This is a genomic window from Streptomyces sp. NBC_00203, assembly GCF_045206325.1.
Taxonomy (GTDB): Bacteria; Actinomycetota; Actinomycetes; order Streptomycetales; family Streptomycetaceae; genus Streptomyces; species Streptomyces lutosisoli.
Map to the genome: position 1 here is coordinate 9102267 of NZ_CP108126.1, position 115343 is coordinate 9217609.

Annotated in this window: 92 protein-coding genes and 1 pseudogene (2 of these 93 cut by a window edge); 52 read left to right on the forward strand and 41 right to left on the reverse strand. The window is 70.4% G+C overall.

From position 1 onward, the window contains the following. Positions 1–1362, forward strand: the 3' portion of a protein-coding gene (locus tag OG975_RS40390) for a VWA domain-containing protein (RefSeq protein WP_406334535.1). 9 nt of this gene lie to the left of the window's left edge; 1362 of the gene's 1371 nt are visible here — the last part of the coding sequence; its start codon lies off the left edge, out of view; its stop codon occupies positions 1360–1362. A 187-nt stretch (positions 1363–1549) separates the two neighbouring features. Continuing rightward, complete coding sequence (locus OG975_RS40395) at positions 1550–2959, forward strand: DEAD/DEAH box helicase (RefSeq protein ID WP_406334536.1); 1410 nt, start codon at positions 1550–1552, stop codon at positions 2957–2959. 84 nt (positions 2960–3043) lie between these two features. Here the strand turns inward: OG975_RS40395 and OG975_RS40400 are convergent, their stop codons facing one another. Then, positions 3044–3967: a helix-turn-helix transcriptional regulator gene (locus OG975_RS40400; protein WP_406334537.1), complete on the reverse strand. Its 924-nt coding sequence runs from the start codon at positions 3965–3967 to the stop codon at positions 3044–3046. 159 nt (positions 3968–4126) lie between these two features. On the opposite strand from OG975_RS40400, the gene OG975_RS40405 reads away from it, so the two are divergent. From OG975_RS40405 to OG975_RS40435, 7 genes are all read left to right on the forward strand, one after another. Next, positions 4127–5104, forward strand: coding sequence for an aldo/keto reductase (locus tag OG975_RS40405; protein ID WP_406334538.1), 978 nt, complete (start codon positions 4127–4129; stop codon positions 5102–5104). Between the two features lie 84 nt (positions 5105–5188). Next, on the forward strand, positions 5189–6040 hold the full coding sequence (locus OG975_RS40410; protein WP_406334539.1) for an aldo/keto reductase: 852 nt from the start codon (positions 5189–5191) through the stop codon (positions 6038–6040). Positions 6041–6155: 115 nt separating this feature from the next. Further along, complete coding sequence (locus OG975_RS40415; RefSeq protein ID WP_406334540.1) at positions 6156–6539, forward strand: DoxX family protein; 384 nt, start codon at positions 6156–6158, stop codon at positions 6537–6539. A gap of 166 nt (positions 6540–6705) precedes the next feature. Then, a complete protein-coding gene (locus OG975_RS40420) occupies positions 6706–7629 on the forward strand; it encodes an RNA polymerase sigma-70 factor (protein ID WP_406334541.1) in 924 nt (307 codons plus the stop codon). A 137-nt stretch (positions 7630–7766) separates the two neighbouring features. Beyond that, positions 7767–8996, forward strand: coding sequence for a formyl-CoA transferase (gene frc, locus OG975_RS40425; RefSeq protein ID WP_406334542.1), 1230 nt, complete (start codon positions 7767–7769; stop codon positions 8994–8996). A gap of 234 nt (positions 8997–9230) precedes the next feature. Next, entirely contained in the window at positions 9231–11522 is a 2292-nt protein-coding gene (locus OG975_RS40430) for an FdhF/YdeP family oxidoreductase (protein ID WP_406336688.1), read from the forward strand. A 230-nt stretch (positions 11523–11752) separates the two neighbouring features. After that, positions 11753–12304, forward strand: coding sequence for a beta-class carbonic anhydrase (locus OG975_RS40435; protein WP_406334543.1), 552 nt, complete (start codon positions 11753–11755; stop codon positions 12302–12304). A 7-nt stretch (positions 12305–12311) separates the two neighbouring features. On the opposite strand, the gene OG975_RS40440 is transcribed toward OG975_RS40435, so the two are convergent. After that, on the reverse strand, positions 12312–13007 hold the full coding sequence (locus OG975_RS40440; protein ID WP_406334544.1) for a GntR family transcriptional regulator: 696 nt from the start codon (positions 13005–13007) through the stop codon (positions 12312–12314). 220 nt (positions 13008–13227) lie between these two features. Between OG975_RS40440 and OG975_RS40445 the strand changes: the two genes are divergently transcribed. Continuing rightward, positions 13228–14031: an acyl-CoA dehydrogenase family protein gene (locus tag OG975_RS40445; protein ID WP_406334545.1), complete on the forward strand. Its 804-nt coding sequence runs from the start codon at positions 13228–13230 to the stop codon at positions 14029–14031. Between the two features lie 50 nt (positions 14032–14081). Here the strand turns inward: OG975_RS40445 and OG975_RS40450 are convergent, their stop codons facing one another. Continuing rightward, positions 14082–14771, reverse strand: a complete 690-nt coding sequence (locus tag OG975_RS40450) for a GntR family transcriptional regulator (protein ID WP_330308723.1) — start codon at positions 14769–14771, stop codon at positions 14082–14084. 329 nt (positions 14772–15100) lie between these two features. Between OG975_RS40450 and OG975_RS40455 the strand changes: the two genes are divergently transcribed. From OG975_RS40455 to OG975_RS40475, 5 genes are all read left to right on the forward strand, one after another. After that, the gene (locus tag OG975_RS40455) at positions 15101–15580 is read left to right on the forward strand and encodes a formate dehydrogenase subunit gamma (RefSeq protein ID WP_406334546.1); all 480 of its coding nucleotides are present in this window, start codon (positions 15101–15103) and stop codon (positions 15578–15580) included. Continuing rightward, positions 15577–17190: a formate dehydrogenase beta subunit gene (locus OG975_RS40460; RefSeq protein ID WP_406334547.1), complete on the forward strand. Its 1614-nt coding sequence runs from the start codon at positions 15577–15579 to the stop codon at positions 17188–17190. Before OG975_RS40455 ends, OG975_RS40460 begins: the two co-directional genes overlap by 4 nt. Next, positions 17187–20006 carry a formate dehydrogenase subunit alpha gene (gene fdhF, locus OG975_RS40465; protein WP_406334548.1) on the forward strand — a complete coding sequence of 940 codons (2820 nt, stop codon included), beginning with the start codon at positions 17187–17189 and terminating at the stop codon, positions 20004–20006. Before OG975_RS40460 ends, fdhF begins: the two co-directional genes overlap by 4 nt. Positions 20007–20037: 31 nt before the next feature. Further along, positions 20038–20220 carry a formate dehydrogenase subunit delta gene (locus OG975_RS40470; RefSeq protein WP_406334549.1) on the forward strand — a complete coding sequence of 61 codons (183 nt, stop codon included), beginning with the start codon at positions 20038–20040 and terminating at the stop codon, positions 20218–20220. Between the two features lie 107 nt (positions 20221–20327). Continuing rightward, complete coding sequence (locus tag OG975_RS40475) at positions 20328–21260, forward strand: LysR family transcriptional regulator (protein ID WP_330308727.1); 933 nt, start codon at positions 20328–20330, stop codon at positions 21258–21260. Between the two features lie 16 nt (positions 21261–21276). Here the strand turns inward: OG975_RS40475 and OG975_RS40480 are convergent, their stop codons facing one another. After that, positions 21277–22872 (reverse strand): FadD7 family fatty acid--CoA ligase, encoded by a 1596-nt coding sequence (locus tag OG975_RS40480; RefSeq protein WP_406334550.1) that lies wholly within the window; start codon positions 22870–22872, stop codon positions 21277–21279. 256 nt (positions 22873–23128) lie between these two features. On the opposite strand from OG975_RS40480, the gene oxc reads away from it, so the two are divergent. Both oxc and frc (OG975_RS40490) read left to right on the forward strand, forming a co-directional pair. Further along, positions 23129–24880, forward strand: coding sequence for an oxalyl-CoA decarboxylase (gene oxc, locus OG975_RS40485; protein ID WP_406334551.1), 1752 nt, complete (start codon positions 23129–23131; stop codon positions 24878–24880). Between the two features lie 57 nt (positions 24881–24937). Further along, positions 24938–26209 (forward strand): formyl-CoA transferase, encoded by a 1272-nt coding sequence (gene frc / locus OG975_RS40490; RefSeq protein WP_406334553.1) that lies wholly within the window; start codon positions 24938–24940, stop codon positions 26207–26209. 96 nt (positions 26210–26305) lie between these two features. Here the strand turns inward: frc (OG975_RS40490) and OG975_RS40495 are convergent, their stop codons facing one another. Beyond that, positions 26306–26746, reverse strand: coding sequence for a PAS domain S-box protein (locus tag OG975_RS40495; RefSeq protein ID WP_406334554.1), 441 nt, complete (start codon positions 26744–26746; stop codon positions 26306–26308). Positions 26747–26925: 179 nt separating this feature from the next. Between OG975_RS40495 and OG975_RS40500 the strand changes: the two genes are divergently transcribed. Then, positions 26926–27750, forward strand: coding sequence for an intradiol ring-cleavage dioxygenase (locus OG975_RS40500; protein WP_406334555.1), 825 nt, complete (start codon positions 26926–26928; stop codon positions 27748–27750). A 143-nt stretch (positions 27751–27893) separates the two neighbouring features. Then, positions 27894–30404 carry an ATP-binding protein gene (locus OG975_RS40505; protein ID WP_406334556.1) on the forward strand — a complete coding sequence of 837 codons (2511 nt, stop codon included), beginning with the start codon at positions 27894–27896 and terminating at the stop codon, positions 30402–30404. Positions 30405–30429: 25 nt separating this feature from the next. Here the strand turns inward: OG975_RS40505 and OG975_RS40510 are convergent, their stop codons facing one another. From OG975_RS40510 to OG975_RS40525, 4 genes are read right to left on the reverse strand one after another with little or no spacing between them, the layout of a single operon-like run. Beyond that, entirely contained in the window at positions 30430–31551 is a 1122-nt protein-coding gene (locus OG975_RS40510; RefSeq protein WP_406334557.1) for an ABC transporter ATP-binding protein, read from the reverse strand. 3 nt (positions 31552–31554) lie between these two features. Continuing rightward, the gene (locus OG975_RS40515; RefSeq protein WP_406334559.1) at positions 31555–32361 is read right to left on the reverse strand and encodes an ABC transporter permease; all 807 of its coding nucleotides are present in this window, start codon (positions 32359–32361) and stop codon (positions 31555–31557) included. 10 nt (positions 32362–32371) lie between these two features. Continuing rightward, positions 32372–33259, reverse strand: coding sequence for an ABC transporter permease (locus tag OG975_RS40520; RefSeq protein ID WP_406334560.1), 888 nt, complete (start codon positions 33257–33259; stop codon positions 32372–32374). Continuing rightward, the gene (locus OG975_RS40525; RefSeq protein ID WP_406334561.1) at positions 33259–34344 is read right to left on the reverse strand and encodes an extracellular solute-binding protein; all 1086 of its coding nucleotides are present in this window, start codon (positions 34342–34344) and stop codon (positions 33259–33261) included. Before OG975_RS40525 ends, OG975_RS40520 begins: the two co-directional genes overlap by 1 nt. Positions 34345–35128: 784 nt before the next feature. On the opposite strand from OG975_RS40525, the gene OG975_RS40530 reads away from it, so the two are divergent. Further along, on the forward strand, positions 35129–36568 hold the full coding sequence (locus OG975_RS40530) for a gamma-aminobutyraldehyde dehydrogenase (RefSeq protein WP_406336689.1): 1440 nt from the start codon (positions 35129–35131) through the stop codon (positions 36566–36568). Between the two features lie 83 nt (positions 36569–36651). On the opposite strand, the gene OG975_RS40535 is transcribed toward OG975_RS40530, so the two are convergent. Both OG975_RS40535 and OG975_RS40540 read right to left on the reverse strand, forming a co-directional pair. Next, entirely contained in the window at positions 36652–37875 is a 1224-nt protein-coding gene (locus OG975_RS40535) for a carbohydrate-binding protein (protein ID WP_406334562.1), read from the reverse strand. Positions 37876–37985: 110 nt separating this feature from the next. After that, complete coding sequence (locus tag OG975_RS40540) at positions 37986–38594, reverse strand: TetR/AcrR family transcriptional regulator (RefSeq protein ID WP_406334564.1); 609 nt, start codon at positions 38592–38594, stop codon at positions 37986–37988. A gap of 382 nt (positions 38595–38976) precedes the next feature. Here OG975_RS40540 and OG975_RS40545 point away from each other — a divergent pair, with 382 nt between their 5' ends. Beyond that, positions 38977–40428, forward strand: a complete 1452-nt coding sequence (locus OG975_RS40545) for an MFS transporter (RefSeq protein WP_406334566.1) — start codon at positions 38977–38979, stop codon at positions 40426–40428. A gap of 70 nt (positions 40429–40498) precedes the next feature. Here OG975_RS40545 and OG975_RS40550 read toward each other — a convergent pair whose 3' ends face one another. Both OG975_RS40550 and OG975_RS40555 read right to left on the reverse strand, forming a co-directional pair. After that, positions 40499–42079 carry an aromatic amino acid ammonia-lyase gene (locus tag OG975_RS40550; protein ID WP_406334568.1) on the reverse strand — a complete coding sequence of 527 codons (1581 nt, stop codon included), beginning with the start codon at positions 42077–42079 and terminating at the stop codon, positions 40499–40501. Between the two features lie 79 nt (positions 42080–42158). After that, on the reverse strand, positions 42159–43118 hold the full coding sequence (locus OG975_RS40555) for an ABC transporter substrate-binding protein (protein WP_406334569.1): 960 nt from the start codon (positions 43116–43118) through the stop codon (positions 42159–42161). A 343-nt stretch (positions 43119–43461) separates the two neighbouring features. Between OG975_RS40555 and OG975_RS40560 the strand changes: the two genes are divergently transcribed. From OG975_RS40560 to OG975_RS40575, 4 genes are all read left to right on the forward strand, one after another. Next, a complete protein-coding gene (locus tag OG975_RS40560) occupies positions 43462–46038 on the forward strand; it encodes an ATP-binding protein (protein ID WP_406334570.1) in 2577 nt (858 codons plus the stop codon). A gap of 2 nt (positions 46039–46040) precedes the next feature. Next, positions 46041–46514: a roadblock/LC7 domain-containing protein gene (locus OG975_RS40565; RefSeq protein WP_330310361.1), complete on the forward strand. Its 474-nt coding sequence runs from the start codon at positions 46041–46043 to the stop codon at positions 46512–46514. A 71-nt stretch (positions 46515–46585) separates the two neighbouring features. Beyond that, complete coding sequence (locus OG975_RS40570) at positions 46586–47017, forward strand: DUF742 domain-containing protein (RefSeq protein WP_327435295.1); 432 nt, start codon at positions 46586–46588, stop codon at positions 47015–47017. Next, positions 46968–47579 (forward strand): ATP/GTP-binding protein, encoded by a 612-nt coding sequence (locus OG975_RS40575; RefSeq protein WP_381252808.1) that lies wholly within the window; start codon positions 46968–46970, stop codon positions 47577–47579. The genes OG975_RS40570 and OG975_RS40575 overlap by 50 nt, the downstream gene beginning before the upstream one ends. Before the next feature lie 42 nt (positions 47580–47621). On the opposite strand, the gene OG975_RS40580 is transcribed toward OG975_RS40575, so the two are convergent. The 6 genes from OG975_RS40580 to OG975_RS40605 all read right to left on the reverse strand — a co-directional run bounded on the left by OG975_RS40580 (position 47622) and on the right by OG975_RS40605 (position 52171). Continuing rightward, a complete protein-coding gene (locus OG975_RS40580) occupies positions 47622–48296 on the reverse strand; it encodes an ABC transporter permease (RefSeq protein WP_406334571.1) in 675 nt (224 codons plus the stop codon). Next, entirely contained in the window at positions 48293–49009 is a 717-nt protein-coding gene (locus OG975_RS40585; RefSeq protein WP_406334572.1) for an ABC transporter permease, read from the reverse strand. The genes OG975_RS40580 and OG975_RS40585 overlap by 4 nt, the downstream gene beginning before the upstream one ends. Continuing rightward, on the reverse strand, positions 49006–50166 hold the full coding sequence (locus tag OG975_RS40590) for an ABC transporter ATP-binding protein (protein WP_406334574.1): 1161 nt from the start codon (positions 50164–50166) through the stop codon (positions 49006–49008). The genes OG975_RS40585 and OG975_RS40590 overlap by 4 nt, the downstream gene beginning before the upstream one ends. A gap of 191 nt (positions 50167–50357) precedes the next feature. Further along, on the reverse strand, positions 50358–51233 hold the full coding sequence (locus OG975_RS40595; protein ID WP_406334575.1) for a DNA-3-methyladenine glycosylase family protein: 876 nt from the start codon (positions 51231–51233) through the stop codon (positions 50358–50360). A 71-nt stretch (positions 51234–51304) separates the two neighbouring features. Further along, positions 51305–52009, reverse strand: a complete 705-nt coding sequence (locus tag OG975_RS40600; RefSeq protein ID WP_406334576.1) for a glutathione S-transferase C-terminal domain-containing protein — start codon at positions 52007–52009, stop codon at positions 51305–51307. Positions 52010–52105: 96 nt separating this feature from the next. Continuing rightward, positions 52106–52171, reverse strand: a complete 66-nt coding sequence (locus tag OG975_RS40605) for a putative leader peptide (RefSeq protein WP_369265667.1) — start codon at positions 52169–52171, stop codon at positions 52106–52108. A gap of 600 nt (positions 52172–52771) precedes the next feature. On the opposite strand from OG975_RS40605, the gene OG975_RS40610 reads away from it, so the two are divergent. From OG975_RS40610 to OG975_RS40650, 9 genes are all read left to right on the forward strand, one after another. Next, positions 52772–53752: an amino acid ABC transporter permease gene (locus OG975_RS40610; protein WP_406334577.1), complete on the forward strand. Its 981-nt coding sequence runs from the start codon at positions 52772–52774 to the stop codon at positions 53750–53752. Next, a complete protein-coding gene (locus OG975_RS40615) occupies positions 53749–54537 on the forward strand; it encodes an amino acid ABC transporter ATP-binding protein (protein WP_406334578.1) in 789 nt (262 codons plus the stop codon). Before OG975_RS40610 ends, OG975_RS40615 begins: the two co-directional genes overlap by 4 nt. 117 nt (positions 54538–54654) lie before the next feature. Beyond that, the gene (locus tag OG975_RS40620) at positions 54655–55674 is read left to right on the forward strand and encodes an ABC transporter substrate-binding protein (RefSeq protein WP_406334579.1); all 1020 of its coding nucleotides are present in this window, start codon (positions 54655–54657) and stop codon (positions 55672–55674) included. Between the two features lie 105 nt (positions 55675–55779). Then, complete coding sequence (locus tag OG975_RS40625) at positions 55780–56532, forward strand: GNAT family N-acetyltransferase (protein ID WP_406334580.1); 753 nt, start codon at positions 55780–55782, stop codon at positions 56530–56532. An 88-nt stretch (positions 56533–56620) separates the two neighbouring features. Further along, positions 56621–56728 carry a putative leader peptide gene (locus OG975_RS40630; protein ID WP_327433422.1) on the forward strand — a complete coding sequence of 36 codons (108 nt, stop codon included), beginning with the start codon at positions 56621–56623 and terminating at the stop codon, positions 56726–56728. A 77-nt stretch (positions 56729–56805) separates the two neighbouring features. Further along, a complete protein-coding gene (locus OG975_RS40635; protein WP_406334581.1) occupies positions 56806–58062 on the forward strand; it encodes an LLM class flavin-dependent oxidoreductase in 1257 nt (418 codons plus the stop codon). Between the two features lie 20 nt (positions 58063–58082). Continuing rightward, on the forward strand, positions 58083–59459 hold the full coding sequence (locus OG975_RS40640; protein ID WP_406334582.1) for an NtaA/DmoA family FMN-dependent monooxygenase: 1377 nt from the start codon (positions 58083–58085) through the stop codon (positions 59457–59459). Positions 59460–59606: 147 nt separating this feature from the next. Further along, entirely contained in the window at positions 59607–63323 is a 3717-nt protein-coding gene (locus tag OG975_RS40645) for a choice-of-anchor D domain-containing protein (protein ID WP_406334583.1), read from the forward strand. A 73-nt stretch (positions 63324–63396) separates the two neighbouring features. Further along, positions 63397–63852 carry a hypothetical protein gene (locus OG975_RS40650; protein ID WP_406334584.1) on the forward strand — a complete coding sequence of 152 codons (456 nt, stop codon included), beginning with the start codon at positions 63397–63399 and terminating at the stop codon, positions 63850–63852. Here the strand turns inward: OG975_RS40650 and OG975_RS40655 are convergent. Next, a complete protein-coding gene (locus OG975_RS40655) occupies positions 63809–64663 on the reverse strand; it encodes a CDP-alcohol phosphatidyltransferase family protein (protein WP_406334585.1) in 855 nt (284 codons plus the stop codon). The two genes, OG975_RS40650 and OG975_RS40655, sit on opposite strands and share 44 nt — an antisense overlap. A 106-nt stretch (positions 64664–64769) precedes the next feature. Here OG975_RS40655 and OG975_RS40660 point away from each other — a divergent pair, with 106 nt between their 5' ends. The 5 genes from OG975_RS40660 (at position 64770) to OG975_RS40680 (ending at position 69646) form a co-directional block, all read left to right on the forward strand. After that, complete coding sequence (locus tag OG975_RS40660; RefSeq protein WP_406334587.1) at positions 64770–65750, forward strand: dehydrogenase; 981 nt, start codon at positions 64770–64772, stop codon at positions 65748–65750. Between the two features lie 137 nt (positions 65751–65887). Then, positions 65888–66286 (forward strand): 6-pyruvoyl trahydropterin synthase family protein, encoded by a 399-nt coding sequence (locus tag OG975_RS40665; protein ID WP_406334588.1) that lies wholly within the window; start codon positions 65888–65890, stop codon positions 66284–66286. Beyond that, positions 66283–67485 (forward strand): glycosyltransferase family 4 protein, encoded by a 1203-nt coding sequence (locus OG975_RS40670; RefSeq protein ID WP_406334590.1) that lies wholly within the window; start codon positions 66283–66285, stop codon positions 67483–67485. Before OG975_RS40665 ends, OG975_RS40670 begins: the two co-directional genes overlap by 4 nt. 44 nt (positions 67486–67529) lie before the next feature. Next, entirely contained in the window at positions 67530–68435 is a 906-nt protein-coding gene (locus tag OG975_RS40675) for a class I SAM-dependent methyltransferase (RefSeq protein WP_406336690.1), read from the forward strand. Next, positions 68432–69646 carry a lysylphosphatidylglycerol synthase transmembrane domain-containing protein gene (locus tag OG975_RS40680; RefSeq protein WP_406334591.1) on the forward strand — a complete coding sequence of 405 codons (1215 nt, stop codon included), beginning with the start codon at positions 68432–68434 and terminating at the stop codon, positions 69644–69646. The genes OG975_RS40675 and OG975_RS40680 overlap by 4 nt, the downstream gene beginning before the upstream one ends. On the opposite strand, the gene OG975_RS40685 is transcribed toward OG975_RS40680, so the two are convergent. Continuing rightward, positions 69529–70278: a creatininase family protein gene (locus tag OG975_RS40685; RefSeq protein ID WP_406336691.1), complete on the reverse strand. Its 750-nt coding sequence runs from the start codon at positions 70276–70278 to the stop codon at positions 69529–69531. The genes OG975_RS40680 and OG975_RS40685 overlap by 118 nt on opposite strands. A gap of 39 nt (positions 70279–70317) precedes the next feature. Between OG975_RS40685 and ribA the strand changes: the two genes are divergently transcribed. The 3 genes from ribA to OG975_RS40700 are packed head-to-tail and all read left to right on the forward strand — an operon-like array spanning position 70318 to position 73232. Beyond that, a complete protein-coding gene (gene ribA, locus OG975_RS40690; RefSeq protein ID WP_406334592.1) occupies positions 70318–71025 on the forward strand; it encodes a GTP cyclohydrolase II in 708 nt (235 codons plus the stop codon). Continuing rightward, on the forward strand, positions 71022–72038 hold the full coding sequence (locus OG975_RS40695; protein ID WP_406334594.1) for an ornithine cyclodeaminase family protein: 1017 nt from the start codon (positions 71022–71024) through the stop codon (positions 72036–72038). Before ribA ends, OG975_RS40695 begins: the two co-directional genes overlap by 4 nt. A 48-nt stretch (positions 72039–72086) precedes the next feature. Continuing rightward, positions 72087–73232, forward strand: coding sequence for an NAD(P)/FAD-dependent oxidoreductase (locus OG975_RS40700; protein WP_406334595.1), 1146 nt, complete (start codon positions 72087–72089; stop codon positions 73230–73232). Positions 73233–73238: 6 nt separating this feature from the next. Here the strand turns inward: OG975_RS40700 and OG975_RS40705 are convergent, their stop codons facing one another. From OG975_RS40705 to OG975_RS40715, 3 genes are all read right to left on the reverse strand, one after another. Next, on the reverse strand, positions 73239–74465 hold the full coding sequence (locus tag OG975_RS40705; protein WP_406334597.1) for a serine hydrolase domain-containing protein: 1227 nt from the start codon (positions 74463–74465) through the stop codon (positions 73239–73241). 96 nt (positions 74466–74561) lie between these two features. Beyond that, positions 74562–76115 (reverse strand): MFS transporter, encoded by a 1554-nt coding sequence (locus OG975_RS40710; RefSeq protein ID WP_406334598.1) that lies wholly within the window; start codon positions 76113–76115, stop codon positions 74562–74564. Next, a complete protein-coding gene (locus OG975_RS40715; protein ID WP_406334599.1) occupies positions 76112–76690 on the reverse strand; it encodes a TetR/AcrR family transcriptional regulator in 579 nt (192 codons plus the stop codon). The genes OG975_RS40710 and OG975_RS40715 overlap by 4 nt, the downstream gene beginning before the upstream one ends. Positions 76691–76764: 74 nt before the next feature. Here OG975_RS40715 and OG975_RS40720 point away from each other — a divergent pair, with 74 nt between their 5' ends. After that, positions 76765–77202, forward strand: coding sequence for a PPOX class F420-dependent oxidoreductase (locus OG975_RS40720; RefSeq protein WP_406334600.1), 438 nt, complete (start codon positions 76765–76767; stop codon positions 77200–77202). A gap of 49 nt (positions 77203–77251) precedes the next feature. On the opposite strand, the gene OG975_RS40725 is transcribed toward OG975_RS40720, so the two are convergent. Then, positions 77252–78475, reverse strand: a complete 1224-nt coding sequence (locus OG975_RS40725) for an MFS transporter (RefSeq protein ID WP_406334601.1) — start codon at positions 78473–78475, stop codon at positions 77252–77254. Positions 78476–78628: 153 nt separating this feature from the next. Here OG975_RS40725 and OG975_RS40730 point away from each other — a divergent pair, with 153 nt between their 5' ends. Beyond that, the gene (locus OG975_RS40730; protein ID WP_406334602.1) at positions 78629–80755 is read left to right on the forward strand and encodes a tetratricopeptide repeat protein; all 2127 of its coding nucleotides are present in this window, start codon (positions 78629–78631) and stop codon (positions 80753–80755) included. A gap of 15 nt (positions 80756–80770) precedes the next feature. Here the strand turns inward: OG975_RS40730 and OG975_RS40735 are convergent, their stop codons facing one another. Then, the gene (locus OG975_RS40735) at positions 80771–82084 is read right to left on the reverse strand and encodes a hypothetical protein (protein WP_406334604.1); all 1314 of its coding nucleotides are present in this window, start codon (positions 82082–82084) and stop codon (positions 80771–80773) included. A gap of 144 nt (positions 82085–82228) precedes the next feature. On the opposite strand from OG975_RS40735, the gene OG975_RS40740 reads away from it, so the two are divergent. Further along, on the forward strand, positions 82229–82582 hold the full coding sequence (locus OG975_RS40740; protein ID WP_406334605.1) for a hypothetical protein: 354 nt from the start codon (positions 82229–82231) through the stop codon (positions 82580–82582). A 239-nt stretch (positions 82583–82821) separates the two neighbouring features. Here the strand turns inward: OG975_RS40740 and OG975_RS40745 are convergent, their stop codons facing one another. Together OG975_RS40745 and OG975_RS40750 are read right to left on the reverse strand one after the other, a co-directional pair. Continuing rightward, positions 82822–84174 (reverse strand): MFS transporter, encoded by a 1353-nt coding sequence (locus OG975_RS40745; RefSeq protein ID WP_406334606.1) that lies wholly within the window; start codon positions 84172–84174, stop codon positions 82822–82824. A 266-nt stretch (positions 84175–84440) separates the two neighbouring features. Beyond that, on the reverse strand, positions 84441–85106 hold the full coding sequence (locus OG975_RS40750; protein ID WP_330308771.1) for a TetR/AcrR family transcriptional regulator: 666 nt from the start codon (positions 85104–85106) through the stop codon (positions 84441–84443). Positions 85107–85279: 173 nt separating this feature from the next. On the opposite strand from OG975_RS40750, the gene OG975_RS40755 reads away from it, so the two are divergent. Further along, the gene (locus OG975_RS40755) at positions 85280–86152 is read left to right on the forward strand and encodes a shikimate dehydrogenase (protein WP_406334607.1); all 873 of its coding nucleotides are present in this window, start codon (positions 85280–85282) and stop codon (positions 86150–86152) included. A gap of 135 nt (positions 86153–86287) precedes the next feature. Further along, complete coding sequence (locus tag OG975_RS40760) at positions 86288–88081, forward strand: bifunctional sugar phosphate isomerase/epimerase/4-hydroxyphenylpyruvate dioxygenase family protein (protein ID WP_406334608.1); 1794 nt, start codon at positions 86288–86290, stop codon at positions 88079–88081. Positions 88082–88099: 18 nt separating this feature from the next. Here the strand turns inward: OG975_RS40760 and OG975_RS40765 are convergent. After that, a pseudogene (locus OG975_RS40765) lies at positions 88100–90250 on the reverse strand (TIM-barrel domain-containing protein); the annotation flags it as partial. A gap of 798 nt (positions 90251–91048) precedes the next feature. Here OG975_RS40765 and OG975_RS40770 point away from each other — a divergent pair. Next, positions 91049–92533, forward strand: a complete 1485-nt coding sequence (locus tag OG975_RS40770; RefSeq protein WP_406334610.1) for an APC family permease — start codon at positions 91049–91051, stop codon at positions 92531–92533. 10 nt (positions 92534–92543) lie between these two features. Further along, on the forward strand, positions 92544–93506 hold the full coding sequence (locus tag OG975_RS40775) for a hypothetical protein (protein WP_406334611.1): 963 nt from the start codon (positions 92544–92546) through the stop codon (positions 93504–93506). 7 nt (positions 93507–93513) lie between these two features. Here the strand turns inward: OG975_RS40775 and OG975_RS40780 are convergent, their stop codons facing one another. Both OG975_RS40780 and OG975_RS40785 read right to left on the reverse strand, forming a co-directional pair. Further along, a complete protein-coding gene (locus OG975_RS40780; RefSeq protein ID WP_406334612.1) occupies positions 93514–94884 on the reverse strand; it encodes a hypothetical protein in 1371 nt (456 codons plus the stop codon). Further along, entirely contained in the window at positions 94881–97748 is a 2868-nt protein-coding gene (locus OG975_RS40785; RefSeq protein WP_406334613.1) for a peroxidase family protein, read from the reverse strand. The genes OG975_RS40780 and OG975_RS40785 overlap by 4 nt, the downstream gene beginning before the upstream one ends. 375 nt (positions 97749–98123) lie before the next feature. On the opposite strand from OG975_RS40785, the gene OG975_RS40790 reads away from it, so the two are divergent. After that, on the forward strand, positions 98124–99431 hold the full coding sequence (locus OG975_RS40790; protein ID WP_406334614.1) for a lipase family protein: 1308 nt from the start codon (positions 98124–98126) through the stop codon (positions 99429–99431). Between the two features lie 32 nt (positions 99432–99463). On the opposite strand, the gene OG975_RS40795 is transcribed toward OG975_RS40790, so the two are convergent. The 7 genes from OG975_RS40795 to tkt are packed head-to-tail and all read right to left on the reverse strand — an operon-like array spanning position 99464 to position 108479. Beyond that, entirely contained in the window at positions 99464–100069 is a 606-nt protein-coding gene (locus OG975_RS40795; RefSeq protein WP_406334615.1) for a histidine phosphatase family protein, read from the reverse strand. A 5-nt stretch (positions 100070–100074) separates the two neighbouring features. Then, the gene (gene gnd / locus OG975_RS40800; RefSeq protein WP_406334617.1) at positions 100075–100953 is read right to left on the reverse strand and encodes a phosphogluconate dehydrogenase (NAD(+)-dependent, decarboxylating); all 879 of its coding nucleotides are present in this window, start codon (positions 100951–100953) and stop codon (positions 100075–100077) included. An 8-nt stretch (positions 100954–100961) separates the two neighbouring features. Continuing rightward, on the reverse strand, positions 100962–102608 hold the full coding sequence (gene pgi / locus OG975_RS40805; protein ID WP_406334618.1) for a glucose-6-phosphate isomerase: 1647 nt from the start codon (positions 102606–102608) through the stop codon (positions 100962–100964). Further along, positions 102601–103536: a glucose-6-phosphate dehydrogenase assembly protein OpcA gene (gene opcA / locus OG975_RS40810; RefSeq protein ID WP_406334619.1), complete on the reverse strand. Its 936-nt coding sequence runs from the start codon at positions 103534–103536 to the stop codon at positions 102601–102603. Before opcA ends, pgi begins: the two co-directional genes overlap by 8 nt. After that, complete coding sequence (gene zwf, locus OG975_RS40815) at positions 103533–105242, reverse strand: glucose-6-phosphate dehydrogenase (RefSeq protein ID WP_406334620.1); 1710 nt, start codon at positions 105240–105242, stop codon at positions 103533–103535. The genes opcA and zwf overlap by 4 nt, the downstream gene beginning before the upstream one ends. Then, positions 105239–106384, reverse strand: coding sequence for a transaldolase (gene tal / locus OG975_RS40820; RefSeq protein ID WP_406334621.1), 1146 nt, complete (start codon positions 106382–106384; stop codon positions 105239–105241). The genes zwf and tal overlap by 4 nt, the downstream gene beginning before the upstream one ends. Before the next feature lie 19 nt (positions 106385–106403). Further along, the gene (gene tkt / locus OG975_RS40825) at positions 106404–108479 is read right to left on the reverse strand and encodes a transketolase (RefSeq protein ID WP_406334622.1); all 2076 of its coding nucleotides are present in this window, start codon (positions 108477–108479) and stop codon (positions 106404–106406) included. A 146-nt stretch (positions 108480–108625) separates the two neighbouring features. Between tkt and OG975_RS40830 the strand changes: the two genes are divergently transcribed. After that, a complete protein-coding gene (locus tag OG975_RS40830; protein WP_406334623.1) occupies positions 108626–109537 on the forward strand; it encodes a helix-turn-helix domain-containing protein in 912 nt (303 codons plus the stop codon). A 55-nt stretch (positions 109538–109592) separates the two neighbouring features. Here OG975_RS40830 and OG975_RS40835 read toward each other — a convergent pair whose 3' ends face one another. The 3 genes from OG975_RS40835 to OG975_RS40845 form a co-directional block, all read right to left on the reverse strand. Further along, positions 109593–111119 (reverse strand): glycoside hydrolase family 64 protein, encoded by a 1527-nt coding sequence (locus OG975_RS40835; protein WP_406334624.1) that lies wholly within the window; start codon positions 111117–111119, stop codon positions 109593–109595. Positions 111120–111134: 15 nt separating this feature from the next. Then, positions 111135–112535 carry a glycoside hydrolase family 16 protein gene (locus OG975_RS40840; RefSeq protein WP_406334626.1) on the reverse strand — a complete coding sequence of 467 codons (1401 nt, stop codon included), beginning with the start codon at positions 112533–112535 and terminating at the stop codon, positions 111135–111137. A gap of 175 nt (positions 112536–112710) precedes the next feature. Continuing rightward, the gene (locus OG975_RS40845) at positions 112711–113970 is read right to left on the reverse strand and encodes an Ig-like domain-containing protein (RefSeq protein ID WP_406334627.1); all 1260 of its coding nucleotides are present in this window, start codon (positions 113968–113970) and stop codon (positions 112711–112713) included. A gap of 295 nt (positions 113971–114265) precedes the next feature. Here OG975_RS40845 and OG975_RS40850 point away from each other — a divergent pair, with 295 nt between their 5' ends. Next, a protein-coding gene (locus OG975_RS40850; RefSeq protein WP_406334629.1) for an FAD/NAD(P)-binding protein crosses the window boundary here: on the forward strand, positions 114266–115343 show its beginning. The gene runs 1613 nt beyond the window's last position; only the first 1078 of its 2691 coding nucleotides appear in the window; the start codon lies at positions 114266–114268; the stop codon falls past the right edge of the window.

Below are 115343 nucleotides of genomic sequence, written 5' to 3' on the forward strand. Positions count from 1 at the left end.
CCCGCGCCGGCGACGGGTGTCGCGGAGCGGCTGACAGGTCTTGTCGGCGCGCTGCGCTCGCACGGCGTCCGGATCGGCACCGGGGAAACCGTCGACGCCGCACAGACGTTGGAGGCGCTCGGCCTCGCGGACCGCGAGCGGCTGCGCGAAGGGCTGGCCGCCACGCTGCTGCACACCAGCGGACAGCGACGGGTGTTCGACCCGGTCTTCGACGTGTACTTTCCGCGCGGTGTCGGAGCGCCCGGTACCGAAGCACCCGCGGACCGGGAGGATCTGCGCGACCGGCTCGCCGCCGCGCTCGCCGCCAACGACCAGGCGATGCTGGCCCGGCTGGCGGTCGAGGCGGTGGACGGCTTCGGCGGGTACGGGGCATCGCCCGGATCGGACGGCTGGTCGTCGTACCAGACACTCGACCGGCTCCGCCCGCAGACGCTGATGGCCCGCGTGCGGGACACCGTCCGAGCCCGGGGCGACGGCACGGGGTTCACCGACCGGCTGCTGGAGGACGAGATCCGGCACCGTATCGAAGGCTTCCGGCGCCAGGTCGCCACGGAGGCGCGCCGCCGGGTCGCCGAGCGGCGCGGACGGGACCAGATCGCGCGGCGGGCGGTCGCCACGACCGCCGACCGGGTCGACTTCCTGTTCGCCGGACGGGAGCAGGTCGCCGAGCTGCGCAAGGTGGTTCAGCCGCTCGCACGCAAGCTGGCCACCCGGCTCGCCGCGCGCCGCCGCCGTGCCGCCCGCGGCACCATCGACCTGCGGCGGACCCTGCGCGGGTCGCTGTCCACGGGCGGGGTGCCGATGCGACCGGTGCTGCGCCGGCGCCGTCCCGTCCGGCCCGAACTGGTGCTGCTGTGCGATGTGTCGGGCTCGGTGTCGGGCTTCTCCGACTTCACGATGCTGCTGGTGCAGGCGCTGCACGACCAGTTCAGCAAGGTGCGGGTGTTCGCCTTCGTCAACCTGATCGACGAGGTGACCGGGCTGCTGGTGCACGGCGCCGCCGACGCGGACGGACTGAGCGCCCGCATCCGGGCCGAGGCGACCCTGACGGGCTGGCACGGCAGCAGCGACTACGGCGTCTCGTTCGGCGCCTTCGACGAGCGGTACGCCGACGCGGTGGGCCCGCGCACCACCGTGTTCATCCTCGGCGACGCCCGCACCAACATGAGCGACCCGAACCTGCCGGCCGTACGGCACCTGTCCGAGCGGGCCCGCCGCGTCTACTGGCTGAACCCCGAGCAGCGCTCGCAATGGGGCACGGGCGACTCCGCCGCGCCCGCCTACGCGGAACTCGTCGAGATGTACGAGTCCCGCAACGCCCAGCAGCTCAGCGGGCTGATCGCCCGGCTGCTGCCGGTCTGACGCCGGGCTTCGACGGAGCCGGCGGTCCGCACCTCCTCGATGCCGTGGCCGGCCACCCTCTGTGGTAGCGTCAAACGTTTGCACGGTCGTCACGGCCGACGGCTCTGCCCGTCCGGTTCCCGTTGTTCGTCGGCTGCTCATTCCTGCCGGGCCTTCCTCGGTACGTTCCCCCTGCGGAAGGCTCTTCATGAACCACCCGGACCGCCCCGACACCTCGCAGGGCGACCTCGCCCAGCCGAAGACCCTCCTGGCGTTGCCCGCGGTCACCTCCTTCGCCGACCTGGAACTGCCGGCCGAGGTGCTGCGAACGCTCACCGAGCTCGGTGTGCGCGAGCCCTTCCCGATCCAGGCGGCCACGCTGCCCAACGCCCTCGCGGGCCGAGACGTCCTGGGCCGCGGGCGCACCGGATCGGGCAAGACGCTCGCCTTCGGCCTGCCGCTGCTCGTACGGACGGCCGGGCGGCGCGCGGAGCCGAAGCAGCCCCTCGCTCTGATCCTGGTGCCCACCCGGGAGCTGGCTCAGCAGGTCACCGAGGCGCTCGCACCGTACGCCGACGCGCTCCGGCTGCGGATGGCCACGGTCGTCGGCGGTGTGTCGATCGGCCGGCAGGCCGCCGCGCTGCGCGACGGAGCCGAGATCGTCGTCGCCACCCCCGGCCGCCTGCACGACCTCATCGAGCGCAAGGCCTGCCGCCTGGGACGGGTACGGATCACCGTCCTCGACGAGGCCGACCAGATGTGTGACATGGGCTTCCTGCCGCAGGTCACCGAGGTGCTCGACCAGGTGCACCCCGACGGCCAGCGGATGCTGTTCTCGGCCACCCTGGACCGCGACGTCGACCACCTGGTCCGCAGCTACCTCCACGACCCCGTCGTCCACTCGGTCGACCCGTCCGCGGGCGCGGTCACGACGATGGACCACCATGTGCTGATCGTCCACGGCCCCGACCGGTACGCCGTCACCACGGAGATCGCCGCCCGCGACGGCCGCGTACTGCTGTTCCTGGACACCAAGCACGCCGTCGACCAGCTCACCAAACATCTCCGGGCCAGCGGAGTGCACGCCGCGGCCCTGCACAGCGGCAAGGCCCAGCCGCAGCGCACCCGGACCCTCGCCCAGTTCAAGAACGGCCAGATCACCGTTCTGGTGGCGACCAATGTCGCGGCCCGTGGCCTGCACATCGACGACCTCGATCTCGTGGTCAACGTCGACCCGCCCACCGACCCCAAGGACTACGTGCACCGTGCGGGCCGCACCGCCCGGGCCGGTGAGTCCGGCCGCGTCGTCACGCTGGTGCTGTCGGGCCAGCGCCGCGAGATGAGCCGGCTGATGTCCGAGGCCGGCATCGAGCCGACGGTCACCAAGGTGCGTTCGGGCGAGGCGGAACTGAGCCGGATCACCGGGGCCAAGGCTCCCTCCGGCACCCCGCTCGACGGGCCCGCCACACCCCGGCCCAAGAACACCAACGCCCCCTTCCGCGGCCTGGGCACCAGCAAGGACACCTCCCGCGGCACCGGCGGCAAGTCCCGCAAGTCCGGCGAGGCCCGCAAGCTCGCCGAGGCCCGCAAGGCGGCCATGGTCCGCCGCGGCGGCTGAGCGGCGCCCACCTGACACTCCCGTGTATCGCCGTCCTCGCGCTCGGTCTGCCGGTGGCGGTGGCGGCGCATGGCCGGACCGGGGTCAGAGCTGTTTGCGCGGCTGCTCGGGGTCCATCTCCGCCCCGCGCGAGGCCGGTTGAGGCGCGGTCATGTCCAGCAGGAGCAGGGCGTCGTGGTCGGGGGTGCCTGGTTCGGCGACGTAGACGCCGAGGCGTTGGCCCGGGGTGCCCTCCAGTTCCATGCTCTGGCCGGTGAGGGTGATCGTGCCGACGTGGGGATGGTGAAACGTCTTGCGCACGGGTTTGCGGCCGGTCACGTCGTAGCGTTCCCAGAGTCTGGCGAAGTCGGGGCTTTTGAGGAGCAGTTCACCGACGAGGTGGGTCAGGTCGGGGGCGTCGGGCGCGGTGCCGGCGATGGCACGCAGCCGGGAGACGCAGGTTCGGACCTGGTTGTCCCAGTCGGGGAACAGGGTGCGGGCGGTGGGGTGGAGGAAGAGGTACCGGGCCAGGTTGCGTTGCTTGGCGGGCCACTCGTCCAGACCCGCGTACAGGGCGAGACCACCGGGGTTCCAGGCGAGGAAGTCCATGCTTCGGCTGACGATGTAGGCCGGGTTCGGGCGCATCGACTCCAGCAGCAGCTTCAGATGGGGGCGCACCGTGCGGCTGGGCGCGGGAGGCGGCTCGGGTGCGTACCGGGCGGCGCGGGCGACCAGCTCGCGCAGATGGTGGTGCTCCTGGTCGTCGAGGTGCAGGGCGCGGGCGAGGGCGTCGAGGACTGAGGGGCTGGGGCGGGTCTCCTTGCCGCGTTCCAGTCGTACGTAGTAGTCGATGCTGATCCCGGCCAGGGTGGCCAGTTCCTCCCGGCGCAGCCCCGGGGTGCGACGCAGACCGGCACCGACGGTGAGGCCCACCTGCTCCGGAGTCGTCTGGGTGCGGCGGGCACGCAGGAACCGGCCGAGCTCCAGGCCGCCGCTTCCGCCGCCGGTGGTGGTGTGCTCAGATGCCATGGATTCAGTGTCACACCGCGCTGACCTGCTCGGCAGCGCGGTGGGGGGCCCTGTCATTACCCCCGAAGAGCGCGGCCTGCCACGCGGCGGGAAAAGGCGCGAAGGTGGTTTCCGGGCCAGAGTGGAACCCGCCGGAAGGCACTGGAGCGGAGAGAACCGATGCGCTACATCACCCTGCGTGACCTGGAGGTTTCCCGAATCGGTCTCGGTGCGATGGGGATGTCCCACGGTTACACCGACTCCGGGACCGACGAGGCGGAGTCCATCCGTACCCTCCACCGCGCCCTGGAGCTGGGCGTCACCTTCATCGACACCGCCGAGATCTACGGTCCGTACGTCAATGAGGAACTGCTGGGCCGTGCCCTGAAGGGGCGCCGCGACCAGGTCGTGCTGGCGACGAAGTTCGGCCTCGTCTCGCACGCGGGCGAGGGGGCGTGGACCCTGGACAGCAGCCCGGCCAACATCCGCACCGCCGTCGAAGGCTCGCTCACACGCCTCGGCACCGACCACATCGACCTGTACTACCAGCACCGCGTGGATCCGCGGGTGCCGATCGAGGAGACCGTCGGAGCGCTGGCCGAGCTGGTCGCCCAGGGCAAGATCCGCGCCATCGGCCTGTCCGAGGCCGGGCCCGACACCATTCGCCGCGCGCACGCCGTCCATCCGGTGACCGCGGTGCAGTCGGAGTACTCCCTGTGGACCCGCGACCCCGAAGCACGGGTGCTGCCGCTGCTGCGCGAGCTGCGCATCGGCTTCGTACCGTTCGCGCCCCTGGGACACGGCTTCCTCACCGGCACGATCCGCTCCACCGACGGTTTCCGGCAAGGCGACTTCCGGCACGGCAACCCGCGCTTCACCGGCGAGAACTTCCAGCGCAACCTGCGCCTCGCCGACGAGGTGCAGGCCGTCGCCGCCGAGGCCGGCGCCACCCCGGCCCAAGTGGCCCTGGCGTGGCTGCTGGCTCAGGGCGACGACATCGCCCCCATCCCCGGTACCAAGCGCGTCCACCGGGTCGAGGAGAACACCGCCGCCGACGGCATCCGGCTGACCGCCGCACAGCTCGACAGGCTGACCAGCCTCCCTCCGGCGGCCGGAGCCACCCACACGGAAGCGGGCCTGCGGATGCTCGAACGCTGACCACCCCGGCTCCCCGGCTCCTCCCACCCCGTCTCCCCGGCTCCTCCAACGCTCACCCCCCATCCCGCACAGAAGGACACCCTCATGCAGAACGTCACCCTGAACAACGGCGTCGAGATGCCGATCCTCGGATTCGGCGTCTACCAGATCCCGCCGGAGCAGACCGAGCAGGCCGTCTCCGACGCCCTCGCGGCCGGCTATCGCCTGCTCGACACGGCGGCCGCCTACCAGAACGAGGAAGCTGTCGGCCGCGCGATCAAGAACAGCGGCGTCCCGCGCGAGGAGCTGTTCGTCACCACCAAGCTGTGGATCCAGGACGCGCCCGCGCAGGAGAACACCCGGCGCGCCTTCGAGACGTCGCTGAACAAACTCGGCCTCGACCACCTCGACCTGTATCTGATGCACCAGCCCTACGGCGACGTGTACGGCCAGTGGCGAGCCATGGAGGACCTCCAGCGCGCGGGCCGCGTCAAGGCGATCGGCGTCGCCAACTTCTACCCCGACCGGCTCGTCGACCTCATCGCCAACAACGACGTCACGCCCGCGGTCAACCAGATCGAGACCCACCCGTTCTTCCAGCGCACCGCCGATCAGGAGCTCATGCGCGAGCACGGGGTCCAGATCCAGTCCTGGGGCGGGTTCGCCGAGGGCAAGAACAGTCTGTTCACCCACCCGCTGCTGAGCGAGATCGCAGAGAAGCACGCCAAGTCCGTGGCGCAGGTCGTGCTGCGCTGGCTGACCCAGCGCGGCGTCGTCGCGATCCCCAAGTCGGTCCGCGCCGAGCGCATGGCGGAGAACATCGACATCTTCGACTTCGAGCTCACCGACGACCAGATGACGGCCATCGCCACCCTGGACACCGGAACGTCCCTGTTCTTCGACCACCACGACCCGGAGATCGTCACCTGGCTCAGCAAGCGGCGCCTGGACAGCTGAGCCCGCGGGGCGCCTCGGCGCGCCCACAAGACTCGCCGGGTGTTCGGAGATGTCACAGGCCGGGTCGCTGTCTCGTCGTACGAGGTGCAGGCAATCCTCGATCAAGGAGCAGATGATGAACCTCGCACTGTGGATCGCTGCCGGACTGCTGGCCGCAGTAGCCCTGGCCGGCGGCGTCAGCAAGACATTCGTGCCCAGGGAGAAGCTGGCCGCGGCCCATGGCGGGGGATGGACCGAAGACGTCGGCGGCGGCTTCGTCAAGACCCTCGGCGTCCTCGAACTCCTGGCCGCGCTGGGCTTGGTCCTGCCCGCCGCGCTCGGCATCGCACCGGTTCTGGTGTCGGTGACCGCCGTCTGCTGGATCTTGCTGATGGCCGGCGCGATGATCACTCACGGCCGACTCGGCGAATCCAAGTTCGTGGCGCTGAACCTGATCTATCTCGCGCTTGCGGCATTCATCGCGTGGGGCCGATTCGGCCCCGAGTCCTTCACCGGCTGACCGGCGGCAACACACGGTTCCCGATGATCCAGTCCCGTCTCGTCTCGGGGGTTGAGAGTCGATTGTCGATCATGGAGGGTGAGGGTCACGCGAGTGTTCGTGGCAGGCAGGCAGGCAGGCAGGCAGGGGCGATGGCGCGGCGCCAGGGTTTCAAGGGGGAGCTGGTATGAGTAAGACCGAGGAGTTCCAGGAGCTGCGGCCGCTGTTGTTCTCGATCGCCTACCGGATCCTGGGCAGCGTGAGCGAGGCCGAGGACGCGGTCCAGGAGACCTGGCTGCGCTTCGAGGCCTCCGCGACACAGCCCAGGTCGACCAAGGCCTTTCTCTCGGCCGCGGTGACCCGGGTCTCGATCGATGTACTGCGCTCGGCCCGTGTCCGGCGGGAGGAGTACGTCGGGCCGTGGTTCCCCGAGCCGCTGCTCGCCGACCCTTATGAGGATCCGGCGCGGTCGGCGGAGCTGGCCGACTCGGTGTCGATGGCGGCCCTGTTGCTGCTGGAGCGGCTCAGCCCGCTGGAGCGTGCGGTCTTCGTCCTGCGGGAGGTGTTCGACTTCGGCTTTCCCGAGGTCGCGTCGGCGGTGGGGAGGTCGGAGGCTGCGTGCCGTCAGTTGGCGGTGCGGGCGCGGCGCCATATGGCAGCGGGCCGGCCTCGGTTCGACGCGGACCGCAAGGAGCGGGAGGAACTGGCGTCGCGGTTCTTCGACGCCCTCCGCGAAGGCGACGTCCTCGGCTTGCAGGACCTGCTCGCCGCCGATGTGTCGATGGTCGGCGACGGAGGCGGCAAGGCCCCGCAGCTGGCCAGGGCCGTCTTCGGTGCCTCGAACGTGGCCCGGCTGCTTGCCTCCGTCTTCCCTCTGTTGGCCCGGATCGACGTGACGTGCGAGCCGCACGAGGTGAACGGCCAGCCGGGCGCGATCTTCCGCGACCGGGACGGCAAGGTGATCCACACCCTGGTGCTCGATGTACTCGACGGGCAGATCCAGGCGATTCGCGCGGTGATCAACCCCGACAAGCTCGGGCACGTGGGCCCAGTAGCGGACGCCTGGGCAGTCCACCGCGACGTACAACAGGCACGCCGACCCACGGAGTAGCCGCGACAGCCGGCCGCACGGGCGTGGCGAAATCTTCTCGGCGCCCTCTGGACATCCCCCTCGTCTGCCGCAACCATGAAGGCAATTCCATACGGTATGCAATCTACACGCGGCGATGTACAAGTGAGGTGGCGATCATGACCAAGGCTCTCGAAGGTATCCGCGTCCTCGACATGACACACGTCCAGTCCGGTCCCTCGGCGACCCAACTCCTCGCCTGGCTCGGCGCGGACGTCATCAAGCTGGAGGCACCGGCCGGCGACATCACCCGCAAGCAGCTGCGGGACCTGCCCGGCGTCGACTCCCTCTACTTCACGATGCTCAACAGCAACAAGCGCAGCATCACCCTCAACACCAAGACCGAACGCGGCAAGGACATCCTCACCGAACTGATCCGCCGCTCGGATGTCATGGTCGAGAACTTCGGGCCCGGCGCCATCGACCGGATGGGCTTCACCTGGGACCGCATCCGCGAGATCAACCCCCGTATCGTCTACGCCTCCATCAAGGGCTTCGGGGAGGGCCCCTACACCGACTTCAAGGCGTACGAGGTCGTCGCGCAGGCCATGGGCGGGTCCATGGCCACCACCGGCTTCGCCGACGGACCGCCGCTGGCCACCGGGGCCCAGATCGGCGACTCCGGCACCGGCATCCACGCTGTCGCCGGCATCCTCGCGGCACTGTTCCAGCGCGAGAACACCGGGCGCGGTCAGCGCGTCAACGTGGCCATGCAGCACGCCGTGCTCAACCTCTGCCGGGTCAAGCTGCGCGATCAGCAGCGCCTCGCCCACGGCCCGCTCGCCGAGTACCCCAACGACGACTTCGGCGACGAGGTTCCCCGCTCCGGCAACGCCTCGGGCGGCGGTCAGCCCGGCTGGGCCGTGCGCTGCGCACCCGGCGGACCCAACGACTACGTCTACGTCATCGTCCAGCCCGTCGGCTGGAAACCGATCAGCGCCCTCATCGGACGGCCCGAACTCGCCGACGACCCCGACTGGGCCACCCCCGAAGCCCGCCTGCCCAAGCTCACCAAGATGTTCCAGCTCATCGAGGAATGGACTGCCACCCTCCCCAAGTGGCAGGTGCTGGAGCAGCTGAACGCCCACAACATCCCCTGCGGACCCATCCTCTCCACCCAGGAGATCATCGAGGACGCCTCCCTCGCCGCCAACGAGATCGTCGTCGAGGTCGAGCATCCCGAACGCGGCTCCTACGTCACCGTCGGCAACCCCCTCAAACTGTCCGACTCGCCGGCCGACATCACCACCTCGCCCCTCCTCGGCGAACACAACGAAGAGATCTACGTCGGCGAACTCGGCCTCGGAGACGAGGAACTCAGCCTCCTGAAGTCGAGCGGAGTGATCTGACCGACAGCCCTCGGCCGTAGTGGCCGGCCCCCGATGCCGGGCAGGGCCGCACCGGCCGGTGATACGTCGTCGTCGCAGGTCCTGCCCAGTTGATAGGCGGCGTTTATCACGTAGAAGTTGTTCTCTCTTTGACTACCTCTCATGGCCTGTCCGAAGCTGATCTCCGAGCGGCCACGGCGCTGGATCCGCCGTACGCGCGGCAGCGACAGCGGCAGAAAGGCACAGGCCAAGACCATGAGCACCATCGAAGACCCGACGGACGACCGGCTGGAAGTCACCGCGCCCAAGACCTGGGCGACCGGACTGCCCGCGGTGACGCACGCGATGCAGTACTCGCTGGGCCAGACGTCGGTCCGGCGGACGGCGCTGACGCTGCTGAACATCAACCAGACCAAGGGTTTCGACTGCCCCGGCTGCGCCTGGCCGGAGCCCGCGCCGGGGCACCGGGCGAAGAACGAGTACTGCGAGAACGGCGCCAAGCACATAAGCGACGAGGCGACCTCGCGCCGGGTCACGGCTGACTTCTTCCGTACGCATCCGATCTCGGAACTGGCGGAGAAGTCCGACTACTGGCTCAACCAGCAGGGCCGGCTGACCGAACCCATGGTCAAGCGGCCCGGGGCCGATCACTACGAGCCGGTCGGCTGGGACGAGGCGTTCGGTCTGCTCGCCGAGGAACTGCGCCGGCTCGACTCACCCGACGAGGCCCTCTTCTACACCTCGGGCCGGCTCAACAACGAGGCCGCGTTCCTTCTTCAGCTCTTCGTCCGGGCCTTCGGCACGAACAACCTGCCCGACTGCAGCAACATGTGCCATGAGTCCAGCGGCTCCGCACTTCAGGAGACGCTCGGGATCGGCAAGGGCAGCGTGAGCCTGGACGACATCCACCACTCCGACCTCATCCTCGTGGTGGGGCAGAATCCCGGGACGAATCATCCGCGGATGCTCTCCGCCCTGGAGGAGACCAAGCTCAACGGCGGTCACATCGTCGCCGTGAACCCGCTGCCCGAGGCCGGGCTCATCCGCTTCAAGCATCCCCAGAAGGCCCGCGGAATCGTCGGCCGCGGCACCGCCATAGCCGACCAGTTCCTGCAGATCCGACCCGGCGGCGACCTCGCGCTCTTCCAGGCGCTCAACCTGTTGCTGCTGGAGGCCGAGGACGCGAGGCCGGGTGCGGTGCTGGACCACGGGTTCATCGCGGCGCACACGACGGGCTTCGACGCGTTCGCCGAGCGGGCCCGCAAGGCCTCCTGGGACGACATCCTCGAAGCCACCGGACTGACCCGGGAGGAGATCGAGGCCGTGGGGGAGCGGGTCCTGCGGAGCGAGAGCATCATCGTCTGCTGGGCGATGGGACTGACGCAGCAGAAGCACGCCGTGCCCACCATCCGTGAAGTCGTCAACTTCCTCATGCTGCGCGGCAACATCGGCCGGCCCGGGGCGGGCGTCTGCCCGGTCCGCGGCCACAGCAACGTACAGGGCGACCGGACCATGGGCATCTGGGAACGGATGCCGCAGGCCTTCCTGGACGCGCTGGAGCGCGAGTTCGCGTTCACCCCACCCACCGAGCACGGCCTGGACTCGGTGAACGCCATCCGAGCCATGCGCGACGGCGAGGCCAAGGTGTTCCTCGGGGTCGCCGGCAACTTCGTACGGGCCACCCCCGACAGCGAGGTCACCGAGCGGGCGATGCGGCGGTGCCGGCTCACCGCGCACATCTCCACCAAGCTCAACCGCTCCCACACCGTCTGCGGCGACACCGCGCTGATCCTGCCCACGCTCGGCCGCAGCGACCGGGACATCCAGGCGGGCGGCGAGCAGTTCATCACCGTCGAGGACTCGATGAGCGAGGTGCACGCCTCCCGTGGCCGCCTGGACCCGGCCTCACCGCACCTGCTCAGCGAGGTGGCGATCATCTCGCGGCTGGCCCGGCGCACCCTGGGCGACAACCCCTCCATACCCTGGGAGAAGTTCGAGGCGGACTACGGCACGATCCGGGACCGGATCTCCCGGGTCGTCCCGGGCTTCGAGGACTTCAACGCCCGGGTGGACCGGCCGGGCGGCTTCCGGCTGCCCAATCCGGTGAACGAGGGGGTGTTCCCCACCCCGAGCGGCAAAGCCGTCTTCACCTGCAACGACTTCGAGATGCTGCACGCTCCCGAGGGGCATCTGCTGTTGCAGACCCTGCGCTCCCACGACCAGTGGAACACCGTTCCGTACGCCATGAACGACCGCTATCGGGGCATCCACAACGCCCGCCGGGTGGTGCTCGTGAACCCCGTCGACCTGGAGGCGCTGGGGCTCGCCGACCGCACTGAGGTGGACCTGGTGAGCGTGTGGCGTGACGGCGTGGAACGCCGTGCGGAGAAGTTCCGGGTGATCGCCTATCCGACCACCCCCGGTTCCGCCGCGGCGTACTACCCCGAGACCAACGTCCTGGTGCCGCTGGACAGCGTGGCCGACATCAGCAACACACCGACCTCGAAGGGCGTCGTGGTCCGGCTGGAACCCGCCGTCGCGGGGTGAGGCACACCGGGGGCGCGACCCGGGACACTCCCGGGCGCGCCTCTCGACTTCTGGCTACTCCATACCGTATACAGATTGATACTAAAATCCTTCTGATTTCCCGGGTGCCCGGCTCCTGCGCGGGCGTGGGGGCGGCCGTCGCGTGGGAATGCTGAGGGCGTCTTCAACCCCACTTGTCCGCGACGTGATCCATGGTCTTGTCGAATTCGACCGGAGTGAGGTAGCCCAGCATGTCGACGTCAGCTTCCCGATCCACCCTGCCCGCCGACGGCGTTCCCGGCAGCCGCACGGTCATCGACCGGCTCGTGGAGTCCAATCGCGCGTACGCCGCCGGATTCGCCGACCCGGGCATGGGCGCCCGTCCGGTTCTGCGCGTCGCCGTCGTGGCCTGCATGGACGCCCGGATCGACCTGCACGCCGCGCTCGGCCTGGAGCTGGGCGACTGTCACACCGTGCGCAACGCGGGCGGAGTCGTCACCGACGACACGATCCGCTCCCTGACGATCAGTCAACGTGCACTCGGCACCCGCAGCGTCATACTCATCCACCACACCGGCTGCGGCCTGCAGAGCCTGACCGAGGACTTCCGGCACGAGCTGGAGATGGAGGTCGGACAGCGGCCGGCCTGGGCCGTGGAAGCCTTCCGGGACGTCGACCAGGACGTACGGCAGTCGATGCAGCGCGTGCGTACGTCACCGTTCCTGCCGCACACCGATGATGTCCGCGGCTTCGTCTTCGACGTGTCGACCGGGCTCCTGCGGGAGATCGACCCGCGGTCCTGAGCGGTCGTCAGGCGCGCTCGGCCGCCGTCACCGCCGCGATCTGCCGGCAGTAGAAGTCGGTGGTGTTCCGGGTGTGCCGGCCCATGAGGTGCTCGGCGCGGTCGGGGTCGCCGTCGGCGACGGCCCGGATGATCTGCGCGTGCTCGCTCCACGCGTCCGTGCCGCGCGGTTTGGCGATGGGCATGTAGTACCAGCGCACACGCCGGTCGACCTGCGGGATCAGTTCGGCGAGCACCGCGTTGCGCGACAGATGGGTGATGTGACCGTGCAGCGCGGCGTTGGCCTCGACGATGGCGCGGGCGTCCCCGGCCGCGAGCGCGGTGAGGCCCGTCTGTTGCAGCTCCCACAGACGGGCGACGTCCTCGGCGGTGGCGTGTTCGGCCGCGCCCCGCGCGGAGTGGGTCTCCAGGACCCCCCGGACGCTGAGGAGTTGGGCGCACTCCTCGGCGGTGGGGGAGTGGACGAAGGCGCCCTGGGCGGGGCGCAGGTCGACCCACCCGGTGGTGTGCAGGCGCTGCAGGGCCTCCCGGATGGGCTGGCGGCTGACGCCGAGGTGTTCGGCGAGCTCGGCCTCGACCAGGTGCTGGCCGGGCTTGAGGGAGCCGTTGATGATCAGTTCGGTCAGGGTGTCGTAGACGGCCTGGCGCAGTGGGGCCGGCCGGTTGATCGGGCCGCGGGCTGCCACGGTGGGCGTGTCGGGCATGGGGCCTCCCCGTCGTCGGACTGCGAACGCCATGTCAATGGGTTCGGGATACAGATTTCAGTATGCAATAGCCCCTGTGATGTGTGCCGCCCGTGTCGCGAAGTCACGGAAACTGCCTTTCCCCCGCCTCTGGCGCTTCCGCACAGGAGACAACATACTGTATGCAATCTAACTCCCGATGCGTGCTGCCGAAAGCCGCTCCCGAGGAGGGGGTCACCCCGTGTCGTACCGCACCTCTCTCACCGATGTCCTGACCGGCGTCATCGCGCCCTCCGCCGAAGTCACCGCCAGAGAGGGCAAGTTCCCCCGCGGCGCGGTGACGGCCCTCGGCCACGCCGGGCTGCTGGGGCTCACCGTCTCCGCGGAATTCGGCGGCGGTGGCATGGATCTGCCGGATGCCGCCGAGGTGGTGGCACGGACCGCGCGTGTCTGCCGGGCGACCGCGGCCGTGCTCCAGTCCCACTACGCGGCGGTCGCCGTGATCGAGTCGTACGGCAGCCCCTGGCTGCGCGGTGAGATCGCCGCCGGACGCCATCTGAGCAGCCTCGCGCTGGCCGAGGACGGCAGCCCCGGCGAGCAGGGTGGGCAGGCCCAGTACTGGGCGTCGCACTCCGTCGCCGCCCGCTCCGGTGACGTGGTCGCGCTCCGCGCCCATAAACGCGAGGTGGTCGCCGCGGGGGAGGCCGACAGTTACGTCTGGTCCTCGCGGCCGCTCACCGCGGTGGACGGACTGACACTCTGGGTGGTCCCGGCGCACGCGCCCGATCTGTTCGTGCCCGCCCGGCCGGGCGGGGGCGGGCCGAACGGCAGCGCGACGTCCACCGTGTTCGCCGATCCGGTGCTGGTTCCCGCCGACGCGATGCTCGGAGGGGACGGCGGCGGGCTCGACATCGTGCTGCGTACGGTGCTGCCGTGGCTGCTCGAACTGCGGGCCGCCGCCGGGATCGAGGCCGCACATCCCGCGACCGCCGGCGCCTTCCCCGGGCCGGCTCGCCGCCCCACGGATTCGCTGGCGTCATCCTGAGACCGTGGGGAGCGGGCCCTGCCTGCTCGCCCGCTCGGTCACAGGCCCGGTCAGTCCTTGCTCGTGCCCGCCGCGATCTGCTTGCGGTAGAAGTCGGTGGTGCGTTCGGTGTGCTTGCGCATGACCTCGCCGGCGCGGTCCGCGTCGCCCTTGGCGATGGCCTTGATGAGCTGGGTGTGCTCGTTCCAGGCCTCCTTGCCGCGGGGCCGGGCGATGGGCGTGTAGTACCAGCGGACCTTCTGGCTCACCCCTGAGATCAGTTCGGCCAGCACGGCGTTGTCGGCCACGGCGGTGATGAAGGCGTGCAGGGCGGTGTTGGCCGTGACCAGGCGCTCGACGTCGCCCGCGGCGAGGGCGTCGACGCCTTCCCGCTGCAACTCCTGAAGGCGTTCGACGTCTTCGGGCTTCGCGTTCTGGGCGGCGAGCTGGGCCGAGTACGTCTCCAGTACCGAGCGGACGCCGAGCAGTTGGGCGGCCTCCTCCTCGGTGGGGGAGTGGACGAAGGCGCCCTGGGCGGGGCGCAGGTCGACCCAGCCGTCGGTCTGCAGTCGTTGCAGGGCTTCGCGCACCGGCTGGCGGCTGACGCCGAGGTGTTCGGCGAGCTCGGCCTCGACCAGGTGCTGGCCGGGCTTGAGGGAGCCGCTGACGATCAGTTCGGTCAGGGCGTCGTACACGGCCTGGCGCAGCGGCGCCGGGCGCGTGACGCGCCGGGACGCGGCGGCCGTGAGTGCCTCGCGCATGGTTGCCCCGTTCCGCCACCGGGCCCGCGGGGCCGACGGCTCTGCCAAGTGGTGGCCGCCGAGAGGGTCGCCGACGGCAGCGTCAGCATACAGGTTTTGGTATGCAAGATGGCGTGCGTCCTGGAGGGTGCGATGGGGGCGATGCCCTGGTGGGCGGGGAGTTCCGGCGGGGGTCGGGCTCTCGTGAACCCCTGCGCGGGGCCGGTTCCTGTGCGGGGCCGGTTCCGATTCCGTACGACTGACTTCTGTATACAGAAGCCTGTATGGGGTATCGTCTCAGTCTCCTGCAAGCATCGCCGGGAACCCGTGGGACGGAAGGCGGAGCGATCATGACGACCAGCGGGAGTGACGCGACGGTCGAGGACGTGGTCCGGAGAGTGGTGGCCGGACACCGCGATCAGCGCGGGGCGCTGCTGCCCGTACTGCACGCCGTGCAGGCCGAGTTGGGCCATGTGCCACAAGAGGCCATTCCGGTATTGGCCGACGAACTGAACCTCTCCCGGGCGGACGTCCACGGAGTGGTGACCTTCTACCACGACTTCCGGCGCGAGCCCGCCGGACGGACCACGGTGCGCATCTGCCGCGCCGAGGCGTGCCAGGCCCTTGGGGCGGACCGGCTGGTGGGCTACGCCCGCGAGGCCGGACTGTCGCTAGGCGAGACGACGGCGGACGGTTCGGTCACCGTCGAGCAGGTCTTCTGCCTCGGCAACTGCGCCCTCGGGCCCGCGGTCGAGGTCGACGGCCGGCTGTACGGACGTGTGGCCCCGGCCCGGCTGGGCTCGATCCTCAACGGGACGGTCTCCTCATGAACAACTCTTCGCACTCCGCGGCGACGGTCTATGTGCCCCGCGACTCGGCGGCCAGGTCCGTCGGCGCGGACGAGGTCGCCGACGCCCTGCAACGCGCCGCCGATCGCGGAGACTTCGCCATCGACGTCGTACGCAATGGATCGCGCGGCATGCTGTGGCTGGAGCCCTTCGTCGAGGTGGCGACCCCGCAGGGCCGCGTCGGCTACGGGCCGGTGCGCCCCGAGGACGTGGACGACCTGCTGGCCGCTGGCCTGCTCGACGGCGCGGACCATCCGCTGCGCCTGGGCGTGGTGGACGAACTGCCCTGGATGGCCGGCCAGAACCGCGTCACCTTCGCCAGGGTCGGGGTCACCGACCCGCTGTCGACCGACGACTACCTGGAGCACGGCGGACTGGTGGGGCTGCGCGCGGCGCTGGACCTCGCCCCCGCGGACGTGGTCGCGGAGGTCACCGCGTCCGGGCTGCGGGGCCGGGGCGGCGCGGGATTCCCGGCCGGCATCAAGTGGAAGACCGTGCTGGAGTGCGCCGACGCCCTGAAGTTCGTCTGCTGCAACGCCGACGAGGGCGACAGCGGGACCTTCGCCGACCGCATGGTCATGGAAGGCGACCCCTTCCTGCTCATCGAGGGCATGACGATCGCCGCGCACGCGGTCGGCGCGAGCGAGGGCTACCTCTACATCCGCTCGGAGTACCCCGACGCGGTGGCCACGATGCGCGCGGCCATCGACATCGCGCGCGGGCACGGATGGCTCGGGAAGGGCATCCTCGGCTCAACGCTCGACTTCGACCTGCACGTACGTGTCGGCGCAGGCGCGTACATCTGCGGCGAGGAGACCTCCATGCTGGAGAGCCTGGAGGGCAAACGGGGCACGGTCCGCGCGAAGCCGCCGATCCCGGCGATCGAGGGCCTGTTCGGCAAACCGACCGTCGTGAACAACGTCCTCACCCTGGCCACCGTCCCCCTCGTCCTCGCGGACGGGGCGAAGGCGTACCAGGACCTCGGCGTCGGGCGCTCCCGCGGCACCCAGGTGTTCCAGCTCGGCGGCAACATCGCGCACGGCGGCATCGTGGAGACCGCGTTCGGCATCACCCTGCGCGAACTGGTCGAGGACTACGGCGGCGGCACGTTCTCCGGGCGCCCGGTGCGCACGGTGCAGGTCGGCGGGCCGCTCGGCGCCTATCTGCCGACGTCGATGTTCGACCTGCCCATGGACTACGAGGCTTTCGCGGCCGCCGGCGCGATGGTCGGCCACGGCGGCATCGTCGTCTTCGACGACACCGTCGACATGGCCGCCCAGGCGCGCTTCGCGATGGAGTTCTGCGCCGAGGAGTCCTGCGGCAAGTGCACTCCGTGCCGGGTCGGTTCCGTACGCGGCGTCGAGGTCATCGACAAGATCGTGGCCGGCACGCACCGGGACGAGAATCTGGCCCTGCTCGAAGATCTGTGCGACCTGATGACCGATGGCTCGCTGTGCGCGATGGGCGGGCTGACACCGATGCCCGTACGCAGCGCCCTCGCTCACTTCCCCGACGACTTCCTCGGCGGCCGTCGAAGCCTGGAGATCCAACCCGTACAAGCGACTGGCGTGAGGACGGAGGGCACGGCATGACACTCCTCAAGGAACCCGACTTCGGAACCCCGGAAAGGCCCGGCCCGGCGACGGTGTCGGTGGAGGTGGACGGCCTGCCGGTGACCGTCCCGGAGGGCACGTCGGTGATGCGCGCCGCCGCGCAGGCCGGCGTCGAGATACCCAAGCTGTGCGCCACCGACAGCCTTGAGGCGTTCGGCTCGTGCCGGCTGTGCGTGGTGGAGATCGACGGCCGGCGGGGCACCCCGGCGTCCTGCACGACACCGTGCGCCGACGGGATGCGGGTGAGCACACAGACGCCGAAGGTGGAGAAGCTCCGCCAGGGCGTCATGGAGCTCTACATCTCCGACCATCCGCTGGACTGTCTCACCTGCCCCGCCAACGGCGACTGCGAGCTGCAGGACATGGCCGGGGTGGTGGGGCTGCGGCAGGTGCGGTACGGCTACGAGGGGGAGAACCACCTCGACGCCGAGAAGGACACGTCCAACCCGTACTTCGACTTCGACCCCTCCAAGTGCATCGCCTGCTCCCGCTGCGTACGGGCCTGCGGCGAGGTGCAGGGCACGTTCGCGCTGACCATCGAGGGGCGCGGCTTCGACTCCAAGGTCTCGCCCGGCGCCGGTGAGACCTTCATGGACTCCGAGTGCGTCTCCTGCGGGGCCTGCGTACAGGCCTGCCCGACCTCGACGCTCCAGGAGAAGTCGGTCGTCGAACTCGGCATGCCGACCAGGTCAGTTGTGACCACCTGCGCGTACTGCGGTGTCGGCTGCTCGTTCAAGGCCGAGCTGCGCGGCGACGAGCTGGTGCGGATGGTGCCGTACAAGGACGGCGGAGCCAACGAGGGCCACTCCTGTGTGAAGGGCCGCTTCGCCTTCGGCTACGCCTCACACCCCGACCGGGTGCTCAAGCCCATGGTCCGCGACCGGATCACCGATCCATGGCGCGAGGTCGAGTGGGACGAGGCGATCGGCACGGTCGCCACCAAGATGCGCGAACTCCAGGCGCGCTACGGATCGAGTGCGATCGGCGCCATCTCCTCCTCGCGGTGCACCAACGAAGAGGTCTACGTCGTACAGAAGATGGTGCGCGCGGCCTTCGGCAACAACAACGTCGACACCTGTGCCCGGGTCTGCCACTCCCCGACGGGATACGGACTCAAGCAGACCTTCGGTGAGTCGGCCGGCACCCAGGACTTCCGTTCGGTGGCCGAGGCCGACGTGATCATGGTGATCGGGGCGAACCCCACGGACGGGCATCCCGTGTTCGCCTCCCGGATGAAGCGCCGGCTGCGCGAGGGCGCCGAGCTCATCGTGATCGACCCGCGCCGCATCGACCTGGTGCGCTCGCCGCACATCGAGGCCGCGCACCACCTCCAGCTCAGGCCGAGCACGAACGTCGCGGTCGTCAACGCCATGGCGCATGTGGTGGTCACCGAGGGCCTGGCCGACCTGGCTTTCGTGGCGCAGCGGTGCGAAGGGTTCGAGGAGTGGGCGGAGTTCGTCGCCCGCCCGGAGAACAGCCCGGAGGCCACCGAGGAGATCAGCGGCGTACCGGCCGGGGAACTGCGGGCCGCCGCCCGGCTGTACGCGGGGGCACCCAACGGGGCCATCTACTACGGCCTCGGCGTCACCGAGCACAGCCAGGGCTCGACCATGGTCATGGGCATGGCCAACCTCGCGATGGCGTGCGGCAACATCGGCCGCGACGGCGTCGGCGTGAACCCGCTGCGCGGTCAGAACAACGTGCAGGGCTCGTGCGACATGGGCTCCTTCCCGCACGAGCTGCCCGGCTACCGGCATGTCTCCGACGACGCCGTACGCGAGGTGTTCGAGAAGCTCTGGGGCGGCACCCTCCTGGCCGAGCCCGGACTCCGGATCCCGAACATGTTCGACGCCGCGATCGACGGGACCTTCCGGGGCCTGTTCGTGCACGGCGAGGACATCGCCCAGTCCGACCCGAACCTCCAGCATGTCACCGCGGCGCTGGAGGCCATGGAACTGGTGGTCGTCCAGGACCTGTTCCTCAACGAGACGGCGAAGTTCGCGCACGTCTTCCTGCCCGGTGCGTCGTTCCTGGAGAAGGACGGCACGTTCACCAACGCCGAGCGCCGGATCAACCGGGTGCGCGCGGTGATGAAGCCGAAGACGGGCAAGCACGAGTGGCAGATCGTCAGCGAGATCGCCACCGCCATGGGCTATGCGATGGCGTACGACCATCCGAGCCAGATCATGGACGAGATCGCCTCGGTCACACCGACGTTCACCGGGGTGTCCTTCGAGGTGCTGGACAAGCTCGGCAGCGTCCAGTGGCCGTGCAACGAGTCGGCTCCGGAGGGAACTCCGGTCATGCACGTCGACGAATTCGTGCGCGGCAAGGGCAAGTTCGTGGTTACCAGCTATGTGCCGACGAACGAGCGCAGCACCCGGCGCTACCCGCTGGTCCTGACCACGGGCCGCATCCTCAGCCAGTACAACGTCGGCGCGCAGACCCGCCGCACCGGCAATGTCGCCTGGCACCCCGAGGACATCCTGGAGCTGCACCCGCACGACGCCGAGGTCCGCGGCATCAACGACGGCGACCTGGTGACGCTCGCCAGCCGCGTCGGGCGGACGACCCTGCACGCGGAGATCTCCGACCGGATGCCGGCCGGCGTCGTCTACACCACGTTCCATCACCCCGTGACCGGCGCCAACGTGGTGACCACGGAGAACTCGGACTGGGCCACCAACTGCCCGGAGTACAAGGTGACCGCCGTACAGGTGGGGCTGGTGAGCCCGCTCCAGCACAGCGACACGGAGCTTGCCGAGGACGATCAGCTGGTCACGGTGGTGGACTGAGATGGCGGGCGCAGTGCCACCGGAATCCAGGATGGCCAACGACATCGCCGCACACCACGGCCACCTGCCGGGCGACGTGGCCGCCGAGGCGATCGCGGGACACCTGGGCAGGTTCTGGGACCCGCGGATGCGTACGCGGTTGTACGCGTTCGTCGACGCCGGAGCGGACGGGCTGGACCCGTTGGTGGTCGCCGCGGTGAAGCTGATGCGCTGAACGGCGAACCGCACCGGAGCCCGGGGCCGGAACGGCCGGCCCCGGGCGCCGCTTGCCGCGCTGGGTAGGCTTTCGCCGATCACCTGGCATCCGGAGAGGAGCCGTTCATGCTGTTCCGGCAGCTCGAGTACTTCGTGGCGGTGGCCAGGGAGCGTCACTTCGCCCGGGCGGCGGAATCCTGCTACGTGTCGCAGCCCGCGCTCTCGGCGGCGATCGCCAAGCTGGAGCGCGAGCTGAACGTCACGCTGATCAACCGCGGGCACAACTACCAGGGCCTCACCCCGGAAGGCGAACGCCTCGTCGTGTGGGCCAAGCGGATCCTCGCCGAGCAGGACGCGTTCAAGGCCGAGGTGGCCGCCGTGCAGTCGGGCATCACGGGGACGCTCCGGCTCGGCACGGACCCCACCGCGTCGACGACCCTGGCGCTTCCGGTGGCCGCCTTCTGCGCGGCCCACCCGCTGGCCAAGGTGCAGGTCCGCTCCCGGCTGTCGACGAAGGAACTGCACCGCCAGCTGCGCGACTTCGAACTGGATGTGGCGATCGCCCACTTCGACCCGGGCGACCAGGAGGGGCTGACGGTCGTCCCCCTCTACCAGGAGCGGTACATGCTGCTCGTCTCGGACGACCAGCTGACCTCCCAGGCCTCGACCATGACCTGGGCGGACGCGGCCCAGCTGCCGCTCGCGCTGCTCACCCCCGACATGCGGATCCGGCAGATCGTCGACAGCGTCTTCGCGGACAAGGGGTTCGTGGTGACCCCGCAGGTGGAGACCGACTCGATCGCCTCCCTCTACGCGCATGTGGGCGGCGGAGGATGGGCCAGCATCGTGCCGCACACCTGGCTGCGCGCGATGCCGGTCATCGGCAGGACCAGAGCGCTGCCGCTGGTCGACCCGGAGGCCGGGGCCCAGGTCTCGGTGGCGATCCACGCGGCGACCCCCGGTTCGGTCGCCGCCCGGGCGTTCGTGAACGCGGCGACGGGCCTGTCGCTGGACGACTTCTTCGCCAGTCCACTGCCGGCCGAGCACCGCGTGCGCTGAGCGGGACGCCCAGGCGTCACGGCGCGGCGTACCGGTCTTCCACCGCCCGCCGGTCGAGCCCTCCCTTGGCGGTGTACGGCAGGGCGTCGACGAACGCGAGCCGGTCGGGCACCTCGAAGGCGGCCAGCCGGTCACGGCAGTACCGCAGGATCTCCTCGCTCCCGACGCACTCGCCCTCGCGTACGACGACGGCGGCGCCGACACGCTGCCCGTACGTCGCGTCGGGGATCGCGAACACGGCCGCCTCGGCGACTCCGGGGCACCCGGCGAGAATGTCCTCGACATGCTCGGGGGAGATCTTCTCGCCGCCCCGGTTGATGAGGTTCTTGATCCGCCCGGTCAGGGACAGATGGCCGTCCTTGTCCAGTGCGCCCAGATCGCCGGTGCGCAGCCACCCGTCGGAGAAACCGCGCGCCGTCTCGGCCGGGTTGGCGAGATAGCCGCGGGCCACGGTCGGGCCGTGCACCCACACCTCGCCCTCGACGCCGACCGGGCAGGCGCACCCGTCCGGGCCGACGACCCGCACTTCCACTCCGGTCGGCCGGCCGACCGAGCCGTGCTTCAGCGGCCCGCGCTGCGGCAGCGGCTCGCTGGTCGCCTGGTGCGTGGACTCGGTCATCCCGTACGCGGACAGCAGCGGCGCCCCGAACGTGCGCTCAAGTGCCCGCTGCGTCGCCGTGTTGAGAGGCGCGCTGCAACTGCGTACGAACCTCAGGGGTGGCGCCTGCGGACCCGGGTACTCGGTCTCCGACCGGTCCAGGAGGATCTCGTGGATGGTCGGGACCGCGGTGAACCAGGTGGCGGACGCGGCGCGCATGTCGTCCCAGAACGTGCGGGCCGAGAACCGTCCCCGCTCGGGCAGCAGGACGCACCCTCCGCCGGCCAGCGAGGCCAGCAGCGCCGCGAACAGCCCATGGCCGTGGAAGAACGGCATCACCGCGACCGTCGCGTCGCCGGTTCCCAGTTCGTACGTGGCGCAGATGCCCCGTACCGACGCGGCCACGTTGGCGTGCGTCAGCGGGACCATCTTGGCCCGGTCGGTGGTCCCCGCGGTGAACAGGACCAGGGCGTCGTCGGGCGACAACTCGCCTGCCGCGCCCTGGACCTGGCGCATCGCGAGCGCACCGGGTTCGAGCGCCACGGCCGCCGTTCCGGCGCGGGAGACGTCCACGCGCAGCGGCCAGCTCGGCACCGGCACCGCCGCGATGGGCGGAGCGCCGGCCGCGGGCGGACCGAGGAGGACCGCCGGGGCGCCCAGCGCTTCGAGCCGGGCCGTCAGCTGGGTCGCGGGCAGCGCGGGGTCCAGCGGAGCGACCACCAGACCCGCCCGCGCCGCGCCGAGCAGCGCCACGACGAACTCGGCGGTGTTGGAGCAGATCAGGCCGACCGGGTCGCCCCCGCGCAGCCCCGTACCGGACAGCCGGGCGGCCACGTCGTCGGCCAGGGACGCCAGGGCACGGTAGGACAGGTGCACCCGTTCCGCGGTGACGACGAGGGCCCGCGCGTGCGGACGTTCCCGCACCTGCCGGTCGAGGAGATCGACGAGGCCCGTGACCTCCGGGGGCCGGTACCGGTTCGCGTCGCGCACGGATGCCGCGGCCGGAACGGCCATGACCCCACCTCCTCGCGCCAGGTCTGATGAAGCAGTCCTCTGCGAGCCTGCGGTGGCGCGCGGTGCGCGTCCAATACGTACTGGCGAACGGCCGATAGCAGCCATCTATCAAGGGAGTTGCGGGCCCCTCCACCAGCGATCGATAGATGTTGTTTATCGGCTGGTCGTCGATGGGTCTTGGACGCGGGCAGGCGCGCTGCCGAAGGTGAGAGGAGTAGCCGCACCGGCATGACCTGCCCAAGGAGGACCTCGGACCATGACCGCCCCCTCGACTTTGGAGACCGCGGCAGCAGCCGACGTTCCGACCGAGCTCACCGACGGGTACCACCTGGTCGTCGACGCGCTCAAGATGAACGACGTCGACACCATCTACGGGGTGGTCGGCATCCCGATCACCGACCTGGCCCGCCTCGCCCAGGCGCAGGGCATCCGCTACATCGGCTTCCGCCACGAGAGCAACGCGGGACACGCGGCGGCGGCCGCCGGCTACCTCACCAAGAAGCCGGGCGTGGCGCTCACGGTGTCCGCACCGGGCTTCCTCAACGGTCTGGTCGCGCTGGCGAACGCCACCACGAACTGTTTCCCCATGGTGCAGATCTCCGGCTCCAGCGAGCGGCACCTCGTCGACCTCAAGCAGGGCGACTACGAGGAGATGGACCAGCTCGCCGCCGCGCAGCCGTTCGTCAAAGCCGCGTACCGGGTGAGCCGGGTGGAGGACATCGGCCGCGGCATCGCCCGCGCGCTGCGCACCGCGATCTCCGGGCGCCCCGGCGGTGTCTACCTCGACATACCCGCCGCGGTGCTCGGCTCCATCATGGACGCGGAGGCCGGTGCCAGGACGCTGAGCCGGCTCGTCGACCCGGCGCCGCGCCAACTGCCCGCGCCCGAAGCCGTGGACCGGGCGATCGAGCTCCTCGCGAGCGCCGAACGGCCGCTGGTGATCCTCGGCAAGGGCGCCGCGTACGCCCAGGCGGACGCCAAGATCCGGGAGTTCATCGAGTCCACCGGCATCCCCTACGTACCGATGTCGATGGCGAAGGGCCTGCTGCCCGACGACCACCCGCAGTCCGCGGCCACCGCCCGGTCGATGGCGCTGAAGAAGGCCGACGTCGTGATGCTCGTCGGCGCCCGCCTCAACTGGCTGCTCAACCACGGCGAGGGGCCGTCGTGGAACCCCGACGCGAAGTTCATCCAGGTGGACATCGAGCCCAAGGAGATGGACAGCAACCAGCCCATCGCCGCCCCGCTCGTCGGCGACATCGAGTCGGTCCTCGACGCGCTCGCCGAACGCACCAAGCCCGGCCAGATCGCGGCCCCCGCCGCCTGGCGCGAGGAGCTGGGCGCACGCTCGGCGCAGAACGTCGCCAAGATGGCGGAGCGACTCAAGGCCGACCCGCACCCCATGCAGTTCATGGGCGCCCTGAAGGCCGTACGCGATGTCATCCACGCACGCCCCGAGACGTACCTCGTCAACGAGGGAGCCAACGCGCTGGACATCGCGCGCAACGTCATCGACATGCACGTACCGCGCCACCGCCTCGACAGCGGCACCTGGGGCGTCATGGGCATCGGCATGGGATACGCCATCGCCGCCGCCGTCGAGAGCGGCGCACCGGTCGTGGCCGTGGAGGGCGACAGCGCCTTCGGGTTCAGCGGCATGGAACTGGAGACGATCTGCCGCTACAAGCTGCCCGTCGTCACCGTCATCATGAACAACGGCGGTGTCTACCGCGGCGACGACGTCAACCCCCTCGACGACGCACCGTCCCCGACGACCCTGATGCTCGCCGCCCGCCACGACCTGATGATCGAGGCGTTCGGCGGCAAGGGCTATCGCGCGACCACGCCCGCCGAAGTCACCGCAGCCCTCACCGAGGCACTGGCCTCGGGCGGCCCGGCGCTCATCGACTGCGCGATCGACCCCTCGGCCGGTACCGAGAGCGGCCACATCGCGCATCTCAACCCGAAGGGCATCACCGTCGGCAACATCACGCCGGCGAAGAAGTAAGTGCCTTCACCCCGAACTCGCTCCCCGCACGAGATCATTCACGAGAAGGAAGCCAACATGAGTGCTGCATCTTCCACGGGCGCGCCGCTCGCCGGAATCAAGGTGATCGACTTCACCGGGGTCCAGGCCGGTCCCGCGTGTACCCAGATGCTCGCCTGGTTCGGCGCCGACGTCATCAAGGTCGAGCGCCCCCAGGGCGGCGATGTGACCCGCAACCAGCTGCGGGACATCCCCGACCTCGACGCCCTGTACTTCACCATGCTGAACAGCAACAAGCGTTCGCTGGCCATCAACACCAAGACCCCCGAGGGCAAGGAGGTCATGGAGAAGCTGATCCGCGACGCGGACATTCTGGTCGAGAACTTCGCGCCGGGCGCCATGGACCGGATGGGCCTCGGGTGGGACCACATCCACGAGCTGAACCCGCGGCTGATCTTCGGTTCGGTCAAGGGCTTCAACGACTCATCGTCGTGGTCGGACCTCAAGGTGTACGAGAACGTCGCGCAGGCCGCCGGTGGCGCCGCGTCGACCACCGGATTCTGGGACGGCCCGCCCACCATCAGCGGCTCGGCCCTCGGCGACAGCAACACCGGTATGCACCTGCTGATCGGGCTGCTGACCGCGATCATCCAGCGCAACGCGACCGGCCTCGGCCAGAAGGTGTCGGTGTCCATGCAGGACGCCGTGCTCAACCTGACCCGGGTCAAGCTCCGTGACCAGCAGCGCCTGGAGAAGATCGGCTACCTGGAGGAGTACCCGCAGTACCCGCACGGCGAGTTCGGCGACGCCGTGCCGCGCGGCGGCAACGCCGGCGGCGGCGGCCAGCCGGGCTGGATCCTGAAGTGCAAGGGCTGGGAGACCGACCCCAACGCCTACATCTACTTCACGGTCCAGGAGCAGAACTGGAAGCGCACCGCCGAGGCCATCGGCCACCCCGAGTGGGTCGACGACCCGGACTACACCACCGCCCGGGCCCGCCAGCCGCGCATCATGGAGATCTTCGGCGAGATCGAGAAGTGGCTCGCCGACAAGACCAAGTACGAGGCGGTCGACATCCTGCGGAAGTGGGAGGTGCCCTGCGCCCCCGTGCTCAGCATGAAGGAGCTCGCCGAGGACCCCGACATGCGCGCGAGCGGCACGATCGTCGAGGTCGAGCAGAAGGAGCGCGGCACCTATCTGACGGTGGGCAGCCCGATCAAGTTCTCCGCCTTCAAGCCCGAGATCGAGGGTGCGCCGCTGCTCGGCGAACACACCGACGAGGTGCTCGCGGACCTCGGCTACGACGCGGACGACATCCGCAAGCTGCACGAGGGCCAGGTCGTCGCCTGACCCGCGGCACGCACGGTGCCCCGCGTACGGTCCTCGTACGCGGGGCACCGGCATGTGAGGGGAGCGGCTGGAGGGGGCGTCAAACCCCCGCCGGCTTCAGACTGTTGTGCGCTCGGCGGCGGCCTCGGCGCGCCGCCGCATCAGCTCCCGCTCCCGTGCCCGTCGCGCGGTGACGTCCCGGATGACCGCTCCGACGTGCGCGCCGCCGTCCGACTCGGTCAGCAGCACCACGCTGAACTCGATGGACAGGGTGCGGCCGTCCGCCGCCAGCGCGGGAACCGTCAGGAGGTCGGCTTCCCCGTACCGGGTGGCCCCTCGCTCCATGGCTGTCCGAAAGCCGTCCCCATGACGCTTCCGGTGCTTCTCGGGGATGATGATGTCGAGATCGCGGCCCGCCACCTCGGCCGCCGAGAAGCCGAAGATGCGCTCGGCCCCCCGGTTCCAGTAGCGGATCAGTCCTTCACGATCGACGATCACTATGCCGTCGGGTGCCTGGGCAGCCATTGCCAGCACCACCTCGGGATCCAGATCTTCCATGTCGCCTCCGAGCCGGGGCCATTGGTGGCGACAGTATACAGAATGCAGTTCCGGGGGAACCCTTGCGGACAGGGGTGGTTGCCGCCGTCGAGTGAGCCGCGTGGTGAGTTTCGTAACGCGCCCAATTCATCGGTCATCTGATCGATCCGATGGACCGTCACACGCGCCACTGTCACTGCATGACTGATACCCCCCACCCCATGTCCTCGGAGCCGCAGCGCGGCCCCGAGCAGGCCGACGCTCCGGCCGCCGCCACCCGCAGATCCGTGATCGCCGCTCTGGGCGGCGCGACCCTCGGAGTGGCCGCCCTGGGTCTCACGGGTTCCGCCACCGCGCAGCCGGCCGCCGCCGCGGAACGGAACTCCGCGGCCCAGCCCGCCGCCCGCCTGGCCGCCGCGTGCGTGCTCACGACCGAGCAGACCGAGGGCCCCTACTACCTGGACCTGGAAACGGTCCGCAAGAACATCACCGAGGGCAAGGCCGGCGTGCCGCTCACCCTCCGCGTCACGGTGATCGACAGCGCGACCTGCTCCCCGCTGCCCAACACGGCGGTCGACATCTGGCACTGTGACGCACTGGGGATCTACTCGGGATACGTGGCGGGCGGCTCGACCCCGGACACGACCTTCCTGCGGGGCGTGCAACTGACCGACTCCGCCGGTGTCGCGGAATTCACCACCGTCTACCCCGGCTGGTACGTCGGCCGCGCCCTCCACATCCACATCAAGACGCATGCCGGTGGCACCGTCTCGGGCGGGGTGTACCGGGGAGGCCACGTGTCCCACACCGGCCAGCTCTACTTCCCGGAGACGTACAACAGCAGGGTCGCGGCCCTGGCCCCCTACCGGAGCAACACGGCCACCCGCACGCTCAACGCGAGGGACGGCATCTACCGCAACGGCGGATCGTCGACCCTGCTGACCATCACACCGGTGGGCAGCGACCTCAGCAAGGGAGTGACCGGCACCGTCGTGCTCGGGATCAATCCGGCCGCCACACCCTGACACACACCCACGAACGGCAGCCGGGGCGCCGCTACAGTCCCGGCTGCCGCCGGCGTGCGGCCCGGCGGCAGTGGGCGCGCGCGTACGGACAAGGCGATGGACTCGATGGTTTCGTCCACGGAAGGTGCGGCCAGGAATCGAGGATGAGCCGGAGTCGAACGTGCGAGTTGTGCGGCGCGGCGCTGACCGCGAGACCACACGGCGGCCGGCCGGCTCGCTACTGCTCCAACGCGTGCAGACAACGGGCGCTCAGGCAACGGTCGGCGCGCGGGGACTCCGGCCGGCCGCAGCCGGCCGCGGCACCTGCCTCATCTGCCGCGTCGCCCGCGACGTCGACCGCTGCCTCCTCGATCGCCCAGGGCCGCGTCCTGCCACGGGCGCTCGACTCCTTCGTGGGCCGACGGCAGGAGCTGTCGCGGCTGCGCACCTTGCTGAGGACGTCGCGGCTGGTCACCCTGACCGGTGCGGGCGGCGTCGGCAAGACCCGGCTGGCGCTCGAGTTCGCCAAGGGCGGTCCGCGCGGCGGGCGGGTCGACCTGGTCGCACTCGACTCGCTGCATGACGGCGCTCTGCTCGCGCAGACGGTGGCCGCCGCGTTGGCGGTGGGTGAAGGGGCGGGACTGTCCGGCGTCGACGTACTGGTCCGTGCGATCGGCGACGCTTCCCGGCTGCTGATTCTGGACAGTTGCGAGCATCTGGCCGAGCCCTGTGCCCGACTGACCGCGGCCCTCCTGAGCCAGTGCCCCCGGCTGCGGATCCTGGCCACCAGCCGGGAGGCTCTGCGCGTACCCGGCGAGATCGTGTACAGGGTCGTAGAACTGTCTCTGCCGCCGGCCGATGCCGGGGACGACCCGGTAGCCCTGTTGCGGTCGGATGCCGTCCGGCTGTTCGTCGAACGTGCCTCGAGCAGCGCACCCGGATTCACACTCCACCGCGGCAACGGCCGGACCGTTGCCGAGATCTGCCGCCGGCTGGACGGCCTGACGCTCGCCGTCGAACTGGCGGCTCGCCGGGTCGGCACCCTCCCGCTGCGTGACGTCCTGGCCGGACTGGACGACCAGCTGTCCCTCCTGACGGACGGAAGCCGAACCGGGCCCCGGCGCCACAGCGGACTGGCTGCCGCGATCGACTGGAGCCATCGGCTGCTCGATCCGGCGGAACAGGCGGTCTTCCGGCGGCTCGCGGTCCTCGTCGGCGGGTTCGACACCGCCGCGGCGCAGGTGGTCTGTGCCGGCGGCGGCGTCGCACCATGGCAGATACTCCGCGTGCTGTGCGCCCTTGAGGCCAAGTCGCTGATCGCCCGCATGCCAGGAGACGCGCAGTCCGTGCGATTCCGGCAGTTGGATGCCATCCGCGTCTACGCCATGGAGCGCCTGCTCGCCTCCGGCGAGCTGCCCACCACGCGGCAACGGGCCATCGAGTGGCTGAACGGACTGGCGGACCGGGTGGGCGACGAGGTGTTCGCCGACCAGGCCGGTGGCCCGCTGAGAGGGGAACGGGACAATCTCGCGGCGGCCCTGGCCTCCGCGACCGGCCACGACGGTTCCGCGCATCCTCGGCTGGTGCTGGAACTGGCTCGCGTGCACTTCCAGCAGGAGCAGCCGTCGGTCGCCCGTACGCTGCTGAACAGACTTCTGCGGGAAGCCGAAGGCCGGGCGCTCGGCGGAGCGGTGCCGGCGCTCGCCGCGCGCGTCGCCTGCCAGCAGGCCGACCTCGCCCAGGCACTGCGCCTGGGCGAGCGGGCGGTGGACATGGAACGCACGCGCAACCACCCCGCCGGCCTTGCCAACGCCCTGGACGCGCGGGCCGCGGCCCGGCTGTGCCGCGGCGAATTCGCCGCCGCCGTCGCGGACTTCCGCGAGTGCCTGGACATCGTCGCCGCACTCGGCAGACCGCACGACACCGCGTGGTGCACCCATCATCTGGCGTGGGCGCTGCTCCAGGCCGGCCGGGAACACGAGGCCGACGTGCTCATGTCCCGGTGCCTGCCCGTGCTCAGGGAGCACGCGCCGTGGAGCCGGGCCGCGGCCGCTCTGCACACCGCGGGCGCCGTGCGGCTGGCCCTCGGCCGGCTGGAAAGTGCTGAGGCGCTGTTCGCCGAAGTGCTGCGGATCGTCCCTGAAGCAAGTTTCCACGCGCTGTACCCCATTGAGGGCCTGGCCCTCGTGGCCGCCGAGAGTGGAGACATGCAGCGAGCCCTACGCCTGTACGAGGCGAGCGCGCAGGCACGCCGCCGGATGGACACCGAGCCCGAGGCCCCATGGCGACGCCAGGTGGAACAGACGGCGATCCGTGCGCGGACACGGCTCTCGGCGGCCGCGCGGGACGCCGCCGTCAGCGGGGGCCACCGGCTGCTCGGAGACCGGCTGGTCGCCTATGCCCTGCGGGAAAGGGGCGGCGACCACCGAACGGCAACGGCCGCCGTGCACGTCCTCGACGACCACTCCACGCTCACCGCAAGGGAGTTCATGGTGGCCGACCTGGTCGCCGACGGGCTGACCAATCGTCAGATCGCGGACCGGCTCGATCTTTCGATCCGTACGGTCGCCACACATCTGGACAAGGTCCGCGACAAGCTGGGCATGCGATCGCGCACACAGATCGCCTTATGGGTGGCCGCACGAACGAAGGACGGGCGCACCTCCCTGCGATGAGTTCCGCAGGGAGGTGCGCCCGTCCTCAGGGCTCCAGGACGAGCAACTGAGCTTCCTCCGCGGACCAGCCGACCGTCACCTCGGCGTCGAGGGCGCCCGTCGCGCGCGAGCCCGTGCCGAGTTCGCGCATGATCACGTCCTGGCCGCCCACGTGCAGTCGGTGACGGATCGTGGCTCCCAGGCTGGTGGACGACAGGACCCGGCCGGAGCCGCCGTTCTCGGTGCGGTCGGCATCGACGAACCGCAGATGCTCGGGGCGGACGGAGACCGCGTACGCGTCGCCCTTGGCCCCGCGGTCCCGTACCCGCCCGACTCCCCATGCGCCGAGGTCGACGACGGCCTCGCCGTCTCCCCGTTCCAGCACCGTGCAGGGCAACAGGTTGGTGTCGCCGAGGAAGTTGGCCACCCAGTCGGTACGCGGATGTGCGTACACGTCCTCGGGGGCGCCCTCCTGCACGATCCTGCCGTCGCGCATGACCACGATCCTGTCGGACATGGACATGGCCTCGTCCTGGTCATGGGTGACGAACAGGACGGAGATGCCGAGCGACTGCTGCAGTGTCTTGACCTCGTCCTGCATCTGCTCGCGCAGGCGCTTGTCCAGGGCGGCCATCGGCTCGTCCAGGAGAAGGGCCGCGGGGTTGAACACCAGGGCACGGGCGAGTGCGACGCGCTGCTGCTGGCCGCCGGACATCTGACGCGGACGACGGTCGCCGAGCCCGGCCAGACCGACGCGGGCGAGTGCCTCCTCCGCGCGCCTGCGCCGCTCACCGCGCTGCACCCCTCGCATGCGCAGCGGAAACTCGACGTTCTCGGCCGCGCTCATGTGCGGGAACAGGGCGTAACTCTGAAAGACGACGCCGAGATCGCGGTCCTTGGGGGGCAGCCGGTCCACCGGCTTGCCGTCGATCAGCACGGTGCCGGAGGTGAGTTCCTCGAAGCCGGCGACCATCATCATGGTCGTGGTCTTGCCCGAGCCGCTCGGCCCCAGCAGCGTCACGAACTCACCGGGATCGATCGACAGATCGAGATCGTCGACGGCGGCGACACTCCCGTACATCTTGCGAACGCCCCGCAGCTCGATGGCGCCACGTCGCTCCTCGTGCGCAGCCGAGGCGGATGACTGCTGTGTGATCGTGGTGGTCATGGTTCACCCTGTCTGTTCGGGGGCGGTCAAGGGGAGCAGCCGTGCGACGGAGCGGCGGCGGATGGTGAAGCAGACCTGTACAAGCAGACCGAGCGTGGCGACGGTGACGAGCATCGCCGAGGACACGGCGATCTTGGGCGTCAGGTTGTACTGGATGTCGGTGAACATCTTCACCGGCAGCGTCGTCGCGTTCGGGGACTGCAGGAACAGCGCTATGACCGTCTCGTCGATGGACACCGAGAAGGCGAACAGCGCCCCCGCGACAAGCCCCGGCCGGATGACCGGGAGATAGACGAACCGCGTGACGGAGAACGCTCCCGCGCCCAGGCTGCTCGCCGAGCGGACCAGCGCCGGGTTGAGCCCGGCGAGGCTGGCCCGCACGGTGAGGAAGGCGTACGGTACGGCGATCACGGCATGGGCCAGGCCGATCGGCAGGACCGTCCCCACCATGCCGACGGAGATGAAGAACTGGTAGAACGCCAGGGCCAGCACCACCGCGGGCACGATCATCGGTGCCAGCAGCAGGCCCGTGATCGCCGCCTTCCCGGGAAACGTACGCCCGTGCAGCGCCACCGCGGCCGTGCCGCCGAGCAGCACCGCGATCACCACCGCGACAGCGGCCGCCTGGAGGCTGGCGGTCAGGGCCGACATCCACGCCTGGTCGCGGAAGAACCCGGTGACCGCCGCGGTGGACAACTGCCCGGGCGGGAAGGTGATGTAACGGCTGCCGGTGAACGCCATCGGCAGCACGATCAGGGTCGGCACCACCAGGAAGACGAATACCGGCACCGAGGCGATCAGAGAGGACACATGTCGAGGTCTAGTGAGCCTCATATTCGCCTCCTGCACGAAGGATCCGCTGGTACACCGCGACGAGCACGCTGACGATGACGGTCAGCAGCAGCGCGAGCGCCGACGCACCGGCGAAATCGGTCAACTGCCTTGCGTAGAAGTCGATCTGATTGGCGATCATCATGTCGCCGGGGCCGCCCAGCACGACGGGCGTGATGAAGAATCCGGTGCTGATGATGAACACCAGCAGACCCGCGGCGGACACCCCCGGCACGGTCAGGGGCAGGATGATCCGCCGGAAGACCGACGCCTCGCCCGCCCCCAGCGACCGGGCCGCCAGTTCGAGCCGGTCGTCGATCGCGGCCAGGGCCGCGAAGATCGGGAAGACGGCGTAGGGCAGCAGGTAGTGCACCATGCCGAGCACGACGGCGAAGCGGTTGTGGAGCAGGGCCAGCGGGGCATCGGTGATACCGAGGCCCTGCAGTGCGGTGTTCACCAGGCCGTTGTCCTGCAGCAGGACCGCCCAGGCGAAGTTCTTCACCAGGACGCCGGTCCAGAAGGGCAGCAGCACCAGAGCGAAGAGCACGACCCGCGCCAGCGGCCCGCGCCGCCAGATCACCACGGCCAGCAGGTAGCCGAGCACGACCGTGGCGAGCGTCGACAGCGCACTGATCTCGAAGGTGTTGAGCAGCGAACGCGACACCAGCGGGTCCTTCAGCACGCGCTGGTAGGCGTGGCCGTGGGTGCTCGCCGCGACGAGTTTGCCGAGGGGCGTCAGGAAGAGTACGGCGTCGAAGGCGAGCACGGGCGCCAGCAGCAGCAACCATGTGCCGCGCGGGCGTCGGCGCCGCCGCGGCGCAGCGGCGCCGGCCGGCGCGGTCGCGGACGCCGCGTCACGCGTGACGGTGGACGTCATCAGCTGCCCGCCTGCCACAGCTTGAAGCGCTGCTCGGTCGCCTTGAGGTTCTTGGCCCACCAGGTGTCGTCGCGGACCAGGATCGAGTCCGCCAGCTTGGGACTGGTGGGAAGGGAATCGGCCACCGAGGAGGGCAGTTTGGCCAGCGCCGGAGTGTTGGCCAGGGTGAGGTTGGTGGTCTGGATGAAGTCGGCGCCGGCCGCGGCGTCGTTGCTCATGAAGTCCAGGAGCCGGAAGGCCGCCTCCTTGTTCCTGGCGCCCTTGGGGACCACGAAGTAGTCGCCCGCGACGACACTGTTCCTGGCGGTGAAGTTCAGCCTCGCCCCGTCCTTGCGGGCGGCGCTGATCCGGTTGTTGAAGCTTGTCGAGAGCGCGACCTCACCCGAGGTCAGCTGCTGGATGGGCTCCTGATTGGCCGTGTGGTAGATCAGCCCGTCGCGCCCGGGGTGCTGGGCCAGATACTTCAGGGCCGCGTCGACGTCGAGTGGGTAGATCTTGTCGAACGGCACGCCCGCGGCGAGTCGTGCCGCCTCCAGGATCGAACTGTCGGACAACTGCGAGTAGACGGATCGCTTGCCCTTGTAGCGCCCCTGGTCCAGGAACTGCTCCCAGTTCTTCGGCGCTTGGGCATCCGGGATGTGCTTCTGGTCCCAGGCCATCACGAACAGGAAGCTCAGATACTTGATGCCGTAGTCGGCCTTCGCATAGGCGGGCAGTCCCTTGTCGCTGATGACGCCGTAGTCCAGCTTCTCCAACAGCCCCTCGTCGACGGCCTGGAGGTATTCCGGCGCGGTCAGCTCCACCAGGTCCCATTGGACATCGCCCGACTGCACCTGGGTCTTGAGCCCGGCGAGGCTGGTGTTGGCCAGCAGCGACGGGCGCACACCCGACTTCTTCTCGAAGGGCTTGAGCAGGGTCTTCGTCAGCTGATCGTTGTACGAGCCGCCGTACGAGGTGACGGTCACCGTGGTGTTCGGCTTGGCCGACGGGGTCGACTTGGTGCTGCACGCGGTGAGCAGACTCCCCGCGAGGGGGGCCGCCAGCGCGGAGGCTCCGGCCGCCCGCAGGATCGACCGGCGGCTCATGCTTCTGTGTGACTGCTCATTCATTGTGGCCATGCCTTTCTTGGAACACGACGGCGCGCGTCAGCGCACACCCGTGACGGTGCGGGGCGCGATGAACAGGGGGCGCGGCAGGGATCAGTACCAGAGGGAAAAACAGGAGATGGGCGATCTGCGATCTGCATCACGAGGGACCAGGCCGAATTGCGACCTGAGGAGCCCATAGCCGTCGCCAACGGCCATGACATTCCGGAACTCGTTCACATCCGCCATCACGATCAGGCGATCCGCGGAAAAAGGAACGTCCGGTACACGCGGTCTGCCTCAGCCCGGCGACCGCGTGGCGCAACAGTAGGGACATGTCCTCCGCGCGTCAATGAGTGATTTCCCCGTGGGCGCGCCCATGTCCAGAAGACAGACGTCGCCTCGTCCTGTCCGGACCGCATGGCCCCGCTTGGTGTGCAGATCATCCATACGGCCTCGGGACGATGGATGAATCCGCCACTTCTTGGCTGGTTCGTGTGGCGGATAGCGTCACTGGCCTGGAACGGAGACCGGGCCTGGTCAGGTCGTCCGAGCCTCAGCTGCTGTCCCTCAGGCATGGCCCGCCGGCGCGGAAATCGCCAGTTCCGCGTCGTTCGGCCACGCCCTCTCACCCGGCACGACCGGAACGCACCCTCACGGCCGCCCTCCACCCCTGGGGCGCTGCGTCATCGCCATCCTCCAGCCGGCCTCCCGGCAGATCTCTTGAATCCCTACGACTCTCAAGCCACGAGGAGTACAGAACGTCGTGAGCGAAATCCGCACCCTGCGCCATACCCTGCGCAATTACATCGACGGTGAATTCGTCGACGCGACGGATGGTCGCACGCTGCCGGTCGTCGACCCCACCACCGGTGAGGTGTACGCGAGTTCACCGCTTTCGGGGGCGGCAGACGTGGACGCGGCGATGGCAGCCGCAGCGGCGGCCTTTTCCGTGTGGCGAGACTCCACCCCCAGCACCCGGCAGAAGCTGCTCCTGAAGATCGCGGACGCCGTCGAGGCGCGCGCCGAGGAACTGGTCGAGGCGGAGTGCCGCGACACCGGCAAGCCCCGCGCCGTCACCAGGACCGAAGAGATCGTTCCGATGGCCGACCAGTTGCGGTTCTTCGCGGGCGCCGCGCGCCTGCTGGAGGGCAAGGCGGCAGGGGAGTATGCGGAGGGCCTGACCTCCATCATCCGGCGGGAGCCGATCGGTGTGTGCGCGCAGGTCGCGCCCTGGAACTACCCGATGATGACGGCGGTGTGGAAGTTCGCGCCGGCGATCGCCGCGGGCAACACCGTGGTCCTCAAGCCCTCGGACACCACACCCGCGTCCACGGTGCTGCTCGCCGGGATCGTCGGTGGCGTGCTGCGGGAGCTGGATCTGCCCGCCGGTGTGCTCAATGTCGTGTGTGGCGATCGGACCACCGGGCAGCTCATGGTCGAGCACCCGGTTCCGGCCATGGCCGCCATCACCGGTTCCGTACGTGCCGGCATCCAGGTCGCCGAGAGCGCCGCGAAGGACGTCAAGCGTGTCCACCTGGAGCTCGGCGGCAAGGCTCCCGTGGTCGTCTTCGACGACGCGGACATCGCGCAGGCCGTCGAGGGCATCACGGCGGCGGGTTTCTTCAACGCCGGCCAGGACTGCACGGCCGCCACGCGCGTCCTTGTCCAGGAGTCCGTCCACGACGAGTTCGTCGCCGCGCTGGCCAAAGCCACCGCCGGCATCAGGACCGGTGGCATCGACGAGGAGGGCGTGCTCTTCGGCCCGCTCAACAACGAGAACCAGCTGGCCCAGGTGAGCGGTTTCGTCGACCGGCTCCCTCCGCACGCCAAGGTCGAGGCAGGCGGTCACCGCGTCGGTGAGCAGGGCTTTTTCTACGCCGCCACCCTCGTCTCCGGCCTGAAGCAGGATGACGAGATCATCCAGAACGAGGTCTTCGGCCCGGTCGTCACCGTCCAGTGCTTCACCGACGAGGACCAGGCCGTGGAGTGGGCCAACGGCGTCGACTACGCTCTCGCCTCCTCGGTCTGGACGAAGGACCACGCCCGCGCGATGCGCATGTCCAAGCGCCTCGACTTCGGCTGCGTATGGATCAACACCCATATGATCCTGGTCGCCGAGATGCCGCACGGCGGCTACAAGAAGTCCGGCTACGGCAAGGACCTCTCGGCGTACGGCTTCGAGGACTACACGCGCATCAAGCACGTCATGACCTCGCTGTGACAAGGCTGCTGGGGCACGTCCCGGACCCGCTGAGCCGGGCCGGGGCACCCCGGTGGGCGCCCCGGCCTCACACCTTCAGGACGTCAGCAGGCCCCCTCGTCCTGCCACGGCCCCCAGTCGACGGCGCTGGGCGTCTCGTTCTGGGTCCACCACTTGGCCTTCCAGTTGTGCTTGTTGTACGAGACCTCGTTGCCGGCGGTGTAGACCGCCGTTGAGCTCCAGGCGGTCGCGCACGCGGTGCTCGGCGTCGGGGTCGGGGTCGGCGTGGGTGTCGGGGTGGGGGTGCTGGTGGGCGGGGTGGCTCCGGCGAACTTCACCGAGTACTTGGCGAAGTCCCAGGAGTTCTGGGCCACGCTGGAGCATGTGCCCGAGGTGCGGCCGCCGTTGTCGGCGGGGGTGCACTGGCGGTCGCGGTTGAGGGACCAGAAGGTGAAGCGGTCCATGTTGTGGCTGGTGGCGTAGTCCAGCACCGTCTGGAAGTCGGCCTGTGAGAAGTACTCGCCGGTGTCGCTGCGTCCGTTCATGCCGGAGAAGCCCTCGTGGGCGTAGGCGGTCGCCTGGTCCCAGCCGAAGGTGGACTGGAGGATCGTGTTGAAGTTGGTGAGTGCGCTGGTCTGTGAGGCCGCGCCGCTGAAGCCGCCGTCGAACGGCATGATGGAGAAGTTGTTCGGCGTGAACCCCTGCGACTTCGCCTCCAGCAGCATCTGCTTGCCGAACCAGCCGGTGCCGTCCGCCGTACCGGCCGTGGTGACGGAGACATAGAGGCCGGGGTTGTTCTGCTGGAGGATCTTGGCGGCGCCGATCTCGTTCTTGATGGCCGCCGTGTTCTCGTACTCCGGCTCCTCCAGATCGAAGTCGATCGCGTGCAGGCCGTACTTGGTGATGACCTGCTGGTACGCCGCGGCGGTAGCGGCCGCATCCGAGCAGGTCTGGCCGAGCTTGGTGCCGCCGTATCCGCCGATCGAGACGGAGACGTCGCCGCCCTTGGCGCGGATGGTGTTGATGACCGACTGCACGGCGGTGTCGGAGGAGACGGCGGCCGTGCCGCCCCAAGTGGGGGAACAGCCGCCGCCGTTGGGGGCGAGGATGAACGCCAGCTGGAATGCCTTGAGGCCGGTCGCGTCCATGATGGCGCCCGGGTCCGGCGGGTCGTTGTCCAGTGGCATCAGATAGGGGGCGGCGGCATACCAGCGGTTGCTGAGCGCGGTGGTCGCGCCCGAGGCATTGCCCGCGACCAGGGCGGTCGTGCCGACTGCGGCCAGGCTTACGGCCGCTGCCGCACCCAGACATGCGCGAAGACGTCTCACTGTGCCTCCAGGGGAGTGGGGGAGTGGCCCCAGCCTCTGGGGGCTGTCGCGATCACGTCAATGAGTTGGACTAGACCAGAAGAGTCTTTGGACTAGACCATACATTCTCTTTACCTGGACTCCGCCGGGGGTGCCGCGACGGTCGGTGCCACGCGGACACCGTCGAGGGCGACGGTCAGGACGCGGTCGCGCTGGGCGTCGTCGAGGAAGTTGGTCGCGGTGATCCCGGCGACCATCCGCAGGAGGTCGTCGAAGTCCATGTCCGCGCGGGCCGCCCCGGCCTTCTGTGCCCGCTCGAACAGCGGGCCGCCCGCCGCGTACATCGAGTCCCGGCAGGCCAGGAAGATCTCCGACTCGTTGTTGAGCGCCTCGCGGATGGCCCGCTTGGTCACGGTGTAGTCCACGAACCGGCGCAGCCACGAGGTCAGGGCCTCCCACGGCTCCAGCCCGGCGACCTCCTGCGCCACCCGGCACAGGTCGTTCACCTCGCCCGCGTAGACGCTCTCGAAGAGGTGGCGGCGGGTCGGGAAGTTCCGGTAGAGCGTGCCGATGCCGACGCCCGCGCGGCGGGCGATGTCCTCCAGGGACGCCTCCGCGCCGTTCTCCGCGAACGCCTCACGCGCGGCCGCCAGTAGCGCGTCGTAGTTGCGGGCGGCGTCCTTCCGGTGTGGCCGCTGGGACGCGACGATCTCGCTGACGGGGAACGGCTGAGCCGGCACTGCTGCCTCCCTGGCGGGGAACGAGGTTGAAGCGGAGGTATGCCTCCGCTACAGTGGAGGGGTACCTCCACTTTACCAGTGCGGGGTGTGTTTCGCCGTGGACGCGTGCGGCCGCACGCATCACCGACGCGACGGCACCCTTCGCGTATCCGCGACGGCACCCCCTGTGCCGGCGATTCGGTTCGGTTCGACTCGCTCTCATCGCGGGCCCTGCGCCGACCGCACCGCCCGCCACCCGCACCACACCGACATCCACAGTCCTCCGCGACCGCTCCCCGCGGCCGTCGGCGTGCTCGACGCCGCCCCGCGGCGTGCCGAGCCCGAACGACCGTCGCCCGATGACCTCGGCCGCACCCTGTTCGCTTGTTCGGAGAGGCCTTTCATGCCCCGGAAATCCACCCGCCTCACCTTCGCGGTCCTCGCGACCGGCGCGGGCGTGTTCGCCATGCTGCAGTCGCTGATCGCACCGGCCCTGCCGACCGTTCAGCACGCCCTGCACACCTCGCAGTCCACCGCGACCTGGGTGATGACGGCCTATCTGCTGTCCGCCTCGGTCTTCACACCGATCCTCGGCCGTGTCGGCGACCTGATCGGCAAGAAGCGCACCCTTGTCGCCGTCCTGCTGGCCGTCATGGCCGGCTGTCTGCTGGCCGCGCTCGCGCCGACCATCGGCGTGCTGATCGTCGCCCGGGTCGTCCAGGGCATCGGCGGCGCGCTGTTCCCGCTGTCCTTCGGCATCATCCGGGACGAGTTCGCCCCGTCCGAGGTGAGCGGCAGCATCAGCAACTTGTCCGCCGTGATCGCCGCCGGAGGCGGAGTCGGCATGGTGGCGGCCGGTCCCATCGTGACCGCCCTCGACTACCGCTGGCTGTTCTGGCTCCCCGTCGGCATCGTCGCCCTCACCACGCTGATCGCCCTCCGCTACGTCCCCGAGTCGCCCCGCCGGGCCGAGGGGAGCGTCAACTGGTTCGGCGCCGTCCTGTTGTCGGGCTGGCTGGTGGCCCTGCTGCTGCCGCTCAGCCAGGCGAGCCGCTGGGGCTGGGGATCGGGCAGGGTGATCGGTCTGTTCACCGCCGCCGTGCTGCTCTTCGCGCTGTGGCTGTTCGTCGAGGCGCGCTCCCACAGCCCGCTGATCGATCTGCGCATCATGCGGCTGCCCGCGGTGTGGACCACGAATGCCGCCGCGCTGCTGTTCGGCGCGGGCATGTACGCGATCTGGTCCTTCCTGCCGGGCTTCGTGCAGACCCCCAGCTCCGCCGGGTACGGCTTCGGCGCGAGCGTGACGGCGGCCGGACTGCTGATGCTGCCGATGCTGATCGCGATGTTCTGCTCGGGTGTGCTGAGCGGCCGTCTGGAGCCTGTGCTGGGTGCCAAGAAGCTGCTCACCACCGGCGCCGCGCTCGGCGCGGTCGCTTGCGGCTTCCTCGCCCTGTGGCACGACCAGCAGTGGCAAGTGGCCTTCGCGGCGGGCGTGTTCGGGCTCGGCATCGGACTGGCCTTCGCCTCGATGGCCAACCTGATCGTCGGCAGTGTCCCGGCCGAACAGACCGGCGCCGCGACCGGTATGAACGCCAACATCCGGACCATCGGCGGCTCCATCGGCGCCGCGGTGACCAGCGTCCTGGTGACCGGCCGACTCCAGCCCTCCGGCCTGCCGTACGGGTCCGGCTACACCCACGGGTTCAGCCTGCTCGCCCTGCTCTGCCTCGCCGCCGCGCTGGCCGCGCTCCTCGTCCCGGTGCAGCGCGCCGGCCGCGGCTCCGGGATGCCGCGCGCTTCCCACGACGTGCCGCGCACGGAACCGGAGGCGGTCACGCCCGGCGCACGGAGCTGACGCGTAAGTGGAGCTGACCGGCATGTGGAGCTGACCGTCGCGTGGGTTCTGGACCCGGCGCCCGGAACGATCAGCATCCTGCCGCGAGTTCGGCGAACTCGTCCAGGAGGGCCGCGGCGTCGGTCACGTCGTCCGTGAGCGGGCGGTCCTCCATCGCCGGGTCCAGGACCGCCGCCGCGCGAGCGTACGCGCGGCCCGCCGGGGTCCCCGGAACGGGTACGGTGCCGCGCTGGCGCAGGGCCCGTACCGCGGCGACCAGTTCGCAGCCCAGGACCAGCCGGTACGCCTGGGCCAGCCGCAGCGACTTGCGGGCCGCCTGGGTGGCGAAGCTCGCGGCCTCCTCCAGCCCTTGCGACAGCACCACGTGACCGAGGGCGGCCGGGGTGGCGCCCGCCTGGATCTCGGCGAGCGCGGCCGCGGCGCTGTACTCCAGGATCATCATCCCCGACCCCGCCGAGGCGTCGTCGGCCAAGTAGGAGCGCAGCCCGGTCAGTTCGGGGCGGCCGAGACCGGACAGCCGGGCCGCGGAGAGCCGGGCGGTGCCGAGAACGGCGAGGCCCAGCTGGTCGAGCGCGAGGGTGAGCGGCGTGGCGAAGAAACCGCCGTGATGATGGGCGACCGGGACACCCGTGGGCTCGTCCCACCCGATCAGGGGGTTCTCGGTGGCGGAGTTGAGCTCGATCGACAGCACGCGCTCCAGGCCTGCCCAGGCCTCCGTCGCGGGCCCGTGGACCTGGGGAAAACATCGGAAACCGAAGGGGTCCTGCACACGCGGGACCAGCGGCGCCGACTGCTCCGCCATCGCGGACGGCCATTGTTCCGGCCTGCCGGGCACGAGCAACCCCCGTACGCAGGCCGCCGCCCGACCGATCGCCGGATGCGGGTGGGCCCGGTGGACCTCGGGGGCGTAGGCCTCCAGGGATCCGTCGATCGCGAGCAGCGACAGCGCTGCCACGGCGTGCGCGGCGCGGAGCAGCCCGCCGAGGTCGTGGCAGACGAGCGCGGACTGGCCGAGGGTGAGGGCGTTGCTGCTCAACAGGGCCAGCGCGTCGCCGCGTTGGATCTCCAGCCGCTCGGGGAACGGCTCCTCGCCGCCCGTCCCGTCCCGTTGCCACGTGCCGTGGCCGAAGAGCGCCAGCCCCAACTGGGCCAGCGCCGTCAGGTCGCCGGTGCCGACCGACCCGTACTCGTTGACCAGGGGATGCGCCCCCGCTCGTAGCGCGTGCGCGAGGGCCACGGCGATCCCGGGGCGCAGACCGGAGCCCCCGGCGAGCAGTTGGTTCGTCCGCACCACCATCATCGCGCGGACCTGGCGCACGGGCAGCGGGTCGCCCAGGCCGCCCGCATGGCTGAGCAGCAGCCGCAGGTCATGGCCCGCGCCGTCCCGTTCCTCGACGGCGACGCCCCGGTGCGCCCCGACGCCGGTACTGCGCCCGTACACCCGGGCGCCGTCCTCCGCCAGAGCGCGCGCGGCCCGCCGGGTGCGCTCCATCGCCTCCAGCGCCGCCGGACGTACGGCGGGAGGCAGCGCGCCGTCGGCGATCCGGGCGACCGTGGCCACATCGAGGCCGTGACCGTCGAGTGACGCACCGGTCGCCGGGGCACAACTGGCCGTGCCGCCGGTGGTCGTGCCGGCGGTGCGCTTGAGCATGACGGACGTTGTCTCCTCAGCCGTACGTCGTCAGCGAGTGTGGCCGGAGCGGGTGTCCGCCCCGGCCGTCACGCACCCGTCAGACCAGCCCGGCGGAGGACAGCCACGCCTTGGCCACGTCCAGCGGGTCCTTGTTGTCGTCCTGCACCTGGCTGTTGAGCTTGACCAGTGTTGCCGTGTCGAGCTTCGTGGAGACGGTGTTGAGCACCGAGACTCCGGCCGACGAGAGACCGCTCTTGTAGGCCAGCGGAGTCACGTTCTCGAAGCCGAAGAGATTCTTGGGATCCTGGAGCACAACAAACTTGTTCTTGCTGATTCCGGGGTCCGTCGAGAAGATGTCCGCGGCCTGGATGTTGTTTCCCTTGAGGGCCGCCACCGTCAGCGGACCGCCCGCGTCCAGCGCCTTGAAGGACTTGAATTCGAGACCGTATACGGACTTGAGGCCCTTCAGGCCCTGCTGCCGGGTCTGGAACTCGGGCGAGCCGCCTATGACCAGGTCCTTCGCCACGTCGGCGAGGTCGGCGATCGTCGACTTCTCCGTCAGGCTGTACTTCTTGGCCGTGGCCTCGTTGAGGGCGATCGCGTCCTTGTCCTGGGCCTCGGACGGATCCAACAGGGTCAGGCTCGCATCGAGTTTGGCCGCGATGGCCTTGCTGGTCTCCTCGACGGTCGTCGGGGCGGCCTTGGCGTCGAGATAGGCGAGCAGGGCCCCGTTGTACTCGGGCAGGACCGTGATCGTGCCGTTCTTGATCAGACCGTAGGTGGTCTCACGGCTGCCGATGTTCAGCTTGTAACTGACCTTGATGTTCTTCGACTTGAGAGCCTCGCCGTAGATGTCGGCGAGCAGGATGCTCTCGGGGAAGTTGTTGGAACCGACAACGACCGTACCGGCCTTGGCGGAGTCCCCCTTCAACGGGTCACTCTTGCCCGAGTCGTCGGAGGAACCGCAGCCCGTCAGTGCGGCCGTGGCCACAACCAGCAGGGAAACAGCGTACGTTGCGGACGTTCTGGTGCTTCTGGCGATGGTCACGTTGGTCATCCAGACTTGGCATGGTGGGGCGAAGGTGGCCGGAAGGCGCGGGTGTTGACAGTCGTCCGGACGATCCAATCGAGCCGCCTCATGGACCGTCAAGACACGAATAGATCACTGATGGGGACCGCGCGGCTTCAGTCCGTATGCACAACGTGACCAAAATGCGAGCGAATCCGGCGTCTCCACATGTCACTTTTTGGTTGATCATGGCCGCACTCTTACGGCAGCCGCTACTGTTGGCCGCGTCGAGGGCCATGTTCCACTTATCGGGCATGACCGTGCTGTCGCGACCGCCGATCCATGCGCCCTGGCAATGGGCTCCCACGGGGATTGAAGTCAAGGAGGTTGGGTGCCCGCGCACAGGAAGTCCGCCCCGGGACAGCCGTCCACGGCTCGCCGAGCAGGCCGGACGCCTTCCCTTCTCGACCGCTGGCCTTTCCGCCGGAAACTCAACGTCCTGGTGATCGTCCCGCTCGCGGTCGTCTCCGCGATGCTCTCCTACGTCGTCTACGGCCAGGTCGACCGTGCCCGGTCCGCCGCCGACACCGCCCAACTCGTGCGGGACAGCGCGCAGGTCACGAAACTCATCGACGGTGTGCAGACCGAGCACCGGCAGGCGCTCCTCGTGTCCCTGCGCTACGAGGCCGCCCGCTCCGGCGACAGTCCGCCCGACACCTCCTCGTACCTCCAGGCGCAGGACAAGGTCAGCACCCAGGCCGAAACCGTCCGGTCGACCTACGGGGACCGGCTGCCCGACGCCGAGGCGCAGGCGCTCAAGGAACTCGAGGGCCTGGACAGCCTCCGCAAGACCGTCGAACAGGGTCCGATACCCGCCGACAACATCGACCCCGCGTACGGATCGGTGATCGAGGGCCTCATCAACGGCCTCGGACTCGGCCAGTCCGGCAGCGAGTCCTCGTCGTCCGCGGGCAGCCTGCTCGACGCGCTGCTGCGTGCCGACACCGCCCACGCCTCCTTCGAGACCAGCGTCTTCGCCACCCGTACCCGGGACCCCAACGCGCTCATCGAGTTCACGGCGGCCGTCGGCGACTACGACCAGTACACCTACCAGGCAGAGCGGTTCACCCGGTTCGCCACCACCGAACAGGGCAGCGACCTCGCGGAGATCGAACACAGCCCGTACCAGAGCGTCATCACGCAGCACTGGGCCGAGATCCAGGTCGACCCCGGCGGCCTGGTCGCCGAGAGCTCGGCACAGCTGCGGGACGCCCTCGGCGACGCGCTGAGCGCCGACCCCACCTATGAGCGCCAGGCCCGGAACCGGCTGAAGATCGTCGATGAGCTCATCGGAGAGATCGCCGCCGACACCCAGGGCGCGTCCAACAGCGCCTGGTGGCAGGTGGTCTGGCTGACCGTCGGTACCCTGCTCGCCTTCGGGGCCTGGCTCCTGTTCTCGGTGCTGATGCGCCGCTCCGTGGTGCGGACCGTGCGGACGCTCACCGAGGCGGCCCAGCACGTGGCCACCGCGGCCGGGACCGAACTGGCCCGGGTCGCGGACGACGACGCCGACGACGCGAGCCCGCCGCGCCTCGAAGCCGTACCCGTGCCGGTGCGTGACGAGATCGGTGAACTCGCCGAAGCCTTCAACCAGGTTCAGGTCACCGCGACCGCCCTGCTGGAACGCCAGGTCGTCAGCCGCCGCAACATCGCCGAGATGTTCGGCAACGTCGGACGCCGCGTCAGCAATCTGACGGCACGTCAACTCGCGCTGATCGACTCGGTGGAGCGCGGCGAGACCGACCCGGAGGTACTGGACCGGCTCTACCGCATCGACCACATCGCCGTACGTCTCCAGCGCAACGCCGACAGCCTGATGCTGCTCGCCGGTATCAGCGAGACGGGCCTGGGCACCGAACCCATGCGGCTCAGCAACATCGTGCGCGCCGCACTCGGCCAGATCGAGGGCTACCAGCGGGTCACCCCGCACGCCGAGGGCGATGTCACCGTAGCCCCTGACATCGTTGGCGATCTCACGCTGATGCTCGCGGAACTGCTGGAGAACGCGGTGATGTTCTCCCCGGCGTCCAGCGGCGTGGAGGTGGTCCTGCGTCCCCGGCACGGCTCCGCCGGCGGCGCCCTCGTCGAGATCATCGACCACGGGCTCGGAATGAGCCCCGAGCGGCTGGAGCAGGAGAACTCCCGCCTGATCCGCCGTGAACGGCTCGACCTGGCGCCGACCGAGGTCCTCGGCCTGTTCGTGGTCGGCGGACTGTCCCGGCGCTGGGGCATCGAGGTCGTCCTGACCCGCACCCCGGGCGGCGGCGTCACGGCCACCGTCGCGGTCCCCTCCTCCCACCTCCTGCTCACCGACCCGGCACAGGCCGCGGCGCGGGCCCCGCACATCCTGCCGCCGGCCCGCCGCTCCGGCAGGAGCGAGCCGCGCCCCGCGACGGTCGAGTCGCCGCCCGGCCCCTCGGGCCTGCCCCGCAGGGTTCCCGCGCGCCCCCGGGGCGGCGAATCCCCCGGCCACGCCCGCCGCACGGAGTCCGCGGGACCCCTCGGCGGCGAGGACGCCCTGGCCCACCCGGCGAACGGGTCCGGGGCGCGGCCCGGCACCGGCGCCGCCGACCCCCGCCCCGGCACGGCGACCGAGCCGAGGCCCGGCGAGGCCGGTCCGCTGCGCCGCCGGGTGCGCGGTGCGACCCTGTCGGCCGGCACCGCTTCGAGCCGTCAGCCCGAACGGACCGTCACGAACCCGCGTCCGCCCGCCTGGCAGCCCACGGACGCGGAGGCGGCACGATCCGAGATCGACGAGTTCGAGGCAGCCGTCCTGCGGGCCGAGCGCGACAGCGCGGCCGACGACCGGACCACCGGGGCGACCCGGCCGGGGAGCCGGCCAGGTGTCCCGAACCGACCCAGCACAGAGAACAGCAGACCCTCATCCCCGGAAGGCATGAGCAAGTGACCATGTGGACAGGCGAGCCGGAGTCCGGAGCCGTGGCACCGGTGACGGACGTGAAGACCGCCGCTGCCGACTTCAATTGGCTGCTCAATCGATTCGCCACCGAGACGGCCGGGGTCGTCGACGTGATCGGTGTCTCCTCCGACGGACTGCTCATCGCGGTGTCCCAACTGCGCGGCCAGGCCGACTCGGAGAGGCTCGCCGCGATCGTCTCCGGTATGACCAGCCTGGCCATGGGCGCGTCCGGCAACTACGGCCTCGGCGCCCTGAACAAGGTCATCATCGACCTGGAGGAAGGGCACGTCCTGGTGTCGGCGCTCGGCGCGGGCGCGGTGCTCGGCGTGGTCGCCTCCAAGGAGGCGAAGCTCGGCAACATCGCGTACGAGATGACCCTCTTCGCCAACCGTGCCGGTGCGGTCCTGAGCCCGCAACTGGTCATGGAGCTCAAGAACACCGTGGGCATCGCGCCGGCCGGCTGACGTCCGGCGGGCCGTCACCTGGGCCGTCACATGACCGACGACGGTTCGCGAAGCGAAGGGGGGAGGACGAGATGACGGCCGGCGAGCCATCAGCCACCGACGGCGCGGGGTGGGAAGTGGAGCCCCCCGCGTCGGTCGTCCGGCCGTTCCTGCTGACCGCGGGACGGATCGCCGGCGGCGACAGTCTCGTACCGCCGATCCCGATCGAGACGCAGGTGGTCGCTACCGATCTGGGTCTTGCCGCGCTGGACGCCTTCGTCTTCGACCAGCACCGCGACATCATCACGGTCTGCCGTGAGCCGCAGTCGCTGGCGGAGATCGCGGCGAAACTGCGGATGCACTTGAATGTGATCCGGGTGCTCGCCGATGATCTGCGCGCGGACGGTCAACTGGCCCTGTACGCACCACAGGCCCGCTCCAACCGCGATGTCACCGTATTGCGAAGGGTTATCGATGGTCTCCGAGCTATCCCCGACTCCCGGGGCGCGATCCGTGAGGGCTGACGCCGAGGGGCCCCGGCCGCCGCTGCCGGTGAAGATGGTGATCGCGGGCGGCTTCGGCGTGGGCAAGACCACCACGGTGGGCGCCATTTCCGAAATCGAGCCGCTGACCACCGAGGCGTCCATCACCTCGGTCGCCGCGGGCGTCGACGACCTCACCCACACCCCGGAGAAGATGACGACGACCGTCGCCATGGACTTCGGCTGCGTCACCCTCGACCCGACCCTGAAGCTGTATCTGTTCGGGACCCCCGGCCAGGAGCGGTTCGGGTTCATGTGGGACGACCTGGTCGAGGGCGCGCTCGGCGGACTCGTCATAGTCGACACCCGCCGTCTCGACGACTGCTACGCGGCCGTCGACTACTTCGAGCACCGCGAGATCCCCTTCGCGGTGGCCGTCAACGCCTTCGACGGCAAGGTCGAACACGATCTGAACGACGTACGGTGGGCCCTCGACGTCGGCGACCACGTGCCCCTCACCGTGTTCGACGCACGCGAACGAGGCTCCGTGCGGGACGCGTTGCTCGTCGTACTCGAACACGCGCTGGCCACCGCCGAACGATGAAAGGGGGACGGGCTCGAAGCCCGTCCCCGTTCCGTACGGCGGTCAGACCGCGCGGCGCCTGCGCACGCCCGGGGACACCGCCACCCGGCCCACGGCCCAGAACAGCACGAGGACGAGCAGCGCGAGCGTCGCCGTGAGCGTGGCCCCGCCGACCACCTTCTCGTAGTTGCGCTGGTAGAGGCCGTCCACGATGTACCGGCCGACCCCGCCCAGGGCCACATAGGCCGCGATCGTCGCGGTCGACACGATCTGGATCGCCGCCGAGCGAAGTCCGCTGAGGATCAGCGGCAGCGCCGCGGGCACCTCGACCTGGAGCAGGATCCTCCCCTCCGCCATGCCCATGCCCCGCGCCGCGTCGACGGGGGAGGGGTCGACGTTGCGGACCGCCTCGTAGGTGGTGATGAGGACAGGCGGGACCGCCAGCACCACGAGCGGGATCATCACGGGCAGGATGCCGAGGCCGAGCCAGACGAACATCAGCACCAGCAGCCCGAATGTCGGCAGCGCCCGGGCCCCCGCCGCCACGAAGGCCAGCGCGTTGCCGCCGCGGCCGGTGTGTCCGGTGATCAGGCCGATGGGCAGGCCGATGGCCGCGGCGATGGCGAGCGCCGCCGCCGAGTACTGGAGGTGCTCCCACACGCGCTGCGGGATGCCGTCGTAGCCGTGCCAGTGCGAGCCGTCGGAGAAGAAGGACTGGATGTAGTTCAGCACGTTCACGAGACGCTCTCCGGGGTGCGGACCGCGCCCGCGGTCGTGGACGTACCAGACGTACGGCGCCCGGCCCTGCGGCCGGTGGGCGGCTGCCAGGGGATGAGCACCCGGCGCAGCAGGACGAGCAGCGCGTCGACCAGCACCGCGAGGACCGCGGTGGTGACCACCGAATTCACCGCGAGGATGGGCCGGTGATAGAGCATCGCGGTGGTCAGCAGATTGCCGAGCGCGCCCTGGTTGCCGATCAGCGCGCCGACGCTGACCAGGCTGATGCTGGAGGCGGTCGCCACCCGCAGTCCGGCCATGATCGCCGGTACGGCGATGGGGAGTTGGACCTGGAAATAGCGGCGTACAGGGCCGATGCCCATCGCCGCCGCGGCGGCGATCGTCTCCTCGGGCACCGAGCGGATGCCGTCGACGACCGCCGGGACGAGGACCACCAGGCTGTACAGACACAGCGGGATCATCACCGTGAGGCGGCTGAGCCCGGTGTAGTCGATGAGCACCACGAAGAAGGCCAGTGACGGGATCGCGTACAGCACCGTGGTCGTCCAGAGGACCGGCGGGTAGAGCCAGTTGAAGCGGACGCACAGCAGGCCGATCGGCAGCGCCAGCAGGAGACCGACGAGCACCGGGATCAGGGCCTCCTGCATGTGCCAGGAGATCAGGCCGGCGTAACTGTTCTGCAGGTCGCTCGGGATGTCGAAGAACCCGTTCATCGCGCGGCCTTCGCCTGGGACGGGCCCTGCGGGGACTCCGCCGGGCCCGGCACGGTGTCGGCGGCCCGCCGCTGCCGAGCGCCGCGGATCGTGGCGGCGACCGTCTCCTGCCCGGCGACTCCGAGGACCCGTCCGGCCCCGTCCAGCGCGACGGCCTGGCCGGTGGGCGACAGCACCGCCCGGTCCAGGGCGACCCGCAGCGAGTCCCGGCCCACCTCGAAGCCCTGTCCGTACGGCTCCAGGGCCTGGACGTCACCGGCCCACACCGAGAGATCGGCCCAGCCCAGCGGCCTGCCGTCGGCGTCGGTCACCAGGACGGGCGACGGCGTTCCCTCGCGCCCGGCGATCTCCTGCCAGTCGGAGCCGACGGGGAAGACCCGGGAGCGGTCGAGTGCGAGGTCGCGGGTGGACAGGAACGACAGACCGCGGATGCCCCGGTCGGCGCCCAGGAACTCCTCCACGAACGCGTCGGCGGGCGACGACAGAATCTCGTCGGGGGCGGCGAACTGGGCGAGCCTGCCGCCGGTGCGCAGCACGGCGATGCGGTCGCCGATCGTGATGGCCTCGTCCATGTCGTGCGTGACGAACACGATCGCCTTGCCGAGTTCGCCCTGGATACGGAGCAACTCCTCCTGGAGGCCCCGGCGGACGACCGGGTCGACCGCGGAGAACGGCTCGTCCATGAGCAGGATCGGCGGGTCCGCCGCCAGGGCGCGGGCGACACCGACACGCTGCTGCTGGCCGCCGGAGAGCTGGTACGGATAGCGGCGGGCCATGCCCGGATCGAGACCGACCCGTTCCATGAGTTCGGCCGCCCGGGCCCGGGCGCGCTGCTTGGACCAGCCGAGCAGCCGCGGCACCGTGGCGATGTTGTCGAGGATCGTGCGGTGCTGGAAGAGCCCGGCGTTCTGGATGACGTAACCCATGGAACGGCGCAGGGCGTTGACCGGCTGGCGCAGGATGTCCTCGCCGTTGACCCGGATCGTGCCGCTGCTCGGCTCGACCATGCGGTTGATCATGCGGAGCGTGGTGGTCTTGCCGCAGCCCGAAGGTCCGACGAGAACGGTGATGGAGTGGTTCGGTATCTGGAGAGACAGGCGATCGACGGCCACCGTGCCGTCGGCGTATCGCTTGCTGACATCTTCGATGGCTATCAAGCGTCGAAACCCTTCGGGAACGGCTTTGCTCGTACGTGGCGCGATCGTGTGTACGAGGGTGCGTAGTCTAGCCAGTTGATGTTCGTTCGCGGTCGCCGCAGGTAACGGTTTCGAGCCCGGGCCGGTGTCCTGACGCACAGGTGAGCCACGGTGTGTGTGCGGATGGGCGGGCGCGCGTCCCGCCGTGTCTCTCAAGCGGCCCGCGCGGGGCGGACGGCGGCCGAGCCCAGCCGCTCACCGCGCAGGACACGCAGGTGCAGTGCGGCCCAGGTGCGATAGGGCCGCCAGTTCTCCGCGATCTCGGTGAGGCCGCGCCCCGGTCCGTACCGCTCGGCGACCTCCGCCTCCAGCCGGCGCTCCTGGGTCGGCAGGGTGTCCGGATGGCCGGCGCCGCGCAGGACGACAAGCTCGGCGGAGAAGACGCCCAGCCCCTTGACCTGCTGGACCTGCCGCACGGCCTCCCCGGGGCTCAGGGCGCGCAGCCAGGCGCCGTCGAGGAGTCCGTCGAGCGCGGCGTGGGCCACGGAGTGCAGGTATTCCGTCTTGCGCCAGGGGAGTTCGTAGTCCAGGCCGAGCAGGGCCTCGGGGGAGGGGAACGCGCCGCCCGTGCCGTAGCGGGCGATGAGGTCGTCACGCATGCGCCTGGCCGACGTCATTCCCGTGCGCTGGGTCAGCACCGCCCAGGCGGCGGCCTCGTACGGCGAGTGGAACCCGCACGGGCGCAGGCCCGGCCAGCGGGCCTGGACCTCGGCGATCACGGGGTCGCGCTCGGCGACCGCGGGCCAGCCGCGGGCATCGACGTCCAGGGACAGAAAGCGGCGCACCTGCTCGGCGGCGGCCGCCAGATCGCCGTCTCCCGTCACCACGACCCGGGCCGTGGTGCCGTACTGGGTCACCTCCGCGCCGACACGGCGCCAGTCGGAGTCGGCGTGGAAGACCGTGCGCAGCGCCCCGTCGCCACCCGCCGCCGAGGCCGGGCCCAGCGGCGCCATCTCCTCCCAGAACTCACGGCTCGTGTCCAGCGACCACGGACCGGCCACCTCGAATTCGACCGTGTGCTGTGCCATGTCCGACCTCTTTTTCAGTGGGGCTGTGTCTCTGTGCCCACCACCTTGGCCGTAATACCTGACAGGTTCCGTCAACTATTTCCGCTGTATGCGGCGCGCTGGAAGGCGGGGTGCCCGGCGAGGCGGCGGACGTAGGCGCGAAGGTGGCTGTGCCGGGCGAGGGCATCGGGTACGTCGAGATGAGTGAGCGCCACCCAGGCGTCCACATCGGCGGCGGTCAGTTCCTCGCCCAACACATAGGTGTGTGCGGCGAGTTGACGGTCCAGCAGATCCAGCGTCGCCGACCGGTCCGCCGGCCGGGCGGCCGATGTGACGTCCCGGTCGAGGAGTTCACGCAGGGCGTCGATGTCCGCGGCGCGGGCCGGCGGGTGCAGCGGCGGGACGCCTGCCGCGTCGTGGCCGGTCAGGAGGCCCGCAAGGTCGCGGAGGATGTCGGGCGTGTGATTGCTGACGATGCGTCCGCTCCAGCGGTCGCACAGCGCGGGCGCCGTCAGTGGGCCCTCGTAGTGGTGCCAGGTGGCCTCGTAGGCGCTGCGCAGCGAGGCGCACGCGTCCGGTGTCTCGGTGGGGAGCGCCACGACGGTGGTGGCGACCGAGTCCTCAAGACCGAGCAGGCCGAGGGTGATCGAAAGGCGCAGCGAGCGTGGACAGTTCAGGGAAAGGTACAGCTGATAGCGGTGCGGCGCCGGGTAGAAACCACCGGCGGCGCTGACGCCGATGCGGGTGCACATGCCTGACGTGCCGGTGGTCGAAGCGCGCGAAACGGTCTTGGGCATGACTCTCCATGGGGGAACGACGAAGCCCCGGCCGCCTCTTGGGCGGTCGCGGAGGAACGGAGTGACTGCGCTTGCGTACGGCTCGAAGAGGCCGGACTAGTACGCGCTGGAGACCCGCAACAAGTCGATGTGCAGGCGCCTCGTCAGGTTGTTCCTGTGCATTCCCACCGGTCCCGCCTCCAGGTCCCGCGAGTCGCGAGACCGCGCTTGCCCCACCGAGGGAAAACCCGCGTGCTGAGGCGCTGACAATCGTGACCGTCCTCGTCAGTGTCAGTGCGCTCCCTGAAGCCGTCAAGGACGCGTCCACCCGGTCTCACCACGTGGTCATCCGGGCTGGTGCACGTTGACATTGGTTTCCGAGCGTGCCTAACTTACGCCGCAGATCGGTCATGAGCGTCAGCGACAAGTCCTGGCTCACCGGCCGGAAACCAGCGATGGAGACGGCGATGCACGCAGCTTCGAGGAAGGCCGCACAGCGGCCCCGCGGCTGCGTCCTGCTGTGCGCCGACCGCTGCGTCGATCTGCTCCGCGTCAACAGCGCCCTGTGTACCGCTCCGGGCCGTGCCCGCAGTGCTTCGGGCTGCGCCCGCTGTCAAGGCTGACGGCTTTCTGAATCTCTGAAGCGCACCGCCGCCGCGGTGTGCCCTCTGCCCTCCCAGCCCCCGGTACCGGCGACTCCTCGCTCTCCGCAGCCGTCTCTTTCGCGCCGCGGTGCCGTCGCGTACGCCACGCCCCGGGGTGTCCCTCTTTGCTGGAGCCCTCATGAGTGAACCCCCTGGCGCTGCCGTGTCCCTTGCCGAGGCACTGCCCGCCGACTCCCCGTCGAAGCCGCTCACGGCTCAGCGAGTGCTGCCGCTGCGCAGGCCCGGCCGCTGGATCGGCACGGCCGTCGCTCTGGTCCTGGTCGCCCAGATCATCCACGGCCTGGCCACGAACCCGTTCTACCAGTGGGACCGTTTCCGCTACTGGTTCCTGCGCCCGACCATCCTCGACGGACTCGTCGTCACCCTCGAAGCGGCCGCGCTCAGCGCCGTGTTGGGGCTGCTCGGCGGCATCGTGCTCGCCCTCGCCCGGCTCTCGGGAAGCCCGGTGCTGCGCGCGGTGAGCTGGGTGTACACCTGGCTGTTCCGCTCCATACCGCTGATCGTCGTCCTGATCTTCCTCTACAACTTCAGCGCTCTGTACCAGACGTTGAGCATCGGAGTGCCGTTCGGACCGGCCTTCTTCACCTTCGACGAGTCGCGGCTCGCCACCGACCTGACGGTCGCGGTCATCGGTCTCAGCCTCAACGAGGCGGCATACGCGGCCGAGGTCGTCCGCGGCGGCATCCTCTCCGTCGACCAGGGCCAGCACGAGGCGGCGGCCGCGCTCGGCCTGCCGAAGACGTACCAGTTCACCCGCGTCGTCTTCCCGCAGGCACTCAGGTCCATCACCCCCAACTACGTCAACCAGCTGATCGGCCTGATCAAGGGAACGTCCCTGGTGTTCTACGTTTCGCTGCTCGACCTGTTCGGCTCGGTGCAGACGATGGGCAGCACCTATCCCGGCGACATCGTGCCGCTCCTGCTGGTCGCCACCGTCTGGTACCTGATCCTCACGAGCGCCGTGTCCGTCGTCCAGTTCTACGTCGAGCGGTACTTCGCCCGGGGCGCCACGCGCACCCTGCCGCCGACCCCCCTGCAGAAGGTGCGCGGCGGCATCGGCGACCTGCGCGCCCGGCTGCGCAAGGAGGCCGCCGTATGACCACCACCCAGACCCTCGACGCCAGTCCGGCCGCGCTGGAGATCCATGACGTGCACAAGTGGTACGGGTCCCACCGGGTGCTCGACGGCGTCGACCTGACGGTGCGGCCCGGTGAGGTCACCGTCATCCTCGGCCCGTCCGGCTCCGGCAAGTCCACGCTGCTGCGAGTGATCAACCACCTGGAGAAGCCCGAGATCGGCTACGTCAGCGTCAACGGTGAGCTGATCGGCGTACGACGGCAGGGCGTGAGACTGAAGGAACTCAGCGAGCGCGCCATCCTGGGCCAGCGCAGCCGGATCGGCTTCGTCTTCCAGAACTTCAACCTGTTCCCGCACCTGACCGTCCTCGACAACGTGGCCGCCGCGCCCGTGGCCACCGGGAAGCTGACCAAGCCCGAGGCCCAGGAGCTGGCCCGCGAACTCCTCGGCCGGGTGGGCCTCGGCGAGAAGACCGGCGCCTACCCGCGCCAGCTCTCCGGCGGCCAGCAGCAGCGGGTGGCCATCGCCCGCGCGCTCGCCCTGCGCCCGGGGATCATCCTGTTCGACGAGCCCACCTCGGCGCTCGACCCGGAACTCGTCGGCGAGGTTCTGGCCGTCATCAAGGACCTGGCGACCAGCGGCACCACCCTCGTCATCGTCACCCACGAGATCGGCTTCGCCCGCGAGGTCGCCGACCGGGTCGTCTTCATCGACGGCGGCAAGGTCGTCGAACAGGGCCCGCCCGAACAGGTGTTGGACCACCCGCGGCACGAGCGGACCCGGGACTTCCTCAGCAAGGTGCTCTGACCTTCCTTCTCGGCAAGGCGCTCCGACAGGCGCCTCCCTCTTGCCGGTTCACCGCGGCCGGTCCTCACCGAGCCCTCACCCAGCCCAGCCCTCACCCAGCGACAAGGACAGCCAGCCATGCCTACGCACTTCTCCCGACGCAGCCTGATACGCGGGATCACCGCGGCCACCGCCGTTGCCTCGCTCGCCGCCGGGCTCGCCGCCTGCGGAGGCGACAGCGACGCCGCCACCACGACCGACGTCGCCGGCACGGTGACTGTGGGACAGCTGTCCAACGGGGCGGCCAAGGAGGCCGAGCTGAAGGTCTCCGAGGTGAAGTCGATCAGCGCGGAGCTGCCCGCGTCGGTCCGCAAGAGCGGCACGCTGGCGATCGGCGTCGGCGCCCTGCCCGACGGCTTCCCGCCTCTCGCGTTCGTCGGCTCCGACCAGAAGACCCTCACCGGCGCCGAGCCCGACCTCGGACGTCTGGTCGCCGCGGTCCTCGGCCTGAAGCCGGAGCTGAAGAACTCCACCTGGGAGAACATGTTCGTCGGCATCGACAGCGGCAAGGTCGACGTCGCCTTCTCGAACATCACCGACACCGAGGAGCGCAAGAAGAAGTACGACTTCGCCTCCTACCGCAAGGACAACCTCGGCTTCGAGGTGCTCAAGAAGAGCACGTGGAACTTCGACGGAGACTACGAGAACCTCGCCGGGAAGACCGTCGCCGTCGACAACGGCACCAACCAGGAGAAGATCCTCCTCGAGTGGCAGAGCAAGCTCAAGAAGGAGGGCAAGCAGCTCACCGTCAAGAACTACCAGAGCAAGAACAGCACCAACCTGGCGCTGGTCGGCGGAAAGATCGACGCCTACTTCGCCGCGAACCCCGGTGTCGCGTACCACATCACGCAGACCGCCACGTCGCCCAACCCGACGCGCAGCGCGGGCACGTTCTCCGGAGCCGGGGCGTCACTGCAGGGCCTGATCGCGGCGACCTCGAAGAAGGACAGCGGAGTGGCCAAGCCGGTCGCCGACGCCATCAACTACCTGATCAAGAACGGCCAGTACGCCAAGTGGCTGACCGCCTGGAACCTCTCCAACGAGGCCGTCACCACCTCCGAGATCAACCCGGCCGGGCTTCCGCTCGACAACTCCTGAGCGCCGGACCCCTTCTGACGGTCCGTCGGTTCACCTGCCTGGGAGCCGACGGGCCGTGAATCCCGCCGAAGCCGCCGCGTCACCGCCACGGAGATCCGACACCTCATGTCCACCCTTGCCACTCCGCCGCAGCCGAAGGGCCCCGCGTCGCCGTCCCACGTCCTGGACAACGCGGCCTGGGCCGCGCTGACCGGTCCGCATGCCGCGTTCGCCGAGCGTTTCGGACGCGCCGCCCGCTACCCCAGGGACGTCTCCCCGTTCACCGCCCTGGCCGACCCCGGCGATCCCCGCGCCTGGGACGACCTCGCCGCACTGGTCGGCCCGGGCGCCGTCGCGCCGGTGTCGGGGGTGCGGGGCGCTCCCGACGGCTGGGAGACCGTGCGGCGCGGCGAGGGCGTGCAGCTGGTCGACACCGCGCTGCGCGCGGAACCCGCCCCCGAGGCCGTACGGCTCGGACCCGGCGACGTACCCGAGATGCTGGAACTCGTCGCGCTGACCGAGCCCGGGCCCTTCCTGCCCCGTACGGTCGAACTCGGCACCTATCTCGGCCTTCGGCACCGGGGCCGGCTGATCGCCATGGCCGGGGAAAGGCTGCGCCCGCCGGGGTGGACCGAGATCAGCGCCGTCTGCACCCACCCGGACCACCGCGGCCGGGGTCTGGCCACCCGGCTGGTGCGCGCCGTCGCGGCGGGCATCAGGGAGCGTGGAGACACACCCTTCCTGCACGCCGCCGCGGACAACACCGGCGCGATCCGGCTGTACGAGTCCATCGGCTTCACCCTGCGCCGCCGCAGAAGCTTCCTCCTGGTCAGAACTCCCGGCAGAACTCCCGGCGCGGGGCCGGAACAGACGGCGTAGCCGGGCTGTTGAGGTGGACGACGACACGATGCCGGCGCGGCCAGGGGCCCGCCGCGGCGGAAGGGCGGGGGTGACCGAGGTGCCGGGTGTGTCCCGACTCCCCGCCAAGGTCCTGGCGCCACGCCGCCGCGTCCATCTGTACTCCCGGCCGCACATCGACCTGCAGCGCGTGGCCGGCGCGCTCTGTCGCCCCTGACCTGTCACCCCGCCGCCGCACCCTCGATGCCGAGGGCCCGGTGATCTCATACGGTCGATCAGGAAGGCACCCCTCCCGTGTCCTCACCATCTTCGCTGTCCCCTTCTTCTCCCTCCTCCGCCTCCTCCACCGGAAAACTGCACCTCGCCGTCGCGCTCGACGGCGCCGGCTGGCACCCGGCCGCCTGGCGGGAACCGGCGGCCCGCCCCCGGGAGCTGCTCACCGCCGCCTACTGGACCGACCTGGTCACCGAGGCCGAACGCGGGCTGCTCGACTTCGTGACGATCGAGGACGCGCTCGGACTCCAGTCCTCGCACCTCACCGAACCCGACGGGCGGACGGACCAGGTCCGCGGACGCCTCGACGCCGTCCTTATCGCGGCCCGCGTCGCACCGCTGACCAGCCACATAGGCCTGGTGCCGACTGTGGTGGCCACCCACACGGAGCCCTTCCATATATCCAAGGCGATCGCCACCCTCGACTATGTGAGCACCGGCCGCGCGGGCCTCCGGGTGCAGGTGTCCGCACGCCGTAACGAGGCCGCGCACTTCGGCCGCCGTACCTTCCCCCCGTTCCGTTTCGAGGACCTGGAGAGCCCGGCGATCAGGGAGTTGGTCGTCGAGATCTTCGACGAGGCCGCCGACTACGTCGAAGCGGTACGCCGGCTCTGGGACAGCTGGGAGGACGGCGCGGAGATCCGGGACGTCGCCACCGGCCGCTTCATCGACCGCGACAAGCTGCACTACATCGACTTCGAGGGCCCGCACTTCAGCGTCAAGGGCCCCTCCATCACCCCCCGGCCGCCGCAGGGCCAGCCCCTGGTCACCGCACTGGCCCACGAGACCGGGACGGGTGCGCCGTTCCGGCTCGTGGGGCGTTCCACCGATCTCGGATACGTCACCCCGCACGACGCCGAGCAGGCACGTGCCGTCGTCGCCGCGGTCCGCGCCGAACAGGAAGCGGCCGGTCGCGCCGCGGAGCCGCTGCATCTCTTCGGCGACCTGGTGGTGTTCCTGGACGACGACCCCGCCGCCGCGGTGGCGCGCCGGGAACGTCTCGACTCCCTCGCGGGACACCCGTACACCAGCGACGCGCGGATCTTCACGGGAACGCCCGGACAACTGGCCGATCTGCTCCAGGAGTTGGGTCAGGCCGGACTGTCCGGCTTCCGGCTGCGGCCCGCCGTCGCCGGCCACGACCTCCCGGCGATCACCCGGGGCCTGGTTCCCGAACTCCAGCGCCGCGGCGCCTTCCGGGAGTCGTACGAGGCCGACACCCTGCGCGGGCTGCTGGGGCTCGCCCGCCCCGCCAACCGCTATGCCGCCACCGCCTGAGCCGGAGGGACCGTACGACCATGAGCAAGCCCCTGAAGCAGATCCATCTGGCCGCCCACTTCCCCGGCGTCAACAACACCACCGTATGGAGCGACCCGGAGGCCGGCAGCCACATCGAGTTCAGTTCCTTCGCGCATTTCGCGCGCACCGCCGAACGCGCCAAGTTCGACTTCCTGTTCCTCGCCGAGGGACTTCGGCTGCGCGAACAGGGCGGCAGGATCTACGACTTGGACGTCGTCGGACGGCCCGACACCTTCACGATCCTCACCGCGCTCGCCGCCGTCACCGAACACCTCGGCCTGACCGGCACCATCAACTCCACCTTCAACGAGCCCTATGAGGTGGCCCGCCAGTTCGCGAGCCTCGACCACCTCTCCGGCGGGCGCGCCGCCTGGAACGTCGTCACCTCCTGGGACGCCTTCACCGGCGAGAACTTCCGCCGTGGCGGCTTCCTCCCGCAGGAGGAGCGCTACTCCCGGGCCAAGGAGTTCCTCACCACCGCGAACGAACTCTTCGACTCCTGGCACGGCGACGAGATCCTCGCCGACCAGGAGAGCGGCACCTTCCTGCGCGACGCGAAGGCCGGAGCCTTCGTGCACCAGGGCCGGCACTTCGACATCGAGGGGCAGTTCAATGTTCCGCGCAGCCCGCAGGGCCGCCCCGTCGTCTTCCAGGCGGGCGACTCGGACGAGGGCCGCGAATTCGCCGCGTCCAGCGCCGACGCGATCTTCAGCCGGTACAGCACCCTGAGGGAGGGGCAGGCGTTCTACACGGACGTCAAGGGCCGCCTGGCCCGCCACGGCCGCACCCGCGACCAGCTGCTGATCCTGCCCGCCGCGACCTTCGTTCTCGGGGACACCGACGCGGAGGCGGAGGAACGCGCCCGCGAGGTGCGGCGTCAGCAGGTCAGCGGCGCCACCGCCATCAAGCATCTGGAGTTCGTCTGGAACCGCGACCTGTCCGCGTACGACCCGGACGGTCCGCTCCCCGACATCGACCCCGACCTGGGCGAGCACACCATCGCCCGCGGTCGCGCCCAGGTGCGCATGTACCGCGACCCGCTGGCCACCGCCCGGGAGTGGCGGGAGCGTGCGGCGGCCAACAACTGGTCGATCCGCGACCTGGTCATCGAGACCGGCAACCGGCAGGCCTTCGTCGGCTCGCCGTCCACCGTCGCCGAGACCATCGACTCCTTCGTCCAGGCCGACGCCGCCGACGGTTTCATCCTCGTCCCGCACATCACCCCCGGCGGCCTCGACGCCTTCGCCGACACCGTGGTCCCGCTGCTCCAGGAGCGAGGGGTCTTCCGCACGGAGTACGAGGGCACCACCCTGCGCGACCACCTCGGCCTGGCGCACCCCGACGTGGCGGCACCGGGCGAACGGGCCGCGTCGTGACGTAATGGGCCGTCCTTGATCCATCGGGGTGAACAACACCGGACGTAGGAGCGAAAAGATACGAATATCGGCCGGTCCCGCTGACGATGATCGCCGGCGGGACCGGTCGGTCTCCGCCCTCGCGCACTCACGTACCGAGGTGGAGACATGCCCAGCACGCGCAGACGACGGACAGGGAACCGGCTTCTCGCGCTGCTGACGGGCTGTCTGCTGCTGGGCACCGGCGGCACGTTGCCGTCGCTCGCGGCCGCCCCGTCCCGGGCCGACGAGTCGACGATCTCGGTCGACAACCTCCGCACCGGCTGGGACCAGAACGAACCCGGCCTGGCGCCCTCCCAGGTGACCAGCTCCGACTTCGGCCAGCAGTTCTCCACGGCCGTGGACGGTCAGGTCTACGCCCAGCCGCTGGTCGTCGGCAAGACAGTGGTCGCGGCCACCGAGAACGCCAAGGTGTACGGGCTCGACTCGGCGTCCGGGAAGATCAACTGGACGAAGAACCTGGGCGCGCCCTGGCCGGCCTCGGCGATCGGCTGCGGCGACCTGGTACCGAACTTCGGGGTGACCTCGACCCCCGTGCACGATCCGGCGACCAACACCGTCTATCTCACGGCCAAGATCAACGACGGTGCCGACGTCCAGCACCCCAACTGGTACGTCCACGCGCTGGACGCCACCACCGGCGCCGAGCGCAGCGGGTGGCCGGTGAAGGTGCAGGGCGCCCCGGTCAACGACCCCAGCCATCCCTTCAACCCGTTCACCGCAGCCCAGCGCCCCGGCCTGCTCCTGATGGGCGGATCGGTCTACGTGGGCTTCGCCTCGCACTGCGACTTCGGCCCGTACGTCGGCTACGTCCTCGGCGTCAACACCACGACCCGCAGCACCACCCTGTGGGCGACGGAGGACTCCTCCGCCAACGGCATGGCCGGCATCTGGATGAGCGGCGGCGGCCTCGTCTCCGACGGCCCCGGCCGGATCTTCGTCTCCACCGGGAACGGCATCTCCCCGGCGCCCGGCCCCGGTTCGAAGCCGCCGGGCCAGCTGGCGGAGTCGGTGGTCCGGCTCGGGGTCAACAGCGACGGCACGATGTCCGCGCAGGACTTCTTCAGCCCCAGCAACGCCCCGACCCTCGACACCAACGACACCGACCTCGGCTCCGGCGGACCGATGGCGCTGCCCGACGCGGTCTTCGGGACCAGCCAGCACCCTCATCTGATGGTGGAGATCGGCAAGGACGGCCGCCTCTTCCTCCTCGACCGGGACAACCTCGGCGGCCGCAGCCAGGGGCCCGGCGGCACCGATGCGGTGCTCAGCACCTTCGGCCCGTACGAGGGCGTCTGGGGGCACCCCGCCGCGTACGGCGCCGAGGGCGGCTATGTGTACACGATCGGCAGCAGAGGCCCGCTGCGTGCCTTCGCATACGGCGTCAACGGCTCGGGCCAGCCCTCACTGACCAACACCGGTACCAGCACCGGCACTTTCGGCTACACCTCGGGCTCGCCCGTGATCACCTCCACCGGCACCACGCCGGGCTCCGCGCTCGTCTGGGCGGTCTACGCGGACGGCTCCAACGGCGCCAACGGCCAGATCCGCGCGTACGACGCCGTACCGGTCAAGGGAAAGCTGAACCTGCGCTTCTCCGCCCCGATCGGCACCGCGTCCAAGTTCGCCGTGCCGGCCACCGACGGCGGACGCGTCTACGTCGGCACCCGTGACGGCCATGTGCTCGCCTTCGGCCGGCCGTCCACCACCGCGCTGACCGGCAGCCCGGTCGACCTCGGCCAGGTGGCCGTGGGCAGCACCGGCGAGGCCACGGCGAAGGTGACCGCCACCCAGAACGTGACGATCACGGCGGTCAGTACGCCGTCGGGCAGTCAGTTCTCCGCCGCGCCCACCGGTCTGCCGGTCACCCTGCACGCGGGCGACACCTACTCGGTGCCGGTCCAGTTCGCGCCGACCACACCCGGGGCGGACAGCTCGGTGCTGACGTTCACCACCGATGCCGGCGCGATCGGTCTCGGGCTGACCGGCTACGGGACCCGGCCCGGCCTCACCGCCTTCCCGGCCGATCTGGCCTTCGGCACGGTGGCCACCGGCACGGCCAAGACCCTGGGGGTGACCTTCACCAATACCGGTACCGAGGACGAGACGGTCTCCGCGAGCAGCGCACCGGACGCCCCCTTCAGCGCTGACGGCCTGCCTGCCGACGGCACCGTCGTCCCGCCTCAGCAGTCCGTCACCGTCCAGGTGAAGTACGCCCCGACGGCCGCCGGCGGCAACACGGGGGAGCTCTCCGTCACCGGGCAGAACGGCACCGCGACCGTGGACCTCACGGGCACGGCGGTGACCGGCGCGGCGCAGCTGACGATCACTCCGACCTCCACCGACTTCGGCAACGTCGCGGTCGGGAAGTCGGTCACCAAGACCTTCGACATCAGCAACACGGGCAACATCCCCCTCACCATCACCAAGGCGAAGGCACCCGCGGCCCCGTTCAACGTGACCAATCCGCTGAGCGAGGGCCAGGTCATCGGCCCGGAGGACGTGATCCACCAGGCCGTCACGTTCTCCCCGACCGCCCTCGGTGAGGTCACCGGCACCTACCAGTTCACCTCCGACGACGGCCGGGGCCCGCAGAACGAAGCCCTCAAGGGCACCGGGACCGCGCCCGGCCGGGTCACCGTCCCCGCGCCCGGAGCGGGCGGCTGGAAGCTCAACGGATCCGCGCAGCTCTCCGGCAACGACCTCCAGCTCACCCAGACCGGCGCGCACCAGGCGGGCTCGGCGGTCTTCCCCGTCCCGGTGGCCACCGACGGCCTCAGGGCGGCGTTCACCACCGTCATCGGCGGCGGCACGGGCGCCGACGGACTCACGTTCGGCCTGCTGGACCCGGCCCGGGCCACTCCCAGCGCCCTGGGCACCGACGGCGGCGGGCTGGGCTGGGCGGGGAAGCCCGGCGTGGCGATCACCTTCGACACCTACCGCACGGGCAGTGACCCGTCGTCGAACTTCGTCGGCATCACCACCGCCACCAGCGGCGGCGCCCTCACCTACGTGGCGACCACGACCAACGTGCCCAACCTTCGCTCGGGCCCGCACGCCGTCGCCGTCGCCATCACCGGGAAGACCCTCACCATCTCCATGGACGGCATCCGGCTGCTGAACACGACAGTGGCCTCGCTGCCCCCGACGGCCCTGCTGGCCTTCACCGGCGCGACCGGCGGGCGGACCGACATCCACACGGTCCGGGACTCGGTCATCACCGCGACCTCATACGCGGTGCCGCCGCCCGGACCCAACGGCTGGACCCTCAACGGCTCCGCCGCGCTCTCCGGCACCGACCTGGTGCTCACCAAGACCGTTCAGAACACCAAGGGCTCCGGTGTGCAGGCGACCGCCGTACCGTCGGCGCGACTGAAGGCGACCTTCACCGCCACGATCGGCGGCGGAACCGGCGCCGACGGCCTCGCCCTCCTGCTGCTCGACTCGTCCAAGACGACTCCCAAGGCGCTGGGCGGCGGCGGAGGCGGCCTCGGCTACGCGGGACTGCCGGGCATCGCCATCACCCTGGACACCCACCGCAACACCGGCGACCCCTCGGCCAACTTCGTCGGGGTGGCCACCGGCGGGAACGGGTCCCCCTTCACCTACGCGGCCACCTCGACCGCCGTTCCCGCCCTGCGGACCGGTACGCACGTCGTCGACGTGAGCGTGACGACCGCCGGGCACATCCTGGTGAGTGTGGACGGCACGCAGGTCATCGACACCGCGGTGACCCTGCCGCAGAACGTGCTGGTCGGGTTCAGCGGAGCCAATGGTGGTTCCACGGACAACCACACGGTCAACGGCGTCAAGGTCACTTACTGAGGATCCGGCCGACCGGCAGACCGCCGACGGGCCGACAGACCGCCGACCGTCCCACAGACTTGAGGAGAGCGTCATGCGCAGACGGGTCACCCCCTTGCTGGCCGCGATCGCCATCGCGTCCTGCCTGGGCCTGCCACATCCCGCGGTGGCGGCGCCCGAACCCCTGCCGCTGACCGTCATGGTCGCCGACACCGACACGATGGGGCGCGTCCTCACGGATCCGGGCGGGCGCACCCTCTACACCTACGACGCGGAGAACTCCAGGACGGTCGACTGTGCCGGCTCCTGCACGGACACCCACAAGCCGCTGCTCAACCCGCCCGGCGCGGAACTCCGGCTGCCGCCGGGCATCGCCGGAACGCTCGGTACCGTCGCACGACCCGACGGCGGGGACCAGGTGACGTATGACGGCTCCCCGCTGTACTCGTACACCGGGGACCTCCAGCCGGCCGACACCAACGGGGTCGACCTGTTCTGGCACGTGATCAACCCTCGGAACGCGCCGGTACCGGCCGAGAGGACAGGCTGACGGGACCGGGAAGGCGGCGCAGCGGCAGGACGGCGGCAATGGGCTCTCCGGCGCCGACGAGCTGTCGGCCGGCAACGGGCTCTCCGCCGCCGACCCTTCGGCCGCCGTGGCGCCACAGCCACGCGATGTCGCGCCCGAACGACCAGACCAGCGACGCGAGGGCCAGCAGCACGGCCCCCGCGGTCGCCTCGCGCGGCAGGATCCCGGCGCCCGCGACGAGCAGCACGATGCCTTGCAGTGCCGCCACCGTCTTGCGCGCCATGCTCGGCGGCAGCGCGCCGTTCAGCCACGGCAGCACCCGGGCCGCCGCCACGAACGCGTACCGCATCGTGCCGATCAGCAGCACCCACGGGCCGAGCGACATCGCGACGTACACGCTCAGCACCAGGATCAGGAACGCGTCGACCTCCATGTCGAAACGGGCGCCCAGCGCGGAGGAGGTTCCGGTGCGCCGGGCGACCTTGCCGTCGACACCGTCGAGGATCAGGGCGACCGCCGTCAGACCGACCAGCAGACTGACCGGGGGCGAGCTCTGGAACGAGTCCGCGACCAGGGCGGTGACGCCGCCGACCAGGATGGCCCGGCCGAGCGTCACACGATTGGCGGGGCCGAACGAGCGGGGCCGGGAGCGGCGCAGGGCGCGGGTCAGTACCGCCCAGGTGGCGATCGCGAAGGCCAGGCCGGTCAGCCAGCCCGCGGGCCCCATCCCGATCGCCGTACCCAGCAGGACCAGCAACAGGAGCTGCACACCGGCTCCCACGATGGTCTCCTGCTCAGGGAGCCTCGCGTCGTATGTGTTGTTCAGGGCCACCGCACATCCTCCGGCCGTATGACAGAGTCGATCAACGCCGCGTACAGTGCGCGGCTTGTCACTGCTCCGTACGTGAAGATCTGCTGAATCGTTCAGGGGGACGCTCATGGAACTCTCAGCTCGCGCCTTCTGGCTCCGGTCGCCCGGGCACGGTGAGATACGGGACGTCGCCGTTCCGGCACCCGCCGAGGGCGAGGTGCTGGTGCGCACGCTCTTCTCCGGGGTGAGCCGGGGCACCGAGACCCTCGTCTTCCGCGGGGGTGTTCCGGAAAGTCAGCATGCTTCGATGCGTGCACCGTTCCAGGACGGGAATTTCCCCGCACCGGTGAAATACGGCTATCTGAGCGTCGGCCGAGTGGAGGAAGGGCCCGTGTCGCTGCTCGGCCGGACCGTCTTCTGCCTGTACCCGCATCAGACGCGGTACGTCGTCCCGGTGAGCGCCGTGACGGTCGTACCGGACGCGGTCCCCGCCTCGCGCGCCGTGCTCGCCGGGACCGTCGAGACCGCGGTGAACGCCCTCTGGGACGCCGCGCCGCTGATCGGCGACCGGATCGCCGTGGTGGGCGGCGGCATGGTCGGCTGCTCCGTCGCCGCGCTGCTCGCCCGCTTCCCGGGCGTACGCGTCCAGCTCGTCGACGCGGATCCCTCCCGCGGCGAGATCGCGCGGGCGCTCGGCGTCGACTTCGCGCTCCCCGGGGACGCCGAGGGCGAGCGCGACCTCGTGGTGCACGCCAGCGCCACCGAGGCGGGACTCACCCGGTCGCTGGAACTCCTCGCCCCGGAGGGGACCGTGCTGGAAATGAGCTGGTACGGCGACCGGCGCGTCAGCCTGCCGCTGGGCGAGGCCTTCCACTCGCGGCGCCTGGTCGTGCGCAGCAGCCAGGTGGGTTCCGTTTCCCCGGCGAGCAGGCCCGGCAGGACCTACGCCGACCGCCTCGCGCTCGCCCTCGAACTGCTCGCCGAACCCGCCTTCGACGCGCTGATCACCGGCGAGTGCGGCTTCGGCGAACTGCCCGGCGTGATGGCCGAGCTCGCCTCCGGATCGATACCCGGCTTGTGCCACCGCGTGGTCTACGACGACGTTTGAGCCCGGAACAACCTGCCTGACCTCTGAAGACTTCAAAGAAAGGGGAACAGGCAGCTGAACAAGGAGAACGAGGCAGCCGTACTACACGACGTGGCCCCGGCAGGGGATCAGACGCACCGCACCTGGAGGGTCGTCCGTTGTTCAGCATCACCGTCCGCGATCACCTGATGATCGCCCACAGCTTCCGTGGCGAGGTCTTCGGACCCGCGCAGCGCCTGCACGGGGCGACGTTCCTGGTGGACGCCACGTTTCGCCGCGCCGAGCTGGACGACGACAACATCGTCGTCGACATCGGTCTGGCCACCCAGGAACTCGGCGCCGTCGTGAGCGAGTTGAACTACCGCAATCTCGACAGCGAACCGGACTTCAAGGACACCAACACCTCGACGGAGTTCCTGGCCAAGGTCATCGCCGACCGCCTCGCCGACCGCGTACAGGCCGGGGCACTGGGCGCGGGCGCCCACGGCCTCGCGGGCATCACGGTCACGCTGCACGAGTCGCACATCGCCTGGGCGAGTTACGAGCGTGCCCTGTGACCGACACGACCATGGACCGGGCGTCCCTCACCAGTGACCAGGCCGCCCTGAACTACGTGCCCCCGCAGCACACGGCCCCCAAGAACGCCGAGATCATCCCCATGTCCCTGCGCTCCGTGCACTTCGTCATGCCGGGCGGTGTCGACGACCCGGCCGCGCCGAGCGGCGGCAACGCCTACGACCGGCGGCTCTGCCTGGACCTGCCCGGCTTCGGCTGGCAGGTCCACCGGCACGCCGTCGCGGGCACCTGGCCGAGCCCGGGATCCGCCGCCCGTACGGAACTCGCCCGTACGCTCCGTGACTTGCCGGACGGCACGGTCGTCCTGCTCGACGGACTCGTCGCCTGCGGCGTCCCCGAGATCATCGTTCCCGAGGCCGAACGGCTGTGCCTCGTCGTGCTGGTGCATCTGCCGCTCGGCGACGAGACGGGTCTCGCGCCCGCCGTGGCCGCCGACCTGGACGCCCGGGAACGCACGACGCTGCGCGCCGTGTCGGCCGTCGTCGCCACCAGCGACTGGGCCCTCCGCCGGCTCGTCGCCCACCACGGGCTCGCCCCCGACCGCGTCCATGTCGCCGCGCCCGGCGCGGACATCGCGCCGCCGGCCCCCGGCACCGACGGCGTCTCGCGGCTGCTGTGCGTCGCCGCGGTCACCCCGCGCAAGGGACAGCACCGGCTGGTCGAGGCCCTCGCGACCGTCACCGACCTGCCCTGGAGCTGCGTCTGCGTCGGCGGCCTCGGCCAGGACCCGGCCTATGTCGCCCGGCTTCGCGCGCTGATCGAGCAGCACGGCCTCGGCGACCGGCTGCACCTCGCCGGCCCGCAGGCGGGCGCGGAACTCGACGCGAGCTACGCGGCGGCCGACCTCATGGTGCTCACGTCCTACGCCGAGACGTACGGCATGGCCGTCACCGAGGCGCTCGCACGTGGGATTCCGGTGCTCGCGACGGACGTCGGCGGCCTTCCCGAAGCGGTGGGGCGCGCCCCCGACGGCGGGGTGCCCGGCATCCTCGTCCCACCGGAGGACCCGGCGGCCCTCGCCGCGGAGCTGCGCGGCTGGTTCGGCGAGGCCGACGTACGGCGCCGTCTGAAGGCGGCCGCGCGAGGACGCCGGGCGGCGCTGGACGGCTGGGCGACCACGGCCCGGAGCCTGGCCGGAGTGCTCGGCCGGCTGCCCCGCGAACCCCGGAGGGCGGCGTGAGTACGGCGACGACCCCCGCGGGGGTGCCGGGACGCGGCGCGGCGGTGCCCGACGCGTCCGAGAAGATTGCGAGGACGGGTGTGCCTGGTCAGCGGGTCGGTGCGGCCGATGCCGACGAAGTCCCTCGATACGCCCCCCAGTGGCTTGAGTTGCGCGAGAGCGCCGACGCCGCCGCGCGGGCGCCCGAACTGCTCGACCCGTTGCGCATCCGGCTGGCGAACCGGCCGGGGCGCGGCGGCGACCTGGTCATTCACGACCTCGGTTGCGGAACCGGCTCCATGGGCCGCTGGCTCGCCCCCCGCCTCGACGGCGCCCAGCACTGGATCCTGCACGACCGGGACCCCTATCTGCTGCACTTCGCGACCGTCGGGGCTCCCCGCGCAGCCGCCGACGGCAGCCGCATCACGGTCACCACGCAACGCGGTGACATCGGCAGGCTGACCGCCGACGCCCTCGCCGGCGCCTCGCTGGTGACGGCCTCCGCGCTGCTCGACGTGCTCACCGGCGAGGAGATCGACCGGCTCGCGGCGGCCTGCGCGGGCGCCGGGGTCCCGGCCCTGCTGACGCTGTCCGTCGTCGGGCGGATCGAACTCGCACCGGCCGACCCGCTCGACGCCGAGTTCGGCGAGGCGTTCAACACCCACCAGCGCCGTGGCGAACTCCTCGGCCCCGACGCCATCACGGCGGCCTGCGAGGCCTTCGGCCGGTACGGCGCGACGGTACGGGTGCATCCCAGCCCCTGGCGGCTGGGCCCCGACGAGGCCGCGCTCACCGAGGAGTGGCTGCGCGGCTGGGTCGGCGCGGCCTGCGAGCAGCGGCCCGACCTGGCGGCGCGTGCGGAGTCGTATCTCCAGGCCCGACTGACGGCGTGCGCCGCGGGCGAGTTGCGGGTGGTGGTCCACCACAGCGATGTGCTGGTGCTGCCCGGGCCGACGGGCGGTGCGGTGTGAGCGCCGGGGTGGAGGCGGTGGCGGTGGACGCGAGCGCGGTCCGTGCGCCGACCGACGAGGCGAGCGAGCACGAGGACCTCGCCTCCGGTACGGCCGGTCCGGCGCGCACCCGGTCCGGGGCGGGCCCGCGCGCCCGGCTCGACTCCCGCCGGCTCCGCACCCACCTCGGCACGGTCGCCGGTGTCGCCATCCTCGGTGTGCTGCTCTGGCGACTGGGTACCGGTGTCTTCCTGGACGGGCTGCGGCGGATCGACGCCGTGACGCTCCTGGCGGGGCTCGGACTCGGGCTGCTCACCACGGTGTTCAGCGCCTGGCGGTGGTGTCTGGTGGCCCGCGGGCTGCGGATCCGGCTGCCGCTGGGAGCCGCCGTCGCGGACTACTACCGGGCGCTGTTCCTGAACGCGGCGCTGCCCGGCGGGGTGCTCGGCGATGTGCACCGTGCCGTGCGGCACGGTCAGAGCGCCGGGGACGTCGGCCGCGGAGTGCGGGCGGTGGTGCTCGAACGGACCGCGGGGCAGGCGGTGCTGGTGGCCGTCGGGGCCGCGGTGCTGCTCACCCAGCCGTCGCCGGTGCTCGCCGACACCCGGCACTTCGCGGTGATCCTGGCGATCGTCGCGGTGTGCGGAGTGGTGACGGTGGGCGCCGTACGCAGGGGCCGGGCCCCCGGTCGTGCCCAGCGCTACGGAGCCGTCCGCGCCGCGCTCGCCGAGGCGCGCGGCGCGCTGCTCGCCCGGGGCAGCTGGCCCGGTGTGCTGCTCTCGTCGGTGCTGGTGCTGGCCGGTCACCTGGCCATGTTCGTGCTCGCCGCCAGGGTCGCCGGATCCGCCGCGTCCGTGGCTCAGTTGATGCCGCTGGCGCTGCTGGCCCTGCTCGCCATGGGGCTGCCGCTGAATGTCGGCGGCTGGGGCCCCAGGGAGGGCGCGACCGCCTGGGCGTTCGGTGCCGCCGGGCTCGGCGCGAGCATGGGCCTGACCGTCGCCGTGGTCTACGGAGTGCTCAGCTTCGCGGCGAGCCTGCCCGGCGCCGTTGTCCTGGTCGTCCGGTGGTGCGCTGCGCTCCGGCGCCCCCGGGAGGAGAGCGCGGGAGGGCACGATCAATGCGTCACCAGGGAGAAGCACGCTTCGAAGGAATCGGTCAGCGCCGCCAGCAGTTCCTTCCCCTTCTCGGCGGAAGCCAGCGAGGGACGGCCGATGACACCGGAATCGGTATAGGCCGACATGCCGACGGTGAGCAGATGCCGCCGGTCGTCGGCGGTGAAATCGGAGGTCTCGTAACCGGCTTTGACCAATTCCGGATGGGCGTGCAGAAGAATGGAGGTCTCGATTTCCCCGGCATGCATATCGCTGAGCAACGAGGTCTGCACACCTGCCCGTTCCCGCGCCGCCTCCCAGTCCTCCACGGCCGGGAAAAGCGCCATACGGGTACCGCTCCCCGCGGATTCCTGAACCACATTGCCCAATACGTAATTCCCGCCGTGCCCGTTGACGAGCACCAGGGTGTCGACGCCCGACCCCCGCAGCGAGCCGGCGATGTCCCGTACCACCGCGTGGAGCGTGACGGAAGAGATGCTGACGGTCCCCGGCCAGGCCGCGTGCTCGTGCGAGCAGGAGATCGTCACCGGAGGAAGGAGATGGACCGGATACGCGGCGGCAACCTCCCGCGCGATGGCGCACGCCACGAGTGTGTCGGTCGCGAGCGGAAGGAACGGACCGTGTTGTTCGAAGCTGCCGACGGGAAGGACGGCGACCTGACGGGCGACACCGGCCCCCCGTTCCCGTACATCCTCCGTGGTGTCCAGCGGCAACAGACCGGATACCGTCGAGCGCGTTCCCGAACTATCCATGTTTTCACGGCCCTTTCGACTCTGCTTAGGAACCAGATCATGACAGATAACTTTGGCGTACTCGGCGGGAATGCCCACCTCACAGGTGTCGAACGAGTCGTGATTGCCCCCTTGCCCACCAAGTACGGCGATTTCCATGCCGTCGGCTACCTCGACCACGACCGGGGCGAGGAACAAGTGGCCCTGGTGTACGGGGACTTGGACACCCTCCGGGAAGGAGACGTGCTCACCCGGCTGCATTCCGAGTGCCTGACCGGAGACGCCTTCGGATCCACGCACTGCGAGTGCGGCCCCCAGCTCACCGCCGCGCTGCGCGCCATCGTCGCCGAGGGGCGCGGCATCCTCGTCTACCTCCGCGGCCACGAGGGCCGGGGGATCGGTCTGCTCGCCAAGCTGCGCGCGATGAAGCTCCAGGCGGAGGGCATGGACACCGTCGAGGCGAACCTCGCCCAGGGCCTTCCGGTGGACGCCCGCGACTACGGGGTGGCGGCGGAGATACTGCACGACCTCGGCGTACGGTCCGTACGGCTGCTGTCGAACAACCCGCGCAAGCGGGAGTCGCTGCTGCGCAACGGCATCAAGGTCGCCGAGCAGGTGCCGCTGCTGATCCCGCCGTGCGAGGACAACCTCAGCTATCTGCTGACCAAGCGAGAGCGCCTCGACCACTACCTCCCCCACCTGGACGGCGGCGACTGGGCGCAGGCGATCTTTTGCGGATCGGCGAAGACGGTTATCACTGAGGAATGACAGAAGACGCAGCCAACGCAGCCACCGCCGTCAACGACGCCGGCGGCCCGCTGTATCTCTCGCGTGCGCAGGTGGCGGAGCTGCTGGACACCGACGCGGCGATCGCCTCGCAGCGCGCGGCCTTCACCGCGCTCGGTGACGGCACCGCGGAGCTGCCCGGGAAGATCATGCACCCCAGCCGTTTCGACGACAGCGTCGTCTTCGCGTATCTGGCGCGGCTGTCCGCGGACACCGGGGCGGTCGCCAAGATCGGCAGCGTCAACCCCGGCAACGCGGCGGCCGGACTGCCCACGATCCACGCGGTGATCAACGCGCTCGACCCGGTCACCGGGCAGCTCGCCGCCGTCATGGACGGCACCGCGGTGACGACCCTGCGTACGGCCGCCGCCAGCGCCGTCGCCTTCGACGCGCTGGCCACCGCCGACAGCGCCGAGCTCGGCCTGCTCGGCTCCGGCACCCAGGCCCTCGCCCACGCGCGGGCCGTCGCCCGGGTCCGCGAACTGCGGTCCGTACGGGTGTGGAGCCCGGACCCGGGGCGACGGGCGCACGCGGCGCAGCGCCTCGCCGCCGAACTCGGTGTCGCCGTCAAGGCCGTCGACACGGCCGAGGAAGCCGTGGCCGGGCTCCCGATGGTCGCGGCCTGCACCCTCAGCGCCACCCCCGTCGTGCGGGGCGAGTGGCTGGCGCCGGGCTGCACAGTGGTGAGCGTCGGGTCCTTCGAGCCCACCCGCAGCGAGGTCGACGCGGAGGTCGTGCGGCGGGCCGCCGCGGTGGTCGTCGACGATCCGGAGACCGCGGCGGAGCACGCCGGCCCGGTGGTCGAGGCGCTGCGCGACGGCCGGCTCACCCGGGAGGACCTGATCCCGCTCGGCGGCGTCCTCACCGGCCGGCACACGGCTCGTACGCGTCCCGAGGACATCGTCTTCTACAACAGCGTCGGGCTCGGCATCCAGGACGCCGCCGCGGCCTGGGCCGTGATCGACGCGGCCCGGGCGAAGGGGACGCGCCGATGAATCCGTACGGGGGAGCGTGCCGATGAACCGAGCCAGGGAGGTGTGCCGATGAACAGGACCGCGCGGGTCGTCGTCATCGGCGGCGGTGTGATGGGCACGAGCATCGCCTACCACCTGGCCCGCGCCGGGGTGCCCGACGTGGTGCTCGTCGAGCGCGACGAACTCGCCTCCGGTTCGACCTCACGCGCGGCCGGCGGGGTCCGGGCGCAGTTCTCCGACGAGCTCAACATCCAGCTCGGCGCCCGGAGTCTGGAGGCGTTCGCCCGCTTCGGCGAGGAACTGGGCCAGGACATCGGGCTGCACCGGGTCGGCTATCTGTTCCTGCTCTCCACGCCCGAGGAGGTCGCCGCGTTCGAGGCGGGAGTGCGGCTGCAGAACGGTCTCGGCGTGCCCAGCCGCATGATCGACCCGGCCGAGGCGCGCCGGCTGTCGCCGCTGATCACCACCGACGGGCTGCTGGCCGCGGCCTTCTCCCCGGACGACGGGCACTGCACGCCCGAATCCGTGGTCCAGGGCTACGCGACCGGGGCCCGCCGCCATGGCGCGACCGTACTGCGGCACTGCGAGGTCACCGGCATCGAGACGCACGGCGACGCCATCACGGCCGTGGTCACCCACCAGGGCCGGATCGCCACCGACACGGTCGTCTGCGCGGCCGGCGCCTGGTCCCGGGCCATCGGCGCGCTGGTCGGTGTGGACCTCCCGGTGGAACCGCTGCGCCGCCAGATCGCCGTCACCGAACCCGTCCCGGGACTGCCGCCCGGCCTGCCCATGACCATCGACTTCACGACCAGCCTCTACTTCCACGCCGAGGGCCCCGGCCTCCTCGTCGGCATGTCCGACCCCGACGAGAGGCCCGGTTTCTCCACGGAGACGCACGACCGCTGGATCCCGCACCTCTACGCCGCGATGGAGCGCCGCGCCCCCGCCCTGCTCGACCTGCGCAGGACGGGCGGCTGGGCGGGCCTGTACGAGATCACCCCGGACCACAACGCCCTGATCGGCGAAGCGAGTTCGTGCTCCCGCTTCCTGTACGCGACCGGGTTCTCGGGCCACGGCTTCCTCCAGGGCCCGGCCGTCGGCGAGGTCGTCCGCGACCTCTACCTGGGGCGGGCCCCCTTCGTCGACATCGGCCCGCTGAGCGCCGACCGGTTCGCCACCGACGCCCTGCGCCCCGAGGTCAACCTCGTCTGACCGGACTCAGTCCAGCACCGCCTCGTGCACCAGCCGCTTCAGCTCGGGAAAGAGGGAGTGCGAGGCCGTCGGGCGGACCTGGGTGAAGAACTGCACGGTCATGTCACGACGCGGGTCGACCCAGAACGTCGTACTGGCCACGCCGCTCCAGCCGAACGCGCCCCGGCTGGACGGGGACCGGGTGATCTCCGGATCCACGACGACGGAGACGCCGAGACCGAAGCCGAGGCCCGCGTTGCCGGGTTCCTGGTGGACCGGGCTGCCGAAGGTACGGCGGTCGGCGCCGCCGGGGAGGTGGTTGGAGACCATCAGGTCCACGGTCTCGGGGGTCAGCAGGCGGGTGCCGTCGAGTTCGCCGCGGCGGCGGAGCATCTCCATGAACCGGTGGTAGTCGTGGGCGCTGCCCACCATGCCGCCGCTGCCGGACAGGAAGCGGGGGCGGCCGTGCAGCGGGAGCCCGGCGATCGGGGTGATCCGGCCCCCGTCGTCCTCCCCGTACAACTCGGCGAGCCGGCCGGCCTGCTCGTCCGTGACACAGAACCCGGCGTCCGTCATCCCGAGCGGGCCGAAGATCCGTTCGGCGAGGAACTCGTCGAGGTCCCGGCCGGACACCACTTCGAGGACGCGGCCGAGGACGTTGGTCGCGACCGAGTAGTTCCACTGGGTGCCCGGCTCGAACTGGAGCGGCAGCCCGGCGTACACGTCGATGGTCTCGGCCAGGTTCGCGCCCGGCGGCACCGAGGACTCCAGACCGGCGTCCCGGTAGAGCGCGTCGACGGGGTGGGAGTAGTAGAAGCCGAAGGTGAGGCCCGCGGTGTGGGTCAGCAGGTGGCGGAGCAGGAGGGGTTGTCCGGCCGGGCGGGTCTTCGTGCCGGGGCCGGATCCGCTGACGTACACCCGCGGCTCGGCGAAGGCGGGGAGGAAGTCGGCCACCGGATCGTCGAGTTGGAAGTGCCCCTCTTCGAGCAGCATCAGCGCGGCGACCGAGGTGACCGGTTTGGTCATGGAGTACAGCCGCCACAAGGTGTCGGTCTCCACCGGCAGTCGGGCCTCACGGTCACGACAGCCGTACGTGGTGAGGTGCGCGACACGGCCGTGCCGGGACACGGACACGAGGTAGCCGGGCAGCCGGCCGTCGTCGACGAGATGGGCGAAGTGCTGGTCAAGGCGGGCCAGCGCCTTCGGATCAAGGCCGGCCTCGCGCGGCTCGGCCTCCTGTCGCAGGTGTCCCATGGCTCTCCTCCGGGCTGCGGCTCGTGTCCTTCATGGTCTCGTACGGACGGGCGCGGCGTCGCTGGGGGGACCCTGGTCGGCGGCTAGGCCCTGTCGTCAAATTCCCGTCGTCCGCCCGGAGGGCGGGCCGGGCGGCGTCTGGTGCGTGCTCTCGGCGTGCCGGGCGGAAGCCCTCGTACTGGACGTACTTGGGCTTTCGCCCGGTGCGGCGAGTGGGGGCACCTCCCACGCCCTTGAGGCAGTGGGGGAGCGTGCCAGGCGTCGCCCGGCAGACGGGAATTTGACGACAGGGCCTAGGACGCCAGTACGACCCGGAAGCCGCAGGGCGAGCGGCACGCCGATCGCGGACACCGCCGCGAGCGCGGTCAGCGGGGGACCCGTCGCGACACCGGTCGTGAGCGTCATCAGCGTGGCCGCCGCAGCGACTCCGAGCGTGGGCCCGACATTCATCGCCGTCTGCTGGAGCCCGCCCGCCACACCGGCCGACTCCACCGAGGCGTGCCGCACGACGACCGCCGTCGCGGTGACCATCACCGTTCCGAAACCGGCGCCCAGCAGCAGGAAGCCACCGCCGATCGCGACGACCGTCGACGCCTCGTCGAGCCGGGACAGCGCGAGGACGCCCAGCGTGAGGACTGTCGTCCCCGCCAGCGTCGTGCGACGCGCGCCGAACCTGCGCAGGAGTACGGCGGCGACGGGGGCGACGAGCACGATCACCACGGCGCCGGGCAGCGCCCTCAGACTGGTCTGCAACGGGTCCAGGCCCAGGGTCTCCTGGAGGAAGTAGCTGCCGACGAACAGCGCGCCGAGCATCGACGCCGACGCCGCCACCAGGATGCCGAGCGCCGCGCCGATGGTCGCGGAGCCGAGGACCTCGGAGGGGAGCAGCGGGCTCGCGGTACGGCGTTCATGGCGTACGAACACGGCTCCCGCGACGGCGACCATGACCAGGCCGAGCACGGTCGTCGTCGTCCAGCCCGTCTCCGGCAGTGCGACCAGCGTCCGTACCAGAGCGACCAGGGCCACCGCGAGCAGACAGGCGCCGGTCACGTCGAGTCCCCGGGCCGGGACCTTGCCCCGGGCCGGGCCCCGCACGGCGAGCGCCAGGACGCCCATCACCAGCGACGGCACCACGTTGACGAAGAAGACCGCCCGCCAGCCGATATGGGTGACCAGCGCCCCGCCGACCAGTGGACCGGTGGCGGCCGCGAGACCGATGGCGCTCGTACGCAGCGCGATGGGCATCCCGAGCCGGTCGGCAGGGTACGCGGCGCGCAGCATCCCGAGTGTGGCCGGTTGCAGCAGCGCTCCGAAGACGCCCTGCGCGACCCGCAGCCCGATCACCCAGCCGATGCCGGGCGCCAGACCGATCCCCGCAGACGTCGCGCCGAAGCCCAGGATCCCTAGAGCGAAGACCTGTTGGTGGCCGTACCGGTCCCCGAGACGCCCCGCGAACACCAACAGGCTGGCCACCGCGATGAGATACCCGGTGCTGGTCCACTGGACCTGCCCGAACGAGGCGTGCAGATCGCGTTGCAGCGTGGGCTGCGCGACGGTGAGCACGGTTCCGTCCAGGGCCACGATCACGGCACCGACGACGCTGCTCGCGAGGGTGAGACGCCGATGGACCGCAGAGCCGGGAGAGTTCACCGTTCCTCCGGCCCGAGGTGCGCGTCCAGCGCGGCATGCAGCAGGGGTACGAAGTCGTCGGTGCCCGTGGTGAGTTGGAGGCTGCCCCAGCCCCACAACTGGGCGATCCCGTGCAGGTTGGCCCACAGGGCGCCCGCGACGACCGGGGCGTCGGCCTCGGGGCGCGCCCGGCCGACCAGGTCGACCAGCGCGCCGAACATCGGCAGGCTCGTCTCCCGGAGCCCCAGCCGATTGCTCTCCAACAGGTCATGACGGAACATCAGCTCGTACATTCCGCGGTTGGCCAGAGCGAAGTCGAGGTAGACCCGTCCGAGCGTGGTGAGTTGAGCACGGGGACCGGCCTCGCCGTCCCCGACCGCCTCCGTCGCACGGGCCTGAAGGTCGGCGAAGCCCCTGCGGGCGATGGCGGACAGCAGCTCCAGGTGGGTGCGGAAGTAGCGGCGGGGGGCGCCGTGCGAGACCCCGGCCCGCCGGGCGATCTCCCGGAGGGACAGTGCCTGTGCGCCTTCCCTGGTCACGAGATCGACGCCGACCTCGATCAGCCGGCTCTTCAGTCCTGCCTCTTGCTCACTCATAGACACTGTCTACCAGTCTGAGTAGACAGTGTCTACGCGGAATGCCGTCCGAGGTTCCCGGCGTTGATGGGGGCATGACTCAGGACGCTACGCAGGACGCACTGCTCAAGCTGCTCTCCGAGTACAAAGGAGGGGTGCTCGTCACCCTCAAGAAGGACGGACGGCCCCAGCTGTCGAACGTGAGCCATGTCTATTACCCCGACGAGCGGATCGTCCGGGTCTCGCTCACCGACGACCGCGCCAAGACCCGCAATCTGCGCCGGGACCCACGGGCCTCGTACCACGTGACCAGTGAGGACCGGTGGGCGTACACGGTCGCCGAGGGCACGGCCGAGCTGACGCCCGTGGCCCAGGACCCGCACGACGACACCGTCGAGGAACTGATCCGGGTCTACCGTGACGTCCTCGGCGAGCACCCCGACTGGGACGACTACCGGGCGGCCATGGTCCGCGACCGCCGGCTCGTGCTACGGCTCCATGTGGAGCGGGCGTACGGGATTCCCCGGGGCTGAGCCGCCACCGTCCAGCAGGTGTGATGCGGCCCAGACCCAGTCGCCCGTCTCAGGAGCTCACGCGGCGTACGGGAAAACCGTGGGCGCGGGCCGCTATCACCACGGCCGCCACGGGCAGCAGGAGCCCAAGAACCGTCCAGGGAAAGGACGTGGGGCCGAAGAGGTCGAGGAGGACACCGCCCGCGACACCCCCGCCGGCCATGGCCGCGTTCCACAAGGTGACGAGCATGGCCTGCGCGGCGTCGGCGGCGTCGCCGCCCGCGTCGGCCACGGCCGTCTGCAGCAGGGTGGGCACGCCGCCCCAGCCGAGCCCCCACAGCGCCACCGCGACCCACACGAGCGCGGGACTGTCCGCGAGCAGCGCCAGGAGACCGGCCGCCACGGCGACGAGCAGCGTGCTCGCGACGGTGAGGGCGCGCAGCCGCCGGTCGATGTGCGCGCCCACGATCCAGATGCTGACCATGGACGCACCGCCGAAGACCAGCAGCACGAGATCGGTCGAGCCGCCCATGCCGAGGTGCCGCAGGAACGTGGCGATGTACGTGTACAGGATGGTGTGGGCCAGGACGAAGACCAGCGTCACGAACAGGACCGGGGCGACGCCCGGGACCCGGAGCGCCCGGAGCATCGGTGCCCGGTCGCCCCGCCGCTGCCGGGACTGCCCTGGCTGTTCCGGGACGACCACGGCGATCCACCCGATCAGCGCGACGGCGACCACGGTCATCAGGGAGAACGTCACCCGCCAGCCCAGCGCGTCCCCGAGGAACGTCCCCGCGGGCACCCCCAGTGACAGCGCCACCGGAACGCCGGTCATGACGATCGCGATCGCCTTGCCCTGCAAGTGAGTTGGTGCCAGCCGACGCGCGTACCCGGCCAGCAGCGCCCAGGCCAGACCCGCGGCCACCCCGGCGACGAACCGGGCCACCATGGTCAAGGGGTACGCCGTCGATGCCGCCGTGACGCTGTTGGCCGCCGCGAACCCCGCCATCGCCGCGAGCAGCAGCCGCTTGCGCCGCAGGCCCGCCGTGGCCGCCGACAGGGGGATCGCCGTGAGCGCGGTCCCGACCGCGTAGATCGTGACCGACTGCCCCGCGGCGGACTCCCCGACGCCGAGGTCGGCACTCATCGCGGGCAGCACCCCCGCGGGCAGTGTCTCGGTCAGGCTCGTGATGAACACGGCGGTGGCCAGCGCGAGGAGGGCCCTGAGGGGGAGCCCGCGCTCGTCGACCGGACGGTGCGAAAGGGCTGGTTGTGTCGTCGTCTCGCTTCGCATGCCGCGTAGCGTCGACCCTGACACTGGTGTCAGGTTCAAGGGGCCCTGTCCCTGGCAGAGTTGCGCGAGAAGGTTCCCTCACTGACGTTATCGTTGATCGAAACGGTGCGGCGTGGACGCACCGCGACACGTCGGACGCGGGGGTGCGGGGGCATGCTGGATCCCATCTCGTTGGCGGCCATCACGACGGTGCTGGGAACCGTCGGAATGGGAATGGCCAATGAAGCGGGCAAGTGGGCCTGGGAGTCGGCCGGGGGACTGGTGCGCCGGATCGCGGGCCGGGAGGTCGCCGCGCCGACGACCGCCGAGCAGCTGACCGCCGTCGCGCAACTGGTCCACGAGCGCGTGCGCAGCGATCCGCAACTCGCGCACGCCTGGAGCCTGTTCGCCCAAGGGGTGCGGATGCCCGGTACCGATGCCGGCGTCGGATTCCGCTCCGGGCGCCCCCGTCTTCCCGCCTCCACACGGTTCTTCACGGACCGTCAGGACGCGCTGAAGCTCCTCGACAAGGAGGCTTCGCGCACGTTCGACGGAAGCCCCCGGGTGGCACTGCTGCACGGCCAGGAGGGCATGGGCACCAGCACGCTGGCCGTGCACTGGGGCTGGCGCCAGGCGGACCGTTTCCCGGACGGACAGCTCTACGCCGATCTGCGCGGCCCCGGCGCGATCGACACGGGCGCCGTCCTGAGCTCGCTGCTGCGCCAACTCGGCCTCCCCGACGAGGAGATACCGCCATCGGCCGAGGACCGCATCGACCGCTTCCGGCGGCACGTGGCCGATCGGCGGCTGCTGCTCGTGCTCGACCACGCCCAGTCCGCCGCGCAGATCCGCCCCCTGCTGACCTCCGCGCCCGGCGTGTTCACGGTCGTCGTCACCCGGCGCCCGTTCACCGGCGTCGACGCCCTGCCGGTCCAGGTCGGCCCCCTCGCCAGGCGGGATGCCGTGCGGCTGCTCACCGACCTCGTCGGCAAGCCCGCGATCACCGCGGCGAAGGCCACGCTGCCCTCGGTGCTGGAGCGGTGCGGCGGCTCGCCGTACGCCCTGCGGGCCGCGGCGCCCCGCCTCTCCGTACCAACCATGGAGGTGCGGCCGATGCCCGACCGTGATCCGGTGCGTGCCGCGGCCGACGATTCCTACCGCCTGCTGCCACCCGAGGCGGCCCGGCTCTTCCGGCTGAACGGTCTCTACGAATGGCCCGCCTTCGACGCCGCGGCCGCCGCCCGCGCCGCGGACATCGAGGAGAGCGAGGCGGCCCGGCTCCTGGAGGAACTCGCCGACGCGCTGCTCCTGGAGCGCACGGACACCGGCCGCTACCACTACCGGCCCGTGGTCCGCGCGCACGCGGAAGCCGCCGCGGCCGCCACCGACGGCATCGCCGCCTGTTCGGCCGCGGTGTCCCGGACCATCGAGGGATATCTGCACCTGGCGGTCGGCGCCGCGCAGGCGGCTCTCCCGGAGAGCTGGCGGGTCCCCTCCGGTATCTCGCCGGTCGCGTACGGGGACCGGGGCGCGGCCGTGTCCGCGCTCGCCACCGAAGCGCGCAACCTCGTCCAGGTGGTCCACGCCGCCGAGGAGTTCCGCGAGTGGAACGCGGTCGTGCGGCTCTGCCAGGCCCTGTGGCCGCTCCAGCTCAAGGCGGGCCACCACGACGTCCTGCTGCCCGCCCTGCGGATCGGTGTACGCACGGCCGACACCCATCTCCCCGGCACCCGGGCCGCCGGCGCGCTGCACGCCCAACTCGCGCACACCCTCACCGAGTTGCGCCGCTGGGACGAGGCCGAGCCCGAGGCGCTCGCGGCCGCGCGGGACGAACGCGCCGCCGGACATGTACGCGGGCACGCCTCCGCCGTCGAGTTCCTCGGGCTGCTGCGCCTGCGGCAGTGGCGCTGGCAGGAGGCGTACGACTGCTTCGAGGAGGCGTACGGCATCCTCGACGGCATCGGTCCCGAGGACGAGGGCGCCGGTGATCTGCCGCGTGCCCGCGCCCTGTTGGAACGTCACCGGGGTCGCGCCCTGCGCGGTCTCGGACGCCGCGACGAGGCACGGGAACGGCTGGAGCGCGCGCTGCGGTTCTTCCGGGAGAGCGGCGAGGCGTACAACACGGCACGCGCCCTCACCGACCTCGCCGAAACCCGTCTCGACGGGGGCGAGTTCGCGCAGGCGCTGCCGCTGATCGACGAGGCGGTCACCGCCCTCGCGAAGGAGAACGCCGCGTATCAGCTCGCGCATCTGCGAGCGTTGCGCGAGCGGTGCCTCAACGCCGACGGGCCTCAAGGATGACGCGTACCGGGAGCCTCAACTCCGGTCGCCCTCACGGGTGATGCGTACACAGTGGAGTGTCGGCCCGGTGCGCACGGTCAGTCCCTGGACGATCAGCTCGTCGAGCGACTTGCCCGCCGCCAGCCAGGCGTGCAGGGCGGAGGCGTACGCGGCCGGATCGGCGTCCGCCGCCGACGACACGGCGGTCAGCCGGAGGAAGTCCCCGGCGCGGGTGCGGACCGCGCACTCCGCACCGCCCGTGACATAGGCGGCGAGCGCGCACTGCGGATGGCGGGCGAGCACCTCGCGGGTCCACAGCGCCGGAGAGCCGAAGCGCGGATCGGTTACCTCGCCGTACCTGAACACGACGTCGGCGAGGGAGAGTCGGCCGGGGTCGCGGGTGTCCTCGTGCACCGCCGTGTGCGCCTCGCCGATGCCGTCCGGCTCGGAGCGCGGGTCGGCGTGCCGCACGACCGAGACCTCGCCCGAGCCGAGGAGACGCGTCAGTACACGCAATGGCGCGGTGCGTGCCGGGGGCTCGTACGGCGGGAGCGGAAGCGGTTCGAGCAGAGCGGGCCCGTCCGGCTCGGGGATGCCGATGATCCCGTAGAAGAGGCGGCGCAGCCGGGCCGCCGATTCGCCCGGCACGGAGCTGGTGAACTCGGCCGGGCCCGGCAGCGGACGGTGGGCGGCGAGCAGGGATTCCACCTGGGGGCGGAGCGCGGCCCTCGGGTCGAGCCGTGGAGCCTCCCGTACGAAGTCGGAGATCGGCGCGTCCGGATCGAGGCCGTCCAGGGGTGCGGCGCCGAGGAGTACGGGGGTGCCGACTGCGGCGGCATAGTAGGTGACCGAGCCGTGGTCGCCGATGACGACGTCCGCCGCCAGCAGGGCCTGCCGCCACCCCTCCAGCGGGTCGACCAGCGTCAGCCCCGCGCGCCGGGCCCGGTCGAGCCATGCGCGGATCTGGCCGGGGCCGTGGCCGTGCCAGATGTTGGGGTGGAGCACGGCCGCGAGACGGTACTCGTCGGCCGGGAACTCCGAGGTCAGCCGGGGCAGCAGCGACGGCAGTACGTCATCGCCGCCGCCGTCGCCGAAGAGCGACTCCGGGTTCCAGGTGGAGTTGAGCAGGATCAGCCGCTGGCCGGTCCGTACGCCGAGGGCGCGGCGGTAGCGGTCGCGGTACGGGCGGGCCGCCAGCATGCGGTCGAAGCATGGATCCCCGGCGAGGACGGCCGTGGGCGCCGCCTCGGGACAGGCGGCGCGCAGTCTCTCGTACTGCTCCGGATGCGACAGCACGAGCGCGTCGGCGACCGGCGCCCCGCCCTCGTCCAGCAACCACTCGCGCGACATCCCGAACACAGGAACCGGCTCTCGGCTCCCGGCTCCCGGCTCCCGGCTCCCGGTGTCGCCAGCCTCTTAGTGTAGCCAATACCGTGGGACAATACGGTCAATTTACCTGAAAGGGCCTGGAGTTGGCCCCCGAAGCTGGCGGAGATGACCAGGGCGACCGGGGTCGCCACCGCCTGCTCCCAGGGCAGCACCGGCACTCCCGTGTCGGCGAGCAGCTCGGCGATCCCGGACCGGAAGGCCGATGAACCGGTGCAGGTCACCAGCAGCTGCACCCGGAAGTCGTCGTGGAACAGCGGGAGTACATCGAGGAGCCGGGTGGCGGAGGTGACGTTGTGGATGACGAACAGGACAGGGGAGCTTCCCCCGCGCGTGGCCCAGCGAGCCGCGTCGTCCCCGACCGGCACCCGTATCCAGCCGTCCCGCCCCACGTTCCGCATCCCGCCCATCGGTCCCGTCACGCCTGTCGGGCCGGCTCAAGGCCGGGCCCCGTTCATGTGATCGGGCAACGATAGACAACGAACGCTCCGCGCACACCGGCCGCCCCTGAACCCGGCCGGGGTGCGCGGAGCGGCTCTCGAGGAGAGAGTCATGGGTTGCCGTGCAGCCGTGCAGTTCTCTCCTGAATGTTCCGGCCGATGTTCTTGCTGAAAACGTCACCTGTCAACAGGGCGTCCGCATGCCCAAGTCCCCGAACAGCCCTGTGCAGTCGGGGACTTGGGCGATCCTGGGGGTGGGCGTCAAGCCGTCACGGTCTCACGCTGCGTGGCTTCCCCCGCCGCACGCTCGCCCAGTCGCTCGCTGGGCACCTTGTGCGTCTCGCGGGCGGTGAGCGCGGCGATCACCGGCGGGACGCACAGGGCCGCGGTGAACAGCGCCACGGACGACCAGTCGTCGCCGCCCGGCCCCGCGATCTGCGCGGCGAAGGTGACCGCGAACCCGGCGACGGCGAAGCCGATCTGGGTGCCGATCGCCATGCCGGAGAGCCGGACGCGGGTGGAGAACATCTCGCCGTAGAAGGACGGCCAGACACCGTTCGCGGCGCTGTAGACGACCCCGAAGGTGAGGATGCCGAAGAGGAGGATCAGGGGGTACGAGCCCGTGGAGATGGCCCACAGATAGGCGAACATCAGGACGGCGCTGCCCGCGGCCCCGATCAGATAGACCGGGCGGCGGCCGATGCGGTCGGAGAGCGTGGCCCACGCGGGGATCGCGCCGAGGGCGACGACGTTGGCCAGCGCACCCACCCACAGCATCTGCGAACGGGACATGCCGACCGAGTCGCTGGTCCCGTACGCCAGTGCCCACACCGTGAAGATCGTGCTGACCGAGGCGATGAGGGCACCCGCCACGACCCGCAGGACGTCCGCCCAGTGCTCACGGAACAGCACGGCGAGCGGCAGCTTCACGACACCTTCGGTCGCGGCCTGCTGGGTGAAGGCCGGGGTCTCCTGAAGCGTGCGGCGGATGACATAGCCGACGACGGCGACCGCGACGCTCAGCCAGAACGGAACGCGCCAGCCCCAGGAGAGCAGCTGGTCCTCGGGCAGCGCGGCGACCGGGAGGAAGACGAGTGTCGCGAGGAGCTGGCCGCCCTGGGTGCCGCTGAGGGTGAAGCTGGTGAAGAAGCCCCGGCGGTTCGGTGGCGCGTGTTCCAGCGTCATCGAGTTGGCGCTCGCCTGCTCGCCGGCCGCGGAGATGCCCTGCAGGACGCGGCAGAGGACCAGCAGGACGGGCGCGAGGCCGCCGACCTGCGCGCGGGTCGGCAGACAGCCGATGAGGAACGTCGACAGACCCATCAGGATCAGCGTGAAGACCATGATCTTCTTCCGGCCGAGCCGGTCGCCGAAGTGGCCGAGGAACAGCGCGCCGATCGGGCGGGCGGCGTAGGCGACGCCGAACGTGGCCAGCGACAGCAGGGTCGCGGTGGCCGGGTCCGACTCGTCGAAGAAGACCTTCGGGAAGATCAGGGCGGCTGCGCTGCCGTAGATGAAGAAGTCGTAGTACTCCAGCGCGCTGCCGATCCAGGCGGCCATGGCGGCCTTCCGGGGCTGGCCGGGAGGTGCGTCGAGCGGGGCGGCGGGGACGGACACGGCGTGCTCCTTCGAGGGAACTCCGAGGACGGAGGGAACTCCGGGGACGGGAGTGGCGGCGGGGGGAGGTGCCGGGGCCCTGGGGGTGTACGGGCCGGCCGTTGCCGGGGGCGTCTCTGCGTGACGACGATGCCCGGTTAATTAACCCACTGGATAGTTAGTAGCGGATGGCTACGGATGTTGCGCCGACGTTTCCCCGGTGTCAAGAGGTCGTGCCGAAGGATCTTCGCGGTCCTGGTCCGCGGAACGGTCCTCGGCGGGGGTCCTCAGTCCGTCGCGCGGTCCGCCGTCAGATAGGCGATGACCATGTCGCCGAGCATGGTGCGGTAGTGCTCCCGCTGGTCGGGGGCGACCAGGTCACGGCCGAAGAGGGCGCCGAAAGTGTGCCGGTTGGAGACCCGGAAGAAGCAGAACGCGCTGATCATCGCGTGCAGGTCGATGGCATCGACGTCGGCGGTGAACAGGCCCGACTTCCGGCCGGTCTCAAGGATCCGGGAGATCACGTCGAGCGCGGGCGAGCCGATCCTGCCGAGCTCCTCCGAGGCCGCGATGTGCTCCGCCTCGTGGATGTTCTCGATGCTCACCAGGCGGATGAAGTCCGGGTGCGCCTCATGGTGGTCGAAGGTCAGCTCGGCGAGCCGGCGGATGGCCGCGACCGGGTCCAGGTGCTCGACGTCCAGCTCCTGCTCGGCCTGGCGGATCACCGAGTACGCGCGCTCCAGAACTGCCGTGAACAGCTGCTCCTTGCCGCCGAAGTAGTAATAGATCATCCGCTTGGTGGTGCGGGTGCGGGCGGCGATCTCGTCGACCCGGGCGCCGGCGAAACCGGCGCGCGAGAACTCCTGGGTCGCCACGTCGAGAATCTCGGCCTTGGTGCGGGCGGCGTCACGGATGCGCCCGTTGGGTCGTGCCGGTTCTTCGACGCTGGTCATCGGGTTCCTTGGGGCGAGGGGCCTGGCGGGCACGGTGGAGGGGCCGGTGCCGCGATTGTAGAAGCAGGGTCCCGCTGCGGGCTTTCCTGTCCGGGTCTTCCCGGCGGCCCGACATCCTGGTATCACTTACTAACGAACCAGTTCGTACATTAGCTATCGACCGGAGGCCCGCCGTGCCCCAGAACTCGTATCTCGTCGGCCTCATCGGATCCGGCATCGGCCCTTCGCTCAGTCCCGCGCTGCACGAGCGGGAGGCCGACCGGCAGGGCCTGCGCTGTCTGTACCGGCTGATCGACATCGACAGGCTCGGTGTCGGTCCGGAGGCGGTGGGCGACCTCGTACGCGCCGCACGGGACCTCGGCTTCGACGGGCTGAACATCACGCACCCCTGCAAGCAGCTGGTCATCGAGCACCTCGACGAGCTCGCTCCGCAGGCCGCGGCGCTCGGTGCGGTCAACACCGTCGTGTTCGACGGTGGCCGGGCGATCGGGCACAACACGGATGTCACCGGGTTCGCGGCGTCCTTCGCCCGCGGGCTGCCCGATGTCTCCCTGGAGCGGGTTGTGCAACTGGGAGCGGGCGGTGCGGGGGCGGCTGTCGCGCATGCCGTGCTCACGCTGGGCGCCGGGCATGTCACCGTCGTCGACGCGATGCCCGACCGTGCCGCCGATCTTGCCGCCGGGCTGAATCGGCACTTCGGGGAGGGGCGGGCGGCTGCTGCGACGCCGGATGCGCTCGGGGGGCTGCTCGGTCGTGCCGACGGGGTCGTGCATGCCACGCCTACGGGGATGGCCGCGCATCCCGGGCTGCCGTTCGCCGCCGAGTTGCTGCATCCGGGGCTGTGGGTTGCCGAGGTGGTCTATCGGCCGTTGGAGACGGAGCTGCTGCGGGCTGCCCGTGCGGTGGGCTGTGCCGTGCTTGATGGGGGTGGCATGGCGGTGTTCCAGGCTGTGGATGCGTTTCGGTTGTTCACCGGGCGGGAGCCTGACAGTGGGCGGATGCTGGCCGACATTGCTGAGCTGGCCGGTGCGGTGCGGGTGCCCTGAGCTGGGGGCGCCTTAGGGGTGGGGTGGCTGCGGTGTATTGGCGACTGCGCGTCGGTGGGGGCTGGTCGCGCAGTTCCCCGCGCCCCTTACGGGGCCCGTCCCGGTTCTCGGTAGTGACTGTTAAGGAGCATCATCGTGCGTACGTCCATCGCCACTGTCTCGCTCAGCGGGTCCCTGACCGAGAAGCTCACGGCTGCGGCTCGGGCGGGGTTCGATGGGGTGGAGATTTTTGAGAATGATCTGCTGGCGAGCCCTCTCGCGCCCGAGGAGATCCGTGCCCGCGCGGCGGACCTCGGGTTGAGTATCGACTTGTATCAGCCGATGCGTGACGTCGAGGCCGTGCCGGAGGAGGAGTTCGCGCGCAATCTGCGGCGGGCGCGGCACAAGTTCGAGCTGATGGGGCGCCTTGGCGCGGACACCGTGCTCGTGTGCTCCAGCGTCTCGCCGCTCGCCGTGGACGACGACGCGCTCGCGGCGGAGCAGTTGCGCCGACTGGCCGGCCTGGCCGAGGAGTTCGGCGTTCGGGTGGCGTATGAGGCGCTGGCCTGGGGGCGGCACGTGAGTACGTACGACCATGCCTGGAGCATCGTCGAGGCCGCGGACCACCCGTTTCTCGGTACCTGTCTGGACAGTTTCCACATCCTCGCCCGTGGCTCGGACCCCAAGGGCATCGAGGACATCCCCGGCGACAAGATCTTCTTCCTGCAGCTCGCCGACGCCCCGCTGATGGCGATGGATGTGCTGCAGTGGAGCCGCCACTACCGTTGCTTTCCGGGCCAGGGCGGCTTCGACATCGCCGGACTGCTCGGGCATGTGATGAGCGCCGGATACCGGGGGCCGCTCTCCCTCGAAGTCTTCAACGATGTCTTCCGTCAGGCCGAGGCCGGGCCGACCGCCGTCGACGCCCGGCGCTCCCTCCTCGTCCTCCAGGAGGCGACCGGGCTCGCGACGCCGCCCGCCCCCGTGGTGCCGACCGGTGTGGCCTTCGCCGAACTCGTCACGCCCGACGTCGCGCCCGTCACCGCGGTCCTCGGCGCCCTCGGCTTCACCCGCACGGCCCGGCACCGCAGCAAGCCGGTCGACCTCTGGCAGCAGGGCGAGGCCCGCGTCCTGGTCAACACGGGACCGGCCGCCCGCCGCGACGGCACCGCGCTCGCCGCCATCGGCCTGGAGTCACCGGACCCGGCGGCCGCGGCCCGGCGCGCCGAATCCCTCCTCGCCCCCGTCCTGCCGCGCCGCCGCGCGCTCGAAGACGCGCCCCTCGACGCGGTGGCCGCCCCCGACGGCACCGAACTGTTCTTCTGCGCCACCGACCGCCCCGAACTCCCCAGCTGGACAGGCGACTTCGCGCCCGTCGAGCACCGGGCGGACACCCCCTCCACGACCCGCATCGACCATGTGGCGCTCACCCAGCCCTGGCACCAGTTCGACGAGGCCGCCCTCTTCCACAGCAGCGTGCTCGGGCTGAGCGCGCAGGACAGCGTCGACGTCGCCGACCCGTACGGCCTGCATCGCAGCCGCGCCGTCACCAACGCCGACGGCAGTGTCCGCATCGCCCTCGGCGTCGGCCCCGCGCCTACGGACGACGGCGCCCGCGCCCAGCACATCGCGCTCGCCACCGATGACGTGGTCGCCGCCGCCCGCCGGTTCCGCGATGCCGGCGGGCGCCTGCTGCCGATGCCCGCGAACTACTACGACGACCTGGCCGCACGGCATGAGTTCGCCGACGGCGAGCTGGAGACGTACCGCGAGCTCGGCATCCTCTACGACCGCGACCAGGACGGCGAGTTCCGCCACTGCTACACGGAGACCGTCGGCCGCGTCTTCTTCGAACTCGTCCAGCGCGACGGCGGCTACCGCGGCTACGGCGCGCAGAACGCCCCGGTGCGCCTCGCCGCGCAGCACGCGGCGGGACGACCGGGGCGTTGACGCCCCCGTCTACCGAAGGAGCCGTACCGAGAACGCCCGGTCCAGCGTCAGGCTCGGCGTCTCGACCGTCGTCACCCCCTTGTCGGTGTCGTACGACCAGGAAGTGCGGGGCAGCGGGAGCCCGTTGAGGAGCACCTGGCGTGGCGCCGACTCGCCGTGCACGGTGAAGCGGTACGAGCGCGTCTCGGGCTTGCCCTGATAACTGCCCTTGCTCGCACCGACGTTCACGGCGGTCTCACCGGCGGAGGCGTGGACCGTCACCCGCTGGGTCGCCGACGCTCCCTCGGCGAAGTTCCGGGTCACGCCGTCGTCCTCGTACAGCGTGTAGCCGCTGTTCCCCCGCGGGTACAGGTCCCAGTCCAGTTCGTGCCGGTCGCGGGTCTGCCAACTGGTCGTTCCCTTGGGCCACATGGGGACGATCGCGCCGCTCTTCACGAAGAGGGGGAGGGTGTCGAGCGGAGCTTGGTAGCCGTTGACGGTGGTCGGGCCCTGGTAGGTGCGGCCCGTCCAGTAGTCGGTCCAGGTGCCCTGGGGGAGGTAGATGCCGTCGCGGGTGTCGGAGTCCTGGTAGACCGGGGCGACCAGGAAGTCGGAGCCGGCGAGGAACTCGTACTTCGCGCTCGCGCCCAACGTCCCGGGGTCGTCCGGGTATTCGAGCCACAGCGGACGGACCGCTCCCACTCCGGTCTTCGTCGCCTCCGCCGAAAGCGTGTACATGTAGGGGAGCAGGCGCTCCTTCAGCTGGAGGTACGTGCGGTTGATGGAGGTGTACGGCTCGCCGTCCAGCCAGGGCTGCTGGTCGGCGGGCTTGCCGGTGGTGAGGTCGGAGGCCCAGCCGTCCATGGTCATGATGGCGGGCAGGAACGCCTTCCACTGAAGGTCGCGGGTGTACATCTTGGGGTCGTGGCGGTAGATCGAGCCCACGTCACCGGTGTTGTACGCGATGCCCGACATGGTGGCTCCGGCGTATGTCGGGATCTGCCAGCGGATGTAGTCCCAGGACAGCTTCTGGTCGCCGCTCCACAGGACACCGCAGCGCTGGGCGCCGGCCCAGGAGACGGGCAGCCAGACGAAGCCGCGCGCGTCGCTGTTCTCCTCGATGCCCGCCTTGGCCTTGTCGCAGGCGTCGAGCGCGAAGCCGTAGCCGTTGCCGACCCAGGCCACATCCAGCTTGGCCACCCGCTGGCCCGCCTTCACCTGGTCGGCGAGTTTGTCGATGCCGTCCTGGGTCCACAGGCCGAGCTGGGCGTGGTGGTCCTGGAGGCCCTTCGCGGTCTCGGCCAGGTTCTCGTAACCGCAGCCGTAGCCGTCGTTGACGAGCATCCAGCCCAGCGGCATGTCGTTCGCCGTGTAGCCGTCGGCGATCTTCAGCGCGTCGAGGGTGTGCCGTTCGCCCCGGTTGGCGTTGTGCAGGTAGCAGTCGGAGTCGCCCGGTTCGAGCCCGTACACCGGAGGCATGAACGGCTTGCCCACCAGCGCGGTGTACGTGCCGATCACCTTCTTCGCGTCACCGAGGAAGTAGTAGGCGTCCAGACGCCGTTCCTGCTGCCCGGTCCGCACGGGTGAGCCGAAGTCGTACACGCCCGGCGCGAAGGTGTTGCGGAAGACGCCGTAGCCCGCGCTGGAGAGGTAGAAGGGCTGGGAGTTGTTGTAGCCGCCCTCGTTCCAGTTGAAGTTGTTCGCCACGTACATCGTCCGATCGCGGTGGGAGAACGATCCGTTCTGCTCGCCGCCCCCGAAGAACTGCTCGTCCGTGCCGCGCGTCAGGCTCTGCCGCATTCCGCTGGTGGACCAGCGCAGCGGTTTGTCCTCCTGCCAGATGGGGGTGCGGTTGTCGGGCTTGTAGAGGCCGAAGCGCAGTGGCGTCTTGTAGACGCGCAGGACGGCGTCCGGGGAGCGGATGCCGTAGTACGCGCCCGCGTCGAAGGACGTCGTGTGCTTCTGCGGCGCGGGCTGCTCGCGGACGATGGCCGTGCCCGCCGGGTCGGTGAGTGAACCGGACGGGTCGGCCTGGAGGCGCAGTTGGCCGCCCGCCAAGAAGTCGGCCCTCGCCTGGAGTTGTCCGGCTTTGATGGTGTAGCTGCCGTCGCTCCCGCTGAAGGACGTGAGATCGCCCGCGTCCGTCGTCCGCGGCAGATACGCCTTCCCGGTGTACGCGTTGTCGTGCACGTCGTACGGCACGACCAGCACGTGGTAGGTCCCCGACGCGTTCGGGATCACGGTGGCCTCGGGGTCGGCGGTGCCCGCGCTGGAGGCGACCTGCTTGCCCGTGTCGTCGTAGATGTACAGGTCGAAGTCGTCGGTGGGGTGCTGCCAGTCGATCGAGACCGGTACGCCGCCCTCGGGGTTGTCCGCCCAATATCCCTGCGGCACCGACACGTTCACGTCGAAGCGGTCGCAGGCCTTGCTGTCGGGGTCGTCGGCGGCGGACGGGCAGCTCTCGGGGCCGCCGGACGTGCCCTTGGCGTAGACGGGACTCTGCCAGCTGACGCTCTGGTGGGTGTCGTCGAGGACGGCGCTCGCCGGGGTCGCCGCGAGCGCGGGCCGCGCCGGGGCGCTCAGCGCGGTGACGGCCAGGGCGGTGGCGAGCCCCGCCATGGCCCAGGAACGGTGTCGGAGTCTTCGCACGGTACGCATCTCCACTCAAACCAACGGCGTGATGTTTACTGGTGCTTGAAACAGTGTCCGATCGTGCATGTTCAAGCATGAAGGGTGGCCGTGCTTGCAGGTTCATGTCAATGGAGCGCGTCAAAGGTCGCGGAGGTCGGTGCCGCTGAGTGACCGTAAATTACCGGCCAGTTGACATTGAAAGGTGAATCACCACGGCTATCATCACCTCACCTGCGGAGCGACCCTCTGCCCGATGACGGCGGTTGTACGGCATCGACCTTCACACCCCCCACTTGCAACACGGCGTTGCCGGGCCTGCCTGCCCGCGCGCCGTGCAGGACGGAAAGCAGCGCGAGCATGAGCAACAACAGGGGCAGAGGGCTTCAGGCCAACGCCCTCGGTACGTTCGACACGGTTGTGATGGCGGTCGCGGGCAGCGCCCCCGCGTACTCGCTGGCCGCGACGACCGCGGTCCTCGTCGGGGCGGTGGGCCTCGGCAGCCCCGCGGCGCTCCTGTACTGCGCGATACCCATGCTGGGCATCGCGCTGGCCTTCAGCTACCTCGGCCGGATCGACGTCAACGCGGGTGCCAGCTACTCCTGGGTCGGCCGCACGCTCCACCCGTTCCTCGGCTTCATCAGCGGCTGGGCGCTGGTCATCTCCGCGACCATCTTCATGGTCGCCGGTTCGCTGCCCGCGGGCGCGATGACGCTGTCCCTCTTCGACGAAGGGCTCGCCGACAACACCGCGCTGGCCACCGCGGTCGGCGCCGGCTGGTTCCTGGTCATGCTGCTCGTGGTGCTCGGCGGCGCCCGGCTCACCGTACGCGCGCAGCTCGTGATGTCCGGTGTGGAGCTGGCGATCCTGGCCGTCTTCGCGGTCGGCGCCCTGCTGCACAGCCACAACGCCCGGTCCTTCGAGTGGTCCTGGCTCGGCTTCAGCCACTTCGACGGGGTGAGCGGCTTCGCGTCCGGCGCGCTCATCGCCGCCTTCTACTACTGGGGCTGGGACGTCACCAGCAACCTCAGCGAGGAGACGAAGGACAGCCGCCGCACCACGGGCCTCGCGGGCCTGATCGGCGTCGGCATCGTCTTCCTCCTCTTCGAGGTGTTCACCATCGCGGTGAACGTGATCCTCACCGACAAGCAGATCCAGGACAACGACGCCAACGTCCTCGGCGTACTCGGCGAGGAGATCTGGCCCGGCTGGGGCGGCAAGCTGCTCATCGTCGCCGTGATGCTGTCCACCATCGCCACCCTGGAGACCACGCTCATCCAGGTCACCCGCTCACTGTTCGCGATGGGCCGCGACCGTACGATGCCCGAGGCGCTGGGCCGCGTGCACCGCAAGTGGAACACCCCGTGGGTCGCCATCGTCGTGGTCGGCGCGGTGGCCCTGGTGATGTTCGTGACGTCCAACGCCCTCGGCTCGGTCGGTGACATCCTCTCCGACGCCATCGCCGCGATCGGCCTGCAGATCGCCGTCTACTACGGCCTCGCCGGCCTCGCGGTGGTCGTCGCCTACCGCAAGATGCTGCTGAAGTCCCCGGCCAACTTCCTCTTCGGCGGGCTGTGGCCGTTCCTCGGCGCCCTGTTCATGTTCTGGATCTTCGTCGAGTCGCTGGGCGACCTGAGCGACGCGTCGATCGCGATCGGCATCGGCGGCATCGCCGTCGGCCTGATCCCCATGCTCTGGTACTGGAAGCAGGGCAGCGACTACTACCGGCCCGCCAAGCTGGACGCCACCCAGGTCGTCGAGACCGACTACATCCCCGACGGCTACTCCACCGCGGCGGCGACCGAACGGTCCCGCGTCCACGAGGGTCTCCCCACCGACTTCTGAGAGGGACCCGATGGCGGGAGACCGCTTCACCCCCGACTTCGACCCCGACTGCGGGGACAGACCCCTCACCTCCGCCCGCCAGGACATCGTCATCGGCCGCTGGCAGGGCCTGCGTGAGCTGCTGCGGGACACGAGCGCCGACTGGTCCGTGCGCAGTCACCGGATCCGGCTGCTCGCGCCGGCCTGCGCGGGCAGTTCGACGGTCGAGTCCTGGCTGGCCGCCGAACCCCGCAGCGCCGACGCCCTGGTGCTGCGGGCCGCGACCGACGTGGCCAGGGCCTTCAACCTGGCCATCGCCGCGGGCCGGGGCGTGCCCATCGACCAGAACCGCATCGACCGCGCGGTGCTGGCCTGTCTCCAGGCCGCCGAGGCCTACCCCGAGGACCCCACGCCCTGGATCTCCCTGATCTCCGTCGCACGGCTCTATCCCGCCGGGGTGCGCCGCCAGGAACTGGGCCGCTGGTGGGACGAACTGCACGGCCGCGACCCGTACAGCATGGAGGGCCATCTCCAGATCCTGCACTACTACTCGTCGCGCTGGCACGGCACACACGGCCTGATGTACGACTTCGCCCGCGACGCGGCCGGCGTGGCACCGGCCGGCTACGCGCTGCCGGTTCTGGTGCAGTTCGCCCGCGTCGAGGAGTACCGCTACATCCTCGACGGGGCGATGGGACAGCGGGACGCGGTCGTCGGGCTCGGCCAGCACTGGAACCACGACGCCGCCGTCAGCGACGTACGACGCACCTGGCAGCGCTGGATCGCGGACCGCCCGGACGGCCCGGTGGCGCCCTGGGAGGTCCGCGACCTCAACTATCTGACGCACGCCGCCAGCTACGCCGGAACGACGGACATCGCCGCCGCGCTGTTCACGATGCTGGGGCGGCGGGCCAGCCGGACGCCGTGGTCGTACACCGGCGACCCGGAGAAGGAGTTCGTGAAGTGGCGGAATAAGCCCTCGCGCAGGGCGTGAGCCGCGGTCAGGTGTCCCAGAGCTCGGCGTGCCGGCGGTGCGCCGGGGTCAGTCCGTTCACGAAGAACCGGTCGTAGTACTCGCTCTCCACATGGTGCGTCTGGAGCCAGATGCCCGGGACATGGATCGCGTCCGTGTGCGCCGGGAAACGGCGGTGCGTGCCGATGATGTACTCGCAGATGTCCCGGGCGCAGTCGATGACCCGCTCGTCGTACTCGCTGGCCTCGGCGAGATAGCGCTGCCCGTAGTCCTCCTTGTAGATACGGGCGAAGACGTCCTTGTCCGAGTACGTCCCGCCCGTGCCGAACTTGGCGGCGATGACCGCGTCCACCGCGTCCGACATCGACTGATGCGTGGGCGGGCAGGCGGCGGCGATGAGCGGCTCGCCCTCGCGCGAGGTGAGCCCCACCGGATGCGAGCGCAGCGTCGCGTACTTGGGCAGCGGGACGTGCCAGCGCCACAGGTCGGCGAGGCGCCAGCGCGGGGTGACGAAGGTGAAGCCGAGCATCCTGCCGTACGTGCGGGAGAACTTGGGGTCGCCCAGGGCGATCTGCGGGTTGACCGAGGCGTGGATCCAGGCGCCCAGACCCATCGCCTCGGCCGTGAGCATCATGTTCTGGAGGAGGAGGTCCGCCTCGATCTGGGTGCGCATGGGGCCGAGCGCGCCGAGCGGGAGCTTCAGGTCCTTGTTCAGGAAGCCGTTCTTGACCCACTTCTTCACCCCGGCCGGGCGGTACAGGTTCCGGTCGTCGACCAGGGTCGGGCGGGCCCCGTCCGGCTGCGTCAGCAAGTACATCAGGGCGTTGATGTACTGGTGGGACAGATCGACCACCGGCAGGAACACGGTGGTTCCGGGGACGTTGGACAGGAACCGGTTCGAGTCGAGGTACGCCGGGAAGTCCCGCAGCCCCTGGGCGACGTCGAGGCGCTGGTCGAGGACCCGTACCTTCGACTCACGGGCCCGCGCGACCAGCGTCGCCGCGTCGAACGGCTCGTGGGGCGCGGGCGGCAGCTTGCGCAGGAAGTACGTGCCCGAGTCGTTGATGAGGAAGAAGTGCGTGCCCTGCGCGTTGTCCGGGCTGCCCGCCGTCCGCCCCGTCATGGTCATGTTGGGCTTGGCCATGATGGGCTTGCCGTTCCGCGGGTCCTCGAACGGCCGGTCGGGCATCGTCAGCCCCGTGGATCCGGTGAGCGCGATGAGCACCGCCTCCTCCAGCTCCGACAGGGGCTGCTGGGTGTGCGTGGAGCGGTAGCTCATGGATCCGGCGGGCACGGACGCGCCCCGGCTGACGCGGTGGGTGCGGCGGTGCCAGACGGTCTCCAGCAGGGGCCGCGCGAAGAGGTCACGCAGCCCGGGGTGATCATCGGCCGTGGTCATCCCGCACCTCCGTTGGTGGTCGGCCGCACCGCCCGCCACGGGGCGAACGCGCTCGCCCCGCGCGGCATCAGCGCCGCCAGCTCCGGGCAGTGCCGCAGGATGACGGAGTTCATGCCACCCTTTTCGACCCAGTCGATGCCGAGCGGCGTGTAGACCTCCGGCCGGTAGTCGACGTTCAGGAAGCGGTCGCTCTGCAGCCGCCGGGTGGCCATCAGGATGAAGATCCGGAACGCGGTGTCGCTGAAGCCGAAGCCCTCCGGCGGGTTCTCCGCGAACAGCCCGACCACCGTGTCGATCTCGTCGACCGAGCGGTAGACCTCCTTGAGCCGCGCCAGCGTCTCCGCGTTCTGCGTCAGCTCCTCGAAGGACCGGATGCGCTCCTTGTGCAGCCCCGCGCGGAAGTCGTTGTAGCGCGGCACACCGCGCCGCCTGCTGCGTACGAGGTCCACGACCGACAGGTCGATGATCTCGCCGTCCCGCTCGAACTGCTGGAGCGAACGCGGAAAGTTGTGCAGCGTGATGGCGCCCGGGTGGGCGATCCCGAACGAGTACAGCGTGTTCGCGAGCCCCGTCTTGCGGATCTGCGACTCGGCCGCGCCGCCCTGGATGTCCATGAAGCCGACCGTCTCCTGGCGCTGCCCGAAGTGGTGCTCGCGCAGCTCGAAGTCGTCCGGGATCAGCGGGTGCATGCGGTAGACGGTGACGAAGTCCTCGGTGAGGGAGTACGGCGCCGTGTGGTGGTCGGGCAGCGTCTTCGGGATCCCGGTCAGGGAGTGGGCCTCGAAGAGCCACAGGCCCAGCTGGTTCAGCCAGTTCTTCGGCGGGCCCTGCCAGTTGGTCTTCAGACCGATGTCGATTGCCTTGGTGGCGAGGATCGCGGGTGTCCACTCCACCGTGTGGATCTTCGCGATCAGCGCGGAGACGACCAGCCGTGCCGTGTGGTAGATCCGCTCCTCGCTCATCGAGGGGTACTCGGCGCGCAGCGCGTCGCACACGGCGTTGTGCTCGCGCGCGAACAGCGTGTGCATCGCGCTGAGCCCCATCCACCAGCTCTCGTTGAAGCCGGTGAGCGGAATGCCGTTCGGGCCCGACGGCAGATGGCCGTCCTCCAGGCGGAGTTTGGCGCCGCCGTCCGGCTCCCGCAGGAACCGTGCGGTCGGCTCGTCCTCGCCGTACACCTCGGAGCCGTCCCACCAGTGCGAGGCGACATTGCCGAAGAGGATCGGCGGCCGGTTGCCGGGCTGTTCGAGGCCCTCGTTCTCGGCGAACCGCATCACGTTCTCGGGAGGACCGCCCGGCGTGTTGTGCCAGCCCCCGCTGCCGGGCGGCAGCGGCACCTCGACGGTGCGCTCGCCGGGCTTGTAGCGGCGGTGGTTGACCCAGTCGTGCACCTGGAACTGGATCCACGCCGCGGCCAGGATGTTGAGCGAGGTCGCGGGCACGAAGCTCTCGCGGTACAGGAGCCGGCGGCTCACCGTGACCGGGTTGGGCGTGTCGAACAGGTCGGGGCGGTACTCCGGCTTGAGGTTCCGTCCGAAGGCCGCGCCCACGGCGCCCATCTTCGGTGCGGACAGATCGTTGTACGTCCCGTCGTAGGACCGCTCCGTGCGCAGCCGCTCGGGGATGGTCTCCGGCACGGGCTGCGCCTGCGGCGGCGCCTCGCGCACCTCGGTGTCGATCAGATTGAACCGGCGCAGCACCTTGCGCAGGAACACCAGGTTCAGCAGGCTCAGCTGCAACGGCAGCCGGTGCCAGGGCACCCACCGGTTGAGCAGCGAGAAGGCCGCGCCCGTCGGAGGGCCGAGCAGCCTGTTCTGCAGGGGCTCCTCCGTGATGAACCGCAGGCCCAGCCGGTGTGCGCTGCTCGCGTGGTACGCGGCCTTCCTCGCCCGGTTGATATTGCCGAGCGGACGGAAGGCGTCGGTCGTGTACCAGGGGTTGAAGGCGAGATCCTCGATGCGCCGGGCCGCCGCGCGGGCCTCGGCGGTGCTCAGGTCCTGGCTGGGGATGGTCAGCCGGGCCACCGGCACCGCGGGCGCCATGGTGTCCTTCCACTCCACGGAGGCGTTCTCGACCGGCGTGTGCCGCTCGTCGACGTACCGCTGCACGCACAGCTCGAAGACGACGTCCGTCTTGGCGAGCCGCCCGGCGATCTCACGGTGCAGGAACTCCGGGTCGCTCCGGTCCGCGGCGGCCGACGGAGGACTGCCGGGCGCCGGCCGCAGCAGATAGCGCACCGGACCCGCCTCGCCCCACAGGATCGCGCCCCGGCTCCAGTACGTCTCACTGGCCAGGGAGTTGACCGTGTGCCGCGTCGCCGCCTGGACATTGCGCCGCATCCGGTTCGCGGTGCCGAGCCCCACGGCCAGCGGCAGCTTCACGAACAGCCCGAAGGCCTTCTGGACCCGATTGCGGGCGCCCGCCATCGCCTTGGCGAAGGCCACGAACTCGCGTGCGTTGCGGGCGTGCGAGACCGGATAGCTGGTCGCGAGCAGGTCGTGGCTCTCGCCCTCCGACACCCGGACCCGCACGGCCGCGCCCCGCAGGTCCGGCGAACCGTCGCCCTGCCGTACGCCGCTCGCGTTGGACAGCCGTACCGTCGCCGGATACTCGGCGCCTGGCTGGGCGAAACCGCCGCGCAGGGCCGCGGGCAGGTCGTCGTGGAAGCGCAGCCGCGCGTTCTCCACGGCCACCGGCGCCTTGGCGTGGAACGTGCGGGAGATCCCGCCGCCACCCGCCTGCCGGTTCTTGACCTGCACCTTCATCAGCTCACGGGCCAGCCGCTCGAACACCAGCCGTTCCGCCTCGGGGCTGCCGCCTTCGTACTGCTCGTACTGCTGTTCGTGCTGTCCGGTCTCGGCCATCGGTCGTTTCCTTCGTACGAGTGCGTACGGGACAGGGGCCAGCACGCTACCGGCGGCCCTGAGCGCCCACAGCGGGGGTTCCCGCCGATGTGCGCCTCCTCGTCACCTCTACGAACAATTAGACGAAAGGTGCGGTTCGTGCACGTCAAGGCGGCGAGCGCGCATTCGCCCGACCGGGGTGCCTGCCCCGTGAACGCCTCCGCTTCCCAGCGACCCCACCCGGACGCTCGCGGGATGGCCGGGGGACGACGTGTGACCGGGGGTTACGTCGGTCGACGGATTCACAGGGCGGCGGTGCGCCCGACAGTCTGGACACCCACCCGGCCCGCCTCGGAGCGCGCCGGGGCGTCCGCTGTGATCCGGGGGAGGTCGCCCATGCGCGACGACGACTACGCCAAGGGGCCAGGCTTCGCCGAACTGCGCCCGCTGAAGGCCGGCACCGAGCCGGGTCCGGCCGGCTTCCCGGTCTACCCCGACCTGGTGGAACGCCTGGTCGAGGACAAGGCGCAGCCCGACCCCGACGGCATCGTCCCGCACACCCTGGCGACCTGCGCGGCGTACGCGTACGCCGGATTCGGCCAGCGGAGTGACCCACGGACCGTCGCCATGATCATGGCGAGGCTCGGGCTGGAGGAGAACAACTGCCGGGTGTTCGAGCAGCGTGTGGACGCGATGTACATCGCCTCGGCCGCCTATCTGATCCAGGACAAGGACCGCAGGATCGCGATCCTCTGCTACCGGGGCACCCAGCCCGAGGACATCATCAGCATCCTGACCGACGCCGACGTACGGCCCGAAACGCTCTCCGTCGAGCTCGAAGGACGGCGCTACGAGGTACACGCTGGCTTCTACCGCAACGTCCGCGCCACCCGCCATCCGATCGTCGAGGCCCTGGAGCGCGCCCTGCGCGGCGAGTCGGTGATTCCCGGCGAGGAGGGCACCCGCGGCGACGGCCTGGAGGCCCTGTACATCACCGGGCACAGCCTGGGCGGAGCGATGGCCGCCCTGATGGGCGTCGTCCTGGCCCACGAACCCCGCTACCGGCGCATCGCCGAGAAGCTCAAGGCCGTCTACACCTTCGGCCAGCCCATGGTCGGCGGCCCCGACTTCGCCCGGGCGTGCGAGGAGTCGACCAGCCCCGAGGGCGTGCATCTGCTGCGCGACCGGCTGATCCGCTACATCTTCGACCGCGATGTCGTCCCCGCACTGCCGCCCCGGCCCGTCGGCCCCTACGCGCCGTTCGGCCGGGAGTTCCACTACCGCAGGCCGCGCGGACGGATGGACACGGCCCTCGCCTTCGCGGCCGGAACGGCGATCGAGGCGGTGTCACTGCCCGGCGACCTGCTGCGGACCCTGACGAGCCGGCCGACGGCGGGCTGGCCGATGGCGGGCTGGGGCGAACTCGGCGTCCGCGTCACCGAGTCGGTCCGCCGGTCTCTGCGCCCGCTGCTCGGCACACACGAGGACGGCTGGAGCGAGAACACCGAACCGGGCCTGCACTACCCGCAGATGGACAGCCTCGCCGGCCTCGCCGTCGTGGCACCCCTCGCCTTCTTCGCCACCCGGCTCGCGCTGACCCGCACCCTCCCGTTCACGTACTCCTTCGACGACCACGGCCCCGGCCACTACGTCAACGCGCTCGCCCCGCCAGGGGTGTTGAGCGAGTTCGGCGACGTGCTGTAGCCGGGGCCTCCCGGATGTCCGCGGCGTGGAAGCTAGCGAGCCGTCGCAGCGGCTCCCGTGGCGTTCCACTCGGCGATCACAGGTCGCCCGTGCTCGGTGGAGAGCCGGCTGACCGTGCCCGTGGCGAGCTGGAACAGCCGACCGTCCGCCGGGGGAAGCCCGAGCCGGCGGGCCGCGAGCACCCGCAGGAAGTGGGCGTGCGCCACGAGGACCACATCACCTTCGGTGAGCGCCGGCCCGATCCGGGCGAGCACGCGGTCGGCCCGCAGGCCCACCTCCGTGGGTGACTCGCCCGGATGGTCCGCCGGACCGGGCGCGACCCCGTCGTTCCACAGGTACCAGTCCGGCCGGGCGCGGTGTATCTCGACCGTCGTGACACCCTCGTACGCGCCGTAGTCCCACTCGTGCAGCTCGGGATCGGGTACGGCTCCGTACAGGCCCGCGAGTTCCGCGGTGCGGATCGCGCGGCCCAGCGGGCTGGTGAGCGCGAGGGCGAAGGTCCGGCCGGCGAGCAGCGGGGAGAGGGACTTGGCCTGTTCCTCGCCGCGCTGGGTGAGGGGCAGGTCGGTCCAGCTGGTGTGCTGGCCCGACACACTCCACTCGGTCTCACCGTGGCGGACCAGCAGGAGGTCGCCCATGGCCGTTACTTCGCGGACTCGACGGCGTGGCCGCCGAACTGGTTGCGCAGCGCCGCGATCATCTTCATCTGCGGGGAGTCGTCCTGGCGGGACGCGAACCGCGCGAAGAGGGAGGCGGTGATCGCCGGGAGCGGGACGGAGTTGTCGATGGCCGCCTCGACGGTCCAGCGGCCCTCGCCCGAGTCCTCCGCGTAGCCGCGCAGCTTGTCGAGGTGCTCGTCGTCGGCGAGGGCGTTGACGGCGAGGTCGAGCAGCCAGGAGCGGATGACCGTGCCCTCCTGCCAGGAGCGGAAGACCTCGCGCACGTCCGTGACGGAGTCGACCTTCTCAAGGAGCTCCCAGCCCTCCGCATACGCCTGCATCATCGCGTACTCGATGCCGTTGTGGACCATCTTCGAGAAGTGACCCGCACCGACCTTGCCGGCGTGCACGAAGCCGAAGTCGCCCTCGGGCTTGAGCGCGTCGAAGACCGGCTGCACCTTCGCGATGTGCTCCGCGTCGCCGCCGACCATCAGCGCGTAGCCGTTCTCCAGGCCCCACACACCACCCGAGACGCCCGCGTCGACGAAGCCGATGCCCTTGGCCGCCAGCTCCTCGGCGTGCTTCTCGTCGTCCGTCCAGCGGGAGTTGCCGCCGTCGACGACGGTGTCGCCGGGCTCCAGGAGGTCACCGAGCTCGTCGATGACGGACTGGGTGGCGGCGCCGGCCGGCACCATCACCCAGACCACGCGGGGGCCTTCGAGCTTGCCCACGAGTTCGGCGAGGCTGCTCACGTCGGCGAGGTCGGGATTGCGGTCGTAGCCGATGACGGTGTGGCCCGCGCGGCGTATCCGCTCGCGCATGTTGCCACCCATCTTGCCGAGGCCGATGAGTCCGAGCTGCATGTTGTTCACTACTTTCGGAGAGTGCGGTAAGCGGCCACGAGGGCGGCGGTGGAGGGGTCGAGACCGGGCACGTCAGCGCCTTCGGTGAGGGCGGGTTCCACGCGCTTGGCGAGGACCTTGCCCAGCTCGACGCCCCACTGGTCGAACGAGTCGATGTTCCAGACCGCGCCCTGGACGAACACCTTGTGCTCGTACAGCGCGATCAGCTGGCCGAGGACCGAGGGCGTGAGTTCGCTCGCGAGGATCGTGGTCGTCGGGTGGTTGCCCTTGAACGTCTTGTGCGGCACCAGCTCCTCGGACACCCCCTCGGCGCGCACCTCGTCCGGCGTCTTGCCGAAGGCCAGCGCCTGCGTCTGCGCGAAGAAGTTCGCCATCAGCAGGTCGTGCTGGTCCTTGAGCTCGTCGCTCAGCTCGGCGACCGGGTTGACGAAGCCGATGAAGTCGGCCGGGATCAACTTGGTGCCCTGGTGGATGAGTTGGTAGTACGCGTGCTGCCCGTTGGTGCCCGGCGTGCCCCACACGACCGGCCCGGTCTGCCATCCCACGGGGTGGCCGTCACGGTCCACGGACTTGCCGTTGGACTCCATGTCCAGCTGCTGCAAGTACGCCGTGAACTTGGACAGGTAGTGCGAGTACGGCAGGACGGCGTGCGACTGCGCGTCATGGAAGTTGCCGTACCAGACGCCCAACAGGCCGAGCAGCAAGGGGGCGTTGGCCTCGGCGGGAGCGTTCTTGAAGTGCTCGTCGACGATCCTGAACCCGTCGAGCAGCTCCCGGAACCGGTCCGGGCCGATCGCGATCATCAGCGACAGGCCGATCGCCGAGTCGAAGGAGTAGCGCCCGCCGACCCAGTCCCAGAACCCGAACATGTTGGCCGTGTCGATACCGAAGTCCGACACCTTCCCGGCGTTCGTCGACAGCGCCACGAAGTGCTTGGCGACCGCCTTCTCGTCGCCGCCCAGCCCGCCGAGCAGCCAGGAGCGGGCCGAGGTGGCGTTGGTGATCGTCTCGATCGTGGTGAAGGTCTTCGAGGCGATGATGAACAGCGTCTCGGCCGGGTCGAGGTCGCGGACGGCCTCGTGGAGATCGGCGCCGTCGACGTTCGACACGAACCGGACCGTCAACTCGCGGTCCGAGAAGGCGCGCAGCGCCTCGTACGCCATCGCCGGACCGAGGTCGGAGCCGCCGATGCCGATGTTGACGACGTTCTTGATGCGCTTGCCGGTGTGCCCGGTCCACTCGCCCGAGCGGACCCGCCCGGCGAAGTCGGCCATCTTGTCCAGCACGTCGTGCACCGCGGGGACGACGTTCTCGCCGTCCACCTCGATCACGGCGTCGCGGGGGGCGCGCAGCGCGGTGTGCAGCACCGCACGGTCCTCGGTGACGTTGATCTTCTCGCCCCGGAACATGGCGTCCCGCAGCCCGAACACATCGGTGGCGGTGGCCAGTTCCTGGAGCAGGGCGAGGGTCTCGTCGGTGATCAGATGCTTGGAGTAGTCGATCCGCAGGTCGCCGACCCGCACGACGTAACGCTCCGCGCGAGCGGGGTCGGCGGCGAACAGCTCACGCAGCCGCGGGTGGAGCAGCCCGCCCGCGCGGTGGTCCTCCAGGGCCACCCACTCGGGGCGCCGCGTGAGCTTGGGGGAGTCAGACATGACTGGGGGTCTCCTTGGTGCCCTCGCCCCGCAGGGCGACGGCGTACATCTCGTCCGCGTCGAGGCGGCGCAGCTCCTCCGCGATCAGCTCGGAGGTGGAGCGCACCTTCAGCGCGAGGGTGCGGGAGGGCTGGCCGGGCAGGGACAGCGTGGCGAGCGGGCCCTCGGGGCGGTCGATCACGACCTCGCCGCCCGCGGTGCCGAGCCGTACGGCGGTCACGACGGGCCCCGCGGTCTCGACCCGCTCGACCGGAACCTTCAGCCGGGCTTCCAGCCAGCGGGCCAGCAGTTCGGCGCTCGGGTTCTCGGCCTCGCTCTCGACGGCCGCCGACGTCACCTTCGTCCGGGCCTGGTCGAGCGCGGCGGCCAGCATCGAGCGCCACGGCGTCAGCCGGGTCCACGCCAGGTCGGTGTCGCCGGGCGCGTACGAGGAGGCGCGGGCCTCCAGGGCCTGGAGCGGGCGCTCGACGGCGTACATGTCGGTGATCCGGCGCTGTGCGAGGGCGCCCAGCGGGTCCTTGGCCGGGACGTCGGGCGCGTCCACCGGCCACCAGACGACGACGGGCGCGTCCGGCAGCAGCAGCGGCAGGACCACGGAGTCGGCGTGGTCGGACACCTCGCCGTACGTCCGCAGGACGACCGTCTCACCGGTGCCCGCGTCCGAGCCGACGCGCACCTCCGCGTCCAGACGGGAGTTGGTGCGGTCGCGCGGCGTGCGGGCGACCCGCTTGATGACGACCAGGGTGCGCGAGGGGTGCTCGCGCGAGGCCTCCTCGGCCGCCTTGATCGAGTCGTACGCGTTCTCTTCGTCGGTGACGATGACCATCGTCAGGACCATGCCCACGGCAGGAGTGCCGATGGCACGGCGCCCCTGCACGAGCGCCTTGTTGATCTTGCTTGCCGTGGTGTCGGTCAGGTCGATCTTCATGGCCTGCGCCAGCTCCGTCCGTCTCGTGCGAGCATCTCGTCGGCTTCCTTCGGACCCCAGCTGCCCGAGGGGTACTGCGCGGGCTTGCCGTGGTTCTCCCAGTACCCCTCGATCGGGTCGAGGATCTTCCAGGACTCTTCCACCTCTTGGTGACGGGGGAAGAGATTGGCGTCGCCGAGCAGGACATCCAGGATCAGCCGTTCGTACGCCTCCGGACTGGACTGGGTGAACGACTCGCCGTACGCGAAGTCCATGGTGACGTCCCGGATCTCCATCGACGTACCCGGGACCTTCGATCCGAAGCGCACCGTCATGCCCTCATCGGGCTGGACGCGGATGACGATCGCGTTCGCGCCGAGCTCCTCGGTGGCCGTGGAGTCGAACGGGGAGTGCGGGGCGCGCTGGAAGACCACCGCGATCTCCGTCACCCGGCGGCCAAGACGCTTGCCGGTGCGCAGGTAGAAGGGGACACCCGCCCAACGGCGGTTGTCGACCTCCAGCTTGACGGCCGCGTAGGTGTCGGTCGTCGAGGCGCGGTCGATGCCGTCCTCCTGGAGGTAGCCGCGCACCTTCTCGCCGCCCTGCCAGCTCGCCGCGTACTGCCCGCGCACGGTGTGCTCGCCCAGCTTCTCCGGCACCTTCACGGCCCGGAGGACCTTGAGCTTCTCGGTGAGCAGCGACTCGGCGTCGAAGGCGGCCGGCTCCTCCATGGCGGTCAGCGCCATCAGCTGGAGGAGGTGATTCTGGATCACATCCCGGGCGGAGCCGATGCCGTCGTAGTAGCCGGCGCGGCCACCGATGCCGATGTCCTCGGCCATGGTGATCTGGACGTGGTCGACGTACGACCGGTTCCAGATGGGCTCGTACATCTGGTTGGCGAAGCGGAGCGCCAGGATGTTCTGGACGGTCTCCTTGCCGAGGTAGTGGTCGATCCGGAACACCTGGTCCGGGTCGAACACCTCGTGCACGATCGCGTTCAGCTCCCGCGCGCTCGCCAGGTCGCGGCCGAACGGCTTTTCGATCACCGCGCGCCGCCAGGAACCCTCCGGCGCGTCCGCGAGGCCGTGCTTCTTGAGCTGCTGGACGACGTTCGGGAAGAACTTCGGCGGTACGGAGAGGTAGAAGGCGTAGTTGCCGCTGGTGCCCCGGGAGGAGTCCAACTCGTCGACGGCGGAGCGCAGTTGCTTGAACGCCATGTCGTCGTCGAAGTCGCCCGGGATGAACCGCATGCCCTCGGCGAGCTGCTGCCAGACCTCCTCACGGAACTCCGTACGGGAGTGCTCGCGCACCGAGTCGTGGACGACCTGCGCGAAGTCCTGGTCCGCCCACTCGCGGCGGGCGAACCCGAGGAGTGAGAAGCCCGGCGGGAGGAGACCCCGGTTGGCGAGGTCATAGACGGCGGGCATCAGCTTCTTGCGGGACAGGTCGCCGGTGACACCGAAGATGACCAGGCCTGACGGGCCCGCGATACGGGGGAGCCGGCGGTCGCGGGGGTCGCGGAGCGGGTTGTCCCAGTCGGACGCCGGGAGACCGAGTGCCTCGGCGAGCGCCCGCTGTGCCGCGTCGGCGGGTTCGGCGGGTTCGGCGTTCGCGGCACCGGAGTCCGCCGTCACCACGGTCGGTTCCACGGCCGCGTCACCAGATCCCTCCGGCGCGGCGGCCGCATCCTGCGCGGTGCTGTCGGGAAGCGCCTCACGCTTGGTCATTCCCCCTCAACTCCCTTGCCGCGCAGCGAAGCCGCCACCGCGTCGAGCAGATCTCCCCAGGCCGCCTCGAACTTCGAGACGCCCTCGTCCTCCAGTTGCTTGACGACCTCGTCGTAGGAGATCCCGAGCGCCTCGACGGCCGCCAGGTCGGCGCGGGCCTCGGCGTAGCCGCCGGTCACCGAGTCGCCGTGGATGTCACCGTGGTCGGCGGTGGCGTTCAGCGTCGCCTCCGGCATGGTGTTGACCGTGCCCGGCGCGACCAGCTCGTCGACGTACAGGGTGTCCTTGTACGCGGGGTCCTTGACGCCCGTCGAGGCCCACAGGGGGCGCTGCTTGTGGGCGCCCGCCGTGGCGAGGGCGGTCCAGCGGTCCGTGCCGAAGACCTCCTCGTACGCCTCGTAGGCGAGCCGCGCGTTGGCGAGCGCCGCCCTGCCCTTGAGCGCGAGCGCCTCGTCCGTGCCGGCCTTGGCGAGACGCTTGTCGATCTCGCTGTCGACGCGGGAGACGAAGAAGGAGGCGACGGAGTGGATGCCGGCCAGGTCGATGCCCGCGGCCTTCGCCTTCTCCAGGCCCGCCAGGTAGGCGTCCATCACCTCGCGGTAGCGCTCCAGCGAGAAGATCAGCGTGACGTTGACGCTGATGCCGAGACCGATGACCTCGGTGATCGCCGGGAGGCCGGCCTTCGTCGCCGGGATCTTGATCATCACGTTCGGGCGGTCGACCAGCCAGGAGAGCTGCTTGGCCTCGGCGATCGTGGCGGCCGTGTGGTGGGCCAGGCGGGGGTCGACCTCGATGGAGACCCGGCCGTCCTGGCCGCCGGTCGCGTCGTGCACCGGGCGCAGGATGTCGGCGGCGGCGCGCACGTCCTGGGTCGTCATCATGCGGACGGCCTCGTCGACCGTCACGCCGCGCTCGGCGAGGTCGGCCAGCTGCTCCTCGTAGCCCTCTCCGGAGCCGATGGCGGCCTGGAAGATGGACGGGTTGGTGGTGACGCCCACCACGTGCCGGGTGGCGATGAGTTCGGCCAGGTTGCCGGACTCGATCCGCTTGCGGGAGAGGTCGTCCAGCCAGATGGAGACGCCTTCGTCGGAGAGGCGCTTCAGGGTTGCCGCGGTCGCGGTTGCTTCGGTCACTGTGATCATCTTCCTTCGTGCGAACGGATCAACCGCGGGCGGCGGTGATGGATTCCCGCGCGGCGGCGGCGACGTTCTCGGCGGTGAAACCGAACTCGGCGAACAGGGTGTTGGCGTCGGCGGAGGCACCGAAGTGCTCCAGCGAAACGATGCGTCCGTGGTCACCGACGTAGCGGTACCAGGTCAGGCCGATGCCCGCCTCGACCGCCACGCGGGCCTTCACCGACGGCGGAAGCACGCTCGCGCGGTACTCGGCGGACTGCTCCTCGAACCACTCGACGGACGGCATCGACACCACCCGGGTGCCGACCCCCTCGGCCTCCAGCCGCTCGCGCGCGGCGACGGCGAGCTGCACCTCGGAGCCGGTGGCGATGAGCACGACGTCCGGGGTCTCGGTGGAGGAGTCGCGCAGGACGTAACCGCCCTTCGCCGCATCCTCGTTGGGCGCGTACGTCGGCACACCCTGGCGGGTCAGCGCCAGACCGTGCGGGGCCGGGTTGGTCGCGTGCCGCTTGAGGATCTCGGCCCAGGCGATCGCCGTCTCGTTGGCGTCGGCCGGGCGGACGATGTTCAGGCCGGGGATGGCGCGCAGCGAGGCGAGGTGTTCGACCGGCTGGTGGGTGGGGCCGTCCTCGCCGAGGCCGATCGAGTCGTGCGTCCAGACGTACGTCACCGGGAGCTGCATCAGTGCGGACAGGCGCACGGCGTTGCGCATGTAGTCGGAGAACACCAGGAACGTACCGCCGTAGATGCGGGTGTTGCCGTGCAGCGCGATGCCGTTCATCTCGGCGGCCATCGAGTGCTCACGGATGCCGAAGTGGACGGTGCGGCCGTACGGGTCCGCCTCCGGCAGCGGGTTGCCCTTCGGCAGGAACGAGGACGTCTTGTCGATGGTGGTGTTGTTCGAGCCGGCGAGGTCGGCGGAGCCGCCCCACAGCTCGGGGAGGACACCGCCGAGCGACTGGAGGACCTTGCCGGAGGCGGCACGGGTCGCGACGGACGTGCCCTCCTCGAAGACCGGCAGCGCCGACTCCCAGCCCTCGGGCAGCTGACCGGCGACGACACGGTCGAAGAGCTTCGCGCGCTCGGGCTGGGCGGTGCGCCACTCGCCGACCCGCTTGTCCCAGGCGGCGTGCGCCTCGGCACCGCGGTCGAGGGCCTGGCGGGCGTGGGCGAGCACCTCGTCCGCGACCTCGAATGACTTCTCCGGGTCGAAGCCGAGAACGCGCTTGGTGGCGGCGATCTCCTCGGCGCCGAGCGCCGAGCCGTGCGAGGCCTCGGTGTTCTGCGCGTTCGGCGCGGGCCAGGCGATGATCGTGCGCATCGCGATGATCGAGGGGCGCCCGGTCTCGGCCTGCGCCGCCGTGAGCGCCGCGTGCAGCGCGTGCACGTCGATGTCGCCGTCGGCGGAGGGCTCGATCCGCTGCACGTGCCAGCCGTACGCCTCGTACCGCTTCAGGACGTCCTCGGAGAACGCGGTGGCGGTGTCGCCCTCGATGGAGATGTGGTTGTCGTCGTAGACGAAGACGAGGTTGCCGAGCTTCTGGTGCCCGGCCAGCGAGGACGCCTCGGCGGAGATGCCCTCCTCCAGGTCGCCGTCCGAGACGATCGCCCAGATGGTGTGGTCGAAGGGGGACTCGCCCTCGGGGGCCTCGGGGTCGAAGAGGCCGCGCTCGTAACGGGCGGCCATCGCCATGCCCACCGCGTTGGCGACACCCTGGCCGAGCGGCCCGGTCGTCGTCTCGACGCCCGCCGTGTGCCCGTACTCGGGGTGGCCCGGCGTCTTGGACCCGTGCGTACGGAACGCCTTCAGGTCGTCCAGTTCGAGCTCGTAGCCGGAGAGGAAGAGCTGGGTGTAAAGGGTCAGCGAGGTGTGACCGGGGGAGAGGACGAAGCGGTCGCGGCCGGTCCACTCCGGATCGGCGGGGTCGTGACGCATCACCTTCTGAAAGATCGTGTACGCGGCCGGGGCCAGGCTCATCGCCGTCCCCGGGTGGCCGTTGCCGACCTTCTGCACGGCGTCAGCGGCCAGAATGCGCGCGGTATCGACGGCTCGGCGGTCGAGCTCGGTCCATTCGAAGCCGTCAGGGGTCTGCGTACTCATCTTCAAGAAGTCCTCACTGGATGGGCAATCTCTGGTGGAACGCCTTCAAACCTAAAAGTCTGACTTTTGCTGGGGAAGGTGCCCGTGTGTCAGCCTTCGGTGAAAGTGGGACACGGAGTGCCGTACCGAGCCGACGTGAGAAGGACATGGCAGACAGAACCACCCAAGGCGGTGCAGGGGGCGAAGGCGGGACCCCGGACGGGATCAAGACCTTCCCCTTCCCCGTCGACCTGAGCCTCTCCGGAGTCGGCGTGCAGGTCGGCGCGATGGGGACGGGCCGCGTCTGGCACGCGGACGCGCCCCTGGAGCGCGTGCACCGCATCGACTTCCACGTCGTGATGCTCTTCCACGAGGGCCCCGTCAAGCACATGGTCGACTTCGCCGAGTACGAGGTCTCGGCCGGCGACATCCTGTGGATCCGCCCCGGCCAGGTGCACCGCTTCTCCAGCACCGACCGCTACCGCGGCACCGTCCTGATCATGCAGCCCGGCTTCCTGCCGCGGGCGACCGTCGAGGCGACCGGCCTCTACCGCTACGACCTGCCCCCGCTGCTGCGCCCCGACGCCGACCAGCTGGCCGCCCTGGAGCACTCGCTGGCCCAGCTGGAACGCGAGTACGTCGACACGACCACGCTGCCGCTCAGCCTGCACACCGCGGTGCTGCGGCACTCCCTGACCGCGTTCCTGCTGCGCCTCGCCCATCTCGCGGCGAGCTCCGCCGAGGCGGCCCGCGAACAGACCGACACCACCTTCACCCGCTTCCGGGACGCGGTCGAGAAGGGTTTCGCCACCAACCACAGCGTCAGCGCGTACGCCGACACCCTCGGCTACTCCCGCCGCACCCTGGTCCGCGCGGTGCGTGCGGCCACCGGCGAGACCCCGAAGGGCTTCATCGGCAAACGGGTCATCCTGGAGGCCAAGCGCCTCCTCGCGCACACCGACATGCCCATCGGCCGCATCGGCGCCGCCGTGGGCTTTCCGGACTCCGCCAACTTCTCCAAGTTCTTCTACCAGCACACGGGGACGACGCCGGTGGCGTTCCGGGCGGAGCTGCGCTGAGAGGGGCGGGCCGTCGGGCCCGCCCCTCTCGACTACCGGTGGTTCTGTCCGTGGTTCACCAGCCGACGCCGAGCGTCAGCCCGGTCGGTGGGTTCGCGTTGCCCAGGATCTGTACCGACGACTGGTCGTTGATGTCGTCGTAGGGGAAGGCATAGGCACGCTTGTCGAGGCCGACGGTGTGGAAGAACGCGGCGTAGTCGTTCTTGATGCCTCCGGTGTAGTAGGCGGACGGGGTGTACCAGGTTGAGGTGTCGAGGGCCACGCCCCGGTTGAACGCGGCGCAGAACTCCGCGCCGAGCTGCTTCTCCGGGTCACTGCCCGAGGCCAGCGCGCCCGCGCAGGCCACGACGTCCGGGGAGGACGGCTTCTGGAGGGTGTAGGGACCGGCGCCGTTCTTGGTGAAGGTGAGCGTGGTCCCGGAGACCTGGCCCGCGAAGGTCTCGCCGAGCCGGGTCAGCTTGAAGGGGTGGGTGGAGTAGTAGGACCAGGTCTGGTCGATGGACGACTGGAGGTAGTTCGCCTGGGAGCCTCCCGCGAGGAAGAGGTTCGAGGAGCGCGGGGCGATGATCCGGTACGTGTTCTGCAGCGGCTTGAAGGCCGCGCCCACCGAGGCGGCGTACTGCGACATGACCTGGGCGCGGGTCAGCGTGATGCCCCGCGTGGTGTCGTAGCCGCTCGATGTCTGCGTCAGACGCGAGGTCATCGGGAATCCGAACTGGTCGACCGAGGTGGTGTTGCCGCCGAACGCCACCTGCCCGAAGACGTACGTGTACTCGTACCAGTCGTAGTAGACGTCGGTGTTGGGGTCGTTCGGGTTGCGCAGGTCGGGGCCGCCCCAGCCCTGGTCGTCCGGGGAGACCGGGATGTACAGCGGGGAGCCGAGGGAGACGTAGATCCGGCCGCCGCGGATCGACGTCGGAGAGGGCACCGAACCGCCCGACTGGGCCAGCGTGAACGACATGTTCGGGTAGTTCACGCCGTTCTTGGTCAGATGGCCCGGCGCGGTCGCGTCGAGGTGGCTGATGTGGGTCGTGGTCCCGTCGGACTTCATGTACGACCACTGACCGGGCGTCACCTGACCGAGCACGGTGACGTAGATCTGTGAACTGGCGTACGTGCCCCGGGTGTTGTTCTGGAACGTGATCGGGAAGCTGCCGGTACCGCCACCGCCGCCACCCCCTCCGCCGCTGCCGACGGTGTAGGTGAAGTGCGGGGTGTCGTAGAGCGGGCCGCTCTTCTCGTACGTGAACCAGTACTCCAGGGTGAAGCCGCTCGGCAGGCCGCTGACGTTCTGCTGCCAGGTGCCCCCGTTGTTCGTCATCCGGAAGTTCTGCTGGCCGGCGCCGGGCGACAGATAGTGCACGTCGACCAGCGACGCGGGCGTGCTGGGTGTGAACCAGACGCGGACCGAGCCGGAGCCGGTCGCGTCGACGCCCTGGGTGTAGTCGGCGGCGGCCCTCGCGGGCACCGCCCCGGCCAGGCCGAGCGCCAGCACCGTGAGGAGGGCGGTCAGGACGGCTGTCACGAGCCGCCTGGCCTCGGAGCGTGGCACGGCCGGCCTGGCCGGGGAGTGTGGGGTCATCGGTCAACTCACCTCTCAGTGACCGAAGTCGAACCAGTTGACGTTCACGAAGTCCGCCGACTGGCCGCTGGTGAAGGTCAGATAGACGTCGTGCGTTCCGGTGACCGAGCTGATGTTGGCGGGCACCGTCTTCCAGGACTGCCAGCCACCGGTGTTGGCCAACGAGAAGCTGCCGATCGGGGTGCTCGTACGGCTGTCGAGGCGCACCTCGACCAGCCCGCTGACGCCGCCCGCCGCGCCGCTGGCGACCCGGCCGTAGAACTGTTTGGCCGCGGTGGAACCGAAGTTGACGCCCTTGTAGAGCGCGTAGTCGCCGTTCGCCAGCGAGCCGATGTCCTGCCCGCCGCCGGTGTCCGTGGTGGTCTCGGTGCTGGTGCCCGACTGGCTGTCGTACGACTCGGCCTGGATCGCGCTGTAGGCGTCACGGTTGCCGGTCGGCGGAGGTGTCGTGGAACCGCTCCCACTGGACTGAAGCACCTGGACGTAGTCCACGACCAGTGGGTGGCCGGGGTCGGTGCCGCTGTCCGGGCCACCGCCGAAGGCGTCGGGGAAGCCGCCGCCCATCGCCACGTTCAGGATGATGAAGAAGCCGTGGTTGGTGGCGTTCGCCCAGGTCGTCGCGTCGACCTGATTCGCCTTCACTGTATGGAAGTTGACGCCGTCGAGGTAGAAGCGGATCTCCTCGGGACTCGTCGACTTGTCCCACTCCATCGCGTACGTGTGGAAGCCGGCCTGGCAGGTCGTGCCGGCGCAGGGCGTGTTGCCGCCGATGCCCGATGTCTCGTTGCAGGGGCCGCCCGGGTTGGTGCCGCAGTGCACGGTGGCCCAGTCGGTGTTGAGGCCCTGGACGTTCTCCATGATGTCCAGCTCGCCGACGCTCGGCCAGTTCTGGTAGTTGCCGCGGTAGGGCGCGCCCAGCATCCAGAACGCGGGCCAGTAGCCCTTGGCCGCGGCGCCGGTCACGTTCGGCATCTGGATCCGCGACTCGACGCGGAGCTTGCCGCCGGCGGGCGGCTGGAAGTCGGTGCGGTTGGTCTCGATACGGCCCGAGGTCCAGTTGCCCGCGGAGTCGCGCCGCGGGGTGATCAGCAGATTGCCGCTGCCGTCGAGTGCCACGTTGTTGGTGCTGGAGGTCATCGTCTCGACCTCGCCGGTGCCCCAGTTGGCGGCGCCGCCGGGGTAGGAAGTCCCGGTGTCGTACTGCCAGTTGGTGGTGCTCACGCCGGTTCCGGCGGCCCCGTTGAAGTCGTCGAGGAAGACCTGGGACCAGCCGGTCGGGGGTGTGGGGGCGGACGCGTCCGCGGGGAGGGTGGCGGCCGTCGCCGCGGCCACCGCCAGGCTGAGCGTGCTGAACACGGCGATGAGCACGCGTTTCAGGGAGCCGCGTCTGACGGGTGTGCCGGAAGTTTCACGCATGAGTGCCTCTTCGGGTACGGAGTGGGGTGCGCGGGTGGTGTTGAGAGCGCTCTCAAAGGCAGCTGCGCGGCCAATGTGCTCTCTGTCACTCCGGTCGTCAAGAGGTAAAGCAAAGAAACTCCCTTCGGCAGAAGGGAGTTCACGATGTGAAGGAAGGACTTACCGGGATGCGTTGCTAGAGAGCGCTCCCCGCCGTCCAGTCAACCCATGACAGGTTCCACCCGTTGAGGCCGTTGGACGCCTCGACGGTCTTCTCGCCCGAGTTCTTGACGACCACCACGTCACCGAGCATCGAGCTGTTGTAGAACTTGTAGCCCGCCACGGAGGTGTCGTTCGCGCTCTTCGCGTCGTGCAGACCGATGCAGCCATGACTGGTGTTGGTGCTTCCGAAAATCGAGGTCGAGGCCCAGTAGTTGCCGTGGATGAAGGTGCCGGAGGTGGTCAGGCGCTGGGCGTGCGGGACGTCCGAGATGTCGTACTCGTCGCCGAGACCGACCGTCGAGGACTCCATCCGGGTCTGCTTGAACCGCTCGCTGATCACCATGATCCCGGACCAGGTGGTGTGGTCGGAGTCGCCGCCGCTCACCGGATACGTGGCGAGGGTCGAGTCGCCCCGCTCTACCGTCATCGTCTTCTTCGCCAGGTCTACCGTGCTGACCTGCCGGCGGCCGATGTTGAAGACGACGTCCTTGGACTGCGTGCCGTAGACACCGTCCGTGCCCTCGACGTCCTTCAGGCGCAGGCTCAGCGTGATCTTCGTGCCCGCGGCCCAGTACTCCTCGGGCCGGAAGTCGAGCCGGGTGTCACTGAACCAGTGGCCGACCACCTCGACCGCGGGCTCCGCCGTCACGGTGATCGCCTTCTCCACGGCGGCGCGGTCCTTGACGGCCTCGGTGAAGTTGATCGACACGGGCATACCGACACCGGAGGTCGAATTGGCCTCGGGTGTGAAGTACCCCACGAAGGTCTCGCCGGGGGACTTCGTCACGAAGCTCGCGGTGTGTGCGTCGGCACCCTGCGGCTTCGCTGTGACCGTGTATTTGGTGCCGGAGTACGGATTCTTGGTGGAGGTCCATTTCGTACGGGCGTCGTTGAAGGACCCGGCCAGGGTGGAACCGTCGTTCCCGGTGACCTTGACGGTCGACAGGGTGCCGTTCGCCACGGTCACCTCGACCGGGCTGCTGAAATCGGCCTTCTTCGTGCCGTCGGCGGGGGTGACGCTCACGGTCGGCGTCTTGGCCTTGGCCTTCGTGCTCGCGGCGGCCTTCGCCGAGGCGTTCGTCCCCTCCGAGGCGTCGGCGGAGCCGCTGCAGCCCGTCAGGGCCACCGCCGGCACGGTGCCGAGGACGGCGAGGATCCCGCGCCGCGACCACGCGGGCCGGCCGGACCGGTTCGCGCTCTGCTCGGACCGGTTCGATATCTCAGGGACGCCCACGGCACGCCTTTCTTAGATCACCACCACTGGGGGTGCATCTTGTGCCACTTTCATGGGTTGATCCTTTGAATCCGCGAGGCCCCACCTGAGATTCCTGTGAAGAGACGCTGTGAGACGTCCTGAAACCACGGTTGCCGGGCCGCCCCGGTTTGTGAACAGAGTATGAACAGCCGACCGGCGCCCTGAGTTTCCGGTGAGATCTCCGTCCCGCCGGCCTTTCCCCACCTCTCCGGTCGGAATAGTGAACAAGGAGTTCCGCTTACTGGTCCCGCAGCAGACCCCGCCGGAGGTATTCGTGATTCCAGCCCGCAAGCGGCACACCGTGGCCATCGTCGGAGCGGGCGCCGCCGGCGCGCTGACGGCGGTCCAGCTGTGCGAGACGGCCGCGCGCCGCCGGGTGTCCCTCGACCTCGTCCTGGTCGACCCGGCGCCGGAGGCCGGACGCGGCACCGCGTACGCCACGCCCGACCCACGGCATCGGCTCAACGTGCCCGCGAGCGGCATGAGTTGCTACCCGGACGACCCCGGACACTTCACCCGCTGGCTCTGCCGGCACGGCGAACCCACCGTCAAGGGCGCCGACTTCGCCACCCGGTACCGGTACGGCGCCTACCTCGCCGACACCCTGGCCCAGGCCATCGTCCGCGCCCACGGCACGGTCGCCGTACGCCGGCTGCGGACGCGGGCGGAAAGCTGTACCGGCACCCCCGACGGCGGGGTGGAGCTCCAACTCGCCGACGGGGGACAGCTGATCGCAGACAGCGCGGTGCTCGCCACCGGGCCCGCCGCCGCACGGAGCCACTGGGCCCCACAGGGACTGCGTACGTCCGCGCGCTTCATACGGTCCCCCTGGGCATCCGGCGCCCTCGACGGTCCGCTCGCCGACACCGCCGACGTGCTGCTCGTCGGCACGGGACTCACAGCGGTCGACCTGGCGCTCAGCCTCGACCGGCCCGGGCGCACCGTGCACGCCGTCTCCCGGGGCGGCCTGCTGCCCCAGCCGCACGCGCTCAGCCCCGCCGCGGCGATGGCAGCCCCCGACGGGCTCGACGCGCCGTCGCTGACCGCGCTGCGCAGGACCGTCTACCGGCACATCGGCAGGGCCGTCCGCACCCACGGCGACTGGCGGCCCGCGCTCGACAGTCTGCGTCCGCACACCGCGCGGCTGTGGCACAGCCTCACCCCCGAGGAGCGGGCCGCGTTCCTGGAGCGGGAGGGCGCGCTGTGGAACACCCACCGTCATCGGATGGCGCCCGCGACGGCCGAGTCGGTGTCCCGTGCCCGTACGGCCCGCCGGCTCAAGGTGCGCGCGGGAGCCGTGACCGACGCCGCCGTCCAGGACGACGGCTCGCTGACAGTCGTGCTCTCCGACG

Coding starts and splice junctions, on each gene's coding strand:
- OG975_RS40395 (WP_406334536.1), top strand. CDS start 1,550: ATGAACCACCCGGACCGCCCCGACACCTCGCAGGGCGACCTCGCCCAG.
- OG975_RS40400 (WP_406334537.1), bottom strand. CDS start 3,967: ATGGCATCTGAGCACACCACCACCGGCGGCGGAAGCGGCGGCCTGGAG.
- OG975_RS40405 (WP_406334538.1), top strand. CDS start 4,127: ATGCGCTACATCACCCTGCGTGACCTGGAGGTTTCCCGAATCGGTCTC.
- OG975_RS40410 (WP_406334539.1), top strand. CDS start 5,189: ATGCAGAACGTCACCCTGAACAACGGCGTCGAGATGCCGATCCTCGGA.
- OG975_RS40415 (WP_406334540.1), top strand. CDS start 6,156: ATGAACCTCGCACTGTGGATCGCTGCCGGACTGCTGGCCGCAGTAGCC.
- OG975_RS40420 (WP_406334541.1), top strand. CDS start 6,706: ATGAGTAAGACCGAGGAGTTCCAGGAGCTGCGGCCGCTGTTGTTCTCG.
- frc (WP_406334542.1), top strand. CDS start 7,767: ATGACCAAGGCTCTCGAAGGTATCCGCGTCCTCGACATGACACACGTC.
- OG975_RS40430 (WP_406336688.1), top strand. CDS start 9,231: ATGAGCACCATCGAAGACCCGACGGACGACCGGCTGGAAGTCACCGCG.
- OG975_RS40435 (WP_406334543.1), top strand. CDS start 11,753: ATGTCGACGTCAGCTTCCCGATCCACCCTGCCCGCCGACGGCGTTCCC.
- OG975_RS40440 (WP_406334544.1), bottom strand. CDS start 13,007: ATGCCCGACACGCCCACCGTGGCAGCCCGCGGCCCGATCAACCGGCCG.
- OG975_RS40450 (WP_330308723.1), bottom strand. CDS start 14,771: ATGCGCGAGGCACTCACGGCCGCCGCGTCCCGGCGCGTCACGCGCCCG.
- OG975_RS40455 (WP_406334546.1), top strand. CDS start 15,101: ATGACGACCAGCGGGAGTGACGCGACGGTCGAGGACGTGGTCCGGAGA.
- OG975_RS40460 (WP_406334547.1), top strand. CDS start 15,577: ATGAACAACTCTTCGCACTCCGCGGCGACGGTCTATGTGCCCCGCGAC.
- fdhF (WP_406334548.1), top strand. CDS start 17,187: ATGACACTCCTCAAGGAACCCGACTTCGGAACCCCGGAAAGGCCCGGC.
- OG975_RS40470 (WP_406334549.1), top strand. CDS start 20,038: ATGGCCAACGACATCGCCGCACACCACGGCCACCTGCCGGGCGACGTG.
- OG975_RS40475 (WP_330308727.1), top strand. CDS start 20,328: ATGCTGTTCCGGCAGCTCGAGTACTTCGTGGCGGTGGCCAGGGAGCGT.
- OG975_RS40480 (WP_406334550.1), bottom strand. CDS start 22,872: ATGGCCGTTCCGGCCGCGGCATCCGTGCGCGACGCGAACCGGTACCGG.
- oxc (WP_406334551.1), top strand. CDS start 23,129: ATGACCGCCCCCTCGACTTTGGAGACCGCGGCAGCAGCCGACGTTCCG.
- frc (WP_406334553.1), top strand. CDS start 24,938: ATGAGTGCTGCATCTTCCACGGGCGCGCCGCTCGCCGGAATCAAGGTG.
- OG975_RS40495 (WP_406334554.1), bottom strand. CDS start 26,746: ATGGAAGATCTGGATCCCGAGGTGGTGCTGGCAATGGCTGCCCAGGCA.
- OG975_RS40500 (WP_406334555.1), top strand. CDS start 26,926: ATGACTGATACCCCCCACCCCATGTCCTCGGAGCCGCAGCGCGGCCCC.
- OG975_RS40505 (WP_406334556.1), top strand. CDS start 27,894: ATGAGCCGGAGTCGAACGTGCGAGTTGTGCGGCGCGGCGCTGACCGCG.
- OG975_RS40510 (WP_406334557.1), bottom strand. CDS start 31,551: ATGACCACCACGATCACACAGCAGTCATCCGCCTCGGCTGCGCACGAG.
- OG975_RS40520 (WP_406334560.1), bottom strand. CDS start 33,259: ATGACGTCCACCGTCACGCGTGACGCGGCGTCCGCGACCGCGCCGGCC.
- OG975_RS40525 (WP_406334561.1), bottom strand. CDS start 34,344: ATGAGCCGCCGGTCGATCCTGCGGGCGGCCGGAGCCTCCGCGCTGGCG.
- OG975_RS40545 (WP_406334566.1), top strand. CDS start 38,977: ATGCCCCGGAAATCCACCCGCCTCACCTTCGCGGTCCTCGCGACCGGC.
- OG975_RS40550 (WP_406334568.1), bottom strand. CDS start 42,079: ATGCTCAAGCGCACCGCCGGCACGACCACCGGCGGCACGGCCAGTTGT.
- OG975_RS40555 (WP_406334569.1), bottom strand. CDS start 43,118: ATGACCAACGTGACCATCGCCAGAAGCACCAGAACGTCCGCAACGTAC.
- OG975_RS40565 (WP_330310361.1), top strand. CDS start 46,041: ATGTGGACAGGCGAGCCGGAGTCCGGAGCCGTGGCACCGGTGACGGAC.
- OG975_RS40570 (WP_327435295.1), top strand. CDS start 46,586: ATGACGGCCGGCGAGCCATCAGCCACCGACGGCGCGGGGTGGGAAGTG.
- OG975_RS40575 (WP_381252808.1), top strand. CDS start 46,968: ATGGTCTCCGAGCTATCCCCGACTCCCGGGGCGCGATCCGTGAGGGCT.
- OG975_RS40585 (WP_406334572.1), bottom strand. CDS start 49,009: ATGAACGGGTTCTTCGACATCCCGAGCGACCTGCAGAACAGTTACGCC.
- OG975_RS40595 (WP_406334575.1), bottom strand. CDS start 51,233: ATGGCACAGCACACGGTCGAATTCGAGGTGGCCGGTCCGTGGTCGCTG.
- OG975_RS40600 (WP_406334576.1), bottom strand. CDS start 52,009: ATGCCCAAGACCGTTTCGCGCGCTTCGACCACCGGCACGTCAGGCATG.
- OG975_RS40610 (WP_406334577.1), top strand. CDS start 52,772: ATGAGTGAACCCCCTGGCGCTGCCGTGTCCCTTGCCGAGGCACTGCCC.
- OG975_RS40615 (WP_406334578.1), top strand. CDS start 53,749: ATGACCACCACCCAGACCCTCGACGCCAGTCCGGCCGCGCTGGAGATC.
- OG975_RS40620 (WP_406334579.1), top strand. CDS start 54,655: ATGCCTACGCACTTCTCCCGACGCAGCCTGATACGCGGGATCACCGCG.
- OG975_RS40625 (WP_406334580.1), top strand. CDS start 55,780: ATGTCCACCCTTGCCACTCCGCCGCAGCCGAAGGGCCCCGCGTCGCCG.
- OG975_RS40640 (WP_406334582.1), top strand. CDS start 58,083: ATGAGCAAGCCCCTGAAGCAGATCCATCTGGCCGCCCACTTCCCCGGC.
- OG975_RS40645 (WP_406334583.1), top strand. CDS start 59,607: ATGCCCAGCACGCGCAGACGACGGACAGGGAACCGGCTTCTCGCGCTG.
- OG975_RS40650 (WP_406334584.1), top strand. CDS start 63,397: ATGCGCAGACGGGTCACCCCCTTGCTGGCCGCGATCGCCATCGCGTCC.
- OG975_RS40660 (WP_406334587.1), top strand. CDS start 64,770: ATGGAACTCTCAGCTCGCGCCTTCTGGCTCCGGTCGCCCGGGCACGGT.
- OG975_RS40685 (WP_406336691.1), bottom strand. CDS start 70,278: ATGGATAGTTCGGGAACGCGCTCGACGGTATCCGGTCTGTTGCCGCTG.
- ribA (WP_406334592.1), top strand. CDS start 70,318: ATGACAGATAACTTTGGCGTACTCGGCGGGAATGCCCACCTCACAGGT.
- OG975_RS40695 (WP_406334594.1), top strand. CDS start 71,022: ATGACAGAAGACGCAGCCAACGCAGCCACCGCCGTCAACGACGCCGGC.
- OG975_RS40700 (WP_406334595.1), top strand. CDS start 72,087: ATGAACAGGACCGCGCGGGTCGTCGTCATCGGCGGCGGTGTGATGGGC.
- OG975_RS40705 (WP_406334597.1), bottom strand. CDS start 74,465: ATGGGACACCTGCGACAGGAGGCCGAGCCGCGCGAGGCCGGCCTTGAT.
- OG975_RS40715 (WP_406334599.1), bottom strand. CDS start 76,690: ATGAGTGAGCAAGAGGCAGGACTGAAGAGCCGGCTGATCGAGGTCGGC.
- OG975_RS40720 (WP_406334600.1), top strand. CDS start 76,765: ATGACTCAGGACGCTACGCAGGACGCACTGCTCAAGCTGCTCTCCGAG.
- OG975_RS40725 (WP_406334601.1), bottom strand. CDS start 78,475: ATGCGAAGCGAGACGACGACACAACCAGCCCTTTCGCACCGTCCGGTC.
- OG975_RS40730 (WP_406334602.1), top strand. CDS start 78,629: ATGCTGGATCCCATCTCGTTGGCGGCCATCACGACGGTGCTGGGAACC.
- OG975_RS40735 (WP_406334604.1), bottom strand. CDS start 82,084: ATGTCGCGCGAGTGGTTGCTGGACGAGGGCGGGGCGCCGGTCGCCGAC.
- OG975_RS40740 (WP_406334605.1), top strand. CDS start 82,229: ATGACCAGGGCGACCGGGGTCGCCACCGCCTGCTCCCAGGGCAGCACC.
- OG975_RS40750 (WP_330308771.1), bottom strand. CDS start 85,106: ATGACCAGCGTCGAAGAACCGGCACGACCCAACGGGCGCATCCGTGAC.
- OG975_RS40770 (WP_406334610.1), top strand. CDS start 91,049: ATGAGCAACAACAGGGGCAGAGGGCTTCAGGCCAACGCCCTCGGTACG.
- OG975_RS40775 (WP_406334611.1), top strand. CDS start 92,544: ATGGCGGGAGACCGCTTCACCCCCGACTTCGACCCCGACTGCGGGGAC.
- OG975_RS40780 (WP_406334612.1), bottom strand. CDS start 94,884: ATGACCACGGCCGATGATCACCCCGGGCTGCGTGACCTCTTCGCGCGG.
- OG975_RS40785 (WP_406334613.1), bottom strand. CDS start 97,748: ATGGCCGAGACCGGACAGCACGAACAGCAGTACGAGCAGTACGAAGGC.
- OG975_RS40790 (WP_406334614.1), top strand. CDS start 98,124: ATGCGCGACGACGACTACGCCAAGGGGCCAGGCTTCGCCGAACTGCGC.
- OG975_RS40795 (WP_406334615.1), bottom strand. CDS start 100,069: ATGGGCGACCTCCTGCTGGTCCGCCACGGTGAGACCGAGTGGAGTGTG.
- gnd (WP_406334617.1), bottom strand. CDS start 100,953: ATGCAGCTCGGACTCATCGGCCTCGGCAAGATGGGTGGCAACATGCGC.
- pgi (WP_406334618.1), bottom strand. CDS start 102,608: ATGTCTGACTCCCCCAAGCTCACGCGGCGCCCCGAGTGGGTGGCCCTG.
- opcA (WP_406334619.1), bottom strand. CDS start 103,536: ATGAAGATCGACCTGACCGACACCACGGCAAGCAAGATCAACAAGGCG.
- zwf (WP_406334620.1), bottom strand. CDS start 105,242: ATGACCAAGCGTGAGGCGCTTCCCGACAGCACCGCGCAGGATGCGGCC.
- tal (WP_406334621.1), bottom strand. CDS start 106,384: ATGATCACAGTGACCGAAGCAACCGCGACCGCGGCAACCCTGAAGCGC.
- tkt (WP_406334622.1), bottom strand. CDS start 108,479: ATGAGTACGCAGACCCCTGACGGCTTCGAATGGACCGAGCTCGACCGC.
- OG975_RS40830 (WP_406334623.1), top strand. CDS start 108,626: ATGGCAGACAGAACCACCCAAGGCGGTGCAGGGGGCGAAGGCGGGACC.
- OG975_RS40835 (WP_406334624.1), bottom strand. CDS start 111,119: ATGACCCCACACTCCCCGGCCAGGCCGGCCGTGCCACGCTCCGAGGCC.
- OG975_RS40840 (WP_406334626.1), bottom strand. CDS start 112,535: ATGCGTGAAACTTCCGGCACACCCGTCAGACGCGGCTCCCTGAAACGC.